The following is a 115,343-nucleotide window of genomic DNA, read 5'->3' as shown; positions in this document are numbered from 1 at the left end:
CGCGGCGATCATCAAGTCGATGACCCCCGCCGAGCGCACCGACCCGCTGATCGTCAACGGCTCCCGCCGCGCCCGTATCGCCAGGGGTTCGGGCGTCGAGGTCAGCGCGGTGAAGAACCTGATCGAGCGGTTCCTCGAGGCCCGCAAGATGATGTCCCGGATGGCCCAGGGCGGCGGGATGCCGGGCGTGCCGGGAATGCCGGGCATGGGCGGCGGTCCGGGCCGCCAGAAGAAGCAGCAGAAGAAGGCCAAGGGCAAGCAGCGCTCCGGCAACCCGATGAAGCGCAAGCAGCAGGAGCTGGAGGAGGCGCAGCGTCGCGAGGCCGCCGCCGCGCAGGGCGGCAACGCCTTCGGCCTGCCCCAGCAGGACGCCAAGAACTTCGAACTCCCCGACGAGTTCAAGAAGTTCATGGGCTGACGCGTCAGTTCACGCACGGTCGCGCAGTTCACGCACAGCCGCGCCGATCGGTGCGACGCCGAGCCGGGTGTGCCCCCGCAGGGGGCAGCCCGGCTCTCGCGTTCGGGACACCCGGCGGTACCCGGCTCCGGCGTCCGGCGGGACCCCGGCGGACGCCCGCGGCCGCGTCAGCGGGTGCGGGCGACGAGGTAGCGGAAGACGTTCGGCATCCACACCGTGCCGTCCGCCCGCACGTACGGGTGCAGGGCCTCGCGCAGCTCCTTGTCGACCTGGGCGGGGTCCGTGGCGGCGGCGGCCGCGTCGAACAGCCCGGTCGACCACAGTCCCCGCACCGCGCTGTCGATCCCCGCGTAGCCGAAGGGGCAGGAGACCCGGCCCGAGCCGTCGGGGACCAGACCGGCCCGCCGGGCCACGTCCTCCAGGTCGTCCCGGCCGGCCGGCCGCCACCTCCCCGGCGAACGCGGCTCCGCCAGCCGCTCCGCGACCCGCAGCACCGCCGCCGTCGCGCACCGCTCGGGCGGCCCCCATCCGGTCAGCACCACGGCCGCGCCGCGTTCGGCCAGCGGCGCGGCGTCCCGCAGCCGGGCGATCAGGGCGTCGGTGTCCCCGGTGAGGCAGCCGACCGGCTCCAGCGACGTCACCACCGTGTACGCCTGCGCACGGGCCGGCGGGTGTTCGGCCAGCCGCGCGCCGCCCGCCGGACCCGAGGCGTCGCCGCCCTGCTCGTGTGCTGCGAGCCTTTCCCGCGCCAGGTTGAGCCGTTCGGGTGAGTCCGTCTCCACGCCGGTGACGTCGGCGCCCCGTGCCGCCGCCATCAGCAGGGCCAGTCCCGAGCCGCAGCCGAGCCCCAGCAGCCGGGTGCCGGGGCCCACCCCCAAGCGCGTGTGCACGGCCTCGTAGAGCGGGACCAGCATGCGTTCCTGGATCTCGGACCAGTCCCGGGCCAGTGCCCGCGGGCCCGCCCCCGTGGTCCGGGTCGTGCGGGGAGGGTGAGGTCGCAGGAGAGTGGATGTCATGTAGCGCCCCAATCGCCGAAGAGTTGCCGCTTTCGGGCCGTCCGTCGGTCCGTGCCGTCCGTGCCGTCCGTGCCGTCGTCGTGCGCCGTGCCGCCCCCGTCCGTGCCCCGGCTTCCCCCCGTATGCCAGGTAACTGCTAGGACGCTGTCCCGTCCAGGGCGCCTGGACACCCCGTTGCCGGATGCGGGCGTATAAGGCGAGATTTCACATACCGGTAACCCGGAGGGCAACCGGAGACGGGGGTGCCGCGTCATGAAGGGTGAGGATTCTTGAACCGGGACCCGCCGTCAGGCTTCGGCCTAACGGGGTGTAACCTCACGATCACGTCGTAATCCCGCCAAGCTGTGACGCGCGCCGGGGCGCACGCCGAGCCCCGTGCGCCGGGTACCGCCCTGTACGTACGTGTGACTACGTACCGGCTTGTGGTGAGACGTCGGCCTTCTGCGCAGATCAACGCACCCGTCCTCGTCCGGACACATCAGAGAGAACTGACGGGTACGTGCAAATTATTTGAGATGCCCCGGAATAGGAACACGGAGGGCTGCGGCGTCGTTGTCATTACGTGAGCACGACACCACCAGTTCTCGCCGCCGAGCTGGCACAGGCATGGGCCGACATTCAACGGCACCATCCCGAGCTGCCTGACCTGGCCGCGCCCGAATCACTGATCGGGGAGTCGTCGTCCGCCTGTGGACACGAACTCTCCTTCGAGCGACTCCTCCATGAGGCAGTCCACGGCATCGCCGCCGCCCGGGGCATTCGCGACACGTCCCGGGCCGGCCGCTACCACAACCGCAGGTTCCTGGCGATCGCCGAGGAGCTCGGGCTCGATCACTCCGAGGAGCCGCATCCCAGCAGCGGCTTCTCGCTGGTCACGCTCAAGCCCGAGGCCAAGCGCCGGTACCGGCCCACGATCGAACGGCTGCAGCGCGCGCTCAAGGCGCACAACGCGGCCGTGGCGTCGGACACGGCCGGCACCTTCCGGGGACCCGCGGCCCGTCACGGGTCGTCGGGGGGAGGTGTGCGGGTCAAGGCCGTCTGCGACTGCGGTCGCAACGTGCGCGTCGTTCCGTCCGTCCTGGCGCAGGCGCCCATCGTCTGCGGGGGCTGCGGGAAGCCCTTCAGGATCCCCGAGCCCGAGCCGCTCGCCGCGGCGAGCTGAGGTGGCGCGGGTCCCGCGCGGAGCCGGCGCATCGTGGACGCCGGCCCCGCGCGGGCCCCGTACGCCCCCGTTCGGATCCGGGGTCGGTCATATGGCAGAATGGCCAGCTGTACTCGACAGTCGCACAGGACCCCTCTCTCCTCCGGCTGACGCGTCCATCGGGCACTCGGTGCCGCAACCCCACGCGGCTTCCCGTCGCGCCCAACCACGTCAATTCCAGGAGATTCCACTCCCGTGGCAGTCAAGATCAAGCTGAAGCGTCTGGGCAAGATCCGTTCGCCTCACTACCGCATCGTCGTCGCCGACAGCCGTACCCGCCGTGACGGCCGGGCGATCGAGGAGATCGGCAAGTACCACCCGACGTACAACCCGTCGGTGATGGAGGTCGACGCCGAGCGTGTCGCGTACTGGCTCTCCGTCGGCGCCCAGCCGACCGAGCCGGTTCTCGCCATCCTCAAGAAGACCGGCGACTGGCAGAAGTTCAAGGGCGAGCCCGCCCCCGCGCCGCTGCTGCAGCGCGCCGAGAAGCCGGCCCGTCCGTCCTTCGAGGCGCTCGGTGGCGAGGACGAGGGCAAGGGCGAGGCCATCACCCAGAAGAAGAAGGCCGAGAAGAAGGACGAGGCCGCCGCCGAGTCCGCTCCGGCTGAGTCGACCGAGGCCTGAGCATGCTCGAGGAGGCTCTCGAGCACCTCGTGAAGGGCATCGTCGACAACCCTGACGATGTGCAGGTCGCCTCCCGCGACCTGCGTCGCGGGCGCGTGCTCGAGGTCCGGGTCCACCCGGACGACCTCGGCAAGGTGATCGGCCGCAACGGCCGCACCGCTCGCGCCCTGCGAACCGTCGTGGGCGCCATCGGCGGCCGCGGCGTCCGCGTCGACCTGGTCGACGTGGACGACGTCCGCTGACACACGCAACACCGGCTCGGGCCGGGGACGGCCTCAGAGCCGTCCCCGGCCCGACGTCGTTCCCCACCGCAGTCCCCGACCGCGGTCCGTCACCCGCAGTTCCGACCAGGAGAGCAAGCACAGTGCAGCTGGTAGTCGCACGGATCGGCCGCGCCCACGGCATCAAGGGCGACGTCACCGTCGAGGTACGTACCGACGAGCCGGAGCTGCGGCTCGCGCCCGGCGCCGTCCTGGCCACCGACCCGGCCTCGGTCGGTCCGCTGACCATCGAGGCGGGACGGGTGCACAGCGGCCGGCTGCTGCTGCGCTTCGAGGGCGTCCGGGACCGCACCGGTGCCGAGGCGCTGCGCAACACCCTCCTCATCGCGGACGTCGACCCCGCGGAGCTGCCCGAGGAGGAGGACGAGTACTACGACCACCAGCTGATGGACCTGGACGTGGTGACCGTCGACGGCCAGGAGGTGGGCCGGATCACCGAGATCTCCCACCTGCCCTCGCAGGACCTGTTCGTGGTCGAGCGTCCGGACGGCAGCGAGGTCTACGTGCCGTTCGTCCAGGAGATCGTCGTGGAGATCGACATCGAGGAGCAGCGGGCCGTCATCGACCCGCCGCCCGGCCTGATCGACGACCGCGCCGAGATCGCCTCCGCCCGCGACGCGGCGGCCGGGGAGCAGGCGTCCGGCGACCAGCCGGCGGCCGACGGCGGGGAGACGGCCGGCGGCGGGGAGACGGACGGCGCCGGGACGAAGCGGGACCAGGGCTGATGCGTCTCGACGTCGTCACCATCTTCCCGGAGTACCTGGAACCGCTGAACGTCTCCCTGGTGGGCAAGGCGCGCACCCGCGGGCTGCTCGACGTCGGCGTCCACGACCTGCGGGACTGGACCCACGACCGGCACAACACCGTCGACGACACCCCCTACGGCGGCGGCCCCGGCATGGTCATGAAGACCGAGCCGTGGGGCGAGGCCCTCGACGAGGTCCTCGCGGACGGCTACGAGGCGGGCGCCGGCGCACCCGCACTGGTCGTGCCGACGCCCAGCGGCCGCCCGTTCACCCAGGAACTGGCCGTGGAGCTCTCCTCCAGGCCCTGGCTGGTCTTCACCCCGGCCCGCTACGAGGGCATCGACCGCCGGGTGATCGACGAGTACGCCACCCGCATGCCGGTGTACGAGGTCTCCATCGGCGACTACGTGCTGGCCGGCGGCGAGGCCGCCGTCCTGGTGATCACCGAGGCGGTGGCCCGTCTGCTGCCCGGCGTGCTCGGCAATGCCGAGTCGCACCGGGACGACTCCTTCGCCCCGGGCGCCATGGCCAACCTGCTGGAGGGGCCGGTCCACACCAAGCCGCCCGTCTGGCGGGGCCGTGGGATTCCCGAGGTGCTGCTGAGCGGCCACCACGGGAAGATCGCCCGCTGGCGCCGCGACGAGGCGCTGCGCCGCACCACCGCCCACCGGCCCGACCTGATCGAGCGCACGGCCCCCGAGGCCTTCGACAAGAAGGACCGCGAGATGCTCTCCATCCTCGGCTGGGCTCCCGACCCCGAGGCCGGACGTCACGGGCGGTTTTGGCGACGCGTCGAAGACGTGGAAGAATAGGCCGCTGTTGTGTGTGGCCCGGTCCGCGCCCCTGCCACAGGGGGACACGACGCGGCGTCCCGGTCACGGCGACGTTCTTCCGATGAAACCTAGCTCCCGTTGATGACCTGTGGCATCAGCGAAGAAAGCAGACGAAATGTCTCACCTGCTCGACTCCGTCGACGCCGCGTCGCTGCGCAGCGACATCCCGGCCTTCCGCCCGGGTGACACCGTCAACGTCCACGTCCGCGTCATCGAGGGCAACCGCTCTCGTGTGCAGCAGTTCAAGGGCGTCGTCATCCGCCGCCAGGGCGCCGGTGTCCGCGAGACCTTCACGGTCCGCAAGGTCTCGTTCTCCGTCGGCGTCGAGCGCACCTTCCCGGTGCACACCCCGATCGTCGAGAAGATCGAGCTGGTCACCCGCGGTGACGTGCGTCGCGCCAAGCTGTACTACCTGCGCGAGCTGCGCGGCAAGGCGGCGAAGATCAAGGAGAAGCGCGACAACTGAGCTCGCGCGGGTGTTCCAGCGGGGGCCGGATAGCATCTGCCCCCTATGGACACCGAAGCTCAGCACCAGGAGCGCGACGGCTCCTTCCCGACCGCGTCCGAGGACTCCCCTCGGCCGCGGGACGGGGAGGCGCGGTCGCGCTTCGCTGTTCTCCGGGGAGCGAGGCGCGGCGGCCCGGAGACCGGGGGCGGCGCCGGTGACGGCGACCGTGCCGAGGCCGGCGAGGGTGCCGGGGCCGGCGAGGGTGCCGGGGCCGGCGAGGCCTGCGAGGGTGCCGAGAGCGCCGAGGGTGGTGCCGCGGACCTACGCGGGGACGGTGATGACGAGGGCGGCGCGGACGGGCGGGGCGGGTTCCGGGACTGGCTGCCCGGGGGGAGCCTCACGCTGACCGTGGGGGCCTGCCTGGTCTTCCTCCTGGTGGTCACGCTGTTCGTCGCCCAGCCCTTCCGGATCCCCAGCTCCTCCATGGAGCCCGCCCTGCGGGCCGGTGACCGGGTCCTGGTGAACAAGCTGGCCTACCGCTTCGGTGACGGACCCGCCCGCGGGGACGTGGTGGTCTTCGAGGGCGGCGAGCGGTTCGGCGCGGGCTACTTCGTCAAGCGCGTGGCCGGGGTGGGCGGCGACCGCGTGGTCTGCTGCGACCGCGACGGCCGGCTGCGGGTCAACGGGCGCGCGGTGGACGAGTCGCCGTTCCTGGCCGGCGACGCCCCGTCGGCGGTGCCGTTCGACGTGGTGGTGCCCGCCGGACGACTCTTCCTGCTCGGCGACCACCGCGCAGCCTCCCGCGACTCCCGGGACCACCTGGGCTCACCGGGCGGGGGCATGGTGCCCGTGGAGGACGTCACCGGGCGGGCCGACTGGATCCTTTGGCCGGCCGGCCGGTGGACGCGGATCGAACCGTCCGGCGCCTATGCCGGCGTGCCCGAGGCGGAGGGGGCCCATGGGTAGGCGGGGACGCACGCGGGGAGCGGGAGAGGGGCCGGAGACCGCCGGACCCCCGCCGGGGCGCGCCGAACGACGCAGGCTGCGCCGCCGGGTGCAGCGCCGCCGCCGGCGGGCCCTGCTGAAGGAGATACCCCTGCTGGGCGGCGTGGCGCTGCTGATCGCGCTGCTGCTGAAGACCTTCCTGTTCCAGGCCTTCGTGATCCCCTCCGGGTCGATGGAGCAGACGATCCGGATCGGCGACCGGGTGATCGTGGACAAGCTGTCCCCGTGGTTCGGGTCGACACCGGAGCGGGGCGACGTCGTGGTCTTCCGTGACCCGGGCGGCTGGCTGGGTCACGAGGAGGTGGCCGCGCTCAGCGACGATTCGACGGTGACCCGGCGGATCAAGGACGGGCTCGCCTTCGTGGGCGTGCTGCCGTCGGCCGACGAACAGGACCTGATCAAGCGGGTCGTGGGGGTCGGCGGTGACCACGTGGTCTGCTGCGACGCCGAGGGCAGGATGACCGTGAACGGAACCCCGCTCGACGAGGACTACCTCCACCCGGGTGATGATCCGTCCGCGATGCCGTTCGAGGTGACGGTCCCTGAGGGGACCCTGTGGGTGATGGGCGACCACCGGTCGCGCTCGGCCGACTCCCGCGAGCACCGTGACGGACCGTACGGCGGGGCCGTCGCGGAGGATCTCGTGGTGGGCCGGGCGGTGGCGGTGGCCTGGCCGGTGGGGCACTGGGGGCGCCTGACCGCGCCGGACGCCTTCTCGTCCGTCCCCGGCCCGCGGGCACCCGGCGACGACGGGGGGTAGCCGCCGGGCGGCCGGGCTCGCATAGGGTGGCAGCACCCCGGGCAGGCGGTCGGCCGAGGCGGTGGACGGATTTACCGGACCACCGAGCCCTGGGGAACTCCCGCTCGTTAAGGGAGTGGTGGCCCGCGCCGGGCAGCGGGCGGGCGGCGGTACGGAGTGAGGAGTTCGGTGTGGGGGATGCGGCGGTTGGCGCGCGCTCCGGTGGCGGCGACGGATGGCGGAGGCGGTCTCCCGAACCCGGCCCGCAGGAAGGTGAGGACGTGACGCACGGCAGTGACCCCGAAGGTTCCGGCGGGCCGGGTCCGGGAGAGGACGGCGGCCAGGGGGCGCGGCGCGGCTCCTCGAACCAGCAGGTGCGGTCGTTCTGGAAGGAGCTGCCGCTGCTGGTCGTGATCGCGCTGGTCCTGGCACTGGTGATCAAGACGTTCCTGCTGCAGGCGTTCTCCATCCCCTCGGACTCCATGCAGAACACGCTGCAGCGCGGTGACCGGGTCCTGGTCGACAAGCTCACCCCGTGGTTCGGCGCCGAGCCAGAGCGCGGCGAGGTCATCGTCTTCCACGATCCGGACAACTGGCTCGCGGGCCAGCCCGTGGAGGAGCCCAACGCCTTCCAGAAGGTGCTCACCTGGGTCGGTCTGATGCCCTCCTCGGAGGAGCGCGACCTGATCAAGCGCGTGATCGGCGTCGGTGGGGACACCGTCGAGTGCCGCGGCACCGGCAAGGTCGTCGTCAACGGCGTCGCCCTCGACGAGCCGTACGTCTTCCCGGGCAACACCCCCTGCAGCGACGACGACGCCGGGCAGTTCAAGGTCAAGGTGCCCGAGGGCTACCTGTGGGTGATGGGCGACCACCGCCAGAACAGCAAGGACTCCCGCTACAACCAGGAAGACGCCCACAACGGCATGGTCCCGGTGGACGACGTCGTCGGACGCGCCGTGGTGAAGGCGTGGCCGATCGACCGCTGGGGCACCCTGCCGGTGCCGGAGACCTTCGACCAGCCCGCCCTGAACAAGTAGGCAGGGGCCACGCGCCCCGCGGTCCTGCGCCTCGACGCCGTCACGGCCCGCTCCTCCGCCCACGGAGGAGCGGGCCGTGCCTCGTTACGGGACCGGTGTGCGGGCGGGTGCGCCGGGGCGGTGCCTCGTTACGGGACCGGTGTGCGGGTGGGTCTGCCGGGGCGGTGTCCGGTACGGGACCGGTGTGCGGGTGGGTCCTCCCGGGCGGTGCCCGGTTACCGGACCGGGGTGCGGGCCCCGTTCGCCCCGGCGGTGCCCCGGTCCGGGACCGTGCGGCGGCCGTCGGGTGTGAGGAGACCGTGTGGGGAGCCGGTCGTCAGGGGCTGACCAGTTCCCGTACCGCCGGGTAGGGTGCGGGGCCATGGGCAGTGAGAGCAGGACCGACACGGCCGCGGCGAGCAGCGGCGAGGGCGTCGCCGCCCCGAACGCCACTCCGGCCGGCACCCCCGCCGGCAGCCGGCTCGGACATCGGCTCTCGGGCCTGGTGGTCGCGCTGGGCACGCTGCTGTTCCTCGGCGGCTTCGGCTGGGCCGCGCTGATGTACGTGCCGTTCACCGTCCCCACGCTGTCCATGCACCCGACCATCGGCGCCGGTGACCGGGTGCTCGCCCAACGGGTGGACGGCTCGGAGGTGCGGCGCGGCGACGTCGTCGTCTTCGATCAGAAGTCGTGGGCGGACGCCCCCCTCGTCAAGCGCGTGGTGGCGGTCGGCGGCGACACCGTCGCCTGCTGCTCCGACGGAGGTCTCAAGGTGAACGGCCGGCGGATCGACGAGCCCTACACCCGCGACGACCCGTTCGCGACCACGGCGTCCTTCTCCGAGGTCACCGTGCCGAAGGGCAGGCTGTTCCTGCTGGGCGACGACCGCAGCGGCTCCCTCGACTCCACCGCCCACCTCATGGAGAAGGGGGCGGGCACGGTCTCCCGCAGCGCGGTCAAGGGACGGGTGGACGCCGTGGTGTGGCCGATGAAGGGCATGCTCGAGCCCGCCACCGGCTTCCGGGTGCTCGGCGGCGAACCCACCCCGGCGGGACCGCTGACGACCCAGGTGACCCTGGTGGCGGCCGGAGCGCTGATGATCTTCGCAGGGGCCGCCTACGGGCCGGTGGCGGGTCTGCTGGCCCGGCGGCGGGGAACGGCCCCGGCCGGTCGCTGAGACCCCCGGTCCTCCGCGGGTCCGTGCGCCCGCGCCTGCGGGACAGCGACGAGCGGTACTGCCTGGTCAGGCTCGATGCGGCGCGGGACCACCCTGGAGCGGGCGACTTTCGCGCAAGCGCGGTGGCGGACGTGTGGGGAACTCGGGCGGTCGCATGAGACGGTGTACCCCACGGGACTCGCCGGGCCGCTGCTCAGGCTGCTCGGCGCAGGTCCCCCTGCCGGGCCGGAGACCCTTGAGCCGGAAATCGCCTAGGGGCTCGTGGGACTGACGCACAATGGTGGGATCGCACGGCTGAAGGGGAACATGCCATGAGCGCCGAGGACCTCGAGAAGTACGAGACCGAGATGGAGCTGAAGCTCTACCGGGAGTACCGAGACGTCGTCGGACTGTTCACCTACGTGATCGAGACCGAGCGTCGGTTCTACCTCACCAACGACTACGACATGCAGGTGCACTCCGTCCAGGGCGAGGTGTTCTTCGAGGTCACCATGGCCGACGCCTGGGTCTGGGACATGTACCGGCCGGCCCGCTTCGTCAAGAAGGTACGGGTCCTGACGTTCAAGGACGTGAACATCGAGGAGCTCAACAAGACCGATCTGGAGCTCCCGGGCGGCTGACCTGTGGAAAACCGCCACAAAGCGCGAAGAAGCCTCACCCGAAAGGGTGAGGCTTCTGTCGTGTTGAGGCCGCCCGTCCACCAAGATCCACACCGGCCCGCGCGTGAGGTCACGGTGGGTGCCGGAGGTGGTGCCGGATGGGCGCTCAGGACGCACGAGGCGTACACGACGACGTGCGAGGTGCAGGCGACGCAGGGGACCTGCGGGAGGTGAGCCGGTCGACGGCCGGCCGGTCGAGGGCCGACCGGAAGGCCGGGGGGACGGAACAAGCGGTGGGCCTGGCGGCGCGAGGGCCCACCAGGGGTCGCCGCGGAGGGGCGCGCGGTGCGCTCGGCGCCTGGGGCGAGGCACTCGCCGCACGACGGCTGACCGACGCCGGCATGACGGTGCTGGACCGCAATTGGCGGGGCGGTCGGGCCGGAGAAATCGACATCGTCGCGCGGGACGGCGACGCGGTGGTGGTCTGCGAGGTGAAGACGCGCCGCGCCCCGGCGGAGGGCGGGGCGGCCTTCGAGCACCCGATGGCCGCCGTGACGCCCGCGAAGGCCGCCCGGCTGCGCGGCCTGGCCGAGCGGTGGGTGCAGGAGCACGGCGGGGCTCCGCCGGGCGGCGTGCGCATCGACGTGGTCGGCGTGCTGCTGCCCCGGCGCGGAGCGCCGCAGGTCGAGCACGTGCGGGGGGTGGCCTGAGATGGGCTTCGCGCGTACCTGCTCGGTGGCGCTGGTCGGCGCCGAGGGCGTGGTGGTCGAGGTGCAGGCCGACCTGGAACCGGGGGTCGCCGCGTTCACGCTGGTGGGCCTGCCCGACAAGAGCCTCAGCGAGAGCCGTGATCGGGTGCGGGCCGCGGTGGTCAACTCGGGCGCCGCGTGGCCGCAGAAGAAGCTCACCGTCGGCCTCAGCCCGGCCTCGGTTCCCAAGGGCGGCAGCGGGTTCGACCTGGCCGTCGCCTGCGCCGTGCTGGGCGCGGCCGAGCTGATCGACCCGAAGGCGCTGGCCGAGCTGGTGATGATCGGCGAGCTGGGGCTGGACGGCCGGGTGCGGCCGGTGCGCGGCGTCCTGCCGGTGGTGCTGGCCGCCGCGGAGGCCGGCTACCAGCAGGTGGTGGTGCCCGAGTGCGCGGCGGCGGAGGCATCCCTGGTGCCCGGGGTGTCGGTGCTGGGCGTCCGCAGTCTCAGACAGCTGATCGCCGTCCTGACGGACGCACCGGTACCCGAGGAGGAACCGGTGGCGCAGGGCCGTCCCGACGCGATGCTGGCCGGCCTGCGGTTGCCGGGAGCCGCCGCGGCCGTGGGGGTGCCCGGCGGCGCCTTCTCCGAGCAGGGGCACGACCTGGCGGACGTCGCGGGAGGACTGCGGGCGCGGGCCGCCCTGGAGGTCGCCGCGGCGGGCGGCCACCACCTGTTCCTGTCCGGGCCGCCGGGGACGGGCAAGACCATGCTCGCCGAACGCCTGCCGACCCTCCTGCCGCCGCTGGGCCGGCAGGAGTCCCTGGAGGTCACCGCCGTCCACTCGGTGGCCGGGCTGCTGCCGCCGGGCCGCCCGCTGATCGACCGGCCGCCCTACTGCGCCCCCCACCACTCGGCCACCATGCAGGCGCTGGTCGGCGGCGGGAAGGGCACGGCAAGACCGGGCGCCGTCTCCCTGGCCCACCGGGGGGTCCTCTTCCTCGACGAGACGCCGGAATTCAGCCGGGCGGCACTGGACGCGCTGCGGCAGCCGCTGGAGTCGGGCCATGTGGTGATCGCTCGGAGCGAGGGCGTGGTGCGGTTTCCGGCCAAATGTCTGATGGTGCTGGCGGCCAATCCGTGCCCGTGCGGGCGGTTCTCCCGGACCGACGACAGCTGTGAGTGCTCCCCGCACGCGGTGCGGCGCTACCAGGCGCGGATCTCCGGGCCCCTGCTGGACCGGGTCGACCTCCGGGTGCGGGTGGGCCCGGTGACGCGTGCGGAGCTGGCCGGGCGGGGGAGCAGCGGGGAGTCCTCGGCGACCGTCGCGGCCCGGGTGCTGGCCGCCCGGGAGCGCACCGCGGCGCGGCTCGACGGCACGCCGTGGCGGACCAACGGCGAGGTGCCCGGCCGGGAGCTGCGCGGGCGGTGGAGAGCGGCCCTGGGAGCCATGGAGCGCGCGGAGCGGCTCCTGGAGCGCGGCACGCTCACCGCGCGGGGTCTGGACCGGGTGCTGCGGGTGGCCTGGACGGTGGCCGACCTGGTGGGCCACGACCGTCCGGACGCCCATGACGTCGCCTTCGCACTGGAGCTGCGCACCGGCTGCCCGCTGGGCGCGGCCTCGACGATCGGGGAGCTGGTGTGAACGGGGGGACGGCCCGCGCATCGGGCGATGGCTGGGCGGCGGTACCCGGCGACGGCGGGGCGGCGGTGCCTGGCGACGGCGGGGCGGCGGTGCCGGGCGGCGGAGGGCGGCTCGCTCCGCAGGGCGTGGGGGCGTCGCCTCCGCTGCCGGAAGCGGCAGCCCCGGAGGATGCACGCCCCGAGGAGCCGGGGGTGCCGCCTCCGGAGCCGGAGGGGGCCGCCCCGGAGGGTGCGCGCCCCGAGGAGCCGTCTGCCTGCCCGCCGGGCTCGCGCGTGGAGGAGGTGCCCGGGTCCGGGCCGGAAGCGAAGTGGGCGCGGACCCTGCTGACACGGGTGCTGGAGCCCGGGGACGAGGTGGGCGGCCGGTGGCTGCGGGAGCTCGGCCCGGTGGCGCTGGTGCGGCGGCTGCGGGAGGGCGGGCGGCCGCTCGCCGGAGTACGCGCCACACGCTGGGCGGGGTTGTGCGCCCGGGCGGCCGCCGCCGACCCCGCTCGCGACCTGGCCGCGGCCGCGGAGAGCGGGGCCAGGTTCGTGGTGCCCGGCGAGCCGGAGTGGCCCACCCAGCTCGACGACCTCGGCGACGCCCGCCCGGTCGGCCTGTGGATCCGCGGACGGCCCAGCCTGCGGATGTGGGCGCTGCGGTCGGTGGCCGTGGTCGGCGCGCGGGCCTGCACCGAGTACGGGGCGCACGTGTCGGCCGGGCTGGCCGCGGAGCTCGCGGAGCGGGGCTGGGTGGTCGTCTCCGGCGGGGCCTACGGGATCGACGGGGCGGCGCACCGGGGTGCGCTCGGCGCGGGCGGCGCCACGGTGGCCGTCCTGGCCTGCGGTGTGGACCGGCCCTACCCGCGCGGGCACGCCCGGCTGATCGGCCGGATCGCGGAACAGGGCCTGGTGATCGGCGAGCTGCCGCCGGGCGACCACCCCACGCCGTCCCGGTTCGTGCTGCGCAACCGCGTCATCGCCGCGCTCACCCGGGGCACGGTGGTCGTCGAGGCCGCGCGGCGCAGCGGATCCCTGTCCACGGCCCGCGCGGCACGCCGGCTCGGCCGGTTCACCATGGGCGTGCCCGGTCCCGTCACCAGCGGGCTGTCCACCGGCGTGCACCAGTTGCTGCGGGAGGAGGCCGCCCTGGTGACCGACGCGGCCGAGATCGTCGAACTCGTCGGATCGATCGGCGAGCTGGACGAGTTGCCCGAGGGGCCGCTGCTGCCGCGTGACCTGCTCGGGGCCGACGTCCGCCGGGTGCTGGACGCCCTGCCCGCCCGGGGGCCGGTCCCGGTGGCGGAGATCGCCCGCGAGGCGGCGACCACCCCGGACGACGCGGTGGCCAGGCTCTACGAGCTCCGTTCGCTGGGTCATGTCGAACGACACGGCGACGGATGGCAGTTGACACGCCATGCGGTGATCTCGGCGCGGGGCGGCGCGGGGCCGCCGTGAGGTGACCGCTCGGCCGTCCGGGTGGTCCCGACGCCCTTGTGCCGTCTCGGAGTTGAGCCTTCCGGGTGGTCACAGGCGGTGAGCCCCGGGGCTTCGCGGCGTCGACGGACGGGGCGGAGAGGAACGTATCTGCGGATCGGTCCCGGTTCGTCCTTCACGGACTGCGATGCTCCAGTCGCGCTACGCTCACGAAGTTCCCCGGCGCTCCGGTGCGCCGGAGCGCGCGACCGGTACCACGGCAGAACGGCACAAGGCGACGAATGCCCCAGCACACCTCCGGGCCCGACCGGGCGGCGGCGGTCACCCCCGCGGCCCGGGGCAGAGTGCGGCCTCCCGCCCCCTCGACCGTCGACGAGCTGTGGCGGACCTACAAGGCGACCGGGGACGAGCGGCTGCGGGAACAGCTCATCCTGCACTACTCGCCCCTGGTCAAGTACGTGGCCGGCCGGGTGAGCGTGGGGTTGCCGTCCAACGTCGAGCAGGCCGACTTCGTCTCCTCGGGCGTCTTCGGACTGATCGACGCGATCGAGAAGTTCGACGTCGAACGCGAGATCAAGTTCGAGACGTACGCGATCACCCGGATCCGCGGCGCGATGATCGACGAGCTCCGGGCACTGGACTGGATCCCGCGCTCCGTGCGGCAGAAGGCGCGGAACGTGGAGCGCGCCTACGCCACCCTGGAGGCGCGGCTGCGGCGGACGCCCAGCGAGGCCGAGGTGGCCGAAGAGATGGGCGTCACCGTCGAGGAGCTCCACGCCGTCTTCAGCCAGCTCTCGCTGGCCAACGTGGTCGCCCTGGAGGAGGTGCTGCACGGGGGCGGGGAGGGGGGCGGGCGGATGAGCCTGATGGAGACCCTCGAGGACACCGCCGCCGACGACCCGGTCGAGGTGGCCGAGGACCGGGAGCTGCGGCGGCTGCTGGCGCGGGCCGTCAACATGCTGCCGGACCGTGAGAAGACGGTGGTCACGCTCTACTACTACGAGGGCCTGACCCTCGCGGAGATCGGCAACGTGCTCGGGGTGACGGAGAGCCGGGTCAGCCAGATCCACACCAAATCGGTGCTGCAGCTGCGGGCGAAGCTGGCGAGTTTCGGGCGCTGACACGTTCGGGGGCACGGCTCCGTAGAGTGGTGGCGTGCCAAGGATTCGAGCGGCCTCCGTGGCCGAGCACCGGTCGATGCAGCGAGCCGCACTGCTGGACGCTGCGCGGTCCCTGTTGTCCGAGGGCGGTACGGAGGCGCTGACCTTCCCCGCGCTCGCCGAGCGGACGGGGCTGGCGCGGTCGTCCGTCTACGAGTACTTCCGCTCGCGGGGAGCCGTGGTCGAGGAGCTGTGCGCGGTCGACTTCCCGGTCTGGGCCGCGGAGATCGAGGCGGCGATGGCGGCGGCGGACGGCCCGGCCGCGAAGGTCGAGGCCTACGTGCGGCAGCAGCTGTCGCTGGTGGGGGACCGGCGGCACCGGGCCGTGGTCGCCATCTCCGCCGGGGAGCTGGACCAGGGGGCCAGGGAGAAGATCCGTGCGGCGCACGGAGGGCTGGTCGCGATGTTGGGCGGTGCGTTGCGGGAGCTGGGGCACGAGCAGCCGCGGATGGCGGCGATGCTGCTGCAGGGGGTCGTGGACGCGGCGGTGCGGCGGATCGAGCTCGGTGCGGCCGAGGACCCCGCGGAGATCACCGAGGCCGCCGTCCACATGGCCCTCCACGGCGCCCTCACCACCCACACCGGCTGACCCGCCGACCCCGCCCTCCCGGGCCACCGGCCCTACGCCCTCCGGCTCCCCGTCAGGGCCACCAGCCCTACGCCAGCCGGCTGCCTGTAGGGCCACCGGCCCTACCCGGCCCCCCGTCAGGGCCACCGCTGCGGAAGCGGCAGCCCCGGGGGCACCGGGAGGAGGCGGGGCGGGAGGGGGGTGAGGAGGTGGAAGGGGAGCAGGGTGAGCGGGTCGAGGTAGGCGGGGCCGCGACGCAGGCCCCAGTGGAGGCAGACCGCGCCCCCGCAGTGGTCCCCCGCCCCCAGGCCCCCCAGCACGGCCCCCGCCCCCACCGCGTCGCCCCGGCGCACCTCCGGACTCACCGGCTGGAACGTGGTGCGCAACGGCGGATCCCCCGTACCGGTGAGTTCCACGGAGACCACCCCTCGCCCCGCGACCCGCCCCGCGAACGACACCCGCCCCGCCGCCACCGACCGGACCTCCGCGCCCGCCCCGGCCGCCAGGTCCACGCCCCGGTGCCCGCGCCCGTACGCGGAAGGCGGCGGCTCCCATCCCCGCAGCACCGAGGGCCGCACCCCGACCGGCCAGTTCCGGGCGATCCGCGGCACCTCCGCCGCAGGCCCGGAAGGCACCTGGGAGGGCACCCCGGGCACGGCAGGTCCCGAAGGACCGGACCCCGGCCCAGGCCCGGACCCGGGTGCGGGAACGGGCGGCGGCTCGGGCGCGGCCGCCGCCCCCAGCAGCGCCCCGGCCAGCACCGCCAGGGTCCAGCCGCTCCTCCTCCGCCGTCCGTGGGTCCGGTCGTTCCGGTGGGCCCGCGCGTCACGTCGCATCTCTCGCATGCCCGAACCGTCCCGGAAAACGACCGGTGTCCACCCCGTCCTGTGGACTACCCGCCGGTTGTGGACGGCGGCGTCACTCGCGGCCCCGGCAGTCCCGTACACTTTCTGAGGCGATCCGGGTCACCGGGTCGACTTCGCACGCCTCGATGATGGCCCCCGGCGCGAGCCGGCGGCCTGGGTCGGCGCCCCTCGGTCCTTCGTGGCAGGGCGTCGTACGCGGGCGTCAGGCGCGGATGCCGTCCGGTGTCCGCGGCACAACCGAGAATCTCAAGGAGAACGGCCATGGCCGTCGTCACGATGCGGGAGCTGCTGGAGAGCGGCGTCCACTTCGGTCACCAGACCCGTCGCTGGAACCCGAAGATGAAGCGCTTCATCTTCACCGAGCGCAACGGCATCTACATCATCGACCTGCTCCAGTCGCTGTCGTACATCGACCGCGCCTACGAGTTCGTCAAGGAGACCGTCGCCCACGGCGGCACGGTCATGTTCGTCGGCACGAAGAAGCAGGCGCAGGAGGCCATCGCGGAGCAGGCCACCCGCGTCGGCATGCCCTACGTCAACCAGCGCTGGCTGGGCGGCATGCTCACCAACTTCTCGACCGTCTACAAGCGTCTGCAGCGCCTCAAGGAGCTCGAGCAGATCGACTTCGAGGACGTCGCCGCGTCGGGCCTGACCAAGAAGGAGCTCCTGGTCCTCTCCCGCGAGAAGGCCAAGCTGGAGAAGACCCTCGGCGGTATCCGCGAGATGCAGAAGGTGCCCAGCGCCGTCTGGATCGTGGACACCAAGAAGGAGCACATCGCGGTCGGCGAGGCCCGGAAGCTCAACATCCCGGTCGTCGCCATCCTCGACACCAACTGTGACCCCGACGAGGTCGACTACAAGATCCCGGGCAACGACGACGCGATCCGCTCCGTCACCCTGCTCACCCGCGTGATCGCCGACGCCGTGGCGGAGGGCCTGATGGCCCGCTCCGGCAGCGCCGAGAGCAAGGGCGAGAAGGCCGCCGGCGAGCCGCTGGCCGAGTGGGAGCGCGACCTGCTCGAGGGCGACAAGAAGACCGACGCCGAGGCCGAGAAGCCGGCCGAGGCCCCCGCCGCGGAGGCCCCGGCCGCCGAGGCCCCGGCTGCCGACGAGGCGCCCGCCGCCGAGGCCGAGAAGCCCGCCGAGGGCGAGCAGGCCTGACGCCCGGTCCCCGGGCCGTGAGGTCCGGGGCGGCGATGCCCGTACGGCTGATCGTGTGACCACACGGCGGGCGGCGCCCTCCGCGCCGCCCGCCGTGCCGGTCGATCCGCACCTGCGGGGTCCGCGTCCCGTGGGGTCCGCACCGTCGGACCCGCACACCGCCGGGCCCACGACCGTGCCGTCCGGGCCGCAGATCTTCCATTCGCACTCGTACTCCGAGAAGAGAAGCACAGACATGGCGAACTACACCGCCGCCGACGTCAAGAAGCTGCGTGAGCTCACCGGCGCCGGCATGATGGACTGCAAGAAGGCCCTGGACGAGGCCAACGGCGACGTGGACGCGGCCGTCGAGGCGCTCCGCATCAAGGGCCAGAAGGGCGTCGCCAAGCGCGAGGGCCGTTCCGCCGAGAACGGCGCCGTCGTCGAAATCATCGCCGACGACAACTCCGCCGGCGTCATCGTCGAGCTGAAGTGCGAGACGGACTTCGTCGCCAAGGGCGAGAAGTTCCAGGCCGTGGCCAACGCCATCGCCGAGCACGTCGTGAAGACCTCCCCGGCCGACATCGACGCCCTGCTCGCCTCCGAGATCGAGGCCGGCAAGACCGTGCAGGCGTTCGTGGACGAGGCCAACGCGAACCTGGGCGAGAAGATCGTCCTGGACCGCTTCGCCCAGTTCAAGGACGGCTACGTCCTGGCGTACATGCACCGCACCATGCCGGACCTGCCCCCGCAGATCGGTGTCCTCGTCGAGCTCGACAAGGAGAACGCCGAGGTCGCCAAGGGCATCGCCCAGCACATCGCCGCGTTCGCGCCGCAGTGGCTCTCCAAGGAGGACGTCCCGGCCGACGTCGTCGAGAAGGAGCGTCGCATCGCCGAGGAGACCACCCGCGCCGAGGGCAAGCCCGAGGCCGCGATCGCCAAGATCGTCGAGGGTCGCGTCAACGGCTTCTTCAAGGACGCCACCCTGCTGGGCCAGCCCTACGCGCTGGACAACAAGAAGTCCGTCCAGAAGGTTCTGGACGAGGCCGGTGTCACCCTGAAGCGCTTCGCGCGCATCAAGGTCGGCATCTGAGTCAGTACCGTGATCGGCGGATCCGACCGCTAAGGTCGGAAGCAGTCGTCCGGGTACGCCGCCGCGCACTCGCGCGCGGCGGGCGACAACAGATCTGACGAGGGAGGCCATTGCCGCATGGGATGCGAACCACACCCCACCGGCAATGGCCTTCTTCGTGTGTGTGCACTGCAAACGAAGTGAGACTCCCCATGACCACGAAGGCCGAGAAGAGCGACGACGGCAAAGTACGCGGCCGGTATCTGCTGAAGCTGTCCGGTGAAGCGTTCGCCGGCGGCGGCGGACTCGGCGTCGACCCGGACGTGGTGCATGCCATCGCGCGCGAGATCGCCGCCGTGGTCCGTGACGGAGCGGAGATCGCCGTCGTCATCGGCGGCGGCAACTTCTTCCGCGGCGCGGAGCTGCAGCAGCGCGGCATGGACCGCGCCCGATCCGACTACATGGGCATGCTCGGCACGGTGATGAACTGCCTCGCCCTCCAGGACTTCCTGGAGAAGGAGGGCATCGACTCGCGCGTGCAGACGGCGATCACCATGGGCCAGGTCGCCGAGCCCTACATCCCCCTGCGCGCCGTGCGGCACCTGGAGAAGGGCCGCGTGGTCATCTTCGGCGCCGGCATGGGCATGCCCTACTTCTCCACCGACACCACCGCGGCCCAGCGCGCCCTGGAGATCGACGCCGAGGCCCTGCTGATGGGCAAGAACGGCGTCGACGGGGTCTACGACTCCGACCCGCGCACCAACCCGTCCGCGGTCAAGTACGACGCGCTGAGCTACGGCGAGGTCATCACCCGCGATCTCAAGGTCGCCGACATGACCGCCATCACGCTGTGCCGCGACAACGACCTGCCGATCCTGGTCTTCGAACTGCTGTCGGCGGGCAATATCGCCAGGGCCGTCAATGGTGAGAAGATCGGCACGCTCGTGGGCGACGCGGGCGGCCGGGACTGACCGGCGAACCTCACCCGGCGTTGCCGGGTGAGGTCCCTGGTCCGGGCGACGACCTGGCCGGGGGATGGACAATGTCCTGCCGGTCCGGAACCGTGCAGGAAGAAGACGCGACGCAACCGTCCGCCGGCGCGCACAGGAGCGGCGGACGGGCCTACTTCAAGACACGCAGGAGCAAGTGGTGATCGAAGAGACCCTCCTCGAGGCCGAGGAGAAGATGGAGAAGGCCGTCGTGGTCGCCAAGGAGGACTTCGCCGCGATCCGCACCGGCCGTGCGCACCCGGCGATGTTCAACAAGATCGTGGCCGACTACTACGGCGCGCTGACGCCGATCAACCAGCTGGCCTCGTTCTCCGTGCCGGAGCCGCGCATGGCCGTGGTGACCCCGTTCGACAAGAGCGCGCTGCGCAACATCGAGCAGGCGATCCGGGACTCCGACCTCGGCGTGAACCCGAGCAACGACGGCAACATCATCCGCGTGACGTTCCCCGAGCTGACCGAGGAGCGCCGTCGCGACTACATCAAGGTCGCGAAGACCAAGGGTGAGGACGCCAAGGTCTCGATCCGTTCCGTGCGCCGCAAGGCCAAGGACGCCATCGACAAGCTGATCAAGGACGGCGAGGTCGGCGAGGACGAGGGCCGTCGCGCCGAGAAGGAGCTGGACGACACCACCGCCAAGTACGTCGCCCAGGTCGACGAGCTGCTCAAGCACAAGGAAGCGGAGCTGCTCGAAGTCTGATGAACGACTCTTCCTGGGGGGCGCCGCCGCAGGCAGGACACGGGTGGCCGTCCGAGCACGAGCAGAGGTATGGACCGCCCGGCGGCCCCGTCCAGGGAGCTGTTCCGACGGGTCCGGCGTACGATGCGCATGCGGCGCACGCGCCGCATGAGGCGTACGCGGCGCCGGTGGCGCAGGACGTCCCCGCGGCGTCCGGGCCGTACGGCGCCTACGGGCAGCCGTACGGCGCGCCCGCCCAGGAGGGTGTCGTCCCCGCACAGCACGGGACCGCGCGGCAGAGCACCGCGGGGCATGTGAGCGCGGAGCACGGGGCATTCGTGCCGCAGGGCGACGCCGTCCAGCACACCCGCCCCATGCCCGTCGTCAGCGAGAAGCCGCAGGAGCCCATGTCCGACGCCTCCCAGCCGCCCCCGGCCGCCCCGCACGGGCCCGAGGAACCGCGGCAGCGGAAGAAGAAGAGCGCGGGACGCGACCTCGGCGCCGCGATAGGCGTCGGCGTCGGACTGGGCGCCGTCGTCCTGGTCGCGCTCTTCGTGGTGAAGGCCGTCTTCGTCGGGGTCGTGGTGGCCGCGGTGGCCGTCGGCCTGTGGGAGCTCACCTCGCGGATGGCCGAGCGCAAGGGGATCAAGGCGCCGCAGGTGCCGCTGATCGCCGGCGGCGCGGCGATGGTGATCGCCGGTTACGCGGCCGGTCCCGAGGGCGCCTGGGTGGCCACGGCGTTCACCGCGCTGGCGGTGATGGTGTGGCGGATGGCCTCGCCGCCGCAGGACTACCTGCGGGACGTCACGGCCGGTCTGTTCGCCACGTTCTACGTGCCGTTCCTGGCGACGTTCGTCTCCCTCATGCTGACCGCCGACGACGGTCCGCAGCGCGTGCTCACCTTCGTCCTGCTGACGATCGTCAGCGACACCGGCGCCTACGCGGTGGGGTGGCGGTTCGGCACCCACAAGCTGGCGCCGCGGATCAGCCCCGGCAAGACCCGCGAGGGCCTGCTGGGCGCGATCGGCTTCTCCATGGCCGCGGGCGTGCTCTGCATGACGCTGCTGGTGGACGACGGCGCCTGGTGGCAGGGCATGCTGATGGGCGCGGCCGTCGCGGTCAGTGCCACGCTGGGCGACCTCGGCGAGTCGATGATCAAGCGGGACCTGGGCATCAAGGACATGGGCGCGCTGCTGCCGGGCCACGGCGGCATCATGGACCGCCTGGACTCCCTCCTCCCCACGGCCCCCGTGGTCTGGCTCCTGCTCGAGATCTTCGTCGGCAGCTGAGCGTCCGGCCACTGCTGGGACCCCCGCTCTGCCCCGAAGGCCGAGCGGGGCTTCCGCGTTCGCGAGGTCGATTCAGGAGGTGCCGTCAAGACCCATGAGCACGGAATAGGCGGACTCGGCCTGCCGGCCCGGAGCGGCGTCGGGGCGCGCGTGGTCCAGGAAGCTCTGGGTGGCGCCGTGGTGGACGATGCGGCCGTCCTTCATGAGGGAGACCGTGTTCGCCTCGTCGGCCAGGTCGGCCACGTCGTGTGTGGACATCAGCACCGGTACACGGGCGGCGACCTTGCGCACCACGTCACGAAAGACCGTGCGTTGGTGAGGGTCGAGGCCGGCCGTGGGCTCGTCGAGGAGGATGATCAGCGCGTCGTGTGCCAGGGCGCAGGCGATGCCAACGCGGCGCAGCTGTCCGCCGGAGAGCCTGGCGGTCTTCTGACCGCTCTGCTCAGAGAGATCCACTTGCTCGAGGGCCTCTCCAGCCCGCTCCCAGGCGTCGGTGCGGCTCTCCCCCTTCAGCCACGCCACGTACGCCACGTACTCGCGGGCAGTCAGCTGACGTGAGGTGGGCACCCGCTGGGGCAGCCAAGCCACCTGACGACGGAATTCGCGGCTGGCCGAGGTGAGGGGTGCCTCTTTGAACCTGACTCGGCCGGCCAGCGGCGTGGCCGTTCCCGCCAGCAAGGACAAGGTCGTTGATTTGCCGGCCCCATTGGGTCCGAGCAAGATCGTCAGGCCTTCGCTGGGGATTTCGTAGCTGAAATTGGCGAGAACCGGCCGCTCCCAGCGGTGGTAGCGGAAGGTGACATGGTCGAGCAGCAGAGTCATCGGGCGGTCCTTGGTGTGCAGCAGACGAGGGACAGGACCCCGGCCAGGAAGACGATGAGGGATCCGGCGGTGGCGTGGGTGACGTGCGCCGCCTCGGTGACCATGACCCACGGGTAGGGGTCGTTGCGGCTCCGCCCGCCGACGAACATGGCCTGGATCGTCCAGAAGACAGGGAGCAGGGGGGCGCGGTGGCCGAGCAAAGGCCAGGCGCCGAGCGATAGCCCGCAGAAGAGGAGGTTGTTCCGCGCCGCCACCAAAGTGGTTGGCGACTCCAGAAGTGACATTGCCGCCGCCGCCGCTGTCGCCAGGAGGGCGAAACCAGACACCAGCAGGACGTCCCTGGTGTCGAGACGGCGGACGGCGGACCGCTCCACGGCGGGCATCCGCCTCTCGAGGCAGGCGACCAAGGCGATGCTGGGAATGAGAGCGACGAAATTGCTGAGTTCCGTCATTGTCCCGTAATGTCCCAGGAGGGAGGGGAATGCCAGAATCACTCCGCCGGTCGCACCGATGCCGGCGAGAAAAGCGAGCATCGTGAAGGGCAGCATGGCGAGAGCGCCTCGTTGCCGTAGCCACCACAGCATGATCAGTGACCTGCCTGGCAAGCGGAACGGATTTGCTGGCGATACCAGGCCTTCCGCTCCTCCGAGGACAAATCATTCACTCTGTCCGTTTCGGAGAGGAGTTGCTCCCGGCTCTGTCCGTGGCTGAATCCTTCGGTCTCTCGTGAGAGCCATGTCAGGTAATTGTCGCGAACACCGATGATTTCGGCCACCCACAAGGTGGGGTAGTGCAGCGTGTTCCAGTCAGGGTTCTCGCAGGGCATACCGACCACGGAGATGGCAATGTTCTCGCGCAGCGCCCGGTCCGCCTCATCAGGTGCAAGTGCGAGAGTCCAGTGGTCTCCTGTGGTGTCGATCCGCTGCTTCTCGGCCACGGTGACATCGGTAATGCGCTCCGGCTCCCGGACGAGGACCCCCGCGGCTTTCAAGCGCCCCGTCATTGCCTTGATGCCTTCCCGTACCTCATCGATGTGAGCCGCCCCGGCTTCGGGAAGACAGACTTCGGGTTCCTCGCCCACGCACGTCACGGGAGCCAGTCCCCGGGACGTGGGAGGCATGGAGCGCCAGTCCATGGTGATGGCATAGGCGCCGAGCAGCCCACCCGTCGTGACGACCAGTGCTAGGGCGGCGGAGCGCACCTGCAGGCGGCGAGGGCCCGCCAGCGCCACGCACGCGACGGACAGGCAGACCGTGGGCAGGAGAGCAGCCGCGGTCATGGCCGGTGAGTAGGCCTGGCCGAAACCTACCCAGGAGATCGAACCGGTGACATGGTGGGCCCAGTAGTAGTCCGTGCCCAGCGGAAAGCTGGTGCCGACGAACACCGCCACCGCGAGAAGAGGGGCGGAGTACAGCGCGTGCAGCCGTCGACCGATGACGAAGCCGATGACGGAGTGCGCGGTGAGTAGAACCACCACTATGGCTAGAAGTTGGAGGGTGTAAAGGTCGGGTGAGGCCCCGACCAGCCACAGGCTGGCTGCCATGATCCCGGCGGTCGGGATCGACAGGCACGCCACGGTGATGAGGACAGGCTGCAGCGCGATACGCCAAGTCGGTATGGCGGCGCCGAGTTCCCATGTGCCGAGAGCTTTGAGGCGTGTCGCCTCTACGGCGGTCAGTCCGGCCGCAGCCGCGGCCGCCATCGGCGCCGGCGCGTGCACCGCATAGGAAGCTGCCTGGGTCGCCCAAGGCATGGCGACGAGCTGTTCGATGTGTCGCGTACTGGTGAGGAAGATGTACGAGAAGAGCAGGCCGACCAACGGGAGGGCGGGCACTGCCGGGTGGGTCCGAAGAACGGTGGGTAGTCGCATAGAGCCCTCGTAGGGTGCAATGCCGGACCTCTGCGCGTCAGGCGCGGAGGTCCGGCAGGGTCAGTCAGCCAGCGTGGTGTCGACCTGCACCTTGGTCACGAGGAGGGCGCAGCTTAGGCACCCGGAACCGATTTTCTCGATCTCGAAGTAGTAGCTGTCGTAAGGCAGCCCGGACTCGGTCGCAGTGCTCTTGTAGCCGGAGCCCTTGAAACAGTTGGTGAAGGTGGAGGTGTCGTGCTTGGTGTCGTAACCGAAGTCGATCTGCTGCCAGAGGGCGACATCGGTGCTCTTCCTGCCATAGACGTCCGTGCAGTCGGTGAAGTTTATCTCGTTGTACGACTCGTCGACCCACTGCTGGGACAGCTTTCCTTCGGGACCCCCCCAGTTGCTCGCGCTCCAGGCCCACGCACCGGTGGTGGCGGTGAACGTCAGAGCCGCTGCGGCGCCGAGGACGACAGAGGCTCTGCGCAGACCTAGTCCAGCCATCGAAATTACCTCCCCTTCCTTCCGGCCGTCCGAGTTCGCTTCGAACTGAAAACCGAAAAGCGGGGGAACTGCAACAGTGATCTTGCGGTGGCGTGGAGGTTAAGGAGAAACGGCGTGGCCGATCCGGGTGGCGGGTCCGGGTCGGCGAGGGCGACTCTCTGGAGGGACTCCTGACCGTTGCAAGACGGTGGCGAAGAGCTGTGGGCCCAGGTGCCGCCGGGCTTGAGACGTGACCGGCAAGCACGTCTGCCGGCCGTGGGGAGAGGGGGCAGGGGACCCGAGACTCGGTGACGACCGTGATGCAAGGCTCGGGCCGCAGGTCACGCAAGTTGATCTGCGACACTGGACGAGCCATGCCTAAGCCCGGAGAACTCACTTTCGTCGCCCCGCGCGGAGCCAAGAAGCCGCCGCGGCACCTCGCCGACCTCACGCCCGCCGAGCGCAAGGAAGCGGTGGCCGCGATCGGCGAGAAGCCGTTTCGCGCCAAGCAGCTCTCGACGCACTACTTCGCGCGGTACGCGCACGACCCGGAGCAGTGGACGGACATCCCCGCCGCCTCGCGGGCCAAGCTCCGGGAGGCGCTGCTTCCCGAGCTGATGACCCCGCTGCGGCACCTGTCCACGGACGAGGGCACCACCCGCAAGACGCTGTGGAAGATGTTCGACGGCACGCTCGTCGAGTCCGTGCTGATGCGGTACCCGGACCGGGTGACCATGTGCATCAGCTCCCAGGCCGGCTGCGGCATGAACTGCCCGTTCTGCGCCACCGGCCAGGCCGGGCTGGACCGGAACCTGTCCACCGCGGAGATCGTCCACCAGATCGTCGACGGCATGCGCGCGCTGCGCGACGGGGAGATCCCCGGCGGTCCGGCGCGGCTGAGCAACATCGTGTTCATGGGCATGGGCGAGCCGCTCGCCAACTACAACCGGGTGACCGGGGCGATCCGCCGGCTCACCGACCCGGAGCCCGACGGGCTCGGGCTGTCGCAGCGCGGCATCACCGTGTCGACGGTCGGCCTGGTGCCCGCGATCAACCGGTTCTCCGACGAGGGCTTCAAGTGCCGCCTGGCGATCTCGCTGCACGCCCCCGACGACGAGCTGCGCGACACGCTGGTCCCGGTGAACACGCGCTGGAAGGTGCGTGAGGTGCTGGACGCCGGCTGGGAGTACGCCGCGAAGTCGGGGCGCCGGCTGTCCATCGAGTACGCGCTGATCCGCGACATCAACGACCAGGCCTGGCGCGGTGACCGGCTGGGCCGGCTGCTCAGGGGCAAGCCCGCGCACGTCAACCTGATCCCGCTGAACCCGACGCCGGGCTCCAAGTGGACCGCCTCGCGGCCCGAGGACGAGAAGGCCTTCGTCGAGGCGATCGCCGCGCACGGTGTGCCGGTGACGGTCCGCGACACCCGCGGGCAGGAGATCGACGGGGCCTGTGGTCAGCTGGCCGCCACAGAGCGGTAATCTGGCCACACCACACATCCGAATAGCGATTATCCGACAGGGGAGCGCTGCAGCGCTGAGAGTGCGGTACCGACCGCAGACCCTCTGAACCTCGCCCAGGTCATTCTGGGTAGGGAGTTCGGTCGACTCGAGCTGTTGCGCCCTGCCCGGTGACCTTCGGAGGTCACCGGGCAGGGCGGCGTCTCTTCCTGGTCAGCCAGGAGGAAGTCCGTGCACATCACGAAGCACGTCAAGAAGCACACCAAGGGGAAGCCGGCCGCCGCGACGGTGGCGGTCCTCGCCCTCGCCCTCTCCGCGTGCGGCTCCGGCGGTTCCGGGGACGGGGACGGCGACGCGCAGGCGTCCGCCGGGAAGAGGACCGTCACGCTGGTCAGCCACGACTCGTGGGCGGCGTCGAAGGACGTGATCGCCGCCTTCGAGAAGGAGAGCGGCTTCAAGGTCAAGGTCCTGGAGGACGGCGACGCGGGCCAGGCCCTGAACAAGGCCGTGCTGACCAAGGACCACCCGCAGGGCGACGTCCTGTTCGGCGTGGACAACACGCTGCTCTCCCGCGCCCTCTCCAACGAGATCTTCGACCCGTACGAGGTGAAGGAGTCGGCGAAGATCGGTGAGGGCTTCCTCGTCGAGGGGAACAAGGCCACCCCGGTCACCACCGGCGACGTCTGCGTCAACTACGACAAGGCGTACTTCGAGAAGAAGGGCCTCACACCCCCGCAGAGCTTCGCCGACCTGGTCAAGCCCGCGTACAAGAACCTGCTGGTCACCGAGGACGCGAGCACCTCCTCGCCCGGTCTCGGCTTCCTGCTGGGCACCGCCGCCGAGTACGGCGACAAGGGCTGGCAGGACTACTGGAAGAAGCTCAAGGCCAACGGGCTGAAGGTGGTCAGCGGCTGGGAGCAGGCGTACAACGAGGAGTTCTCCGGCTCCGCCGGCGGCAAGCAGGCGGGCGGCGAGCGTCCGCTGGTCGTCTCCTACGCCTCGTCCCCGCCGGTCGAGGTCGTCTACGCGGACCCGCAGCCGAAGGAGGCCCCCACCGGGGTGGCCACCGGTACCTGCTTCCGGCAGGTCGAGTACGCGGGACTGCTGAAGAACGCCGCCAACCCCGAGGGCGGCAAGGCGCTGCTGGACTTCCTGGTCTCCCAGCGGTTCCAGGAGGACCTGCCGCTGAACATGTTCGTCAACCCGGTCCGCGAGGACGCCGCGCTGCCGGAGGTCTTCACGAAGCACGGCGTGACGATCGAGGACCCCAAGACGATGGCGCCCGGCAGGATCGCCGAGAACCGTGACCAGTGGGTCGACCAGTGGTCCTCGCTCGTCCTGCGGTGACCACCCCCGCCGACGCCCGGGGAAGGCTGCGGAGCGACGCGGCGCGGCTCGGCCTGATGGCCGTGCCCGTCGCGTTCTTCGCGGTCTTCTTCGCCTACCCCGTCGTCGCCATCGTCCTGCGCGGACTGCGCGGCGAGGACGGGAGCTGGCAGCTCGGAGAGGCCGCGGGCGTGCTGGGACGGCCGGAGGTCCGCGAGGTCCTCTGGTTCACGCTCTGGCAGGCCCTGGCCTCCACGGCGCTCACCCTGGTGGTGGCGCTGCCCGCCGCCTACGTCTTCGCCCGGCTGCGGTTCCCCGGACGGGAGCTGCTGCGGGCGGTCGTCACCGTGCCGTTCGTGCTGCCGACCGTGGTGGCCGGCACCGCCTTCCTGGCGGTCGTCGGACGCGGCGGGCTCTTCGACACCTGGTGGGGCGTCCGGCTGGACGGCACGGTGTGGGCCATCCTGCTCGCGCACGTGTTCGTGAACTTCGCGGTGGTGGTGCGCACGGTCGGCGGACTGTGGGCGCAGCTGGACCCGGGGCAGGAGGAGGCCGCCCGGATGCTGGGGGCCTCACGGGTCGCGGCCTGGCGGACGGTGACCTTGCCGGCGCTGGGTCCGGCCGTCGCCGCGGCGGCACTGATGATCTTCCTGTTCACCTTCACCTCCTTCGGCATCGTGCAGGTCCTCGGCGGCCCCGGGGTCGCCACGCTGGAGACGGAGATCTACCGCAGGACCGCGGCCCTGCTCGACCTGTCCACGGCCGCCGTGCTCAGCCTGGTGCAGTTCGCCGCGGTGGGCGCGGTCCTCGCCGTGCACGCCTGGACGGTGCGGCGACGGGAGGCCACCCTGCGGCTGGTCGACCCCGCCACGACCGCGCGCCCGCCGCGCGGCGCCGGTCAGCGGCTGCTGCTCGCCGGGGTGCTGCTGGTGACCGCGGTGCTGATCGTGCTGCCGCCGGCGGTGCTGGTGCAGCGGTCCTTCGCGGCCGGGCTCGGCTACTACCGGCAGCTCACCGAGGCGGACGGCGGCGCGTTCCTCGTCCCGCCGATCGAGGCGGTGGGGAACTCGCTCGAGTACGCGGTGGCCGCCACGGCGATCGCGGTGGTGATCGGCGGACTCGCCGCCGCGGCCCTCGCCCGGCGGGACGCCGGCCGGTGGGTGCGCGGGTTCGACGCGCTGCTGATGCTGCCGCTGGGCGTCTCCGCGGTGACCGTGGGCTTCGGCTTCCTGATCGCCCTGGACGAACCCCCGCTGGACCTGCGCTCCACCTGGATCCTGGTCCCGCTGGCGCAGGCGCTGGTCGGCGTGCCGTTCGTGGTGCGGACCATGCTGCCGGTGCTGCGCGCCGTCGACCACCGCCTGCGGGAGGCCGCCGCGGTCCTCGGCGCCTCGCCCTGGCGGGTGTGGCGCGAGGTGGACCTGCCCATGGTGCGCCGGGCGCTGCTGATCGCCGCGGGGTTCGCCTTCGCCGTGTCCCTCGGCGAGTTCGGGGCGACGGTGTTCATCGCCCGGCCCGACAACCCGACCCTGCCGGTCGCCGTCGCCAAGCTCGTCGGGCGGCCGGGTGACCTCAACTACGGCCAGGCCATGGCCCTTTCGGTGATCTTGATGGTGGTGTGCGCGGCGGCCCTGCTGATGCTGGAGCGGCTGCGGGGCGACCGGACGGGAGAGTTCTGACGATGCTGCTCAGCCTGGAGGGCACGACGGTCCGGTTCGGCGGACACGCCGCCCTGGACGCGGTGGACCTGGCGGTCGCCGAGCACGAGATCGTCTGTGTGCTCGGCCCCAGCGGCAGCGGCAAGTCGACGCTGCTGCGGGCCGTGGCGGGCCTGCAGCAGGTGGACGCCGGGCGGGTGCTGCTGGACGGACACGACCAGGTGCGGGTGCCCGCGCACCGGCGGGGCGTGGGCCTGATGTTCCAGGACCACCAGCTCTTCCCGCAGCGCGACGTGGCGGGCAACGTCGCCTTCGGACTGCGCATGCGCGGTGCCGGACGTGAGGAACAGGCAGCGCGGGTGCGGGAGTTGCTCGAGCTGGTCGGACTCCCCGGGGCAGGCGGGCGCGCCGTCGGCACGCTGTCCGGCGGCGAACAGCAGCGCGTCGCCCTCGCCCGCGCGCTGGCCCCCAGCCCCCGGCTGCTGATGCTCGACGAGCCGCTGGGCCAGCTCGACCGCACCCTGCGCGAGCGGCTGGTGGTCGAACTGCGGGAACTCTTCGGCCGGTTGGGCACGACCGTGCTGGCGGTCACGCACGACCAGGGCGAGGCCTTCGCACTCGCCGACCGGGTGGTGGTGATGCGGGACGGGCGGATCGCCCAGTCCGGCACGCCGCTGGAGGTCTGGCAGCGGCCCGCGGACGCCTTCGTCGCCCGCTTCCTCGGCTTCGAGAACGTCACCGGGGCGAGCGTCCGCGGAACGGTGGCCGAGACGCCCTGGGGCCGGGTGCCCGTACCGGAGGGCTCCGCGCAGGGCGAACGGACGCTGCTGGTGCGGCCGTCGGGCGTGCGGGTGACGGCGGCCGGGGCGGAGCCCGGGTACACGGTGACCGCCCGCACCTTCCAGGGCGCGCAGGTCGCGCTACGGCTGCGCCGGGACGGGGACGCGCCCGAACTGGAGGCGCTGTGCCCGCTGCGGGACGCCCCCGGGCAGGGGGACAGGGTCTCGGTCTCCTTCGACACCCGAGAAACCGTGGTGCTCGGCTGAACCACGGACCCTAGGGTGCGGGGATGATCACTCTCTCCCACGAGGACCACATCGCGAACGTCAGCCGTCAGGTCCGGCAGTTGAGGGCGGTGGTGACCTCCGGCGCCGACCTGGCCGCCGGGGTGCCGACCTGCCCGGACTGGACGCTGGAGGACCTGGTCCGGCACATCGGCGGGGCGTTGCGGTGGGCCGCGCTGCTGGTCGCGCGGAGGGCCACCGCGGAGCTGCCCGAGGAGGAGGTGCTGCTCTTCGGCGGCCCCGGGGCACGCGGCGACGCGGCAGCTCTGGACGCGTGGCTGGAGGAGTCCGGGCGGCTGCTGGTCGAGGCGCTGTCCGGCGCGGCCCCGGACACACCGGTCTGGTCCTGGTTCGAGGAGCGGACCGCCGGCTTCTGGGCCCGCCGGATGAGCAACGAGCTGGCCGTCCACCGGGCCGACGCCGCCCTCGCCGCCGGGCAGCCGTACGAGGTGGCGCCCGAGATGGCCGCCGACACGATCGAGGAGTGGCTGCGGATCGTCCGGTTCGCCCAGCGCGACCCGGACGACCAGGCCGGCGCCGACCTGCGCCTCGGCGGACGCACCCTCCACCTGCACGCCACCGACGCCCCCGCCGGGCTCGACGCCGAGTGGCTGGTCGAGCTCGCCGACGAGGGCGTCAGGTGGAGCCGGCGGCACGGCAGGGCCGACGTGGCGCTGCGCGGACCGCTGACCGAGGTGATGCTGGCCTTCCAGCGGAGGACGAGGCCCGACGCGGGGTCGCTCGAGGTGCTCGGCGACCGCGCGCTGCTGGACTTCTGGCTGGCCCGCACCAAGTGGGGCTGACCGGTCCGCGCCGGCGCCGCGCGGGACGGAAGGGACCGGACCGGGCCGAGCGCGGCCCGGCGCACGCCCGGCCGGGTCAGCCGTCGATGGCCGCCGGGTCCATCCAGACGACCTCGAAGGTGTGACCGTCCAGGTCGTCGAAGGCCCGGCCGTACATGAAGCCCAGGTCCTGCGGGGCGCGCGGCTCGGTGGCGCCCAGCGAGAGCGCCCGCTCGACCAGCTCGTCGACCTTCTCGCGGCTCTCCGCGCTCAGGGCGACCAGCACCTCGCTGGTCTTCCTGGCGTCGGCGATCTCCTTGTCGGTGAACTGCTGGTACTTCTCGTGCGCGAGCAGCATCACGATGATGCTGTCGGCGACGACCACCGACGCGGTCGTCTCGTCGGAGAACTGCGGGTTGATGGAGTAGCCGAGCCCGGAGAAGAACGTCTTCGATGCCTCGATGTCACTGACGGGCAGGTTCACGAAGATCATCTGCTGGTACATGGAACGCCTTCCTCGACACGTTGTGCGGTTGTAGGGGAGACCGCGCGAGGGCGCCGGACTCATCGCGAGTTCGGCGCCCTTCCGGACTTCTTCCGGATCACTTCCCGGCGGACCGGTCCGGGTCGGTCCCGGTCAGCTCCCCGGCGTGAGCGAGGCCAGTTCGGCCACCGCCACGGTGAGCGGACCGTAGACGGCGAGCAGGACGCCCGCGCGCAGGGCGGCACAGGCGCGCAGCGTGGTGGCGGGGGCGCCCACGCGCAGCAGGGCCAGCATGGTGTCCGCCCGGAGCTGACGGACCTCGATCGCGGCCGCGGCGAGGGTCGCCGCCGTGCAGCCCGCCACCAGCACCGCGCCCAGCACTCCCAGCGGGCCGAGGACCGGACCGCCGAGGCCGTAGCGCAGGATCAGGGCGTAGGCCAGCGCGGCGACCGCCGCGACCACGCCCAGCGGACGTCCGATCCGGGAGGCCTCGGCCATCAGCACCCGCCCCGCGAGGAGCCGGACCGCGCCCGGGCGGGCGGCCTGCAGCAGCCGTCCGCACAGGTGGGTGAGGCCGGGGCCGATCAGTGCCAGGCCCAGCGCGGCCAGCGCCCACCCGGCCAGCAGGCCTCCGGGCACCGTCGACAGGTCGGCGGAGAGGGCGACGCCGGTGCGGTTGGCGTAGGTGGCGACGCCGAGGCCCGCCACCAGGATCGCCACACCCCACGGCAGCCCGTCGGGAGCGGCGGTGAGCGGAGCCTGCACACCGGCCACGCGCACCGGAGCGGGCCCGTCGTCGTCCGGGTCCTCGTCGGCCACGGCCACCGCGGCGACCCCGCCGGTGGCCGCGGCCTCCCCGTCGAGCACCGACGCGGGGGACGGCGAGGAGGCCGGTGCCGGGGCGGGCGGGGACCCGGGGGAGCCCGGGGACGCCCCCGGATCGCGGCGCCGGGCGCCGGCCGTCCGGCGGCGGGCCGCGCCGCGCAGGCCGCCGGCCTCCCGCGGACGCAGCGCCAGGACGGTCGCGACGGAGGCGATCAGCGGGACCAGGGCGAGCAGCGTGAGCGTGGCCGGCAGCGGGAGCGGCGGACCGGCCGACAGGAGGGCGGCCGCCCCGCCGTCGAACGGCATGCCGGTGAGGTCGCCGCGCAGGTGCAGGAAGAACAGCAGCCCCAGCGCCGAGCCGAGCAGGCAGCTCAGCGCCGTCGTCACCGCGGAGACGGCCATCAGACGGCCCGGCCCCAGGCCGATGGCCGACAGCCCCGGTCGCGGCCGGGTCCCCGGGTCGGTGCGGGCCACCGCCACCGCGAGGTACACGGTGGCGGCCAGCGGGGCGGCGCACCAGGCCAGCCGGACCGAGGCGTCGCCCGGGGCCTCGGGATGGGCCAAGGCGTGGGCGAGGGCGGACAGCAGCAGGAACCCGGTACCGCCGGACGCCGCCACGACCATCAGCCGGCGGAGCTGGACGGCGGCGCCGGAACGGCGGCCTAGACGGAGAGCGAGCACGAGGCGCGCCCCTCCGTGCCGGCAGCCGGGGGCAGCTGCGCGTTGCTGACACGGCGTCCGTCGAGGAGGTGGACGACGCGGTCGGCCAGGGCGGCGGCTTCGAGGTCGCCGGTGGCCAGCACGACGGTGATGTCGTGCGAACGCGCCGCGGTCATCAGGGTGCGCAGGACGTGCACCCGGTCGGCGCGGTGCAACGGCGCGGTCGGCTCGTCGGCGAACAGCACGGTGGGGGAGGGGGCGAGGGCGCGGGCGATCGCCACCCGCTGGCGCTGCGCCTGGTTGAGCTGCAGCGGGGTCTTCCGGGCGAACGCCCCGACGTCCAGACGCTCCAGCCAGTCGACGGCGCGCTCCCTGGCCTTGCGGCGGCCCATGCCGCGCAGCATCAGGGGGAGGGCGGCGTTCTCCCAGACGGTCAGCTCCGGGACGAGTCCGGGCTCCGGGTCGATCCAGGCGAACCGCTCCCGGCGCAGCCGTTCACGGCTCAGCGGGCCCATGGTGTGCACGGGGGTGCTGTTGAACCAGACCTCCCCCTTGGTGGGCGACAGCATGCCCGACAGACAGCGCAGCAGCGTGGTCTTGCCGCTGCCGCGCGGGCCGCCCACGGCGAGGATCTCGCCGTCCCGGACGCCCAGCGATACGCCGTTCAGCCCGGGCGTGCGGTCGCGATGCGTGAAGTGCAGGGCTCTGGCCCAGAGCACGTCGTTGTCCGGCGGGGCCTCCACGGGCGTCACCTCGGTTCAGATCGCGTGCGATGGCTGCGTGTCCCCCGTACGGGGGAACGAAGGCAGCCCCGATCGGTCACTGGGCACGCTAGGTAGAACCGGGCGGCGGCCGTGCGAGGCCGGGGCCCTCGGGGCTCGTGTCTCACCCGTCCGGCCCCGCACGCCGTCCCACTTGTCGCACGGTCAGCTCATCGGTCCGACCTGTCCGATCTGTTCGGCCTGTCCGACCGGTGCGACGGGGTCAGAGCTTGGTCCACGCCTCCGTGAGGGTGGCGCGGAGGATCTGCTCGATCTCGTCGAAGGTTCCCTGGTCGGAGATCAGCGGCGGGGCCAGCTGGATCACCGGGTCGCCGCGGTCGTCGGCCCGGCAGTACAGGCCGTTCTCGAAGAGCTTCTTCGAGACGAACCCGTAGAGCACCCGCTCGGTCTCCTCCGCGTCGAAGGTCTCCTTGGTGTCCCGGTCCTTGACCAGCTCGATGCCGTAGAAGAAGCCGTTGCCCCGCACGTCGCCCACGATCGGCAGGTCGCACAGCTTCCGCAGGGTGCCCAGGAAGGCGCTCTCGTTGGCCAGCACGTGCTCGTTGAGCTTCTCCTGCTCGAAGATGTCGAGGTTGGCCATCGCGACGGCCGCGGAGACCGGGTGGCCGCCGAAGGTGTAGCCGTGCAGGAAGACGTTGCCCCCCTGGTAGAACGGCTCGGCGACGCGGTCCGAGACGATGCAGGCCCCTATCGGCGAGTAGCCCGAGGTCATCCCCTTGGCGCAGGTGATCATGTCCGGCCGGTAGCCGAACTTCTCGCAGCCGAACATGGTGCCCAGGCGGCCGAACGCGCAGATGACCTCGTCGGAGACGAGCAGCACGTCGTAGGTGTCGCAGATCTCCCGGACCCGCTGGAAGTACCCGGGCGGCGGCGGGAAGCAGCCGCCGGCGTTCTGCACCGGCTCGAGGAAGACCGCGGCGACCGTGTCGGGGCCCTCGAAGAGGATCTGCTGCTCGATCTGGTCGGCGGCCCAGCGGCCGAACGCCTCCGGGTCGTCGCCGTGGAGCGGGGCCCGGTAGATGTTGGTGTTGGGCACCTTGTGCGCGCCCGGCACCAGCGGCTCGAACGGGGCCTTCAGGGCCGGCAGCCCGGTGATGGAGAGGGCGCCCTGGGGGGTGCCGTGGTAGGCCGTGGCGCGGGAGATGACCTTGTGCTTGGTGGGCTTGCCGGTCAGCTTGAAGTACTGCTTGGCCAGCTTCCAGGCGGTCTCCACCGCCTCGCCGCCGCCGGTGGTGAAGAAGACCTTGTTCAGGTCCCCCGGGGCATGGTGCGCGAGCCGCTCGGCCAGGTCGACGGCCTTGGGGTGGGCGTAGGACCACACGGGGAAGAACGCCAGCTCACGCGCCTGCGCGGCGGCCGTCTCGGCGAGCTGCGCCCGGCCGTGGCCCGCCTGGACCACGAAGAGGCCGGCCAGGCCGTCCAGGTACCGCTTGCCCGTGTCGTCGAAGATGTGGACGCCTTCCCCCCGCACGATCGTCGGGACGGGGGCGTTCTCGTACGACGACATGCGGGTGAAGTGCATCCACAGGTGGTCGTAGGCGGCCCTGCCGCGGTCCTTGCCGCCGGGGCTGCCGGGGCTGCCGGGGCCGTCGGGGACGCCGGGGCCGCTGGGACTGCTGGCGCCGCTGGGACTGCCGGGGCTGCTGGGAGATGGGCTCTGCACGGCTATCGCGTTCCCCACATGTAGGTCTGCTTCTTGAGCTTGAGATAGACGAAACTCTCGGTGGAGCGCACTCCGGGAACGGCGCGAACACGCCGGTTGATCACTTCCAGCATGTGCTCGTCGTCCTCGCAGACGACCTCCACGATCAGGTCGAACCGCCCCGCCGTCATCACCACGTACTCCGCCTCGTCCATGGCGGCGATCGCGTCGGCCACCGCCTCCACGTCGCCCTCGACGTGGACGCCGACCATGGCCTGCCTGCGGAAGCCCACGGTGAGCGGGTCGGTCACCGCGACGATCTGCATCACGCCCTGGTCCAGCAGCTTCTGCACCCGCTGGCGCACCGCCGCCTCGGACAGGCCGACCGCCTTGCCGATCGCCCCGTAGGGGCGCCGGCCGTCCTCCTGGAGCTGCTCGATGATCGCGAGGGAGACGGAATCCAGCTGGGGGGTACCGCCGCTCGGGTCTGCGTTTCGACTGGCCACGGTGTCACTCTGCACGACGTATCGATCGTTGGACAAGAGCAGAACGATGAAATTCGTCGTTCACAAAGCCTCTGATTGCGGATTTCGCAGATGTGGCGCGGTTGGGGGTGTCGGAAACGCGCGGTTCCGCACTAGGGTGGGCGTCTCAAGCAACGAGACGTTCCGCGTGAGCGGGACACCCGCATCGATCAGGAGGCCGGCAGTGACCACCGAACTGCGTCGTCTGCGCAACTACATCGACGGTGAGTTCCGGGACGCCGCCGACGGGCGCACCACCGAGGTGATCGACCCGACGACGGGCGACCCCTACGCCACCGCCCCGCTGTCCGCGCAGTCCGACGTCGACGGGGCCATGGCGGCGGCCGCCGCGGCCTTCCCGGCCTGGCGCGACACCACGCCCGCCGAGCGTCAGAAGGCCCTCCTGAAGATCGCCGACGCGGTGGAGGAGCGGGCCGAGGAACTCATCGCGGCCGAGGTGAGGAACACCGGCAAGCCGGCCGGGCTCACCCGCAGCGAGGAGATCCCGCCGATGGTGGACCAGATCCGCTTCTTCGCGGGTGCCGCCCGGATGCTCGAGGGCCGTTCGGCCGGCGAGTACATGGAGGGCCTGACCTCCATCGTCCGCCGCGAGCCGGTCGGCGTCTGCGCGCAGGTCGCGCCGTGGAACTACCCGATGATGATGGCCGTCTGGAAGTTCGCCCCGGCGATCGCCGCGGGCAACACCGTGGTCCTCAAGCCCTCGGACACCACGCCGGAGTCGACCGTGCTGCTCGCCGAGATCCTCGGCGGCATCCTGCCCAAGGGCGTCTTCAACGTCGTCTGCGGCGACCGCGAGACCGGCCGCATGATGGTCGAGCACCGGACCCCGGCGATGGCCTCCATCACCGGCTCGGTGCGCGCCGGCATGCAGGTCGCGGGCTCCGCGGCCAAGGACCTCAAGCGGGTCCACCTCGAGCTCGGCGGCAAGGCGCCGGTCGTGGTCTTCGAGGACGTGGACATCGACAAGGCCGTCTCCGCCATCGCCGAGGCCGGCTACTTCAACGCCGGCCAGGACTGCACCGCCGCCACCCGCGTGCTGGTCCACGAGTCGGTGCACGACGAGTTCGTCGCCGCCCTCGCCAAGACGGCGGCCGCCACGAAGACCGGACAGCCGGACGACGAGGACGTGCTCTACGGGCCGCTGAACAACGCCAACCAGCTTGCCCAGGTGGCCGGCTTCATCGACCGCCTCCCGGCGCACGCCAAGGTCGAGGCCGGCGGCCACCGGGTCGGCGACAAGGGCTACTTCTACGCCCCGACCGTCGTCTCCGGCCTCCGGCAGGACGACGAGATCATCCAGAACGAGGTCTTCGGCCCGGTCATCACCGTCCAGTCCTTCACCGACGAGGCCCAGGCCCTGGAGTACGCCAACGGCGTCGACTACGCCCTGGCCTCCTCGGTGTGGACCCGCGACCACGCCCGCGCGATGCGGATGTCCCGGTCGATGGACTTCGGCTGCGTGTGGATCAACACCCACATCCCGCTGGTCGCCGAGATGCCGCACGGCGGGTTCAAGAAGTCCGGCTACGGCAAGGACCTCTCGGGCTACGGCTTCGAGGACTACACGCGCATCAAGCACGTGATGACCTCGCTGGAGGGCTGACGGCGGCGGCGCACCCTGTGACGACGACGGGGCCCCGGGCGGTGGTCGGACCGCCCGGGGCCCCGTTCGTCCGTTCACGCACCCACGCCGGAGTCCGCCGCCGAGGTCCGCACCGAGCAGCGGACAACGTATTTGAACGTGTTCAAAGATGGCGTACGCTGCTCCGTGTGGACGACGGAGCCGCCCTGCTGCGGGGCATTCGGTGCTGGTTGCTGTTCTTCGTGGTGTGCCTGGTGGTGTCCGGCGCCACCGCCTTCCCCCTGGTGCACGAACTGCGCTGGGCGCAGGAGGTGCTGGAGGCGCTGCCGACGCCCGACGGGCTGATGGAGTGGATCACCCGGGTGCGCCGCGGACTGGACGAGGCGGACGCCGCGTACCCGTTCCTGCTGTACGGGACGGACTGGCTGGCGTTCGCCCACCTGGTGATCGCGGTGGCCTTCTGGGGGCCCTACCGGGACCCGGTGCGCAACATCTGGGTGATCGAGTTCGGCATGATCGCCTGCGCGGGGATCGTCCCGCTGGCGCTGATCTGCGGACCGATCCGCGGCATCCCGTTCTTCTGGACGCTGATCGACATCTCCTTCGGCGTCTTCGGGATGATCCCGCTGCTCGTCCTGCGCCGCCGGATCAAGCGGCTCGAGGCCCTGACCGCCGAGGCCGCCGGCGCCGCCGGCGCCGCCGGTACCGCCGGTACCGCTGCGGGTGCCGGAACCGGCGCGGGGGCGGGGACGGCGGCCTCGGCGGTCGCGGTCAGCGGTTGAAGGCGGGGAAGGCGAACCGCTGGGCGATGGCGTTGCCGTCGCCCCGGGCGTCGGTGGAGTTGACCGAGTAGACCACGGTGCGGGACAGGTCGCGGGTGGCCGCGATCACCGTGTGGTAGCCGGGGCGGGAGCCCGTCTTGCCCCAGATCTCCAGGCCGGCGGGGTTCACGAAGCGCTCCAGGCCCAGACCGATGGTCGCGTCCTCGCCCGTGTCGTGGTCCTTGACCTCCGGCACCTCGAACATCTGGTCGAGGTAGGGCCGGGGGACGAGCTCGCCGCGGAAGAGGGAGACCAGCAGGGTCTCCAGGTCGGCGGTGGAGGAGATCAGGTCGCCGGCCGCGAAACGGTCCGTCATGTTCCACTCGGTGACGTCCGTGAGGCGGCCGCCGATCCGCTCGTAGCCCCGGTTGTGCGGTCCGTGGATCCGCGGATCGCCGTTCACCGGGAAGTAGCTGTCCCGCATGCCCAGCGGACGGAAGACGCGCACGCGGGCCTGGTGGGCGAAGGTGTCGCCGGTGACCTCCTCGATCATCAGGCCGAGGACGACGTAGTGGATGTTCGAGTAGCGCTGCACCGTGCCCGGAGTGGTCCCGGGGCCCGCGGCGATCGAGCCCGCGACCACCTCCTGCGGGGTCAGGGTGTCGAAGCGGTGCTCCCACATCTCCTCGGTGGTGTCGCCGAAGGAAGCTCCCGGCTTCAGGCCGCTGGTGTGGTTCAGCAGCTGCCGGACGGTCATCGGCGCGAACGCGGGCGGGAAGAGCCCGGGCAGGTAGCGCTGCACCGGCCGGTCGAGGTCGACGCGCCCTTCCGCGGCGAGCTGCAGCACCATCGAGGCGGTCACGATCTTGCTGGTCGAGCCGGCGCGGAACCGGGCGTGCCGCAGGGCCGGGGCCCCGCTGTCCAGGTCCCGGACGCCGGCCGTGCCGAGCCAGGCGCCGTTGCCGCCGACGCGGACCTGGGCGGCGGTGGCCTCGTCGTCCGGGAGGGCGGAGATCGCGTCGCACAGGGCCTTGGCGTCGGGGCCCGGTGCGAGGGTGACGCAGGAGGCCGCGGGGTGCGGCGCGGCGGCCGCCACCCCCGCCGGCAGCGCCAGCGCGCCCAGGCCCAGGGCCAGCGCGGCGGCGACGGCGGTGACACGGGTGGTGCGTGCGGTACGCGACGTGCCCGCGGCGGGACCGGCGGTGCGGCGATCGGTGCGTGCGGAGCGGGCGGTGCTGCGGGGCATGCGGTCTCCTCGGGACGACGGGGCGCCTTTCCGGCACGGTCATCCTGCGGGCGCCGGCCCCCGGCGCGGATCATCGCCGAGGAGGGGGCCGACCCCCTAACACCCCCCACAGCAGGCGCACTTGACGCCCCGGGCCCAGCCGGGGACCACCCTTAGGGGGCGTCGCCCGCAGCTCGGTCCCCGGCGTCGCGCAGCCGTGTCAGCACGTCGATCCGGTTGGTGGTGACCGCGTCCACACCCGCCGCGATCAGCCGCCGCATGGTGCGGCCGGTGTCCGCGGTCCACGCCTGGACCAGGTGACCGTCGGCGTGCGCACGCCTCACCAGGTCCCCGGACAGCAGCCCGAACCGGTAGTTGAGCCACCGAGGACGGACCGCCGCCAGCAGCCCGGGGCGCGGCGGGGCGGCCGTCGTCCAGGTCAGGGCGAGCTCGGCATCCGGGTCGGCGGCCCGCACCGCCAGCAGCGTCGCCGCCGAACCCGACCAGTACACGCGGTCCTGTGCCCCGCCCTCCCGCACCGTCCGCAGCACGCGCCGCACCGCGTCCGGCGTCCCCACGGCGTCCTGCGGCAGGTCCAGCAGCAGCCGGTGGCCCGCCGTGGCCTCCAGCGCCCCGGCCAGCGTGGGCACGCCGCCGCCGGTGAGGTCCCGGACGTCCGCCGCGCCGACCGAGGCCACCGGGAGGTCGTGCCCCCACAGCCGCTTCAGCGTGCGGTCGTGCAGCAGCACCGGCACCCCGTCGCGGGTGAGACGGACGTCCACCTCCACCGCGTCCGCCCCCCGCAGGACGGCGGAGCGCAGCGAGGGCAGGGTGTTCTCGCGGTGGCGGTAGGGGTCGCCACGATGGGCGACCGCCGTCAGGGGGTGAGCCATGCCGCCGTGTACGCGTCGATCTCGGCGACGATCCGGGCCTTGCCGGCCGCATCGAGGAAGGACGCCTCCACCGCGTTCTTCGCCAGGTCGGCCAGACCCCGCTCGTCGAGGTCCAGCAGCCGGGCGGCGACCGCGTACTCGTTGTTCAGGTCGGTGCCGAACATCGGCGGGTCGTCGGAGTTGACCGTGACCAGCACGCCGGCCTTCACGAACTCCCTTATCGGGTGCTCGTCCAGGGTGCGCACCGCGCGGGTGGCGATGTTGGAGGTCGGGCAGACCTCGAGCGCGATCCGGTGCTCCGCGAGGTGCTCCAGCAGGCGCGGGTCCTGTGCCGAGCTCGTGCCGTGGCCGATGCGCTCGGCGCCCAGCTCGCGCAGCGCGTCCCACACTGTCTGCGGCCCCGTGGTCTCGCCGGCGTGCGGGACGGAGTGCAGCCCGGCCGCGCGGGCGCGGTCGAAGTACGGCTTGAACTGCGGCCGGGGCACCCCGATCTCCGGGCCGCCGAGGCCGAAGGAGATCAGCCCTTCCGGGCGGATCGCGTCGTCGGTGGCGAGCCGCGCGGTCTCCTCCGCGGACTCCAGGCCGGCCTCGCCCGGGATGTCGAAACACCAGCGCAGCACGGTGCCGAAGTCGGCCTCCGCGGACCTGCGGGCGTCCTCGATGGCCTCCATGAACGCCTTGTCGTCCATGCCGCGGCGGACCGAGGAGTACGGCGTGACGGTCAGCTCGGCGTAGCGCACCTGCTGGCGGGCCATGTCGCGGGCGACCTCGTAGGTCAGCAGCCGGACGTCCTCCGGGGTGCGGACCAGGTCGACCACCGACAGGTACACCTGGATGAAGTGGGCGAAGTCCGTGAACGTGAAGTAGTCGGCCAGCGCCTCCGGGTCCGTGGGGACCTTCGAGTCCGGGTGACGCGCGGCCAGCTCCGCGACGATCCGCGGGGAGGCGGAGCCGACGTGGTGCACGTGCAGCTCGGCCTTGGGGAGACCCGCGACGAAGGCGTGGAGGTCGCGGGGGACGCCGGCGTCGAGGGTGCGGCGGACGGCGGGCTGGTCGGTCATGCGGGGTCCTTCCTCCAGGTCACGACATCGTAGGCCGAGCGTCCCGGGTGGTGTCGGGGGCCATGGGCCGGGGCCGCAGACCGACCGGCCCGCGCACGGCCCGCACGGCCGCAGGTGCGCGGGGGGAGCAGGGGGCGGCCGCCGGGAGGGCAGGCCGCACCACGCATCGCCGCCGCCGCCCGAACCGCCCAGGGTGCGGGCCGCCACCCCAGCCGAACCGCCAGGGCACGCAACGCCGGGGGCACGCAACGCCGGGGGCACGCGCCGCCCGGGCACGCGCCGCCCGGGCACGCGCCGCCCGGGCACGCGCCGCCCGGGCACGCGCCGCCCGGGCACGCGCCGCCCGGGCACGCGCCGCCAGGGCGCGTGCCGCCCCCGCAGACCCGGCCCCCTGGGTCAGGCCCGCCGCGGCCCCGCCCCCTCAGGACAGAGGCCCCGTGGAGGGCGCCCCCTGCGCGGCCAGCCGCTCCCGCGCCTCCATCAGGGCGAACCCCAGCAGGTTGAGCCCCCGCCACCGGCCGGGGTCCGAGGCGCCGTCGTCCGTCGCAGCGAGGCCCGTGCCCCACACGCGGTCGAGCGGGCTGGACTCCACCAGGACGCGGTCCCCGGTGCCCAGCAGGAACGCCCGCAGATCGTCGTGCGCGGCGAACTTGTGCACGCTGCCCTCGACGACGATGCCGAAGCGTTCGCGCTCCCACACCGCCTCGTCGAAATCCCGGACCGATCGTCCGATATTCTTTGCCTGGGCCGGGCCGTCGGCCTCGAGTATCCGGCTCTCGGCCTCCGTGTCGCCGAACAGGCGGGCCTTGGCGGCCATCATCCAGTGCTCGGCCGTCGCGTAGCGCCGGCCGTCCACGGTGAACGGGGACGGCCACCACTGGCTCAGGCAGCCGGCGCCCACGCTGCCGTCGCTCCGCGGCCGGTGGCCCCAGAAGTGCAGGAACCTGACCCGGGCCCCCGAGCTCATCAGCCGGGCCAGGTCCTCACGACTGCGCGCCTGGATCGTTCGCATGTCCGACACTGTCGCACGCGGCACCGACGGCGCGCCCCCGGGTTTTCGGCACGACCCGCCCGTGGTCGACAGATTCCGTTGATTAATCAAATGGCAACAACGGAATCCCTTGTTGGAGCCCAGCCGCTCTGTCAGGATCGGCACCCAGCCTGGCCCCGCCGGTCCTCGCGGACCCCGTCGCGGCGCCTCCGGCCGCCGCCCCCGGGCAGCCGGACGCCGCAGGGCCGTCGCCCTCGGCGGCGGACCGCCTCCCGTCGTCACCTCCCGAAAGGGCATTCCCGAAAGGGCACCTCGCGCATGGAGCAGTACGAGCCCGACCGCCTCCCCCCGGCCCGCCGCAGGGCCGTTCTCAGCCGCCGCTCCCTGCTGCGCGCCTCGGCGGGCGGCGTGCTCGCGGCCGGGGGTGCCGGCGCGCTGGGCGCGTGCGGCATCCCACCGGCCGGGAACCCCCGGGGCGCGGCCGCCGCCGACGACCACTCGGCGAAGGAGAGGACGGTCAGCTTCTCCAACTGGACCGAGTACATGGACGTCGACGAGAGCGAGAAGCGCCACCCCACCCTGGAGGCGTTCACCGCGCGGACCGGCGTCGAGGTCAGGTACAGCGAGGACATCAACGACAACGGCGAGTTCTTCGCCAAGATCAAGCCGCAGCTGGCCGCCGGGCAGGACACCGGCCGCGACCTGATCTGCGTGACCGACTGGCTGGCCGCCCGCATGATCCGCCTCGGCTGGGCGCAGAAGCTCGACCCCTCCCACCTGCCGACCGCGTACGCCAACCTCTCCGCCCAGTTCCGCTCCCCGGACTGGGACCCCGGGCGCGCCTACTCGTATCCGTGGACCGGCATCTCCACCGTCATCGCCTACAACAAGAAGGCACTGGACGGCGTCGAGGTGCGGTCCGTGTCGGACCTGCTGGACCACCCGAAGCTCAAGGGACGGGTCGGTCTGCTCACCGAGATGCGCGACACCATGGGCATGACGCTGCTGGACATGGGCAAGGACCCGGGCGACTTCACCGACGACGACTACGACGCGGCGCTGGCCCGCCTGCAGAAGGCCGTCGACAAGGGGCAGATCCGCCGCTTCACCGGCAACGACTACACCGCCGACCTCACCAGCGGCGACTTCGCCGCCTGCGTCGCCTGGGCCGGCGACGTGGTCCAGCTCAAGGCCGACAGCCCCGAGATCGACTTCGTCGTCCCGGACAGCGGCTACCTGACCTCCACCGACAACCTGCTGGTGCCGGCCGGGGCCCGTCACAAGACCAACGCCGAGCGGCTGATCGACCACTTCTACCAGCCGGCCATGGCGGCGCGGCTCGCCGCGTACATCAACTACGTCTGCCCGGTCGACGGCGTCAAGGACGAGCTCGCCAGGATCGACGCCGACGCCGCCGCGAACCCGCTGATCCTCCCCGACCGGGCCATGGCCGAGAAGTCGCGGGAGTTCCGCTCCCTGACCGACGAGGAAGAGACGGCCTACGAGGCCAAGTTCGCGAAGCTGACGGGCGCGTGAGAGGCATGACCGAGATGACCGGCACCCCTTCCGGCGGCGACGTCCGCCTCAGCGGCATCAGCCGCGTCTACGGCGACTTCACCGCCGTCCACCCGCTCGACCTGACCGTCCCCGAGGGCTCCTTCTTCGCCCTCCTCGGCGCCTCCGGCTGCGGCAAGACCACCACCCTCAGGATGATCGCCGGCCTGGAGGAGCCCAGCACCGGCACCGTCCACCTCGGTGACCAGGACGTCACCCGGCTGCCCGCGTACAAGCGGCCGGTCAACACCGTCTTCCAGTCCTACGCCCTCTTCCCGCACCTCGACGTCTTCGAGAACGTCGCCTTCGGCCTGCGCCGCCGCGGCGTCCGGTCGGTGAAGCGGCAGGTGGGGGAGATGCTCGACCTGGTGCAGCTCGGCGAGCACGCCCGCCGCAAGCCGCACCAGCTCTCCGGCGGCCAGCAGCAGCGCGTCGCGGTGGCCCGCGCCCTGATCAACCACCCCAGGGTGCTGCTGCTCGACGAGCCGCTCGGCGCCCTCGACCTCAAGCTGCGACGGCGGATGCAGCTGGAGCTCAAGCGCATCCAGACCGAGGTCGGCATCACCTTCATCCACGTCACGCACGACCAGGAAGAGGCCATGGCGATGGCCGACACCGTCGCCGTGATGAACGCCGGCCGCGTCGAGCAGCTCGGCGCCCCCGCCGACCTCTACGAGAACCCGGCCACCACCTTCGTCGCCAACTTCCTCGGCACCTCCAACCTGATCGAGGCCGAGGTCGTCTCCGCGGCCACGGACGAGATCCTGGTCCGCGCGGGCGGCGACACCCTGGGCGTGCCCGCCGAGCGCTGCCCCGTCCCCGCGGCCGCCGGAACGCGGCTGCTGGTGGGCGTGCGCCCCGAGAAGGCGGCGCTCACCCACGCCGACGAGACCGACCGGATACCCGACGGCCGCAACCGGGTCACCGGGGTCGTCACCGAGGCGAGCTTCCTCGGCGTCTCCACCCAGTACCTGGTGAACAGCCCCGCCGGCCTCGGCCTCGCGGTCTACGCGCAGAACGTCGACCGCGACCCCCGCCTGGCGCCCGGCGCCGAGGTGGTCCTGCACTGGAGCCGCGCCCACACCTTCGCCCTGGACGCCGCCCAGGACATCGACGCCGGCACCGAGACGCTCGGCACGGCGGACGTGTCCGGCACGGTCGCCGGGACCCCCGTGAAGGAGGACGCCGGATGACCTCCCCCACCCTCACCGGGGCCGCCTCGCCCCCCGCTCCGGGCGGCGCCGCCCCCGGCGCCCGGCCGCCGCGCCGCCGCGGCCGGGCCCTCCCCTACCTGCTGCTCCTGCCCGGCCTGCTGTGGCTGCTGGTGTTCTTCGCCCTGCCGATGGTCCACCAGGCGTCCACCTCGGTGCAGACCGGGTCGCTGGAGGCCGGCTACGAGGTGACCTGGCACTTCGCCACCTACGCCGACGCGGTCGCCGAGTACTGGCCGCAGTTCCTGCGCTCGGTCCTCTACGCGGGCACGGCCACCGTGCTGTGCCTGCTCCTGGGCTACCCGCTGGCGTACCTGATCGCCTTCCGGGCCGGACGGTGGCGCAACCTGGTCATGATCCTGGTGATCGCGCCGTTCTTCACCAGCTTCCTGATCCGCACCCTGGCCTGGAAGACGATCCTGGCCGACGGGGGAGTGGTCGTCGACGCCCTGAACACCCTGCACGTCCTCGACGTGACCAGCCGGCTCGGCCTGACCGCGGGCGACCGCGTCCTGGCGACACCGCTGGCGGTGGTCTGCGGACTGACCTACAACTTCCTGCCCTTCATGGTCCTGCCGCTGTACACCTCGCTGGAGCGCATCGACCCGCGCCTGCACGAGGCCGCCGCAGACCTCCACGCCCGCCCCGCCACCGTCTTCCGCAAGGTCACCCTGCCGCTGTCCATGCCGGGCGTGGTGGCCGGCACGCTGCTCACCTTCATCCCGGCGGGCGGGGACTACGTCAACGCCGACCTGCTGGGATCCACCGACACCCGCATGATCGGCAACGTCATCCAGACGCAGTTCCTGCGCGTCCTGGACTACCCGACGGCCGCGGCACTGTCCTTCGTCCTGATGGCCGTGATCCTGGTGGCCGTCAGCGTCCACATCCGCCGCTCCGGGACGGAGGAACTCCTGTGATGGCCCTTCTCGCCTGGATCCGGCGGCGCCTGGTCGTCGTCTTCGGCCTGCTGACCCTCGCCTACCTGCTGCTGCCCAACGTCGTCGTGACCGTCTTCTCGTTCAACGACCCGGTGGGCCGCTTCAACTACTCCTGGCACGCGTTCTCCACCGACGCCTGGAGCGATCCGTGCGGGGTCTCCGGCCTTTGCGGCTCGCTGGCGCTCAGCCTGCAGCTCGCCCTGTGGGCCACCCTGGCGGCCACCGTGCTGGGCACCCTGATCGCCTTCGCCCTGGCCCGCCACCGGTTCCGCGGGCGCGGGGCGGTCAACTCGCTGATCTTCCTCCCGATGGCGATGCCCGAGGTCGTGATGGCCGCCTCGCTGCTCACCCTGTTCCTCAACACGGGCGCGCGGCTGGGCTTCTGGACGGTGCTGATCGCCCACATCACCTTCTGCCTCAGCTTCGTCGTCACCGCCGTCAAGGCGCGCGTGATGTCGATGGACCCCCGCCTGGAGCAGGCCGCGCAGGACCTCTACGCCGGTCCGGCGCAGACCTTCCTGCGCGTCACCCTGCCCATCGCCTGGCCCGGCATCGCGGCCGGGGCGCTCCTCGCCTTCGCGCTCTCCTTCGACGACTTCATCATCACCAACTTCACCGCCGGTTCCACGGTGACCTTCCCCATGTACGTCTGGGGATCGGCGCAGCGCGGAACGCCGGTGCAGATCAACGTCGTCGGCACGGCCATGTTCCTGGTCGCCGTGCTCGTCGTCGTGGTCTCCATGGCCGTGGGCAACGGCCGGCGGCGGATGCAGGAAATGACCCGTAAACAGGCGTAATCCGACACATCGTGTGGGGAGTTGAGATTCATGGCCCCTGGAGCCATGAACCGTTGGACCAAGTCTCTCGCCGAGGCCCGGCCGGCCGCCTACTGGCTGGAGGACCCCGGCCGGCCCCACCCCGAGCCCGCCCTCACCGCCGCCGCCACCTGCGACCTGCTGGTGGTCGGCGGCGGGTACAGCGGCCTGTGGACGGCGCTGCTCGCCAAGGAACGCGACCCCGGCCGCGACGTGCTCCTGCTGGAGGGCAAGGAGATCGGCTGGGCCGCCTCCGGCCGCAACGGCGGCTTCTGCGCCGCGTCCCTCACTCACGGACTCGCCAACGGGCTCTCCCGGTGGCCCGGGGAGATCCGCACGCTGGAGGACATGGGCGCCCGCAACCTCGACGCGATCGAGGACACCGTCGCCCGGTACGGCATCGACTGCGAGTTCGAGCGCACCGGGGAGATCGACCTCGCCACCGAACCGCACCAGTGGGGCCAACTGCGCGAGCTGTACCGGGCGATGGAGGAACACGGGCTCGCGGACCACGTCGAACTCCTCGACGCGGACGGCGTGCGCGCCCACGTCGACTCCCCGACCTTCCTCGGCGGCCTGTACGACCGCCGGGGCGTCGCCCTGGTCCACCCGGCCAAACTGGCCTGGGGGCTGAAGCGGGCCTGCCTGCGGCTGGGCGTCAGGATCCACGAGCACAGCCCCGCACTGTCCCTGCGGCAGCAGGGCGCCGGGGTGCACGTGCCCACGCCCTACGGATCGGTCCGGGCGGGCAAGGTGGCCCTGGCCACCAACGTCTTCCCCAGCCTGCTGCGCCGGGTGCGGCCGTACACCGTGCCGGTCTACGACTACGCCCTGGTCACCGAACCGCTGCCGAAGGACCTGATGGCCTCGGTCGGGTGGCGGGGCAGACAGGGGCTGGCGGACCTCGCCAACCAGTTCCACTACTTCCGCCTCACCGCCGACGACCGCGTCCTGTGGGGCGGCTACGACGCCGTCTACCGCTACGGCGGGCAGGTGCGGGCCGAGTACGACAACCGGCCCGAGACCTTCGCCGCGCTCGCCGAGCAGTTCTTCACCTGCTTCCCGCAGCTGGAGGGCGTGCGGTTCACCCACGCCTGGGGCGGCGCCATCGACACCTGCTCGCGGTTCGCGCCCTTCTTCGGCACCGCGCACCGGGGGCGGGTCGGCTACTCGGTCGGCTACACGGGGCTGGGCGTGGGAGCCACCCGGTTCGGCGCGCAGGTCGTGCTGGACCTGCTCGACGGCGAGGAGACCGAGCGGACCGCGCTTCGGATGGTGCGCTCCAAGCCGCTGCCGTTCCCGCCCGAGCCGTTCGCCTGGACCGGCATCGCGCTCACCCGCTGGTCGCTGGCCCGGGCCGACGTCAACGGCGGCAGGCGCAACGTGTGGCTGCGGGCGCTGGACCGGGTGGGCCTCGGCTTCGACAGCTGACAGCCCCTCCCGTCGCTCCACGGCCCCTCCCGCTGCTCACCCGAACGGGTGACTGTGCCGAAGTCGCGTAATGGCCGGGACGCAACCTCCTCTCTCCCACGGGACAGCGCGCGCGGCCGGACGGCGGCCCGCCGGGAGCGAGGAGGTGGTCCGCGGATGAACGGGACGGCTGCGGTGAGGCGGGCGGTCGAGTGGCTGGCGTCGGTCGCCCCGGACCCGGCCGCGTGCCGCGGCGAGTGGGAGCACCGGGCCGACGGCGTGGCCCTGCTGCCGGCCGGCAGGGCCTGGGACGTGCTGATACTGCCGGGCGAACTGGGCCACGCCACGCTGGCGGTGCTGCGGCGGTGCCTGGACCGGGTGGGGCCGGTGCTGGCCGGGTTCGACGAGTACCGCCTCGGCTTCTTCGTCCCGCCGGGCACGGCCGGACGGTGGCTCGGCACGGGGGTGCGGGCGGCCGGGCGCGGCACCTGGGTGGTGGTGCCTCACCCCGGACGCAGGTGGGGGCGGGCCGGGGGCCGCATGCGGTGGGTGGTCCCGCCCGACGGGACGGGACTGCTGACCGACCCCGTGCTGCTGGAGATCGCCATGCACGAGGCGGTGGCCGGCCTCAACGGCACCTGACGTCCCCGGGCGGCGCGGTCCGCGCGTCCCACGGGGCGGGGGAGCCGCCGGTGCGCGCGGTGAGGACGGCGCCGCCGGCGGCCAGGCTGCCCAGGACGTCCAGCGGCCAGTGGTAGCCGTGCCGCACGAGCCCCACCGCCGTGCCCGCGACCAGCGCCGCCCACAGCAGGACCACCGCGAGCCGCGCCGCCCGCCGCCGCAGCCAGGGCAGGAGCAGCAGCGCCGCGACGCCGTGGAGGACGACCGCCGTGGCCGTGTGGCCCGAAGGGTAGAAACCCGTCTCCGGGGCCATCGGCGGCGGCCCCGGCCGGGCGATCAGCGCCTGCAGCGGCGCCACCACCAGCGGGACGGCCACCGCCGCCCCCGCCGCCACGGCCGCCGGCGTCCACCACCGTGCCCGCCCGGCCCTGCGGCCCCGCAGCACGGCCCAGCCCGCCGCGGCCGCCAGCACCGGCAGGGCCACCTCCGCGTTGCCCAGATCGGCGAGGAACGCCGACAGCCCGTCCCGGTGGATCAGCGCCCGGCCCAGCCGCTCGTCGGCCCGGGCCAGCGGACCCTCCGCGGCGACCTGCCAGGTCAGCACGGCGAACAGCAGGCCCAGGAGCCAGGGCAGTGCGCGCCGCGACGACGGGCGCGGACGAGGAGGGGCGGGCGGACGGGGAGAGGTGATCGGCACGCCCTCCAGGGTGCCTGACGCGACGCGGGCGCCGGGACGCGCCCGGACATGCCGAAGGGCCGGCACAAGGGGGGGTGTGTGCCGGCCCTTCGGAGGACCGCCGTGAAGTGACGGTCCGGATCGGGTGCCGTACGCCCCGGGGGGTTTGGGGCGGACGGCCGTCCGATCGGTGAGGAGAACCCGGAGGCGTCAGGTCTCCGGGTGTGCGCGAAGCACCGTCGGGCCGCGGCTGGGGAAACCTCGGCCCGGACCCCCGCGGCGGACCGCGGGTTCGGGGTGTCTCTCATCTGCGACGAACTTACGGCAGACCAGCAGGCCGGGACAGTCGCCGCCCCGTCCCGCCATCCACCTCGCACACGTTCTTCACAGGGTCTCCCGGGACGGAAGGCCGGGCCCCATTTACCCCGCTGACCACGTCAGACGGCGCCGAACGCCTGCTCCAGGACGTCCAGTCCCTCGTTCAGCAGTTCGTCGCCGATCACCAGCGGCGGGAGGAAGCGGAGCACGTTGCCGTAGGTGCCGCAGGTGAGGACGAGCACGCCCTCGTTGTGGCAGGCCTTGGCGACGGCGGCGGCGAGCTGCGCGTCGGGCTCCTTGGTCGTGCGGTCCTTCACCAGCTCGATGGCGATCATGCCGCCGCGGCCGCGGATGTCGCCGATGGCGTCGAACTTCTCCGCCATCGCCGCGAGGCGGGCCTTCATGAGCTCCTCGATCTGCCGGGCACGGGCGTTGAGGTCGAGCTCCTTCATGGTCTCGATGGCGCCCAGCGCGGCGGCGCAGGCGACCGGGTTGCCGCCGTAGGTGCCGCCGAGGCCGCCCGCGTGCGCGGCGTCCATGATCTCCGCGCGGCCGGTGACCGCGGCCAGCGGCAGACCGCCGGCGATGCCCTTGGCCGTGGTGATCAGGTCCGGGACGATGCCCTCGTCCTCACAGGCGAACCACTGGCCGGTGCGGCAGAAGCCGGACTGGATCTCGTCCGCCACGAACACGATGCCGTTCTCGGTGGCGAACTCGCGGATCGCCGGCAGGAAGCCCTTGGCCGGCTCGATGAAGCCGCCCTCGCCGAGCACCGGCTCGATGATGATCGCGGCCACGTTCTCGGCGCCGACCTGCTTGACGATCTGGTCGATCGCCTGGGCGGCGGCCTCCGGACCGGCGTTCTCGGCGCCCGTGGGCCAGCGGTAGCCGTAGGCCACCGGCACCCGGTACACCTCGGGGGCGAACGGGCCGAAGCCGTGCTTGTACGGCATGTTCTTCGCCGTCAGCGCCATGGTGAGGTTGGTGCGGCCGTGGTAGCCGTGGTCGAAGACCACGACCGCCTGGCGCTTGGTGTACGCGCGGGCGATCTTGACCGCGTTCTCCACGGCCTCGGCGCCGGAGTTGAACAGCGCGGACTTCTTGGCGTGGTCGCCCGGGGTCAGCTCGGCCAGCGCCTCGGCGACGGCGACGTAGCCCTCGTACGGCGTGACCATGAAGCAGGTGTGCGTGAAGTCGGCCAGCTGGGCGGAGGCCCGGCGGACCACGGCCTCGGCGGAGGCGCCGACCGTGGTGACGGCGATGCCGGAACCGAAGTCGATGAAGCGGTTGCCGTCGACGTCCTCGATGACGCCGCCGTCCGCGCGGGAGGCGAAGACCGGCAGGGTGGAGCCCACGCCCTGGGCCACCGCGGCGGCCCGGCGGGCCTGCAGCTCGATCGACTTCGGGCCGGGGACGGCGGTGACGACGCGACGCTCCTGCGGCAGCGCGGATGCGGACATGGGGGGCTCCCTGGGGGTCGTGCGGACGGTCGGGGCGGGAGTCCTCGTCCGGCGCGCGCCGGGCGGACACTTCCCTCCTGGTTCGCAGGCTAGGGCCAGGCGGGCGAGGCGAGCATGCTCCACGCAGGAGCGTTCGGCGCGTCGCGTTGTCCGGGATGGCGCAGTGCGGGCCGGCCGGGTCAGGCGTCCCCGGTGTCCGCGGGGCGGCGGCCGGTTCCCCGGGAGGGCCCCGTGCCGTCGCCGTTCCCGTTCCCGGCGCTGTTTCCGTTGCCCGTGGCCTTGAGGGCGAGCCAGAGCTCCATGCGGACGTCCGGGTCGTCGAGGGAGCTGCCCAGGATCTCCTCCACGCGGCGCATCCGGTACCGCAGGGTGTGCCGGTGGACGCCGAGGTCCGCCGCGGCCGCGTCCCACTGCCCGTGCCGGGACAGCCAGGCGCGCAGCGAGGCCACCAGGTCGCCGCGCCCGGTGGCGTCGTGGTCCCGCAGCGCCCGCAGCCGGCCCTCGGCGAAGGCGCGGACGGCGTCGTCGGCGAGCAGCGGCAGCACCGAGCCGGCCGCCAGGTGCTCGTGCTCGACCAGGACCCGCCCCCGCCGGCGGGCCACCGCCAGCGCCTGGACGGCCTGCTTGTACGCCGAGGCCACACTGGTCGGCCCCGCCGGGGCGGACACGCCGATGGCCGCCGTGGACCCGCCGCGCTCCGCCGCGCCCTCCAGGGCCGCCGCCTGTTCGGCGCAGGCGGCCAGCGCGGCACCGCCGTCCGCCGCCAGCACCACCAGACGGCCCTGCTCCTCCTCCGGCACCACCAGCACCGGCTCGCCCGCCCAGGCGGCGGCCGCCTCCAGCGCGCCGGCCAGCTCCTCGCCCCGGCACTCCGCCACCACCACGCGCAACGGCGCGTCCAGCAGCCCGCCGTACAGGTCGCCCGCGACCGTCCGGGCGTGCTCGGCCTCGCCGGACAACAGCATGTGCAGCACGGCGGCGCCGATGCGCTGCTCGGCCTCGTGCAGCGAGCGGGACCGCTCGGTGGTGAGGGTGAGCAGCGCGATCGCCGAGTGCACGGCGTACCGCTCGGCGGTGCCCAGCGGGGCCGCGGTGCCGACGGCGAGCGCGGACCGGGGGCGGCGGCCGGAGCCGAGGGTGTGCAGCTCCACCCGGTCCTCGCCGGTGTCGTCGGCCCCGCTCCGGTCCCTGCCCCGGCCCCCGCCCCGTGGCCGCTCCTGGTGCGCCGTCCCGCCGCCGGCGGCGGCCCCGGACCGCTCGGCCCCCTCCTCGTCCCGCTGCCCGGCGATCACCGCGGTGGCGGGCGACTGGCGGTCGCGCAGGCGCTGCACGTCCGGGGTGAGGCGCGCGGCGCGCCGCTCCGCCCAGTCGGGCGCCACCGCGACCACCGCTCCGGCGGCGTCGTACAGCGCGGCCCAGCCGTCCACCTGGGCGGCCAGCGCCGCCAGCAGCCCCTCGGGCCCGTCGCTCAGGGCCCGCCGGGTCAGCTCGCGCTGGGCGGCGAAGCCGGCGGTCACCGCGCGGTACTGGTCCGCCGCGATGGCCGCGGAGACGGCCTTGCTGATCGCCAGGAAGGGCGTGCTGCGCGGCACCTCCAGGAGCGGGAGACCGTGCTCGGCCGCGGCCTCCACCAGCGCCTCGGGCACCTCGTCGTAGTTGACGCCCACCCCGAAGCCGAGGCCGACGACCCCCGCGGCGGCGAGGCGGCGCACGTAGCCGCCGGCCTCCGCCGGGTCCTCGGCGTCGACCTTCAGCGCGGTGGTGAGCAGGAGCTCCCCGCCCTCCATGTAGGGGACGGGGTCCGGCAGCTCGCTGACGTGCGCCCAGCGGACGGGGACGTCCAGCGGGGTGCCCTCACCGGCCCGGAGGGTCAGGTGCAGCGCGGAGTGGTGCAGCAGCGAGGCGAGGGTGGGCGGCATCGGTGTCCCTGACAGGTGGTGGTCCTTGGCCGGACCGGAGTGAAACCACCGGTGATTCTGCCGCACCGGCAGGCCACGGCGGACGCGTTCCGCCCTCCGGCCGTGGCGCCCCCGCGTACCCCGGACGGTCCGCACCGGTCGCCCGGGCGAGGGGCCGACCGTACCGTCGATCCCGAGGAGGGCCCGCCTTCGTCCTGCGACGACAAGACCGCCCACCTGCGCGAACCGGCCCGCGGCCGGTGCTGGCGGCGGAGGGAGCTGACAGTGTCACCGAGCTTGCGACGGCACCGGCCGGACGCCGACGGGGCGGCTGCGGGGAGCGGCAGCAAGCTCGTCGCGCTCCTGGTGATCGCCTCGCTCCAGCTGATGGTCGTGCTGGACATCACCATCGTCAACATCGCCCTGCCGCACATCCAGACGGCACTGGACTTCACCACGGCGAACCTCTCGTGGGTGATCAACGCCTACACCCTCACCTTCGGCGGGCTGCTCCTGCTGGGCGGCCGATCGGGTGACATCCTGGGCCGCCGGAGGATGTTCGCGTTCGGCGTGTCGCTCTTCACCGTCGCCTCGCTGCTGTGCGGCGTCTCGCAGGCGCCCTGGCAGCTGCTGGCCGCCCGCGCCCTGCAGGGCCTGGGCGGCGCCGTCGCCTCGCCGACCGCGCTGGCGCTGATCGCCACCATCTTCGAGGAGGGACGGGAGCGCAACCGGGCGTTCGCCGTGTTCGCGGGGGTGTCCGCGGGAGGCGGCGCGATCGGGCTGCTGGCCGGCGGCGTGCTCGTCGAATGGCTGACCTGGCGCTGGATCTTCTTCGTCAACGTCCCGATCGGCCTGCTCATCGTCCTCGCCACCGCCCGCTACATCCAGGAGTCGCAGCGCCGGCCGGGACGGTTCGACGTGCTCGGCGCCTGCACCTCCACGCTCGGCATGGTCGCGCTGGTGTACGGGTTCATCCGGGCCGGGGACAAGAGCTGGTCCGACCCCCTCACCGTCGGCGCCTTCGCCGTCGCGGTCGTCCTGCTGGGCGCCTTCGTCCTCGTCGAACGCACCTCACGGCAGCCGATCACGCCGCTGGCGCTGTTCCGCGACCGCAACCGGTCCGGCACCTACGCGATCATGCTCTGTCTCGCGGCGGCGATGTTCGGCATTTTCTTCTTCCTGACCCTCTTCGTGCAGGACGTCATGGGCTTCAGCCCGCTCGAGGCGGGCCTGGCCTTCCTGCCGGTGAGCGCCGTCATCGCCGTCAGCGCGGCGGTGGCCTCCCAGCTGCTGCCGAGGACCGGACCCAAGATCGTGATGGTGTCCGGAGCCGTCCTCGCCGCGGCCGGCCTGGGGTGGCTGTCGCGCCTGGAGGTCACCAGCAGCTACGCCGGCGGCATCCTCGGACCGATGCTCGTGTTCGGCTTCGGCATGGGCTTCGAGTTCGTCTCCCTCACGCTGATGGCCGTCTCCAACGTGGCCGAGAAGGAGTCCGGCGCCGCGTCCGGGGTGCTGAACGTGACCCAGCAGGTCGGCGGCTCCCTCGGGCTGTCCATCCTGGTGACCGTCTTCAGCACCAGCAGCCGCCACAAGGCGGAGGACCTCGTCCGCTCGTTCCTCGCCCGTGCCACGCCGGAGGAACGGCTGCGGTTCCGGCGGACCGGCGCGTTGCCGCCCGAGCTGCGGGAACAGACCCTCGCCGCCGGCATCACCTCGGCGTTCGTCGCCGCCGCGATCATGGCGGTACTGGCGGCCCTGGTCGCCGTGCTCATGATCCAGACGCGCGCCGCGGACCTGGAGAGGTTCCAGGGCCGGGCGCCGTCCCCCTGACAGCCGGGCGGCCCCTGGCCGTCAGGCCCGCAGGTCGGTCAGCAGGGGCGGGGCGTGCTCGCCCGCGGCGGTCGTCAGGGAGACGACCGCGTGCCCCGGAGGCACACCGTGGGCCAGGTCGGACGCCGACCACCGCTCACGCTCCACCTGCCGCACGGTCACCGCCCGGGCCGTCGGCGCCCGCCCGGTGATCACCCGCCGCAGCGCGTGCACCGCCTTGCCCGCCGGCGTCTCGGCGACGATCTGCCGGTCGGTGACGTCCCGCGCCTCGGTCCACTCCTTGCCCCAGACCTCGGCGAAGTCCTGACCGTCCCACGGGGTCAGCCCCGACAGCGCCACCCTGCACCCCACCGACCCCAGCAGCGGCCCCCGCAGCGCCCGCGGCACGTCGTCCAGCGTGCGCAGCGTCAGCACCACGCCGGCGTTCACCGACCGCAGCCGCTGCACCGCGCGCACCGCCTCCGGCGTGACCACCCCGGCCGCCTCGTCGAGGACCAGGCAGGCGAACAGCGACCGGTCCCGCCGCACCGCCACGCTCGCCGCGAACTGCGCGAGCAGCAGCCGCGCCAGGATCCGCGCGGCCTCCGCGTGACCGTGGCGCGGCAGGTCGACACGGACCCGCACCGGGTGGTCCAGCGCCCGCAGCGAGAACGGGCGGGTCCGTCCCGTGGTGTCGAAGAAGGTCGCGAAGGCCGGGCGGTCCAGCAGCGCGATCCGGTCGGCGAGCAGCGGCGCCGTGTCGCCGTGACGCCCCGCCTGCCGCTGTCTGGCGTCGAGCTCGCGCACCAGCGAGGCGTGCGCCGGATCCCGCGCCAGCGCCTCGCGCAGCGCCGCCAGCGGCTCGGGGTCGCCGTCCAGCAGCGCCCGCAGCTCCGGCACCGACGGGAACCGGTCGTGGACGGCGCGGAACGGCCCGAGCAGCTGGCCCAGGACGGTGGCCGGCCGCCGCCCGCCCTCGGCGGAGCCCTCCGGGTCGGCGACGTCCCCGGCCAGCGCCTCGGCCAGCACCGCCGCGGCCTCGTCCGGATCGGTGGTCCCGCCGTACAGGTCGAGGTCGTGCGGGGAGTGCGGGTCGCCGATCCGCACGACGACGTCGTAGGCGTCGACGGCGCCCAGACCGGCCCCGTCGGCGCCGACCACCACCACCGCGGCGCGGCCGGCCAGGGCGTGCAGCGTGAGCGACTCGGCCAGCGGGCGGACCAGGGCGGAGGTCTTGCCGGCCCCGGCCGGGCCCACCGCCACCAGCGAGGTGGCCAGCAGGTCGGGGGCCAGCGCCACCCCGGCGTCGCGGTAGGCGTAGGGGTTGCGCGGGTCGTCGGCGGCGGCGCCCAGGCGCACCTGCCCGGTCAGCAGGTCGTGGCGGGCGGTGCGCACCGGCAGGTCACGGGCGCCGGACGGGTGGGGGCAGGCGGCGGCGCCGTCCTTCAGCACGGCGTCGGCGAAGGCGGTCAGCGGCAGCCGGCCGGCGCGCACGCTCTGCCAGGCGCGGGTGAGGCGGGCGTGGTCGATGTCCCGCATCAGCCCGGCCGCCGCGTCCGCCGCCAGCCGGTCCGCGGCGGCCAGGGCCTCGGGCGACCCGGCGGCCCGCAGCTCCGCGAAGCGCGCGGGGTCCTCGTCGGGGGAGCGGGGGGCGACGGCCTCGGCGGGCCGGCGCGAGCGCCAGGCCGGCGGCCCGAACCGCCGCCACAGCTCCGCCCAGCGGCCCAGCCGGGCCACCGCCACCAGGATGACGCCGCCGACCAGCGCGTAGTAGGCGTAGACGACGACCACCGCGGCGATCGAGTGCGGTTCGGCCCAGGACTCGGGCACCATCGCCCACAGCGGCAGCAGCCACCAGCCGCCCAGGTAGCCGTTCCACAGCAGCGACCAGACCAGCCACCCCACCAGGAACGAGATCACCGCCCCGGTCACCAGCTGCCGGGCCGGGGTCACCTCCGGCTCCTCGTCGGGCCGCGGCCGGTGCCCGAACCGCCAGATGCCGGGGGCCGCCTCCGGGCGCGGGGTGCGCAGCCAGTCCAGGAACGCGGCGCCCGCCGGCGCGGCCTCGACGGAAGGGGCGTGGCGAGGGCGTGGCGGGTGGACGAAGTGGGTGTCCGGCTTGCCGTCGGTGTCCATCGGGCCCCCAGGTGCGCTGCGTGACGTCACATGTACCGGGCCTCAATGTAGTGCGCCCGGGCCCGCCGCAGGACTCCCGCGCGCGGAGCGGTGGGCGCGGACCGGACGGCGTCGAGCGTGCGCCGCTGCGGCGCAAACGGGCACCGGGCCGCTCCACGGTGGCCAGGTCGGGACGGCCCGGGGCCCGCCTACCGTGGACGCATGACCTCCCATGCCTTCTGGATCGCCGGCCGCGAGGCCACCGGCGACGAGACGTTCGACGTCACCAACCCGTACGACGGCCGGACCGTCGGGACCGTCAGCGTCCCCACCGAGGCCCAGGTGGAGGAGGCCGTCGCCGCCGCCCACGCCGTGCGGGACGAGTTCGCCGCCACCCCGGCGCACGTCCGCGCCGCCGCCCTCGACCACGTGGCGCGCCGCCTCACCGAGCGCACCGAGGAGATCGCGCAGCTGATCTCCGCCGAGAACGGCAAGCCGGTCAAGTGGGCCCGCGGCGAGGTCGGCCGTGCCATCTCCGTGTTCCGCCTCGCCGCCGAGGAGGCCCGCCGCTGGAACGCCGGCGAGGCGCAGCGGCTGGACACCGACCAGGGCGGCACCGGCCGCCTCGCCCTGACCCGCCGCGTCCCGCGCGGCGTGGTGCTGGGCATCGCGCCGTTCAACTTCCCGCTCAACCTGAGCGCCCACAAGGTGGCCCCGGCCATCGCGGTCGGCGCGCCGATCATCCTCAAGCCCGCCCCGGCCACCCCGATCTCCTCCCTGGTCCTCGGCGAGATCCTGGCCGAGACCGACCTGCCGGCCGGCTCCTGGTCCGTGCTGACCGTGCCCAACGACCGGATGCCCGCGCTGGTCCAGGACGAGCGCCTGCCGGTCATCTCCTTCACCGGCTCCGGCCCGGTCGGCTGGTCCATCCGCGACAGCGTGCCGCGCAAGCACTGCACCCTGGAGCTCGGCGGCAACGCCGCCGCCGTGGTCCTGGCGGACTGGGCGAGCGAGCAGGACCTCGACTGGGCGGCCACCCGGATCGCCACCTTCTCCAACTACCAGGGCGGCCAGTCCTGCATCTCGGTGCAGCGCGTGATCGCGGACGCCGCCGTGTACGACCGCCTCCTCCCCCTGATCGTCGAGAAGGTCGAGGCCCAGGTCACCGGCGACCCGTCCGACGACGCCACCGACGTCGGCCCGCTGGTCAGCGAGGACGCCGCCCGGCGCGTCGAGGCATGGGTCGACGAGGCCGTGAAGGCCGGCGCCGAGCTGCTCACCGGCGGCACCCGCGACGGCGCCACCTACGCGCCGACCGTGCTGGCCGGCGTGCCCGAGGGCGTCACCCTCTCCTGCGAGGAGGTCTTCGGCCCGGTGCTCACCGTGCAGCGGACCGAGGGCGAGGAGGAGGCCTTCGCCGCGGTCAACGACTCGCCGTACGGCCTCCAGGCCGGCGTCTTCACGCACGACCTGCGGACCGCGTTCCGCGCCCACCGCGCCCTGGAGGTCGGCGGCGTGATCGTCGGCGACGTGCCGTCCTACCGTGCCGACCAGATGCCGTACGGCGGCGCCAAGCAGTCCGGCGTGGGCCGCGAGGGCGTGCGCTACGCGATGGACGACTACACCTACGAGCGCGTCCTGGTGATGACCGGGCTCGCGCTGTAGGGACCCCTTCGCCCGGGAGTCCGCCCCGAATCACACGAGGGCGGACTCCGGGGCGGCCGGGCGGGGGCCACAATGGGGGGATGACTGACAGCCCTGCCCCGCTCGCCGACCCGCATCTGGTCTTCGATCCGTCCGACGGACCGAAGGACGTGGTGATCCTCGGGTCCACCGGGTCGATCGGCACCCAGGCCATCGACCTCGTGCTCCGCAACCCGGACCGCTTCCGGGTGACCGCGCTGTCCGCCGCCGGCGGACGGGTGGACCTGCTCGCCGAGCAGGCGCACCGGCTGCGGGTGCGGACGGTGGCGGTGGCCAGGGCCGACAAGGCCGCCGAGCTGCGCGAGGCGCTGGCCGCGCGCTACGGCGCCGAGCCGCTGCCCGAGGTCCTCGCCGGCCCGGACGCCGCCGCCGAGGTCGCCGCCTCCCCGTGCCACACGGTGCTCAACGGCATCACCGGCTCGATCGGCCTGGCCCCCACGCTGGCCGCCCTCGAGGCGGGCCGGACGCTGGCGCTGGCCAACAAGGAGTCGCTGATCGTGGGCGGCCCGCTGGTGAAGGCCGTCGCCAAGCCCGGCCAGATCATCCCGGTCGACTCCGAGCACGCCGCGCTCTTCCAGGCGCTGGCCGCCGGCACCCGCGCCGACGTCCGCAAGCTGGTGGTCACCGCCTCCGGCGGGCCGTTCCGCGGACGCACCAAGGCCGAGCTCGCGGACGTCACGGTCCAGGACGCGCTGGCGCACCCCACCTGGGCCATGGGCCCGGTGATCACCGTCAACTCCGCCACCCTGGTGAACAAGGGGCTGGAGGTCATCGAGGCGCACCTGCTCTACGACATCCCCTTCGACCGCATCGAGGTCGTGGTCCACCCGCAGTCCTACGTGCACTCCATGGTCGAGTTCACCGACGGCTCGACGCTGGCCCAGGCCACCCCGCCGGACATGGGCGGGCCGATCGCCATCGGCCTCGGCTGGCCCGAGCGCATCCCGGACGCCGCCCCTGCCTTCGACTGGTCGAAGGCGTCGGCCTGGGAGTTCTTCCCCCTCGACAACGACGCCTTCCCCTCGGTGAACCTCGCCCGGCACGTCGGCGAGCTCGGGGGGACGGCCCCGGCCGTGTTCAACGCGGCCAACGAGGAGTGCGTCGAGGCGTTCCTGGCCGGCCGGCTGCCGTTCACGGCCGTCATGGATACCGTCGTCCGGGTGGTCGAGGAGCACGGCACGCCGAGCGCGGGAACTTCCCTGACCCTGCCCGACGTCCTCGAGGCGGAGACCTGGGCGCGGGCCCGGGCGCGGGAACTGACGAGCGCGGAGGCGCGTGGATGACCACCATCTTGTTGTTCGGGCTCGGCATGGTCATCTTCTTCGTGGGCCTGCTGATCTCGATCGCCTGGCACGAGCTGGGCCACCTGTCGACGGCCAAGCTGTTCGGCATCCGCGTACCGCAGTACATGGTCGGGTTCGGCCCGACGATCTGGTCGCGGAAGAAGGGCGAGACCGAGTACGGCATCAAGGCCGTCCCGCTCGGCGGCTACATCCGCATGATCGGCATGTTCCCGCCCGGTCAGGACGGCCGTATCGAGGCCCGCTCCACCTCGCCGTGGCGCGGCATGATCGAGGACGCCCGCTCGGCCGCCTACGAGGAGATCCGGCCGGGCGACGAGACCCGGATGTTCTACACGCGCAAGCCGTGGAAGCGCGTCATCGTGATGTTCGCCGGACCCTTCATGAACCTGGTCCTGGCGGTCGCGCTGTTCTTCGTCTACCTCATGGGCTTCGGCATCCGCGAGGAGACCAACGTGGTCAGCTCGGTGCAGAAGTGCGTGATCGCGGTCAGCGAGAAGCGCGACACCTGCGAGAAGAGCGACCCGCCGTCCCCCGCGGCCGCCGCCGGCCTGCGGGCGGGCGACAGGATCCTCTCGGTGGGCGGCGTGGACACCACCGAGTGGAACGACCTCTCCGACGCCATCCGCACCCGGGCGGGCGAGCAGGACGTCCCGATCGTGGTCGACCGCAAGGGCGAGCGGATCACGCTGCAGGCGGACGTCACCACCAACAAGGTGGCCAAGAAGGACGACCGCGGCATGCCCGTGCGCGGCGAGTTCGTCAACGCCGGGTTCCTCGGCTTCAGCCCCGCCAGCGGCGTGTTCCGGCAGGACTTCGGCGATTCGATCGTCTGGATGGGCGACCGGGTCGAGGACGCGGTCGACGGCCTGATCGCCCTCCCGTCCAAGATCCCCGCGCTGTGGGACGCCGCCTTCGGCGACGGACCCCGCGAGGACGACTCGCCGATGGGCGTGATCGGCGCGGCCCGGGTCGGCGGCGAGATCGTCACCCTGGACATCCCGGCAAGCCAGCAGGTGGCGGGCTTCGTCTTCGTGGTGGCCGGGTTCAACCTGTCGCTGTTCCTCTTCAACATGCTGCCCCTGCTCCCGCTGGACGGCGGGCACATCGCGGGGGCGCTCTGGGAGTCGCTGCGGCGCGGCATCGCCCGGATCTTCCGGCGGCCCGACCCCGGCCCGTTCGACGTGGCCAAGCTGATGCCGGCCGCGTACGTGGTGGCCGCCCTGTTCGTCTGCTTCACCGTGCTGGTGGGCATCGCGGACGTGGTGAACCCGGTCCGCATCTCCTGACCGCCGTCCGCGCCCCCCGGCCGCCCGTATTGCTCCTCTGCATCCGCCGTTGTGCGCATTTGCTCGGAGCGGGCGTGCCGGGTGGGCGGGCGGTGCCGTAATCTCGGATCCCGGAGCCCAACCGGGGCCTGGAGCCTGTTGACCGCTTCGCGCGTGTTCGACTGCCTCGAGCTTGATCACACCATGGGGTTGCACAGCAGATGACTGCGATTTCACTCGGCATGCCGTCCGTTCCGACCAAGGTCGCCGAGCGCCGGAAGAGCCGGCAGATCCAGGTCGGAACGGTGGCGGTGGGCGGTGACGCTCCCGTCTCGGTGCAGTCCATGACCACCACCCGGACCTCCGACATCGGCGCCACGCTGCAGCAGATCGCCGAGCTGACGGCCTCCGGCTGCCAGATCGTGCGCGTGGCCTGCCCCACCCAGGACGACGCCGAGGCGCTGCCGGTGATCGCGCGCAAGTCGCAGATCCCCGTCATCGCGGACATCCACTTCCAGCCGAAGTACGTCTTCGCCGCCATCGAGGCGGGCTGCGCGGCGGTCCGGGTCAACCCGGGCAACATCAAGCAGTTCGACGACAAGGTCAAGGAGATCGCGCAGGCCGCCAAGGACCACGGCACGCCGATCCGCATCGGCGTCAACGCCGGCTCCCTCGATCACCGCCTGCTGAAGAAGTACGGCAAGGCGACGCCGGAGGCCCTGGTCGAGTCCGCGCTGTGGGAGGCGTCCCTCTTCGAGGAGCACGACTTCCGCGACATCAAGATCTCGGTCAAGCACAACGACCCGGTCGTGATGATCGAGGCCTACCGCCAGCTGGCCGAGCAGTGCGACTACCCCCTGCACCTCGGCGTCACCGAGGCCGGACCGGCCTTCCAGGGCACCATCAAGTCCGCGGTGGCCTTCGGCGCCCTGCTCTCCCAGGGCATCGGCGACACCATCCGCGTCTCGCTGTCGGCGCCCCCGGTCGAGGAGGTCAAGGTCGGCATCAAGATCCTCGAGTCGCTCAACCTGCGCCAGCGCACCCTGGAGATCGTCTCCTGCCCGTCCTGCGGACGCGCCCAGGTCGACGTCTACAAGCTGGCCGAGGAGGTCACCGCCGGCCTCACCGGCATGGAGGTCCCGCTCCGGGTGGCCGTCATGGGCTGCGTGGTCAACGGCCCCGGAGAGGCCCGCGAGGCCGACCTGGGCGTCGCCTCCGGCAACGGCAAGGGCCAGATCTTCGTCAAGGGCGAGGTCATCAAGACCGTGCCCGAGTCGAAGATCGTGGAGACCCTGATCGAGGAGGCCATGAAGCTGGCCGCGCAGATGGAGGCCGACGGCGTCGGCTCCGGCGAGCCCTCCGTCTCGGTCGCCGGCTGACCGGTTCACCGCCCCGGCAGGGGGCACCAGGGAGGGATCAGCGGTCCCGCCGACCCGGCGGCACGTCCGCCGGGCGACCAGTACAGTGGCGGAAACCAGCAGATCGTATGACGAGGCCCTCCCCGTGTTGACGCAGACGACCACCAGGGTTCTGGAACCCGGCGACCTGGACGCGGCGCTCGCGGTACTCGACCGCGAGCCGGTCGCGAACGCCTTCGTGGCGGCGCGCGTCCGGGTCGCCGGGCTGGACCCCTGGCGTCTGGGCGGCGAGATGTGGGGCTGGTACGAGGACGGGATCCTCACCTCGCTCTGCTACGCGGGCGCCAACCTGGTCCCCATCTGCGCCACCACCCGCGCGGTGCGGGCCTTCGCCGACCGCGCCCGGCGCGCCGGGCGCCGCTGCTCGTCCATCGTCGGCCCGGCCGGGCCGACCGCCGAGCTCTGGCGCCTGCTGGAACCCCACTGGGGCCCCGCCCGGGACGTCCGCGCCCGCCAGCCGCTGATGGTCACCGACCGGATGCCCGAGGACGTGGCGCCCGACCCGAAGGTGCGGCGGATCCGCAAGGACGAGATGGAGACCATCCTCCCGGCCTGCGTCGCCATGTTCACCGAGGAGGTCGGCGTCTCCCCGCTGGCCGGCGACGGCGGGCTCCTCTACCAGGCCCGGGTCGCCGAACTCGTCGCCACCGGGCGGTCGTTCGCGCACGTCGACGACGAGGGCAAGGTCGTCTTCAAGGCCGAGATCGGCGCCGCCACCCCGCAGGCCTGCCAGATCCAGGGCGTCTGGGTCGCCCCCGAGTACCGGGGCAGGGGCCACGCGGCGCCCGGCATGGCCGCCGTCCTGCGGTACGCGCTGCGCGACGTGGCCCCGGTGGTCAGCCTCTACGTCAACGACTTCAACGCCCCGGCCCGCGCGACCTACCGCCGCGTCGGCTTCCGCGAGACCGGCACCTTCATGAGCGTGCTCTTCTGACCCCCGGCCGGTCCGGGCGCCCTCGCCGCCCCCGCCGGCCGATGGCGGGCGGACCGAATCCGGCGGATGCCACCGGGCGGTCAGCGGGTACCCTCCCGGCATGCCGAACTCCCCCTCGGGCCCCGTGATGGTCGCCCCCCTGGATCTGTCGGCCCGGGTCGACGAGGCGCTCGCCGTGCAGGCCGAGGCGTTCGGGCTCGGCGAGGACGAGATCATGGTGCGCCGGCAGATCGTCCAGCGCCACATGACCATGCCCGGCGCCCGCGCCCTCGGCGCCACCACGCCGGACGGACGGCTCGCCGGCTTCGTCTACGGCATGCCCAACGACCGCGCCCACTGGTGGTCCACCGTGGTCGAGCCCTACCTGCGGGCCCTCGGCAACGACGACTGGCTGGACGACTCCTTCGTGATCACCGAGCTGCACGTCCACCCGCTCCACCAGAAGCAGGGCATCGGCCGCGCGCTGATCACCGCCATCACCGACACCGCCGCCGAACCCCGCTCGATCCTCTCCGCCATCGACCAGGAGAGTCCCGCCCGCCGCCTCTACCGCACCCTCGGCTACACCGACCTGGCCCGCCGCGTGCACTTCCCCAGCGCCGCCGTGCCCTACGCCGTGATGGGCGCGCCGCTCCCGCTGCCCCGGGGCTGACGGGGACCGGGCCGGGGCGCCCGGCGGCGGGGAGGAAGGGGCCGAACGCCCGTCGGGGGGCAAACCGATTTCCGCCGTCGCGGGCCGCCCGGCTAACCTCGGGGCCACCATCCTTACGCAGCAGGAGTTGTAGAACATGGCCCAGGTCCAGCGCATGTCCCGGTTGATGGCGAAGACCCTGCGCGACGACCCGGCCGACGCCGAGGTCCTCAGCCACAAGCTGCTCGTCCGCGCCGGCTACGTCCGCCGCACCGCCGCCGGCGTCTGGTCCTGGCTGCCGCTCGGCAGGAAGGTCCTGGCCAACGTCGAGCGGATCGTCCGCGAGGAGATGGACGCCATCGGCGGCCAGGAGGTGCTGCTGCCCGCCCTGCTGCCGCGCGAGCCCTACGACGCCACCGGCCGCTGGGACGAGTACGGCCAGGAGCTGTTCCGCCTCAAGGACCGCAAGGGCGGCGACTACCTGCTCGGCCCCACCCACGAGGAGATCTTCACCCTCCTGGTGAAGGACCAGGCGTCCTCCTACAAGGACCTGCCGGTCATCCTCTACCAGATCCAGAACAAGTTCCGCGACGAGGCCCGCCCCCGGGCCGGCGTGCTGCGCGGCCGCGAGTTCTGCATGAAGGACTCCTACTCCTTCGACACCGAGGACGAGGGCCTGGCCCGGTCCTACGCCCTGCACCGCGAGGCGTACCGGAAGATCTTCGCCCGGCTCGGCCTCGACTACCGCATCTGCGCCGCCACGGCCGGAGCGATGGGCGGCTCGAAGTCCGAGGAGTTCCTGGCCCCGGCCGAGGCCGGCGAGGACACCTTCGCCGACTGCCCGAACTGCGACTTCGCCGCCAACACCGAGGCGGTCTCCTACGAGCTGAAGCCGGTCGACGGCTCCGCCGTGCCCGCCCTCGAGGAGATCCCCACCCCCGACACCCCGACCATCGAGACGCTGGCCGCCTCGCTGGGCGTGCCCGCCTCCACCACGCTGAAGAACCTGCTGGTCAAGGTCGACGGCGAGATCGTCGCCGTGGGCGTTCCGGGTGACCGCGAGGTCGACCTCGGCAAGGTCGAGGCGCACTTCGCGCCGGCCGCGGTCGAGCTGGTCACCGCCGAGGACTTCACCGGCCGCGAGGACCTGGTCCGCGGCTACGTCGGACCGCAGGGCCTGGAGAAGGTCACCTACATCGCCGACCCGCGGGTCGCGCCCGGCACCTCGTGGATCACCGGCGCCAACAAGGACCAGACCCACGCGAAGAACGTCGTCGCCGGCCGCGACTTCGAGGTCGACGCGTACGTGGACGTCGTCGTGGTCCAGGAGGGCGACCCCTGCCCGAACTGCGGCACCGGCCTCAAGCTGGACCGCGCCATCGAGATCGGCCACATCTTCCAGCTGGGCCGCAAGTACACCGACGCGCTGAAGCTGGACGTGCTCGGCCAGAACGGCAAGCCCGTCCGCGTCACCATGGGCTCCTACGGCGTCGGCGTGACCCGCGCGGTGGCCGCGCTGGCGGAGCAGACGGCCGACGACAAGGGCCTGTGCTGGCCGGCCGAGGTCGCCCCGGCGGACGTCCACGTGGTCGCCGCCGGCAAGGCCGCGCAGACGGAGCTGGCGCTGGAGGTCTCCGAGCAGCTGGCCGCCAAGGGCGTCCGGGTGCTGGTCGACGACCGCGCGGGCGTCTCGCCGGGCGTGAAGTTCACCGACGCGGAGCTGATCGGCGTGCCGAAGATCCTGGTCGCGGGGCGCCGCACCGCCGAGGGCGTCGTGGAGCTGAAGGACCGCCGCACGGGCGAGCGCGAGGAACTCCCCGTCGCCGAGGCGATCGCCCGCCTCACGGCCTGACCCACCCGCCGCTGCCCCGGGTCCCACGGGATCCGGGGCAGCGGCGTTCCCCGGCGCGGACGCGTGTGCCCTCTCGCCCCGCACACGTGCCCGCCCTGTGGGCGACCGTGTCGCGGGGGACCGGGTCAGAGCCAGGCGGCGAACTCGAGGAGCCAGTCGGCGTCCCGCGGGCGGCCGACGCGACGGGCCCGCAGCCCGGACTCCACCGCGCGGAAAACCGTCCACCCCCGCAACCGCTCCCGGTCCACCTCCAGCGACTCGGCGAGCCGCTTCACCCGGCGCCGGGTCGTCGCCGCCCCGGACGGCATCGCGATCAGGTCCTCCACCCGGTCCCGCACCAGCCGCGCCAGGTCGAAGGCGCACTCGCCGACCACCGGGTCCGGGCCCACCGCCAGCCACGGCATCCGCTCCCCGCCCAGCACCTTGCTCTGCCGGAACGTCCCGTGCAGCAGCAGCCGTTCGGGCGGATCCGCGAGCAACTCCGCCCGCAGCCCCAGCGCGGTGTCGACCAGCGCGGCCGCCTCGTCGCCGGGACCCACCAGCGCCGCCCGCATCGCGTCCGCCTGCCGCCCCGTCCGCTCCTCCACCGTCTCGAAGACGTGGCCGGACGGCGGCTCGACCCACAGCCGTCGCAGTGTCGCCGCGCCCTCCAGCAGCGCCTTCGCCTCCGGCAGCGTGCGGACCGACACGTCGGGGTTCAGCCGCTCGAGCAGCAGCACCCCGTCACCCGTCCCGGCCTGCGCATCGGCCCCGCCCTCGAGCAGCTGCGCCGCGCCCAGCCCGTGCCAGTGCGCCAGCGCCGCCCGCTCGCCGGCCGGCCGCGACCGGCGCGGAATCAGCTTCAGGACGGCCGGGGAGCCGTCGGACCGCCGCACCAGGACCACCAGCGAGCTCCGCCCGCCCGGCACCTGCACCCGCTCCACGGACAGCGCGAGCGCCTCCACGGCGCGGTCCAGGGCCTGGGGCAGCCCGCGCAGCCAGTCCTCGCCGCCGGTGGTCTCCGCCAGTGCCCTGACCAGGCGTGGCGGCGGTTCGAAAGCCATGCGCGCGTCGTTCCCCTTCTGCTGGGCCGGGTCGGTCCCTCACGCCATTTCGGCGAGACCTGGGAAGGCTACGCCGCCGCCGCGCCAGCGGGCCGCCCGGACCGCCGCGTCCCGCAGCGCGTCGGCCGCCGCCCGGCGGCGTTCGCCCCGGCCGGCGCGCACCAGGTCGGCGTAGACCCCGGCCAGCCGCTCCTCCAGCTCGGCGGCCAGCCGGACCGCCGCCTCGCCGTCCGGCACCTCGAACGGCAGCGCGTAGGCCGCCTCCGCCGCCGTCGGCTCGCCGCCCAGGTCGCGCACGGCACGGACCAGGGCGTCCCGGCGCGCCCGGTGCGCCTCGAACGCCTCGCGGGCCTCGGACCGCCGGTCGTCACCGACCCGTCCGCCGACCACGCCGTAGCCGTAGACCGCGGCGTGCTCCGCCCGCAGGGCCGCCTGCGTGGCCTCCAGACTCATCCCGGACCTCTCCATCGGCTAGTCGTCCTCCAGCAGGTAGACGTGCACGGCCCCGGCCGCGGCGACCGAGGCCAGCAGCCGGGCCGGCTCACCGCCGAGCCCGGACAGCTCCCGGCCGCGGCGCCCCGCCAGGTCACGCTCGGCGTCCGCGACCAGGCGCAGCGCCTGCTTCTCCTCGCCGGGCACCGCCGGCCTCGACGCGGACGGCGCGGCAGCGCCGGGCGCCGACGCCGAAGGGGCGGGAGCCGACGGGGAGGGGACGGGAGCCGACGGGGAGGGGGAAGGAGCCGACGCGGAGGGGGAGGGCGCCGCCGGCCCCGCGCGTTCGGCGAGGACCTCCGCGTGCCGCCGCACGGTGTCCCGGAGCGGCGTCAGCCGGGCCTGGAGACCTGGGTGGACGGCCAGCACCGCGTCGTAGAGCGCGGCGAGCCCGGCGCTGTCCGCCGCCGCCCGGGACAGCGCGCGCTGGTCGGCCGTCGGGGTCCGGCGGGCGGCGGAACCCCCGGGGGAGGAGCCCGCGGAGCAGGCGGCGAGCAGCGCGGCCGCCGTTCCCGCCGCCGAGGCGAGCAGGGTTCTGCGGCGCGGCCCGGAGCGCGGGCGCGAAGGGGGCAACGGCACGACGGGCGTCCTCGGCTGGGTGTCAGGGGCCTGTGGCGGGCGGGCGGTTCGCACTTCTCGCTGCTCCGGCCGGGGAACGTCGGTGACCGGCCGGTTCGCGTGGATTCGCACCCCGCGCGTGACGGCCCGTCACGCCGTCCAACTCCCGTCGGCGCAGGTGTGATCACCGTACCCGTGTCCGACTCCCGCACGAGCGACCGGTGCCGCGCCACGGCGGACGGGACACCCGGTGGACGGCAACACCCTCCGCGACCGGATACCCTTTGACCTGACACGCGATCGATCCCACAACAGCACACGCGGCCGAGGAGTCACCCGGATGAGCACCACCCAGAGCGAGAGGCTGCGAGAGCTGCTGGAGCCGCTCGTCACCTCCCAGGGGCTCGACCTCGAGGAGATCGAGGTGGAGTCCGTCGGCCGCCGGCGGGTGCTGCGCGTCACCGTCGACTCGGACACGGGCGCCGACCTCGACCAGATCGCCGATGTGAGCCGCGCGCTCTCGGCGAAGCTCGACGAGACGGACGCGATGGGCGACGGCGAGTACAACCTCGAGGTCGGCACGCCGGGCGCGGAGCGCGCCCTCACCGAGCACCGGCACTACGTCCGCGCCACGGGCCGGCTGGTCCGGTTCCAGCTCGCCGACGGCGAGGAACTGGTCGCGCGGATCCTGGGCGTCGACGACGAGGACCTCGACCTCGAGGTCCCGGGGGTCAAGGGCCGCAAGGCCACCACACGCAGGCTCGCCTTCCGGGACGTCGCCAAGGCACGGGTCCAGGTCGAGTTCGGCCGCAAGAACAAGAATGACGAGGAGGCGTAGCCGTGGACATCGACATGAGCGCCCTGCGGGGCTTGGTGCGGGAGAAGGAGATCTCCTTCGACCTGCTGGTCGAGGCGATCGAGTCGGCCCTCCTCATCGCCTACCACCGGACCGAGGGAAGCCGCCGTCGTGCGCGCGTCGTGCTCGACCGGGAGACCGGTCACGTGACCGTGTGGGCGAAGGAGGACCCGGACGAGCTCGAGGAGGGGCAGGAGCCCCGCGAGTTCGACCACACCCCGTCCGACTTCGGCCGGATCGCCGCGACCACCGCCAAGCAGGTCATCCTGCAGCGGCTGCGCGACGCCGAGGACGACGCGACGCTCGGCGAGTACGCCGGCCGTGAGGGCGACATCGTCACCGGTGTCGTCCAGCAGGGCCGCGACCCGAAAAACGTCCTGGTGGACATCGGGAAGCTCGAGGCCATCCTGCCGGTGCAGGAGCAGGTGCCCGGCGAGGACTACAAGCACGGCACGCGGCTGCGGTCGTACGTCGTCCGGGTGGCCCGCGGCGTGCGCGGCCCCTCGGTGACGCTGTCGCGCACCCACCCGAACCTGGTGAAGAAGCTGTTCGCCCTGGAGGTCCCGGAGATCGCCGACGGCAGCGTCGAGATCACCGCGATCGCCCGCGAGGCCGGCCACCGCACCAAGATCGCCGTGCGTTCGACGCGTAGCGGCCTGAACCCCAAGGGCGCCTGCATCGGCCCCATGGGCGCCCGGGTGCGCAACGTGATGAACGAGCTCAACGGCGAGAAGATCGACATCGTCGACTGGTCGGACGACCCGGCGGAGATGGTGGCCAACGCGCTGTCCCCCGCCCGGGTGAACAAGGTGGAGGTCGTCGACCTCGCCGCGCGTTCCGCCCGGGTGACGGTGCCCGACTACCAGCTGTCGCTGGCGATCGGCAAGGAGGGGCAGAACGCCCGTCTGGCCGCCCGCCTCACCGGCTGGCGGATCGACATCCGCCCGGACACCGAGCAGGACGGCCAGGAGGCCTGACCGAAGGCCGCGACCCGCTCCGGAATCGCGGTGTGACCTGCGACACGGAATGTTTGAGCCGTGGCAACGGTTGACATCAGGACAGAGACGACCGTGCGACGCCTGCCCACTCGGGCCGGTGTCGGTGCGGGGAGGTAGACTTAGCTGTGTCTGGCCGGACGCTTACCCGTGCGTGCCCCGAGTACGGCCCTGAACGCACGTGCGTGGGGTGCAGGGGGCGGGCGGCCAAGAGTGAGCTGCTGCGCATCGTGGCGGTCGAGGGTGAGTGCGTCCCCGATCATCGCGGTACGCTGCCGGGCCGGGGTGCTTATCTGCACCCCGCCGTGGTCTGTCTCGACCAGGCGGTCCGCCGCAAGGCGTTCCCCCGGGCGTTCCGCGTCCAGGGGTCGCTCGACACGGCGGCGTTGCGCCGGCACGTCGAGCAGACCGTCGTCGCCGATTCGGCGGCACCGTAAGAAGCGTCGCGCGGAGCAGCCGCGCGGCCCAGGTACCTCGCGAGTTCTGAAAGCAGGTCGAGATTGCGATGAGCACTCGATGAGTACGCGATGAGTACGCCCATGAAGTAGCGACGGTCCGGCTTCCAACCCGGACCTCAAAGGAGCGAAGTGGCTAAGGTCCGGGTATACGAACTCGCAAAGGAGTTCGGAGTTGAGAGCAAGGTCGTCGTGGCCAAGCTCCAGGAACTCGGTGAATTCGTCCGATCGGCGTCCTCGACGATCGAGGCGCCCGTTGTACGCAAGTTGACTGACGCCTTCCAGCAGGGTGGTGGCGGCAAGGCCGCCCCGAAGCCCGGCGCGAAGAAGGCCGCACCCAAGCCCGCCCCCGCGCCGTCCCCGGCGCAGGCGGCACGTCCGGCTGCCCCGAAGCCGCCGGCCGCCCCCAAGCCCGCCGCGGAGAGGCCCGCGGGCGGTGCGCCGACCCCTGGTCCGCGCCCCACCCCCGGCCCCCGGCCCGCCCCGGCGGCGCCCTCCGCGCCGGCGGCGCCCGCGGCGCCCGCCCAGCCGGAGTTCACCGCTCCGCCCTCCGCCCCGGCCGCACCGTCGCCGCGCCCCGCGGCGCGTCCCGGTCAGGGTGCCCCGCGTCCCGGCGGCCGTCCGGCCGGTCCGGGTCAGGGTCAGGGTCAGGGTGGCGGCCGTCCCGGCCAGGCTCCCCGTCCCGGTGGTCAGGCCCCCCGTCCGGGTGGCCAGGCTCCGCGTCCGGGCGCCCGTCCGGCCGGTCCCCGTCCGGGCAACAACCCCTTCACCTCCGGCGGCAACGCCGGCATGGCGCGTCCGCAGGCTCCCCGCCCGCAGGGCGCCCGTCCCTCTGGTCCCGGCGGCGCCCCCGGCGCCGGCCCGCGTCCGCAGGCCCCCGGCCAGGGCGGCGGTCCCCGTCCCCAGGCTCCGGGCGGCGCGCGTCCGACCCCGGGCGGCATGCCTCGTCCTCAGGGCGGTCCCCGTCCCGGCGGCGGCCCCGGCGGCCCGCGTCCCAACCCCGGCATGATGCCGCAGCGTCCCGCTGCGGGCAGCCCGCGTCCCGGCGGCGGCCCCGGCGGCCGCGGTCCGGCCGGCGCCGGTCGTCCCGGCGGCGGCGGTCGTCCGGGCGGCGGCGGCTTCGCCGGCCGTCCGGCCGGTCCCGGCGGCGGCGGTCGTCCCGGTGGCGGCGGCGGCTTCGCCGGTCGTCCCGGTGGCGGCGGTCCCGGCGGCGGTGGCGGCGGCTTCGGCGGTCGTCCCGGCTTCGGCGGTCGTCCCGGCGGCCCCGGCGGCCGTGGTGGCACGCAGGGTGCGTTCGGCCGTCCCGGCGGTCCGGCGCGTCGTGGCCGCAAGTCGAAGCGGCAGCGCCGTCAGGAGTACGAGGCCATGCAGGCCCCGTCGGTCGGCGGCGTGATGCTGCCTCGCGGCAAGGGCGAGACCATTCGCCTGTCGCGCGGTGCGTCGCTCACCGACTTCGCGGAGAAGATCAACGCCAACCCGGCGTCGCTCGTCGCGGTCATGCTGAACCTCGGCGAGATGGTCACCGCGACGCAGTCCGTCTCCGACGAGACGCTGCAGCTCCTCGCGGGCGAGATGAACTACACCGTTCAGATCGTCTCCCCCGAGGAGGAGGACCGCGAGCTGCTCGAGTCCTTCGACCTCGAGTGGGGCGAGGACGAGGGCGAGGAGGACGACCTGGTCGTCCGTCCGCCGGTCGTCACGGTCATGGGTCACGTCGACCACGGAAAGACCCGACTGCTCGACGCGATCCGCAAGACCAACGTCATCGCGGGCGAGGCCGGCGGCATCACCCAGCACATCGGTGCCTACCAGGTCGCGACCGAGGTCAACGACGAAGAGCGCCGCATCACCTTCATCGACACCCCGGGTCACGAGGCGTTCACCGCCATGCGTGCCCGTGGTGCCCGCTCCACCGACATCGCGATCCTGGTCGTCGCGGCCAACGACGGCGTCATGCCGCAGACGGTCGAGGCGCTGAACCACGCCAAGGCGGCCGACGTGCCGATCGTGGTCGCGGTCAACAAGATCGACGTCGAGGGCGCGGACCCGACGAAGGTGCGCGGTCAGCTGACCGAGTACGGCCTGGTGGCCGAGGAGTACGGCGGCGACACCATGTTCGTCGACATCTCCGCCAAGCAGGGCCTGCACATCGACAGCCTGCTCGAGGCGGTCGTCCTGACCGCCGACGCCTCGCTCGACCTGCGTGCCAACCCGACGCAGGACGCGCAGGGCATCGCGATCGAGTCCCGTCTGGACAAGGGCCGCGGCGCCGTCGCGACCGTCCTGGTCCAGCGCGGCACGCTGCGCGTGGGCGACACGATGGTCGTGGGCGACGCCTACGGCCGCGTGCGGGCCATGCTCGACGACAGCGGCGCCAACGTGGCCGAGGCGGGTCCCTCGACCCCGGTCCAGGTGCTCGGTCTGACCAACGTCCCGGGTGCCGGCGACAACTTCATCGTGGTGGACGAGGACCGTACGGCCCGTCAGATCGCGGAGAAGCGCGCCGCCCGCGAGCGGAACGCGGCGTTCGCCAAGCGCACGCGCCGTGTCTCCCTCGAGGACCTGGACAAGGTGCTCAAGGCCGGCGAGATCCAGCAGCTCAACCTCATCATCAAGGGTGACGCGTCCGGTTCGGTGGAGGCTCTCGAGTCCTCGCTGCTCCAGCTGGACGTCGGCGAAGAGGTCGACATCCGCATCCTGCACCGCGGCGTCGGTGCGGTCACGGAGTCCGACATCGACCTGGCGATGGGTTCCGACGCCATCGTGATCGGCTTCAACGTGCGCGCCGCGGGGCGTGCCGCGCAGATGGCCGAGCGCGAGGGTGTGGACGTCCGGTACTACTCGGTCATCTACCAGGCGATCGAGGAGATCGAGGCGGCCCTCAAGGGCATGCTCAAGCCGGAGTACGAGGAGGTCGAGCTCGGCACCGCGGAGATCCGCGAGGTCTTCCGCTCGTCCAAGCTCGGCAACATCGCGGGTGTGCTCATCCGCTCCGGCGAGGTCAGGCGGAACACCAAGGCCCGCCTGCTGCGCGACGGCAAGGTCGTCGCGGAGAACCTCAACATCGAGGGCCTGCGTCGCTTCAAGGACGACGTCACCGAGATCCGCGAAGGCTACGAGGGTGGTATCAACCTCGGAAACTTCAACGACATCAAGGTCGACGACGTCATCGCGACGTACGAGATGCGCGAGAAGCCGCGCTCGTAAGGGAACGGCTCACGGTGGCCGGCGGTACCTCGGTACCGCCGGCCACCGGCGTGTCGGCGGCGCTCCGGGGCACTCCCGGGGCGCCGCCGGGGCGCGAGAAATAGTCGTCGGCGGGACCGCGAACCGGGGTACGGTTCAAGGAGCCACCGATCCCGGACCGGCGGGTCATCCGGAAACACCATGTACGTAGGGACTCTGTCCTTCGACATCCTCCTCGGCGACGTACGCTCGCTGAAGGAGAAGCGCTCCGTCGTCCGCCCCATCGTCGCCGACCTGCAACGCACGTTCTCGGTCAGCGCCGCGGAGGTGGAGCACCTGGACCTCTACCGCAGGGCCGGCATCGGCCTGGCGGTGGTCTCCGGGGACGCGACGCACGTGGCCGACGTACTGGACCGCTGCGAGCGCATGGTCGCCGGCCGTCCGGAGGTGGAGCTGCTGTCCGTGAGGCGGCGGTTCCACGGCGACGACGACTGACCCACACAGGCACGCTGTTGCACGAACGCTGTAACACAAAGAGATACGGAACGGGAGACGGACCAGTGGCCGACAACGCGCGGGCGAAGAGGCTGGCGGACCTCATCCGAGAGGTGGTGGCCCAGAAGCTGCAGCGTGGGATCAAGGACCCGCGTCTCGGCTCGCACGTCACCATCACGGACACCCGGGTGACCGGGGACCTTCGGGAGGCGACCGTCTTCTACACGGTGTACGGCGACGACGAGGAGCGCAAGGCCGCCGCGGCCGGGCTGGAGAGCGCCAAGGGCGTCCTGCGCTCCGAGGTCGGCCGCGCCGCCGGGGTGAAGTTCACCCCCACCCTCACCTTCGTCGCCGACGCCCTGCCGGACACCGCCCGGACCATCGAGGACCTCCTCGACAAGGCCCGGCAGTCCGACGCCAAGGTGCGCGAGGCGTCCGCCGGAGCCGACTACGCCGGCGAGGCCGACCCGTACCGCAAGCCGGGCGAGGACGACGACGACACCGCGGCCGGGACGGACGACACCGCCGAATGACGCAGCACACCACCACGCCCGACGGCCTTGTCATCGTCGACAAGCCGTCGGGCTTCACCTCGCACGACGTGGTCGCCAAGATGCGCGGGATCGCCAGAACCCGCCGCGTCGGCCACGCCGGCACGCTCGACCCGATGGCGACCGGCGTGCTGGTCCTCGGCGTCGAGCGGGCCACCAAGCTTCTCGGGCACCTCGCGCTCACCGAGAAGGAGTACCTCGGCACGATCCGGCTCGGCCAGACCACGGTCACCGACGACGCCGAGGGCGAGATCAGCGCGTCCGCCGACGCCTCCGGAGTGACCCGGGAGGCGATCGACAAGGGCGTCGCGGAACTGACCGGCCGCATCATGCAGGTGCCGTCCAAGGTCAGCGCCATCAAGATCAACGGCGTGCGGTCCTACAAGCGCGCCCGCGAGGGCGAGGAGTTCGACATCCCGGCCCGCCCGGTGACGGTCTCGTCGTTCGTGGTCCACGACGTCCGCGAGGCGGTCGCCGAGGACGGCACCCCGGTGTGCGACCTGGTCGTCTCCGTGGTCTGTTCCTCCGGCACCTACATCCGGGCGCTCGCCCGCGACCTCGGCGCCGGGCTGGGCGTCGGCGGCCACCTGACCGCGCTGCGGCGCACCCGGGTCGGCCCGTACCGGATCGACACGGCGCGCACCCTGGAGCAGCTCCAGAAGGAGCTGACCGTGATGCCGGTCGCCGAGGCCGCCACCGCCGCCTTCCCCCGCTGGGACGTCGACGCCCGGCGCGCCCGGCTGCTGCTGAACGGCGTGCGGCTGGAGATGCCCGACGAGTACGCGGACGGCGGCCCGGTCGCGGTCTTCGGGCCCGAGGGCGTCCTGCTGGCCCTGGTCGAGCCGCTGAAGGGCAAGGCCAAGAGCCTGGCCGTCTTCGGCTGACCCACCGCGGGGACTCGGGGCCGGCTCCGCGCCGGTATCGCACGGGTCCCCGCGCCGGCTCGGCCCGGTGGGACCGTGGAGCGGCGGCGGAGGATCGCTGCGCCGCTCCACGGGTTTCCCCCCTCGGTTCCCCCGGGGGAACCTCTTTCCATCCGCTCCACCGTATTCACCCGTCCGGACGGGCGCTCGGAGTGAACGGAGGGAGTGGAAGGGGGCGCGTTTGTCCCGCGCGCCCGCCCGCTGATCATCTCCGGCCTACCGTCGGAGCCGGAAACGGCACGGCGGCGGGGAGGACGGGGCATGGCGGGAGCGAACGCGGGGACGGAGGGCGTCCGGCGGCGCGCGGACGGCGGACACCCCGTTCCCGAGGCCGCCCTGGTCACCCTGCGCGACCCCGCCGGACGCCCGCGAGGCACCGGATTCGCCGCCGACCACCACGGAACCGTGATCACCGCCCACGAAGTGGTGGAGGGCCTGCCGCGGCTGCTCGTCGAGGCGGGCGGGCGGACCGTCACCACCGCCGAGGGCGCCGTCACCCCGCTGCCCGCCCTCGGACTCGCCCTGGTACGCGCCGAAGGGCTCGAGGCGGCCCCGCTGCCGATCTCCCCGCGCGCCGGCATCGGCCCCGGCGCCTACGTCCGGATCGTCGCCGCGGGCCTGCGGGAGGCCCGGGTACTCGGCGTGACCGACGCCGCCCACCGCACCCACCTCCTGCGCGACGTGCGGGAACTCGCCATCGGCACGGCCGGCCGCGAGGCGCTGCGGCCCGGCGGCGGGGCGGCCGGGGGACCGGTGCTGGACACGGTCACCGGCGCGGTGCTCGGAGTCGTCGCCACCGACCTGCGGTCCCTGCCGCCGGGCGGCGCCGGGGACGCCGCCGACGACCCGGACCCGCTCGGCGGCCACCGGGCGGCCGGGTACGCGCTGCCGCTCGGCCCCGCCGCGGGCCCGCTCGCCGACCTGCTCGCCCGCAACGCCGCCACCGTCCCCGCCTACGGGCCCGACCTCAACCTGGCCGCGCTCGTCGAGCTCACCGCCACCTCGGTCGCCTCCGACGGACCGGCCCGCGGCCCCGTGGAACCCGTACCGAGACGGGCCCCGGAGCGCGAGTTCGCCGCCTTCGAGCGGGGCGCGGCGACCGTGCTCGGGCTGGTCGGCCCGCCCGGCAGCGGCCGGACCACCGCCCTCGCCGAGCTCGCCGCCCGGCGGCACCGCGCCGCCGACACCGCGGCGCCCACCCTGTGGCTGCGCGGCGCGGACCTCCACGACACCGACACCTCGGTGGCCGACGCCGCCCGCCGCGCCCTCGGCCGGGCCGCCCGGATCGCCGCCGCCGCCCGCTTCCCCCCGCCGCCCGCCGCCGGGGCGGGCGAGGACCGCCCGGACCTCTCCTGGCTCGGCGACCTCTCGCCCGAACGGGTGGCCCGCATCGCCCGGGAGGCCGGACGCCCGCTGCTGATCGTCCTGGACGGGCCCGAGGAGATGTCGCCGCTCCTCGCGCACCGCCTGCCCGCCTGGACCGAGGGCACCGCCGAGTGGCTCCTGACCGCCGGCGCCCGGATGGCCGTCGGCTGCCGCGCCGAGTACTGGGAGCGGGCCGGCGCCGAGTTCCCGCCCGAACTGCTGCACACCCCGGCGGCCGACGCCCTGCGCACGGGCACGCTGCCGCCCTGCGTACGCCTGGGCGACCTCACCGCCGAGGAGGCCCGCGCGGCCCGCGAGCGGTTCCGCATCCCCGACGGCGTGCTCCGCGGCCCCGACGCCCGCCACCCGCTCACCCTCCGACTGCTCGCCGCCGTCCGCACCGCGCTGCCCGACGCCGAGGACCGCCCCCTCACCCGGCACGAGGTGTTCTCCGCCCACCTCGACCTCACCTGCCTGCGCGTCGCCGTCCGCCTCGCCGCCGCCGGCGGACAGCGCGGGACCGACATCCGCCGCCTGGCCGCCAAGGTCGCCGGGCAGGTCCACGAGGCGGCCCGCCGCAGCCTCGGCCCCGGGCAGGGCGAGCTCGACCGGGCGTCCTTCGAGGCCGTCTTCCCCTGGCGCCCCGCCCCCGCCCGTCTCGGCGGCGGGACCGGCTGGGCCCGCGCCGTCCTCACCGAAGGGCTGCTGGTCCCCGCCGGCGCCGGCTACCGGTTCGCCGACGAGGAGTTCGCCGACTGGCTCCAAGGACTCCACCTCGACGTCGACGAGGCGCTGCGCGCCCTGGTGCTGCGCCGCCGCACCGCGGAGGCGGCCGGTCACCCGCTGCCGGTTCCGCGCCACCGCATCGGCCCCGTCGTCCAGGCCCTCCTGCACCTCGGCCGGGACCGCGGCACCGCCGAACTGGGCCGCCGCCTGACCGCGCTGGCCGCCGCCACGGAGACCTCCGCCGACCCGTGGTGGGCCGCCCGGCTGCTGTCCGGCACGCTCCTGGGCCTGTCCGACGCCTCCCCGTACACCACGCTGCTGCGCCTGCTCGCCGACCGGATCGCCGCCCGCCAGCTGGAGGGGCAGCCCGCCCCGGAGGAGTTCGGACCCGACTTCTGGGCCGCCGTGCCGCTGGACGCCGGGGAACGGTTCGGGCTCCTGCACCGCCTGGTGGCCACCGCCCCTGCCGGCACCGGGGGCCGCTGGCTCGACGCGGCCGCCCGGCTGCTCGCCGAGGACCCCGCCCCCGCCCAGCGGCAGCTCACCCACTGGTTCGACGACGACCGCCCGCTGCCCGCGGCCCCGCACGCCACGGTCGCCGCGGCCGCCCAGGCGCTGCTCTACGCCCACCGCCACCGCGCGCTCGACGACCTCGCCGAGGCGCTGGCCGACTGCGCCCACCCCAAGGCCGCGGAACTTCTCACGGTGCTCGCCGAGGAGGAGCCCTCCGCGCTCTGCCGCGCCGTCGACCGCTGGGCCCACGACCCGCGGTCCGCCCGCCGGGTCGCCGCCGACACCTACGGCCGGCTCACCGCCCGGCACGTCCGCTCGGACGCCGACCGCGACCTGCTGCGCTACGCGGCGCTGGCCCTGCTCGCCCGGCCCGAGGACGCCGCCCTGCACGGCGGGGCGCTGACCGTGCTGGTCCGCGACCCGCACACCCGCGCCCGTCACCTCCCGGACGCCCTGCGCCGCTTCGTCGCCGGGGACCCGCAGCTGCCCGCCGAGGCGCTGGTGCCCGCGCTGGCCACCCACCCGGAACCCGTCCTGGACGCCTTCCGGGACCGGCTGCGCCAGCCGGGCGGCGGTGAGGTGCTGGACGCCCTCGCCGAGGTGACCGCGCCCGCCCTGGCCCGCCGGATCTCCGCCCTGATCCGCGAGGCGGTGGCGGGCTGCGGCGCGGCACGCGGGGCGACGGCCGTCGCCGCCGCGGTCGCGGGGTTCGTGGACCGGCGGCTCGACCACGGCCCGGCCGTGCGCGCGGTGCTGCTGCCGCTGGTCACCTCGCTCGTCGCGGACGGCCCGCCGCCGGTCCGCGCCGCGCTGGCCGCCATCCTCGCCCGGCCCGGGACCCCCGCCTCGCGCCCGCTCCGGCAGGAACTGCTGGCCCGGCTGCTGGCCGACGAGGAGGAGCCGGTACCTGGCGGAGCGCCCTCGCCCGCTGCGGTGGCGGGTCCCGGCCTCCGCACGGAGGGCGCGGCCACGGAGACCCCCGCGGGAGCTCCCGCGGGGTGAGGCGCCGCGGAGGTCGGTGGCATTCGCGACGAGGGGCCGCGTCCGCGACGGGATGCCTCCGAGCCGGGTCGCGGGTGGCCGCGTCCGTGACGGCCAGCCGCCGAGCCGGTTCACGGGTGGCCGAGGTGGTTTCGGCGGGGCTGCCGTGCGAGTGGTCGCGGGGCTACGCGGGCGGGCTTGAAGCCATGCGGAGCCGGGCTCGGGGCGCCATGCGGGGCCTGGGGTGCAGGACTGCCGTGCGGGGCGTGTCCGGGGCATCTGCAGGGCCCGGTGAAAGGGTGCCGTGCGGGGCGGGCGTGGGGCACTTGCGGGGCCGGGCGAAGGACGCCGTGCGGGGCGGCCCGGGGCATCTGCAGGGCCGGGCGAGAGGTGCCGTGCGGGGCGGGCGTGGGGCACTTGCGGGGCCGGGCGAAGACGCCGCGCGGGGCGTACCCAGGGCGCCTGCGGGGCCGGGCGAAAGGTGCCGTGTGGGGCGGGAGCGGGGCGCCGTGGGTGCGGGCCAAGATCACCTGACGGTGGCGATCACCCATGCCGATGCCGGTGCGCCGACCACGGCATGGCACTCTTGGAGTCGCATCACAGGCACACACGGACACGGGTTCGACGAGGAGCGGTCACAGTGCAGCGCTGGCGTGGCTTGGAGGACATCCCCCAGGACTGGGGGCGCAGCGTCGTCACCATCGGCTCCTACGACGGGGTGCACCGCGGGCATCAGCTGATCATCCGGCACACCGTGGAGCGCGCGCGGGCCCTCGGCGTCCCCTCCGTGCTCGTCACCTTCGACCCGCACCCCAGCGAGGTGGTCCGCCCCGGCAGCCACCCGCCGCTGCTCGCCCCGCACGCGCGGCGCGCCGAGCTGGCGGCCGAGCTCGGGGTGGACGCGGTGCTGGTGCTGCCGTTCACCGAGGAGTTCTCCAAGCTCTCGCCCGCCGAGTTCGTGGTGAAGGTCCTGGTCGACAAGCTGCACGCGCGCGCCGTCGTCGAGGGACCCAACTTCCGCTTCGGGCACCGCGCCGCGGGCGACGTGGCCTTCCTGGCCGACCAGGGGCGGACCTACGACTTCGAGGTCGACGTGATCGACCTGCAGGTCAGGGGCGAGGCGGGCGGCGGCGAGCCGTTCTCCTCGACCCTCACCCGCCGCCTGGTCGCCACCGGTGACGTGGAGGGCGCCCGGGAGATCCTGGGCCGCCCGCACCGCGTCGAGGGGGTCGTGGTCCGCGGCGCTCAGCGCGGCCGCGAGATGGGCTTCCCCACGGCGAACATCGACACCCTGCCGTTCAGCGCGATCCCGGCCGACGGGGTGTACGCCGGCTGGCTGAACGTGGCGGGGGAGTCGATGCCGGCCGCGATCTCCGTCGGCACCAACCCCCAGTTCGACGGCACCGAGCGCACGGTCGAGGCCTACGCGATCGACCGCGTGGGGCTCGACCTGTACGACCTCGACGCGTCCGTCGACTTCCTCGCCTTCGTCCGCGGGCAGGCCAGGTTCGCCACCCTCGACGACCTGCTGGACGCCATGTCCCGCGACGTCCAGCGCTGCCGCGACCTCATCGCCCAGGCCTGACCCGCGGGGCGCCGGTGCCCGCACCACCGCGGACACCGGGCCTGCGCGGGACCCTCACTACTGCGCGGGCGGCGGCCCCGGCGGCTGCTGCGGGTACCCCGGGTGGCCCTGGGGCGGCTGCGGCTGCGGCGGCTGCTGCTGCGGCGGCTGAGGCGGCGGGACCTGCCCGTACTGCCCCGGCTGCTGCGGTGCCTGCTGCGGCGGAACCTGGCCGTACGGTCCCGGCTGCGGCGGCTGCTGCTGCGGCGGAACCTGGCCGTACGGTCCGGGCTGCGGCGGCTGCTGCTGCGGCGGAACCTGGCCGTAGCCCTCGGCGCCCGGCGCGGCCGGATACCCGTACTGCCCGGGCATCGGCGGCGCGGCCACCGGCGGCGGGTTCCCGTCCGACGTCCACAGCCCCTGCGCCTGCTGGTGCCGCACGAAGTCCTCGGCCACCAGCGCCGCCAGGTTGAAGTACGCCTCCCGCACCTTCGGCCGCATCATGTCGAGGTCGACCTCCGCGCCCGCCGCCAGGTGCTCGTCGAACGGCACCACGACGACCGCCCGGCACCGGGTCTCGAAGTGGCTGACGATGTCCTCCACCTTGATCATCTTTCCGGTCTCCCGGACCCCCGAGATCACCGTCAGCGAGCGCTGCACCAGCTCGGCGTATCCGTGCGCGGAGAGCCAGTCCAGCGTGGTGCTGGCACTGCTCGCACCGTCCACCGACGGCGTGGAGATGATGATCAGCTGGTCGGCCAGGTCCAGGACGCCCCGCATGGCGCTGTACAGCAGCCCCGTGCCGGAGTCGGTGAGGATGATCGGGTACTGACGGCCCAGGACGTCGATGGCCCGCCGGTAGTCCTCGTCGTTGAAGGTCGTGGAGACCGCGGGGTCCACGTCGTTGGCGATGATCTCCAGACCGGAGGGCGCCTGCGAGGTGAACCGGCGGATGTCCATGTAGGAGTTGAGGTACGGGATCGCCTGCACCAGGTCGCGGATGGTCGCCCCGGTCTCCCGCCGGACCCGGCGTCCGAGGGTTCCGGCGTCCGGGTTGGCGTCGATCGCGAGGATCTTGTCCTGCCGCTCGGTGGCCAGCGTGGCGCCCAGCGCCGTGGTCGTGGTCGTCTTGCCGACGCCGCCCTTGAGGCTGATCACCGCGATCCGGTAGCAGGAGAGCACCGGCGTGCGGATCAGCTGCAGCTTGCGCTGCCGCTCGGCCTCCTCCTTCTTGCCGCCGATGCGGAAACGCGAGCCGGCGGCCGCCGGACGGGTGCTCTTCGCCCGCTGCCGCTTGTTGTTGAGCAGCCGGTCGGACGACAGCTCCACCGCGGCCTGGTAACCCAGCGGCGCGGCACCGGGGTTCACCGGCTGGCGCTGGTCGTGCTGCACCGGCTGCGGCCAGGCCGCGGCGGGGGTGCGCGGGTCGACCGGCGGAGCGGGCGGCTGCGCCGGGCTCTCCTGCGGGAACCCGTAACCGGTCTGTACGGCAGACGAGTCGGGGCCGGCCGGAGGCTGCGGGACACCCGGCTGCTGGGAGTGCTGCGGTTGCTGCGCGTGCTGCTGGGGCTGCGCCTGCGACTGCTGCGGGGCGTGCGGCTGCTGCGCCGGGGGCTGCGGGAAGCCGTACCCCTGTGCCTGCGGCTGGGGCTGCGGCGCGGGCGGTGAGGCGGGCACGCCGTAACCCTGCGGCGGCTGGACCGGCTGCTGCGCCGGCTGCTGGACCGGGGGCTGCTGCGGGAAGCCGTACCCCTGCGGCTGCTGCTGGCCGGGCTGCTGCTGGGGGAGGGGGAACCCGTACCCCAGCCCGGGCTGCGCCTCGGCCGGAGGCTGGGCCTGCGGAGGCACGCCCGGAGCACCCGGAACCCCAGGCGCCCCCGGAGCACCAGGCACTCCCGGAACCGGCTGCGGCGGAACCTGCGGCTGCTGGGCCGCCTGCGGCGCCGGTGCCCCCTGCGGTTGCCCGCCCCAGGGCGCGGGCGCCTGCGGGGCCTGCGGCTGGAACGGCGCCTGGGGCGGGGCGGGCGGCTGGACCGGTGCCTGCGGCGGCTGCACGGGCCACTGGCCGGCGGCCTGCGGCGCGGCGGGCTGGTACTGCGGCGGCAACGGCGGGAGCCCGCCCGACTGCTGCGGCTGCTGCTGAGGCTGCTGGGGCGGGACTTCCGGCGAGGGGACCTGCGGGGCCCATCCCTGGGGTACGTGCGGCTGCCCGGGCACGGCCGCGACGACGTCGCCCCCGTCACCCTCTGTCGTCCGTGCGGGACCAGTGGCACCCTGCGGCCCGGCGGTCGGCGCCGCCTCCGGCGCGGTCTCCCGCGCCGTCCCGGCGGGCTCCGCCTCGGCGTCGCCGGCCTCTGCCGCCGCCGCTTCGGCTCCGGCCTCGCCGGACGGACCGGTGGCCGTGTCCTCGCCCGCGCCCTCGACGGCCGGCGTCTCCACCGGGGTGCCGAAGTGGCCGGGCGCGGCCGTGGCCTGCGACTCGGCCGACATCAGGTCCGCGGCTCCGACCAGGTCGGTGTCGGCACGCGCGGCCTCCGGAGCCACCGCGGCCCCCTGACCGGCGGCTTCCCCGGAACCGGTGCCCGGGGTGGTGCCGGCCGGGTCACCCGCAGCGGCGCCGGCAAGCCCTCCGGCACCGGCCCGGTCCTGCCCGCCCACGGCGAACGCCCCGTCGCCGGCAGCCGCAGCCCCCTCGGCCGCACCATGCGCGGCCGACCCGGAACCCGCTCCCGACGTCTCGCCCTCTGCGGCGGCCCCCGCCCACGCCTCGCTGCCGGCTTCGGTTCCGACGCCGGCCCCCGTCCCGACGCCGGACACAGTCCCGGTCTCCGTTCCGCTGCCGGCCCCGATCCCCGTCCCGTCGCCGGACACGGCCCCTGTCCCGGCTCCTGTCCCGGCCCCGGTCCCCGTCCCGTCACCGGACACGGCCTGGACGGCCGCCGCGGCCCGCTCCGCGATCTCCTGCCGCAGCGCTGACGCGGAGATCCGCATGGTCGCGCCGCTCTCGACGTTCCCGCCGCCGAACGGCAGGCCGGCGCCCTCCGAAGCGTCCTCGTCCGGCGAACTCCCCGTGGCGGGACCGGAGTCGGCCGCCTGACCCGCGTTCTCCCGGTACCAGGCAGGCGTGTCGTAGTCGATGGTGAACTCGCCCGTCGTCTCGACGGCGGACTCCGCGTCGGACTGGTCATCGCCCGGTGTGGTCCAACCCCCGTGGATACCGTCCCGATCGCTGTTCACAATTCCTCCTGGTTGGTCGAACGCAGGATCCCACCCTAATCACGCCGGTCACCGGAGCGGCAGGCCCGTCGACCGGTGGAAAGCGGGAAGGTGCGGGCAGGCGCGCGGCGTCGGCCCGGGCGGCGTCAGTCCATGCGCCGGGGAGTACCCAGCAACCCGACCTCGGCGTCCGTGGGTTGCGTCATCACGTACTGGCGGTCCCGGTCCGCACACCACAGGGTGACACCGTCGGCCAGCGTCGGCAGCGAATCCACGTCACCACGCGGAAGCGCCAACGCCCGCCCCGTTTCCGCCGCTTCGTCCGGCGAGAGCCGCTGCACGCCGACCAGGCGCGCCTGCCGCATCAGCCGGGGCGCGACCGGCGACAGGTACGGCAGCAGCGTGAGGACGGCCTGCCACGGACCCGCCACCACCCGTCCGCGCGGCGGCCGCATGCCGCAGTCCCGCACCACCAGCACCGGGTTGCCGGCCGAGGCGCCCTGCGGAGGCACCCGGCCCACGTCGTAGACCGACAGGCCGTTCTGCCCGCCGCCCATGGCGTGCACCATCTGCATCCAGGCCTGCGGACGACCGGTCTCCACGGCCACCCGCGCACCCGTCGCGGCGGCCCGCAGCGCCAGCACCTGGGCCGTCCACAGGCTGCCGATCAGCACGATGTCGTACGGCGTGGGCCGGTTGAGACCGAGCACGGCGGGCTGGCCCTCGGCGTCCACGCCGATCACCACGCCGTCGTCGCCGATCGGCAGGGTCAGCGTCTCCAGCTGCTCCAGGGGCACGCTGTGCCGGCCGTGCCGGGGGCCCAGCAGGCCCGTACCGCGCGTCATCATCGGGCGCCTCCCAGGGGAAGAGTGGCGAGCACGCCGGGCAACTGCTCCCGGTCGAGCCGGGCCAGTCCCACGCCGTTGCGCCGCGCTGAGTCCTGCAACGCCCGTCGCGCCGCGGTGAGTTCGTCGGCGCTGCGCCCGGTCACCCGCAGGTGGCCGGTCAGGGCCACCGCCTGCCCGTGACCGTCGGGGCGGGCCAGGGTCAGGCTGAACGTGGTGGCCAGCGCGGGGACCGCGGTGAGCTGGGCCAGCAGCTGCGGGAGGGTGGTGCCGCGGCCGCCCAGCGAGGGCCAGCGGCGCACCCAGTACGCGGTGTGACGGCGGTTGTCGCAACGCCAGTTGCGCGTCGACTCCTCGGTACGGCGCTCCCGCGCCTCGGTGCGGCCCGCCTCCGCGGTCACCAGCGGATTGGCGCACGCCGAGGTCGCTATCGCCGCGACCAGCTCCTCCTCGTCCAGGATGTTCACCCGGAATCCCGCGCCGGTCAGCCGGCTGGCCAGATGATCGGCGGCCCGCACCACGCACTTCTGCGCGCCGGTGGCGCCGCCGCCCCGCGCGGCCACCGCCTCCGGACACAGCTCCGGGTCCAGCTTCAGCGCGATCCAGGTGATCCGTACCGCAGGTGCGCCCGTACTGGCCTGCAGCGGCGCGTAGTTGGTCACCGCCACGGACTGCTGCGGCAGATGCAGCGCGGGGGCGGGCTGGGTGTGCAGCACGACCTGCGCGGACTCCAGCCGGATGTCGTCGACCTCCAGTGCGTCCCCGACCAGCGCCAGCGGCAGGGGCCGGCGGCTGCGCTCGGCGCGCAGGGCGGTCGCGTCCGCCTCCACCTGCAGCACCGCGGTCAGGAAGGTGCCGTCGCCGACCAGGCCCACCGGCCGGCGGTCCCGCCCGCCGTGCACGTAGGTGCGCAGCGCCGGCTCGCACTCCACCGCCGGGGCCAGACCCGGCTCGGTGCCCGGCGGCACCTCCGTGGCCGCCGCACGCTTCTGCCGGGCGCGCAACGCCCGCGCCGTGGCGAGCCATTCGGGCAGCGAGCGGCCACGCCGGCGGACCACCGCGAGCACCAGCAGCAGGACCGCGACCACCCCGGCGACCAGCAGGGCCACCGTCCCGATCACCCAGCCGACCACCAGCGCCGCCGCGGCCAGTTCGACCAGCACCGCACGGCGCAGACCCTGCGCACTGCCGCGCCCGGCACGTGACCTGAGCTGCACGGCGCCCGCCGCGGCCGCGGGACGGGCCGCTGCCGTCGTACCGGCCGCTGCCGCCGGGGGCGCAGTCGCCGACGAGCCCCGCGCCGTCCGTGAACGGTCACGGGACCGCGTTCGCGTCCCGGAAGCCATCACCCACACCCCCGCCGTGCTCGCCGTCGTGCGCCCGGCCGAACCGATTCGACCGGCCGGTTCCGCAAATCCGTTGCCGCATAGGTACCTTGAAGGCTTCGGTACCCTACCCGCTCCACCAGGCCCCTCAGGTACCAGGCCTCTCGCGTACCAGGCATAGTAGGGGGCCGTCCGACAACGCGGCGGAACACGGGGAGAAGCAGGGCACCGATGGCATCCCGGAGAGACCAGCTCAACGCCTACACGTTCGCGAAGCGCCGCATGCTCGCGTCCTTCACCCACTCCGCCGGAGGCGGCTCGGAGGAGAGCGCCCCGCGGCCGCTGCGCGGCATCCTGCCCGGCATCATCACCGGCGTCGTCGTGATGGCCGTGTTCGGCGCCTGGGGCATGTTCAAGCCCACCGCGCCCAAGGGATGGGACACGGCCTACGAGAAGGTGATCGTCGCCGACAAGTCGACCACCCGCTACGTCGTGCTCGAGACGGACGGCAAGAAGCACCTGCACCCGGTGCTCAACATGGCCTCCGCCAAGCTGCTGCTCAAGGACGGCAAGGGCGCGGTGATCACGGTCGACGAGAAGATCCTCGACACCCGGATCCAGCACGGCGTCACCGTCGGCATCCCCTACGCCCCCGACCGGCTCCCCGACGCCGCCGAGGCGGCGGCCGAGAAGCGCTGGGCGGTCTGCGAACGCGCGGGGCAGGGCGGTTCGGTGCAGAAGGCCGCGTTCGTCCTCGCCGAGCGGGACTGGGGAAAGATCGAGGGCCCGCAGAAGCTCGGCGGCGGCCAGCTCCTCTACGTGCAGGAGCAGGGGCCGGACGAGGCCCGTTACGTGGTCGACGCCACCGGCACCGCGTACCGGATCGACGAGCTGGAGAAGGAGGAGACCGAGCTCTCCAACCTCCTGCGCGCCGTGGTCGGATCGGACCGCCGCCCGCAGACGGTGACCCGCGACTGGCTGGAGACGCTGCACCACGGCGACCCGCTCGCCTTCCCGAAGATCGAGGGAACGCCGGGCGAGCCCGCGAACGCGCCCGGTCAGCTGAACCAGAAGGCCGACCGGGTCGGCATGGTCCTCAAGGCGCGCGACGGCGACCGCGACCGGCACTACGTCGTCCTGCCGGGACGCGTCTCGCCCGTCTCCGACTTCGTCGCCACCCTGCTGCTCGCCAGCAGCCAGCTGGTACCGGTCGGCCAGGCCGGCAACGCCCTCGAGGTCAGCCCCGGCGCGCTGCAGCCCAGCGGCACCTTCGGCGACGACCGCAGCTGGCCCGACGCCACGCCGTCCGCCGTGAACGACCCGTCCGGCGTCGGCAAGGCACGCGACACCGTCTGCAACGTGCTGACCGGCGTCGACCGCCGCTCCGGCCGGACCGAGCTGCGGACCTGGGCCGGCGCCGCCTTCCCCGCCCCGCTGGCCACCGGGTCCACCAGTGCCTACGTGACCCCCGGCTCCGGGCAGGTGTACCAGCAGTACAAGGGCAGCGCCACGGACGTCGGCCCGGTCTTCCTGGTCACCGACACCGGCCTGCGGTACGTCCTGCAGTCCAACGGGGACAGCACCGGCGAGGACACCCGCATCGGCCGCTCCGACGAGGACCGCCAGGCGCAGCAGCAGACCGAGCTGCAGGCGCAGAAGCTCCTCGGCTACGCCGACGTCAAGCCGACGCCGGTACCGGCGCCGTGGTCCGCCTACCTGCCCACCGGACCCCGCCTGTCCACCGCCGACGCGCGCCAGCCGCAGGGCTCGTGACGGACGGACGCGAGGCCCGGAGGCGAGGTGCGGACGTGAGGGACGAACGTGAGAGAGGCAATCCAGTGACCCCCAGGCGCAGGCCGGCCGCGGCGCGCGCGAGGGCGACCGTGCGCGGGCCGGTGACCCTGCGCAGGCCGGCGACCCTGCTCGTCGCGGCGGCGCTCACGCTCCCGGTCTGCCTGACCGGCGCGGCCCCCGCCGCCGCGGAGGACTCCTCCGGCCAGTGCACGATCCCGGCCGAGAACTACCCCGGCCGCCCCTGGGCGTTGCAGCGGGTGCTCCTGGACGAGCTGTGGGAGCAGTCCACCGGCAAGGGCGTCCGGGTCGCGGTGATAGACACCGGGGTCGACATCAAGCACCCCCAGCTGCGCGACGCGGTCGACGCGAGCCGGGGCGCGAACTTCCTCCCCAAGGAGGCGGACGGCGAGCCCCTCGAACGCGGCAGCCTCAAGGGCACCGACGACCAGGTCGGCCACGGCACCAAGGTGGCCGGCATCATCGCGGCCCGGCGCTCCGACAAGACCGGCTTCGTCGGCCTCGCCCCCGGAGCGACGATCATCCCGATCAAGCACAACGACGCCGAGGGCCACGGCAAGGTCGACGAGATGGTGAAGGCCATCGACCACGCCCGCGAGGCCGGCGCCAAGGTCATCAACATCTCCCAGGACACCGGCTCGCCCGTCGACTCCACCCCGCAGCTGAAGCAGGCCGTCGACCGCGCCCTGGCCGCGGACATCGTCGTCGTCGCCTCGGCCGGCAACGAGGGCCTGGGCGGCGGAAGCAAGAACTCCTACCCCGCCGCCTACGAGGGCGTGCTCGCGGTGGCCGCCTCCGACCGCAACGGCGAACGCGCCCCCTTCTCGCAGTCCGGCGACTTCGTGGACGTCGCCGCACCGGGCGTGGACATGGTCTCCACCATGCCCGGCGGGGGCCACTGCGCCGACAACGGCACCAGCTTCTCCGCCCCGTACGTGGCGGGTGTCGCGGCCCTGCTGCGGGCCAAGCACCCCGACTGGGACCAGTCGGAGATCGTCGCGCAGATCGAGGCGACCGCGGAGCGGACGGTCGCCGGACGCGACCGTCGGGTCGGCTGGGGTGTGGTCGACCCGGTGCGGGCGCTCACGGACGACGAGGAACGGCCCAGCGGCGCGCCGGTCGCCGACGAGGGCGTCGCGGGTGCCGAGCCTCCGCGGCCCGCGCCCGTCACCCTCGGCGAGTCCCCCGAGGACCGCGACGCCCGCCTCGGCACGTACGTCGCCCTCGCCGCCGCCGCCGTGGTGGCCGCCCTCACCGGCACCGCCGTCGCCCTCCGCGACGCCCGGCGCCGCCGCGGGGGAGTCACTCCTCCAGGCAGTGCAGCGACTTGACGGTGGCCGGCATGTAGGCCCGCATGAACCGCTCGACGTGATGTTCCCTGCGGGGGGTGACGGGACTGTCGGTCATCTTGAGGGCCAGCAGGAAATTGTCGGCACCCCCGGAGTCCCGGCAGGGCGCCACGGCGATGGCCCCGTCGTTCGCGAGCACGGCGCGCTCGCCGATGCCGTGGACGGGACGGGGGTCGAAGAGACCGAAGGTGGGGCCGCTGCGGGCGAGGGCCATGAGGTCGGGACTCCCGCCGCCGGAGGAGAACCACAGTTGCGCGACCTTCCTCCGGTCGACGTAGACCGCGCACCATGCGTCCGAGCCCGGTTCGCGGAAGCCTGGGCCGGTCACCTCACGCACTGAGTGCCCGCTGCCGAACAGAGGGCCGGCGAGTTCTCCGCTGATCGGGGTACCGCACAGTGATCGCGGGACCTGGACTTCGTCCGATGCGCCGCAGGCAGCGAGGCACAGCGCGATCGCCGCGGCGCAGCTGGAAACCATCCATCGGGTGCTCATGATCAGCGCGGGGCTCCCGTGATGCCGCGGGCGTAATCCCTGCCCTCGCCCGCGGTGCTGTAGACCTGGCTCTTCAACTCCCGAGGCGGGTCCCCTTCCGCCGCTCCGTGCACCTGCCACCAGGCTTCGGTGAGAGCGCGTAGCTGCGCCCCCCGTGCCACGAAGTCGAGTTCGCGGTCGTCACGCAGCCCCTGCTCGAAGCGCGTCTGCTCGCCCTCCAGCCAACTGCCGGTCACCACGTCCACGCCGGCCTGCACCTCGGTACCGACCACGGGGATGTGCGCGGCCACGCCATTGGCGACGGCCGCCCACCCCGGCGGCTCCGGCGGTTTCGACTCCAGCTGGACGGCCTGCGCACGGACCTCCTCCATGAATCCGACCGTCCGAGCCGCCTGGATCAGCGAATCCTTCGGGTACGTCTGGTCCGGCCGGTGGATGCCCTCCACCATCGGGGTGTGCAGCCCCACGTTGAGCGCCGCGTAGCCCTGCGGGTCCCTGGACACCTGCTTCGCGACCTCGAACAGGTCCGACTGGGAGACCGGGGACCCGTCGACGTCGAACCCGGACGCCACCTGGTGCACCGTCGCCCCGTGGTTGGCCATGATCCGCCCCATCGCCTCGCGCAGCGGCTCCGGGAACCGGTCCTCCATGCCGGCCAGGTGCCGCACCGACCGCTGGAACACCTCCTCGTTCGCCGCCGTGTGCTCCACGAAGCCCGCCCCGGGCGACGCGGACGAGACCCCGGTGGCCGCCGCCTCCAGCGCCGCGGCGAAGCCCGCGTGGGCGTCCGCGTCGAGGGTGTCCGCGTCGTGCTCCAGGCGCGGCGCGCCCGGGGACTCGAGGGCCAGGGTGTGCCAGTTCCGGTCGGCGGTCAGGTACTTCATCCGGTCCTCGTCCCGCAGGTACTCGGCCGCTCCCTCCGGGTCCCGGCTCATCAGCCCGAGCACGCCGTCCAGCGGGTCGTTGGCGAACCAGCCGTCCTTCCCGGTGATCGGACCCTTGATGTGCCACAGGTCGTCCGTCTTCCGCTCCGCCGCGATCAGGTCGTCGCCGAGGTCGGCGAGGTACTGGGACCCGAAGTCCCCGCCCTGCCGCATCAGGCTGACCAGCGACTGGTAGCCGCGCTCCTCGGCAAGGCGCTCCGCCGCGAACCGCGAGCCGTGCTGCTCGAGACCGGCCACCTGCATGTCGGACCGCCACTGCTCGTACCAGGGCGAGTCCGTGTCGCGGGTCGCGGTCGCGAGTGTCCGTGAGAGGCCGGAGACGATCTCCGCCATCCCGCGTGCCTGGTCGCCGCCGCCCGGCGCGTGGGCCATGCCGTTGGCCTGACTGGCGACGGCGAGCATTCCCTCCGCCCCCAGCCCGCCGAGGAAGGCCCGGCCGAAGGCGGGGTCGTTCTGGTTGTCGCGGAACAGCCGCCGCAGTTCGTCGGTCTCCGCCGGGCTCAGCTGCTCGCCCCCTGCCATGCGCCGCGCCAGCTCGCTGCCGGCGCGGGCCTCGTACACCTCGACGTCGTGCACCGCCTGCGCGTTGAAGCCGCCCGCCGTGCCGTCGCCCAGCCGTCCGTCGCCCGTCACCGCGCGGAGGGCGATCGCGACGCCACGGTCGGCGTCGTCGACCGCCCGGACGGCGTTGTCGATCCGCTGCTGCCAGCCGTCGACCGACCCGCACGTCTCACCGGGCTCCGGTGGCTCGGCGGTCTTCTCGTCCACCGTCACGACGCCCCGCCCGGAGACCCGCAGCCCCGCTGCCTCCGCCTCCTTGCGGACCGCCTCCAGCCGCTTGTGGAGGGTCGCGAACTGGGCGTACGCGTCCTGGAGCAGCGACGCCACCGCCAGGGCTTCCTTGCGGGCCGCCCGGAACTCGGCCAGTGTGAGGTCGAAGCCGGACCTGGCGGCTCCCGCCGCGACCCCCGTCCACTCCCCGAGCTGTCCGGAGCCCGCAGCGACGGCGTGCACCTCGCGCAGGTAGTCCTCCTCCTGCGCGACGAACTCCCCGGCCATCTCCTCCCACTGCTCGGCGGCGGTCATCAGGGCGAGGAGCTCGGTCGTCATGATCTCGTGGTACGTCGGCACCGTGAGCCGTCCTCCCCAGGAGCTAGAAGGAGTCGAGCGGCGAGACCAGGCGCAGCCCGTTCCCGACCGCACGATCCGTGCCGGTGTACAGGCGCGCCGTGCCGCGCAGCGCGGTCTTCTCCGCGCCGAGGCGGTTCATCAGCTTCGTCACCTGCTCGGTCCAGGTCCTGTGCGCGTCGCGCAGCGCCTTGCCGCTGGCCCAACCGTCCCCGTCGGCGGCGGCCAGCGCCTTCACCGCCCGCTCGGTGCCGGACTCCGCCGCACGGCCGGCCGCGCGGGTCCCCGGCTCCAGGCGCACCTCCAGCGCGTGAGCCGCCGCCTTCTTCCTGACCGGGGACGCCACCAGGTCCGGCTGCCCTCCCGGCACGGCTCCGACCTCCATCGACTCCTCCGCCGTCACCCGTGTGCCCCTTCGTCAACTTCTGTGCGTTTTGCGTGATGACTTCGTGACGGAAGGTAGCAGTGCGGGGGGGTCGGGATGACCGCAGCGTGACGGAGGGTCCGTGTGCCCCGGGGGTCCCGCACCCGCATATCGGGCCGCTTGGTGATCAACGTGCTGAACTGCATCTTCACTCTCAGGTGTTGCACATCGCGATGACCGGGTATGCCGGAACGTCGGGGCCGCTGTGCGGACTTGAGCCTCGTGGTGTAGACGTATAAGCCCGCTGCCGCACGGGGCCTCGGCTCGTCGTTCATGATCGCAAGCTGTATCAAGGCCGTTGCAGAAGGCAGTTGGGAGAGTCACGCGAAGTGACTACAGTGGTCTTGTTGCGACATGAACGCATCACGGGTCGGCAGCGGAGGCCCCTGAAGCGGGCGACAACAACGGGGAGATGACACGATCGTGCTGGATGATGGCGCGGGTGGCGCTTACCTCAGGCGGGGAGTCGAAGCGCTCAGCTCGTTCAAGAAGAAGGTCGACGCGGTGCTCGACACTCTGAACGAGTCGCCCGCCAACGCCGCCCAGGTGGAAAGTCTGACGCTGACCCGCGAATCGCTCGCCGGTGGTCCCGCGTTCGGTGAGGCCGTCGGCCTCTACAGCCAGTACACCCGGGCGCACGAGCGCATCTCGTCCCTGTCCAAGACTCTTGGTCTGCAGATCGAGGCCCTCCAGATCGCCGTGCACGGCGCGGACATCGGCTTCGACAACCTCGAGGAAGAGGCCCGGCGCCGGTTCCACGAGATCCAGATCGATCTCGCGCGTGAGCAGGAGAACGAGAAGACTCACGACAAGAACACCCAGCGTCGTGCGGAGGCGGGATTCTGATGGGCGGCCACGACGACAAGTACTACGACGAGCAGATCAAGGGCGACATCCAGGAGGTCAAGGAGAGCGCCCAGGTCATCGACGTCGTCAACAAGCTGGAGCAGGTGCTCGGGGGCATCCTCCCCGGCGCCGGCGGCCGCTTCTTCGGGCGCACGAACTTCGAGGGCCACCGCCTCAACGACATGATCGACATGGTCGAGCCAGCCAACCCCGAACAGGTCGAGGAGGTCGGCACCTCTCTGCTCAAGGCGAGCAAGGCCATCGACGAGGCGGCTGAACAGCTTCGCGTCGACATCGCCAAGGTCGACTGGGAGGGCGAATCCGCCGAGGCGTTCGAGACCTGGAGCAGCAACCTCGTCACCAAGGCCAAGTCGCTGGCGACCTACTCGGAGAACGTGGGTCAGCAGATCACCCTGGCCGGCTCCGGCCTCGCCTCGGTCCGCAAGTCCATGCCGCCGCGTGACGCCCGGGAGGATCCGAAATCGGTCTCCGAGATCCCCGCGGCCAAGCGCGTGGAGACCAACGAGGAGTACGTCGCCGCGGTCAAGGCGGAGCAGCACCGGCAGGAGGCGATCAACCAGATGATCCGCCTGTCGTCTTTCTATGCGGTCTCGGAGGAGGCGCTGGCGGGGCAGGAGCCGCCCACCTTCGACCCGATGCCGCATGTTGCAGTGCCTGCACCCCAGCCAGCTGAGTGGCAAGGCGGGGAGCAACGCGGTCAGTCAGGTCGAGTCGGCTATGCCGGTGACCCGACCGTTGCCGGCGGCCGGGGCTCTGCTGCCGATGTCGCGCCCGTGACCGCACGCATCGACGGCTCTGCCGCAGGGGACGTGCCTCAGGTGCAGCCCGTCGGCAGCGGATCCATGCAGATCGACAGTGTCGCCACGGCGACACCTCCCCAAGAGACAACCAGGCCAAGCAGTCCTTCCCCCGCGACTGGCCCAGCTGCTACCACCATCCCTGTACCGCCGACTACCGGAAATGTGGGTCCCATCACTGCCGTTGGTCGCGGCGGCGGTCCGAACGCACGTCAGATGCCGATCTCCGCCCAAGGGCAGGCTTCCCGCAGCGTGACCGGTGCCGGGGGCAAGGGCACCGGACCAGCGGTCGGCCGCAGCCCCATGCAGCCCGTGGGCCCGACAGGTCAGCAGGCCACAGGGCGTGCGGGTGGCGGGGGTGCTCGTGGCCCTGTGGGCCCGGCGGGTCAGCAGGCCACAGGGCGTGCGGGGGGTGCTCGAGGCCCGGTGGGTCCTGTGGGTCAGCAGGCCGCCACGGGGCGGGCAGGCGGAGGCGGTGCTCGAGGGCCCGTGGGGTCGATGGGGCAGCAGGCGGCTGCGGGCCGTGCGGGTGGCGCCGGTGCTCGTGGATCTGTGGGACCGATGGGCCAAACGCAACCCGTCACCGGTCGACAGGCGAACAGCCGCAGTGCAGGCCGCGTGACCGGTGCAACGCCCGCCCCTCACGGTGTAGCCGGCGGAGTCCCGCGGGCTAACGCACCGATCGGGGGGCAAGGCTCCGGGCGTCCGGTGCAGAGCGGTGCGGCGGCGACCGGCGGGGTGGTGGGCGGAAGGCCCACCGGGACCACGCCGAACGGTCCCAACGGCACCCGCGTGCCGCGCGGCACGGTGATCGGCGGTTCCGACGGTGTCACCCGTGGAGCGGGCGAGCAGCCTGGGCGCCGAGGAGTGGTCGGTGCCTCCGGCACCCCGACCGCCGGGGCGGCAAGGCCGGTGCAGCGCCCCACCACCGTGCCCGGCGGGGTGGTCGGCGCGCCGAGCGGGGCAGTTTCCCGGCGGAACCGTGACAAGAAGCGATCGACCGATGCCGACCGGCGCAATACGCCGCCTACCAACGGCTGACGAACAGAGCGAGGACAGGCAAGGACATGGCGTCAGTCATCAGCAGACCCGGTAGAACAGTCGTCCGTAGCGGTCGTCGCACGAACAAGCGACTGTCCGCCGTCGGGGCGACGCTTGGCGCGCTCGTCATGATCACGGTGGGTGCCGTCCCGTCGGCCTGGGCGGCGGATGCGCCAGAGGGCTGGCACCTCACCGCCATGAAGGCCCGTGAGATGTGGAAAACCAGCACCGGTGAAGGCGTGACTGTCGCCGTTATCGATTCCGGCGTCAACCCCGAGACGCCCGCCCTGAAGGGGCAGGTGATCGAGGATGCCGTTTCCGGTCCGGTCGGGTACGGCGCGACCGAAGATCCGGTCGGTCACGGCACCAGCATGGCCGAGACCATCGCGGGGACCGGCGCGGGCGGTGGGATAAGAGGGCTGGCACCTGACGCCAAGATCTTGCCTATTCGCATTGCCATGAAGGGGATGAGCAAGGCCGACGGGAAAAAGGCCCCGAGTGTCGATAAGGCCATCAGAGCTGCGGCCGATTCCGACGCGAAGATCATCAACATGTCCTTCGGTAACTCTTACATCATCGACAAGGATGCCGCCGCAGTCAGATATGCCTACTCCAAGGGCAAGCTTCTGTTCGCCAGCGTAGGTAACGAGGCGGGGAAGAAAACTTTGGCGGGTAAGTACATCGGGTACCCCGCCGGTTATCCCTACGTGGTGGGTGTAGCTGCAGCCGACAAGACCGGCACAGTGGGTGAGTTTTCCGAAAAGGGCATCGATGTGGACCTCGCTGCTCCTGGTCTCAACCTCCCCGGCTGGTGCGACGCGACATTCACCCGATACTGCACCGAAGAGGGAACGAGTTTCGCCGCCGCTGTCACCTCCGCCTCCGCCGCTCTGATCTGGTCCGCACACCCCGACTGGACCAACAACCAGGTGCTGAACGCGCTCATTGAAACCGCCAGTCGGGACTGGCCGCGATCGGAGACGAGCGTCTACCTGGGGCACGGTCTGGCCCGTCCCCGTCTGGTACTGGCAGACCCCGCCTTCGACCCCGGATCCCCCGATGTCGATCCGCTGCTCAAGCAGCACGAGGCGTTGTTCAAGAGCCTCGAGGTCTTCCAGCCCATCCCCTCACCCACCCCCACCACCCCCGCCGACGCCTCCTCGAAGGCCCCCGCGGACGGCGCCAAGCCCGCCCCCGGCGGCGAGGGCAAGAACGCCGGGGCGACGGACACGGACACCGCCGCCGCGCAGGACGGCGACAGCGGCACCCTGTGGCCGATCGCCGGCGCGGCCGCCGCCGTGGTGGTGATCGGCGGCGTCGTCGCCTTCGTCGTCGTGCGGAAGCGGCGCACCGCCTGATCAGGGCCGCGCCCCCGCACCTACCCACCCCGACCAACAGACCCACACCCAGACCGCTGACGAAAGGGATCACAGGCCATGGCTTCAGATGGACAGCTTCTCCGGGACAGTGAGGTCGAAGCCCTCCAGAAGAACATCGTCGACCGCTTCGAGTCGATCAAGGGTCAGATGACCCGGCTGCAGGGCACCATCGACCAGCTCGAGGGCCACTGGCGGGGCATCGGCGCCGCGGCCTTCAACAAGAAGCAGGTCGAGATCAACGAGCACATGCGCGACATCGGCCAGCTGCTCGTGAAGTTCCTCGACAACATCAACATGACCCGCAGGGACAAGGACAACCTCGAGGACGAGGTGCGGGGCACGATCGACTCCATCGACGTGCAGTACGGCGGCAAGACCTCCGCGATCAGCAGCTACTGACCGCACGCCGGCGGACACCCCGCACAGCACCCACCACCCCGAGCAGACGAGCATGAGACGAGGGAAGCATGTCGATCAACCAGGATGAACTCGCGGTCAAGTACGGCGGTCTCGACGCCCTGACCACCGAGCTGGGCACCCAGGCGCAGAAGCTGGAGACGGACCTCGGCGCGCTGAAGTCCGCGATCGCCCAGGCGGCGACCGGCTGGGAGGGCGAGGCCGCGACCGCCTTCCAGGAGGTGATGCGCGAGTGGGACAAGCACGCCAACGCCATCCACACCGCGCTGACGCAGATCGGCCAAAAGGTGAGTCAGGCCGGCGGTGACTACCGCGGTGGCGACCTGAAGGCGGCCAGCTACTTCCACAGCTGACCCCTCAGCCGCAGCGGGCGACCGCGGGGCACAGGAGTCGGCACAGCACGGGGAACCGGATCGGGACGCGCACGGAGGGCGCCCCGACCCGGTTCCTTCGCTTCACGGGCGATGCCGGCTCAGTGACGGCCGTGGTGCCGGAGCGCACCACGGCCGTCACTTCCGGCAGAACTCCGACCTCTCCGCACCCTTGGCGTAGGCCAGGATCGCTGGAAGACGCCGCCCCGGCGTTCGCGCCACTCCAGCGAGGCGACGAGGACCTCCCTGCCGTCGACCGCACCGAGCGGCGCGCCTCGTCGTCGGAGGGCCGGCCCTCCTTCACCGCTACCTGCTCACCCGCCGGCAGGAAGGGCTCCAACGACCCGGCGGGGACCTTGGTGCCGCACAGCGAGCTCGGCGTCCCGTAGGCACGCTCCGGCTCGCTCGAACAGCCGCTCAGCAGGTTCCTGGCGACGGCCGTGGCCAGCGCCGCCGTCGACAGCCCGCGGACGGCGGACGGTTCACGGCACCGGTGAGTGAGTGGGACTCCCACTCGTCCCATGCCATGAAGATCTCTCCCCCGGTTCAGCTCGGTGACGGCGCCGTGGCCCAGAGATAGGCGAACAGCGCCACAAGTCCCAGCGAGCAGCCGATCAGCATGACCCGCTGCCGGCGGTACGCCCCTTCGGAGGGCTCGTTGTGCTCCGGGTGGGCGTAGTTCTTCGCCTGGAAGCGCCACCACATCTTCTTCTGGTCCAGCAGCCCCAGCGCGCCGGGAATCAGCGCGACCAGCATCCCGAACATCATCAGGCCGTCCATCAGTACGTCCCCTCCGGTACGAGTCCCGTCTGGACCAGCGGCTTGCCGCGACGGCGCGAGACGAAGACGCCCCGCCCGGCCGGCATCGGCCGGGGCCGCACCCCGCCGAGCAGGTCGCCCTCGCCGGGGTCGCCCGCCAGCACCAGGCCCTGGGCGCCCAGCTCCTTGATCCGCTGGATGAACGCCTCGTATCCCGCGCGCCCGGCGCCCGCGGTGGAACGGGCGATGATGAACCGCACGCCCACGTCGCGCGCGAAGGGCAGGAGCTCTGTCAGCCCGGACAGCGGGTTGCCCTGCGAGGTCGACACCAGGTCGTAGTCGTCGACGATGACGTACACGTTCGGCCCGCTCCACCAGCTGCGCTCCCGCAGCTGCTGCGCGGTCACGTCGGCGGTGGGCGAACGGCGCCGCATCAGGTCGGCGAGCGCCGCCATGTGGTGGTCCATCGTGTTGGACATCGGGATGTACTCGGCCAGGTGCGAGTCGGGCGTCACGTCCAGCAGCGAGCGCCGGTTGTCGACCACGAACAGCTTGCACTTATCGCCCGGGTAGCGCTGGGTGAGCTGCTTGATCAGCAGCCGCAGCAGGTTCGACTTGCCGGACTCGCTCTCGCCGAAGACCAGGAAGAACGGGTCCTGGTCGAAGTCCACGAACACCGGCTCCAGCGTGTTCTCGTCCAGCCCGAACGCCACGCCGCGCTCCGGGAACCGGTCGCCGGCCGGCAGCTGCGCGAGGGGCAGGTGGCGCGGCAGCAGCCGCACCTTGGGCGCCCCCGGAGCCGTCCAGTGCCGGGTCACCTCCGAAGCCAGTGCCGCGGTGGCGTCCGCCAGGTCCGAGTCCGAGGTCAGGCCGTCGATGCGCGGCACCGCGGCCATGAAGTGCAGCTTCTGCGGCGACTGACCGCGGCCCGGAACACCCGACGGCACGTTCGCCGCCACCTTGCGGTCGAACTCCGAGTCCATCGGGTCGCCGAGCCGCAGCTCGAGGCGGTTCATCAACTGGTCCTTGAGGTTGGAGCGGACCTCCATCGACCTCGACGCGGTGAGCACCAGGTGGACGCCGTAGCCCAGGCCGCGCGCCGCGATCTCCAGCACGATCGGCTCCAGGGCCTCGTACTCGCCCTTGAAGTTGCCCCAGCCGTCGATCAGCAGGAAGACGTCGCCCCACGGCTGGTCCGTCACCGAGATCGTGCCGCGCGCCCGCCGGGAGCGGAACTCCGCGATCGACGGGATGCCCGCCGCCCGGAAGTACTCCTCGCGCCGGTTCAGCACGCCGTACACCTCGGCCACCGTGCGCCGCACCCGCTCCGGGTCCAGCCGGGACGCCACGCCGCCCACGTGCGGCAGACCCTCGATCGACACCATGCCGCCGCCGCCGAAGTCCAGCCCGTAGAACTGCACCTCCTGCGGGGTGTGGGTCAGCGCGAACGACGACACCAGCGTGCGCAGCAGCGTCGACTTGCCGGACTGCGGACCACCCAGGATCTGCATGTGGCCGGCCGCGCCCGAGAAGTCCACCCACAGCGGGTCACGCCGCTGCTCGTACGGCTTGTCGACGATGCCCACCGGCACCACCAGACGCCCCGCGCCCTCGTAACCGGGCTGGGTGAGGCCCCGGCCCTCCACGGCCGTCAGCCCCGGCAGCAGACCGTCCAGCGACGGCGGGCTGTCCAGCGGCGGCAGCCACACCTGGTGCGCCGCCGGACCCTGCGCCTCCAGCCGCTTCACGATCACGTCCAGCACCGTGTCCGCCAGCGCGTCGTCACCGCCCGCACCGTCCGACTCGGCCCGCTGCCGCGGCACCTGCGCGTAGCGCACCGGCACCTCGGCCGCCGTGAACAGCACCGGCCGCCGGTCCACCGGCAGCGGCCCGCCGGCCAGCGCCGCCTGCTGCGCCCCCGAACGGTGGACGCCGGAGACGTACGCCGCCTTGAACCGCACCATCTCGTCGGTGCCGAACTTCAGGAAGCCGGAACCCGGCACGTTCGGCAGCTCGTAGGCGTCCGGCACGCCCAGCGCCGCCCGCGACTCCGCCGCCGAGAAGGTCCGCAGACCGATGCGGTACGACAGGTACGTCTCCAGGCCGCGCAGCCGGCCCTCCTCCAGACGCTGCGAGGCCAGCAGCAGATGAACGCCCAGCGAGCGGCCGATGCGGCCGATCTGCACGAACATCTCGATGAAGTCCGGCTTCGCGCTGAGCAGTTCGCTGAACTCGTCGATGACCAGCACCAGCGAGGGGATCGGCTGCAGCGGGGCGCCCGCCGCGCGGGCCTTCTCGTAGTCGTGGATGTTGGCGTAGTTGCCCGCGTCGCGCAGCATCTCCTGCCGGCGGTTGAGCTCACCGCGGATGGAGTCGCCCATCCGGTCCACCAGCGTCAGGTCGTCCGCCAGGTTGGTGATCACCGCGGCCACGTGCGGCATCCGCGCCATGCCGGCGAAGGTGGCGCCGCCCTTGAAGTCGGCGAGCACGAAGTTCAGCGTCTCCGAGGAGTGCGTGACCGCCAGACCCAGCACCAGGGTGCGCAGCAGCTCCGACTTGCCGGAACCGGTCGCGCCCACGCACAGGCCGTGCGGACCCATGCCCTCCTGCGCGGCCTCCTTCAGGTCCAGCATCACCGGACGGCCGTCCTCGCCGACGCCGATCGGCACCCGCAGCCGCTCCGCCAGCGCGCGCGGCCGCCAGGTCCGCTTCGGGTCCACCGAGGCGGCGTCGCCCAGGTTCAGCAGGTCGGTGAACTCCAGGTTCGCCAGCAGCGGCTCGTCGTCGTCACCGCCCGAGGCCATCCGCAGCGGCGCCAGCTGCCGCGCCAGCGCCTCGGCCGACGCGTACGACATGGTGTCCGGCGTCCCCTCGTACACCGCCCCGTGCGCCGACTCCAGCCGCAGCGACGACGGGTGCACCGCCATCGCCAGGTCGCCCGGAGCGCCCACCTGCTCGCCCGGCACCACCTCGATCAGCGTGACGCCCTGCAAACCCTCCGGGCTCGCCAGCACCGAGTCCTGCGGCAGCGACACCCCGTCCAGCACCAGCACCAGGTGCGGCGTCTCCGGCAGCGGAGGAGCCGCCGGATGGAACCGGGGCCGCCCCGACAGGCTGCCCGACAGCAGGTCCTCCAGCACCCGCGGGTCCCCGGAGATCAGCCGACGCGAGCCCGCGCCGTCCGGCGCGCCCGGCGCCTGGGCGTGCGGCAGCCACTTCGCCCACTCCCACTGCTCCAGCGCGCCGCGGCCCGCGGCCACCGCCAGGACCATGTCCTCGGGGGAGTGCAGCGAGGCCAGCGCCCCCGTCATGGCCCGCACCAGGGCGCGCACCGACTCCTGCTCGCCGCTCACCGTCACCCGGTGGAACGCCCGCAGGGACACCGCCATCGGCAGGTCCTCCAGCGTCGAGTGCACCGCCACGAACCGCTGCATCGCACCCGCGGTCAACGGCTCCAGCTGGTCCACCGGCCCGGTCTGCGGAGCGATCAGCGGCGACGCCAACTGCTGCGGGCCCAGCCCGATCCGCACCTGGGCGAAGTCCTCGTCGCCCGGCCGCCGCTCCCACACCCGGCTGCCCTCGGCCACCAGCGCCCACAGCTGCTCGGGGGAGGGGTGCAGGTAGTACTGGGCGTCCCGCTGCGCCTTCGCGGTGTCCACCGCGCGCTGCCGGGTCAGCGTCAGATAGCCCAGGTAGTCACGCCGCAGGTCGGCCAGCTGTCCCTGGTTGCCCCGCCGGAACCGCACCACCATCGCCACCGACATGGCGATCGTCGAAGCGATCATCACCATGCCCATGATCTTCATGAACGGCTTGTCGCTCATGAAGAAGAAGACCACCGAACCGCCCATGCCGAGCGTGGGCAGCAACTGCATCAGCACGCTCTCCTGATGCCCGCGCGGCAACTCCGGCGGTGGCTGCAGCACGATCTCTTCCGTGGGCACCTCGGACGGCAGCGCCCTCGGCGGGCGCTTCACGACGATGTGGCTCACTGGTCACCAATCCCCTTGCCGGGCCCTGCCGTTGTCCAGGGCACCCCGTGGTCCGGGTATGCGGGCCGCGGCGTGATCCTACTGAGTCCACGCAGCACCGGTGAGCGGTATGGTGCCGGATGTTCGCCCCGACCGGACGGCCAGGGCCGGCGGTTGGCGCGGACACACGTGAACGACACCGGACAACACGGACGTTCGGCCGCCGCGGGGACGCCCACACGCCCTCCGCGGTCACCGGACCGCCGCGCCCACCGCACGGATCCGTCACACGGATCCGCCGACGGATCCGTCACGCGGGTCCGTCACACGCATCCGCGACGCGCACCCGCCACCGCGGACCACCACCGCACGACCACCACCGAGGGGGAGCAGAAGGTGAGCACCACGGCCTCCGCGCCGGCCACCGGACAGGCCGGCCCCGGACCCGCGGGCCCGTCAGGAACGGGCGCCGGCTCCGGACTCGGTTTCTGCCGGGTCACCATCGTCGCGCCCGACAGCCGCATCGACGTGGCGCTGCCCGACGACATCCCGGTCGCCGACCTCTACCCGGAGATACTCAGGCTCTCCCGGCAGAGCCCCGCCGAAGGGGCTCCCGTCGGCTACCACCTCGTCCGCCGCGACGGCACCGTCCTCGACAGCGCCCGCTCCTTCGCGGCGCAGCGCATCCTCGACGGCGAGCTGCTCACCCTGCGGCCCTTCTCCGCCTCGCTGCCGCCCGCCGTCTTCGACGACGTCTCCGAGGCCGTCGCCTCCGCGGTCTCCCGCGACCACACCCTGTGGTCCGGCGACCTCACCCGCACCGGCGGCCTGATCGCCGGGGGAGTGCTGCCCGCCCTGCTCGCCTTCGTCGCCTGGACCTCGCACCCCGGCCACGACATGCACGGCCTGCCCGGCATCCTCGCCGCCATCGCCGGCGTGGTCCTCGTCGTCCTGGCCTGCGTCCGCGCCCGCGTCTACGACGACCGGCAGGCTGCCCTCGCGCTCGGCCTCGGGGCGCTGCCCAACATGGGCGTCGCCGGCTCCGGTCTGCTGCCGCTCGCCGACGGCGCCGGCATCGGCAAGCTCCAGGTCCTGCTGGCCTGCGCCGCCGTCCTGGTCGCCGCCGTGGTCCTGACGCTGTGCTCCCCGCGCGGCGACGGCCCCTTCGTCGCCTGCGTGGTCGCCTCCGCGATCGGCGTGGCCACCCTGTTCGCCGCCCTCGCGCTGCGCTGGAACGCCACCGAGACGGCCGCCCTCTGCGCCCCGCTCGCCGTCGGCGCCCTCGCCTTCCTGCCCGGCATGTCCCTGCGCTTCGCCCGCCTGCCCATCGGCTTCGACCCGCCGCAGACCGGTACCGCGAGCGCCTACGGCGCGCTGGAGACCGAGCCGCAGGAACCCGTCGACCTGCACCGCATCGAGGAACGCACCCGCCGCGGCCACGAACTGCTGGTCGGCCTCGTCGGAGGGTGCGCGCTGGTCGCCGTCGTCGCCTGCGCCGTGCTCGGCTTCTCCGACGGCCTGTGGGCGCGGCTCCTCGCCCTGGCCACCGGCATCGCGCTGATCATGAGGGCCACCCTGTTCCGCTACACCGCCCAGGTGGGCCCGCTGCTCGCGGCCGGCCTCGCCTCCCTGGTGCTGCTGGGCGTCGGGCTCGCGCTCAACCCGCCGGCCACCGCCGACCCGTCCGCCCTGGAACTGCGCACCCTGTGGCTGGTCGCCGCCGTCGCCGCCGCGACGGCGCTGATCACCGGCATCGGCCTGATCGCCCCGCGCGGCGGCCCGACCCCCTTCTGGGGGCGGTTCCTGGAGATCGCCGAGTCCTTCGTCCTGCTGACCCTCGTCCCGCTGGCCCTCGCGGTCTTCGGCGTCTACGAGGCCGCCCGGGCGATGACCAGCTGACCCGCCGGCCTGCCCGGCGGCAGGCCGGGAGCCACACGCCGAGGGCGGGTGCGGACCACCGCACCCGCCCTCGGCGCTCCCGCCGCCCACGCGTTCCCGCCCGGCCGGCGGGTGTGCCGCGGCCCGGCCTTCCCGCCGGGCCGGCGTCCCGCTCAGCCCTCGGCGGCGGGCTCGAGGTCGAACTCCCCGTCCCGCGCGCCCAGCACGAAGGCCCGCCACTCCGCCTCCGTGTACCGCAGCACCGTCCCCGGGTCCAGCGACGACCGCATCGCCACCGCGCCGCCCGGCAGGTGCGCGATCTCCACCCGCTCCTCGTCCTGCTCCGTCCCCGGCGCGCTCCGCCACTCCACGCCGGAGATGTCGAGCGCGTACAACTCGTCCCGCTCCCGCTCCTTGCGGGCCTTCACGTCTTCCGCCGTCTCCGCTGTCTCCGCCATGCGAAGCCCCTTCCGAACGGGCCCTGACCGGGCCGCATCGATCCGCGACGTACCCTAGTGCGCGCCCCGCGGCCCCCGGACGGCTTGCGCGACCCGGGCCCAGGGCCCACCTTCCGGCCTGGTACTCTGGGCGACGGCCGTTTGTGTACGCACCACCGGACCTGCCCGACGGCGGTCTGGAGGACGCGCCCAGCGGATCCCCGCCTCCCGAGTAACGGAAGCTCCCCCGAGACACAGACCGGGGGCACTCGGTGGCCATCAGGACATCACCAAGGAGTACGCGTGTCGCTCGACGCCGCTACGAAGAAGCAGATCATCACCGAGTTCGGCACCAAGGAAGGTGACACCGGCTCCCCCGAGGTCCAGGTCGCGCTCCTGACCCGCCGCATCTCCGACCTGACGGAGCACCTGAAGAGCCACAAGCACGACCACCACTCCCGTCGTGGTCTGCTCATCCTGGTCGGTCAGCGTCGCCGTCTGCTGCAGTACCTGGCCAAGAAGGACATCCAGCGCTTCCGTGCCCTGGTCGACCGCCTCGGCATCCGTCGTGGTGCGGCCGGCGGCGCCAAGTAAGACGCCGTGAGGGGAGCGGTTCCCGGGTAGGGGATCGCTCCCTTTGCCGTATGTACGGAAACGTGCGAGGTGTCACCCACACTTTGTAGTGTGGTAGCACGACGCATGACGCACGCCACAGCATGATCACCGGTGAGCACCGGGCCCCCACGGGGTACCACGTATCACCGGCCGCACGACCGGACCGCTCGCGCGAGCGGTTCACCCGAACGAGGGGAAGCGCACCTCGCCGCCGCCGGTCCTCGGTAGTGGCCCCCGGGGAGACAGACCCGGGAGCTTCGATCGAAGACCGGCCCGCAAGGCACGGAGCGCTTCTCCGCCGACGTCCCCCTGCCACACGGGCAGCCGGGACGAAAGACGAGGAGAAGAACACTGGTGGAGAACGAGACCCACTACGCCGAGGCCGTCATCGACAACGGCGCCTTCGGCACCCGCACCATCCGCTTCGAGACGGGCCGCCTGGCCCGGCAGGCCGGCGGCTCCGCCGTGGCCTACCTGGACGACGACACCATGGTGATGTCGGCGACCACCGCCTCGAAGAACCCCAAGGACCAGCTCGACTTCTTCCCCCTGACGGTGGACGTCGAGGAGCGGATGTACGCCGCCGGCAAGATCCCCGGCTCGTTCTTCCGCCGCGAGGGCCGCCCCTCCGAGGACGCGATCCTCACCTGCCGCCTCATCGACCGCCCGCTGCGCCCGTCCTTCAAGAAGGGCCTGCGCAACGAGATCCAGGTCGTCGCCACGGTCATGGCGCTCAACCCCGACCACCTGTACGACGTCGTGGCGATCAACGCCGCGTCCGCGTCCACGCAGCTGGCCGGCCTGCCCTTCTCCGGCCCGATCGGCGGCGTCCGCGTCGCGCTGATCCGCGGCCAGTGGGTCGCGTTCCCGACGCACACCGAGCTCGAGGACGCCGTCTTCGACATGGTGGTCGCCGGCCGCGTCCTCGAGGACGGCGACGTCGCGATCATGATGGTCGAGGCCGAGGCCACCGAGAAGACCGTCAAGCTCGTCGAGGGCGGCGCCGACGCCCCCACCGAGGAGATCGTCGCCTCCGGTCTCGAGGCCGCGAAGCCCTTCATCAAGGTGCTCTGCAAGGCCCAGGCCGACCTCGCCGCCAAGGCCGCCAAGCCGACCGGCGAGTTCCCGATCTTCCTGGACTACCAGGACGACGTGTTCGCGGCCCTGTCCGCCGCCGTCCGCCCCGAGCTCTCGCAGGCGCTCACCATCGCCGGCAAGCAGGAGCGCGAGGGCGAGCTCGACCGCATCAAGGCGCTCGCCGCCGAGAAGCTCCTCCCGGAGTTCGAGGGCCGCGAGAAGGAGATCTCCGCCGCGTACCGCTCGCTCACCAAGCAGCTGGTCCGCGAGCGCGTGATCAAGGAGAAGAAGCGCATCGACGGCCGCGGTGTCACCGACATCCGCACCCTGGCCGCCGAGGTCGAGGCCATCCCGCGCGTCCACGGCTCCGCCCTGTTCGAGCGCGGCGAGACCCAGATCCTGGGCATCACCACCCTCAACATGCTCCGCATGGAGCAGCAGCTGGACACCCTCTCCCCGGTGACCCGCAAGCGCTACATGCACAACTACATCTTCCCGCCGTACTCCGTCGGCGAGACCGGCCGCGTCGGCGCCCCCAAGCGCCGCGAGATCGGCCACGGCGCCCTCGCCGAGCGCGCCCTGGTGCCGGTCCTCCCGGCCCGCGAGGACTTCCCCTACGCGATCCGCCAGGTCTCCGAGGCCCTCGGCTCCAACGGCTCGACCTCCATGGGCTCCGTCTGCGCCTCCACCATGTCGCTGCTGAACGCCGGTGTGCCCCTCAAGGCCCCGGTCGCCGGCATCGCCATGGGCCTGATCTCCGAGGAGATCGGCGGCGAGACCCACTACGTCACCCTCACCGACATCCTCGGTGCGGAGGACGCCTTCGGCGACATGGACTTCAAGGTCGCCGGCACCAAGGAGTTCGTGACCGCCCTCCAGCTCGACACCAAGCTGGACGGCATCCCGGCCTCCGTGCTCGCCGCGGCCCTCAAGCAGGCCCGCGACGCGCGTCTCCACATCCTCGACGTGATGATGGAGGCCATCGACCGGCCCGACGAGATGTCCCCGAACGCCCCGCGGATCATCACCGTCAAGATCCCGGTGGACAAGATCGGTGAGGTCATCGGCCCCAAGGGCAAGATGATCAACCAGATCCAGGAGGACACCGGCGCCGAGATCACCATCGAGGACGACGGCACCATCTACATCGGCGCCTCCGACGGCCCGGCCGCCGAGGCCGCCCGCGCCACGATCAACGCCATCGCCAACCCGACGATGCCGGAGGTCGGCGAGCGCTACCTGGGCACGGTCGTCAAGACCACGACCTTCGGCGCGTTCGTCTCCCTGATGCCGGGCAAGGACGGTCTGCTGCACATCTCGCAGATCCGCAAGCTGGCCGGCGGCAAGCGCGTGGAGAACGTCGAGGACGTCCTCGGCGTGGGCCAGAAGGTCCAGGTCGAGATCGCCGAGATCGACTCCCGCGGCAAGCTCTCCCTGATCCCCGTGATCGAGGGCGAGGACTCCGAGCAGGCAGAGAAGGACGACAGCGAGAAGTGACCTCTCGTAACTCCACGGCGACGGCCCGCACCGGCTCCCCGGTGCGGGCCGTCGCCCGTACCCAAACCCTGATCAAGGGCACGAACGGCAGCGGCACCGTCCGCCGCACCACCCTCCCCGGCGGCCTGCGCGTCGTCACCGAGACCCTCCCCTCGGTGCGCTCCGCCACCTTCGGCATCTGGGCCAACGTCGGCTCGCGCGACGAGACGCCCGCGCTGAACGGCGCCACCCACTACCTCGAGCACCTGCTCTTCAAGGGCACCTCCCGGCGCAGCGCCCTCGACATCTCGGCCGCGATCGACGCGGTCGGCGGCGAGATGAACGCGTTCACCGCCAAGGAGTACACCTGCTACTACGCCCGCGTGCTGGACACCGACCTCCCGCTCGCGATCGACGTGGTCTGCGACATGCTCACCGGCTCCCTGATCCGCGAGGAGGACGTCGACGTCGAACGCGGCGCGATCCTCGAGGAGATCGCGATGACCGAGGACGACCCGGGCGACTGCGTGCACGACCTGTTCGCGCACACCATGCTCGGCGACACCCCCCTCGGCCGCCCGGTCCTCGGCACGGTCGACACCGTCAACGCGCTCAACGCCGACCGCATACGGCGCTTCTACAAGAAGCACTACGACCCCACCCGCCTGGTGGTCGCCGCGGCCGGCAACGTCGACCACGCCAAGGTCGTCCGGCAGGTCCGCACCGCCTTCGAGAAGGCCGGCCTGCTCACCGACCACGACGCCGTCCCGGTCGGCCCCCGCTCCGGGAGCCGCACCCTGCGTGCCGCCGGCAAGATCGACATGGTCTCCCGCAAGACGGAGCAGGCGCACGTCGTCCTCGGCATGCCCGGCATCGCCCGCACCGACGAGCGCCGCTGGACCCTGGCCGTCCTCAACACCGCCCTCGGCGGCGGCATGTCCTCCCGCCTCTTCCAGGAGGTCCGGGAGAAGCGCGGCCTGGCCTACAGCGTGTACTCGTACACCTCGAGCTTCGCCGACTGCGGCCTCTTCGGCGTCTACGCCGGCTGCCGGCCCAGCCAGGTGCCCGACGTGCTGAAGATCTGCCGCGACGAACTCGACCGGGCGGCCGCCGAAGGCCTCCCCGACGACGAGATCGCCCGCGCCGTCGGCCAGCTCAAGGGCTCCACCGTCCTCGGCCTCGAGGACACCGGCGCGCTGATGAACCGCATCGGCAAGAGCGAGCTCTGCTGGGGCGACCAGATGTCCGTCGACGACGTCCTCGCGAGCATCGACGCCGTCACACCCGATGATGTCCGTGAGGTCGCCCGGGAGGTCCTGGGCCGCCGTCCCTCCCTCTCGGTCATCGGCCCGCTCAAGGACAAGCAGGCCTCCCGGCTGCACGAGGCCGTGGCCTGAGCCGGCCGGACCCACGCCGACCGGACCCCGAGGGGCCCGCGAAAGGAAGCAGGAGCAAGATGAGCAAGCTGCGTGTGGCGGTACTGGGCGCCAAGGGGCGCATCGGCTCCGCGGCCGTCAAGGCGGTCGAGGACGCCGAGGACATGGAGCTGGTGGCCGCCCTCGGCCGCCACGACAGCCTGGACGTCCTGACCTCCTCCGGCGCCCAGGTGGCGGTCGAGCTGACCACCCCCGACTCGGTGATGACCAACCTCGAGTACTGCGTCGCCAACGGCATCCACGCCGTCGTCGGCACCACCGGCTGGAGCGAGGAGCGCCTGGCCACCCTCGACGGCTGGCTGAAGACCTCCCCCTCCACGGGTGTCCTGATCGCGCCGAACTTCTCCATCGGTGCCGTCCTCACCATGAAGTTCGCCCAGATCGCCGCGCCGTACTTCGAGTCCGTCGAGGTCGTCGAGCTGCACCACCCCCACAAGGTCGACGCCCCCAGCGGCACCGCCCAGCGCACCGCCCAGCTGATCGCCGAGGCCCGCCGCGCGGCCGGCAGCGCCCCGATGCCCGACGCCACCGCCACCGCGCTGGAGGGGGCCCGCGGCGCCGACGTCGAGGGCGTCCCGGTGCACGCGATCCGGCTGCGCGGCCTCCTGGCCCACCAGGAGGTCCTGCTCGGCGGCGAGGGCGAGACCCTCACCGTCCGCCACGACTCCCTGCACCACAGCAGCTTCATGCCGGGCGTCCTGCTCGGCGTGCGCCGCGTGGTGGACGCCCCGGGCCTGACCTTCGGGCTCGAGCACTTCCTGGACCTGGGCTGACACCGGCATGCGCGCGAAGATCACCTACGCCGTCACGGCCCTGGCCCTGATCGCCTACTTCGTCCTGGCCGGCAGCCGCGGCGTCATGCTCGTCCAGGTCGGCACCCCGCTCACCGTCACCCTCGGCTGCGCCGTGCTGGTGCTGCCCGCCGTCGGCCTGTGGTTCCTGTGGAAGAACACCCAGTTCGCCCGCAGGGCCGGCGTCCTCGCCACCGAACTCGAGGCCGAGGGCGGTCTCCCGGTCGACGACCTGAAGCGCACGCCCAGCGGCCGCATCGACCGCGACTCCGCGGACGCCGTCTTCGCCCTCCGCAAGGCCGAGACGGAGGCCGCCCCGGAGGACTGGCGCTCCTGGTTCCGCCTCGCCGTCGCCTACCACGACGCCCGCGACACCACCCGGGCCCGCAAGGCCATGCAGCGGGCCATCCAGCTCCACGACGCCCGGCCCGCCGCCGACACCCGCGGCTGACGGCCGGGCGCCGGCCGGCATACGACGACGGCCCCGCCGCCCCACCGGGCGACGGGGCCGTCGTGGCGTCCTCAGCGGCCCGGGACCGTCCGGTACTCGTCCGCCCACGCCTCGACGGTGTCCGCCGCGCGGTCGAAGACCTCGGGCTGCCCCAGGAAGTCAGCGCCGTGCGTGCTGAGCAGCACCACCGCGCCGTCCGCAGCGGCGCCACCGCGCCCGCCACGGGCCTCCAGGACGAGTCCCTGGCCCTGGACCGTCCGCGGCATCCCCATCCACCGCACAGGCTGCTGTACGACCCGCAGGGCCCCCACACGGGCCCACGGAGTGGTGCGGGTGGCGAAGAAGGACACGTGCCGCAGCCCCGCCGAGCTCACCCAGACGCCGGTCCGCAGCCCGCGCAGCGCCCCGACGATCATCAGCACCGCCAGCCCGAACCACACCCAGGCCGTCGTCACCGAGGTCGTCGCGGCGATGATCACCGCTGCCACCAGCACGAACGAGGCGAGCAGCAGTGCCAGCGCGGCCAGCCCGACCCGGTAGGGCCCCGGCCGGTAGGGCCGCCGCCACCGCTGCCGGTCGTGGAACGGGAGGACGACGTCGTCCGCCTGCTCCTCGAACGCGCGGTCGGCCGTCAGAAAGGGCAGGGGCACGGCGGGTCCTCACTCGATCCACGATCCATACACACGAACGATGTCCGGTGAGGCTACCGAGCCACGTCCGGGCCCACCACCCAGGGGCGGCCCGAACGCCGCCACGGGCGGCAGCCGAAAGCCGCGGACGGGGTCCAAACGGCGCATGCCGTCGTCGTAGAGTGTGCGACTGCCTGCCGAAGGCCGCCCACCCGGGCCGAACCCACCGCCGACACCGCCTCCCGAAGGAACTCCCCACCGTGACCGACACCCCCGCAGACGACCTCACAGCGAGTTTCCGCAGCGACGTCACCGTCGAACTGGTCAAGCACACCGCCTCGGACGCCGACGTGCTGTTCGCCGCCCGGGTGTCCACCCTGGGGGAGCAGTCCCTGGAGGAGCTGGAGAAGGAGCCCGGGCGTTCCAGGGGTCTGATCAACTACCTCATGCGGGACCGGCACGGCAGCCCCTTCGAACACAACTCGATGACCTTCTTCGTCAGCGCGCCGATCTTCGTCATGCGTGAGTTCATGCGCCACAGGGTCGGGTGGAGCTACAACGAGGAGAGCGGCCGTTACCGGCAGCTCGAGCCCGTCTTCTACGTCCCCGGCGCCGACCGCAAGCTGGTCCAGCAGGGCAGGCCCGGCAAGTACGAGTTCGTCGAGGGCACCGCCGAACAGCAGGAGACGGTCACCCGCACGATGACGGAGGCCTACCAGGAGGCCTACCGCGCCTACCAGGAGATGCTGGCCGCCGGCGTCGCCCGCGAGGTCGCCCGCGCCGTCCTGCCCGTCGGCCTCTTCTCCTCGATGTACGCCACCTGCAACGCCCGGTCCCTGATGCACTTCCTCGGCCTGCGCACCAAGCACGAGCTGGCCCGGGTGCCGTCGTTCCCGCAGCGGGAGATCGAGATGGTCGCGGAGCAGATGGAGCAGTCATGGGCCAAGCTCATGCCGCTCACCTACGAGGCCTTCAACGCCAACGGCCGGGTCGCCCCCTGACGTGCCCGGCGGGCAGCGTGACGGCCGTCGCTCCGGCCTTCCCGTGAAGGGGAACCCACCCCCCGCTCGAAGTGTCCGGATTGCGGCATTTCGAGAAGTTCATCTAGCCTGACGATACGGACCCGGCACTGCTTGAACCCCCGAGCAGGCAGTGCCGGGATCCCGTTCGTCCACAATGTCCGGCCCCGACGGCGCACCAGGCCCGGTGCAGCGAGTAGCGTGTTAGCCATGGCACCGACCTCCACTCCGCAGACCCCCTTCGGGAGGGTCCTTACCGCCATGGTGACTCCGTTCACGGCGGACGGCGCGCTCGACCTCGACGGCGCCCAGCGGCTTGCCACCCATCTCGTGGACGCCGGCAACGACGGTCTCATCGTCAACGGCACCACCGGTGAGTCGCCCACCACCAGCAACGCGGAGAAAGCGGCCCTCCTGAGGGCCGTCCTGGAGGCGGTCGGCGACCGCGCACACGTCGTGGCCGGCGTCGGCACGAACGACACCCGCCACAGCATCGAGCTGGCCCGCACGGCCGAGGAGCTCGGCGCGCACGGCCTGCTCACCGTGACCCCGTACTACAACAAGCCTCCGCAGGAGGGCCTGTACCAGCACTTCACGGCGATCGCCGACTCCACCGGCCTGCCGGTGATGCTCTACGACATCCCGGGCCGCAGCGGCGTCCCGATCGCCACGGAGACGCTGGTCCGCCTCGCGGAGCACCCGCGGATCGTCGCCAACAAGGACGCCAAGGGCGACCTGGGCGCCGCGAGCTGGGCACTGTCCCGCTCCGGTCTGGCCTGGTACTCCGGCGACGACATCCTGAACCTGCCGCTGCTGTCGATCGGCGCGGTCGGCTTCGTCTCGGTCGTCGGCCACCTGGTCGCCCCGGAGCTGCGCGCCATGCTCGAGGCGCACCTCGGCGGCGACGTGCACAAGGCCGCGGAGATCCACCACAAGCTGCTCCCCGTCATCCGGGGCGTCTTCCGCACCCAGGGCGCGATGACCACGAAGGCCGCCCTGGCCCTGCGAGGACTGCCCGCCGGCCCGCTGCGCGCACCGCTCGTGGAGCTGAGCCCCGAGGAGCTCGAGCAGCTCAAGATCGATCTCGCCGAGGGCGGGGTACAGCTGTGAACACCGGACTTCACAACTGAATACGCAGGGCGACTCGCGCCTGCACCTTCACACGACAACTGCTTACGCACGAACGTCACGCGCGCCACGTGCCCCCGGGCACGTGGCGTACGTGGTGAGGAGAGTCTTTTGAGTCATCCGCACCCTGAACTCGGCCCGCCGCCCAAGCTCCCCAAGGGCGGACTGCGGGTCACCCCGCTCGGCGGTCTCGGCGAGATCGGTCGCAACATGACCGTCTTCGAGTTCGACGGCCGTCTGCTGATCGTCGACTGCGGCGTGCTGTTCCCCGAGGAGGAGCAGCCCGGCATCGACCTGATCCTGCCGGACTTCTCGTCCATCCGGGACCGCCTCAACGACATCGAGGCCATCGTCCTGACCCACGGGCACGAGGACCACATCGGCGCCGTTCCCTACCTGCTGCGCGAGCGGCCGGACATCCCGCTGGTCGGCTCGAAGCTGACCCTCGCGCTGATCGAGGCCAAGCTCCAGGAGCACCGGATCCGTCCGTACTCCCTGGAGGTCGCGGAGGGCAACCGGGAGCGCCTCGGCCCCTTCGACTGCGAGTTCGTCGCGGTCAACCACTCCATCCCGGACGCCCTCGCGGTGGCCATCCGCACCCCTGCGGGCATGGTCGTCCACACCGGCGACTTCAAGATGGACCAGCTCCCGCTGGACGGCCGCCTCACCGACCTGCACGCCTTCGCGCGGCTGAGCGAGGAGGGCATCGACCTCCTGCTCAGCGACTCGACGAACGCCGAGGTCCCCGGCTTCGTGCCGCCGGAGCGCGACATCTCCAACGTGCTGCGGTCGGTCTTCGCCGGCGCGCGCAAGCGCGTGATCGTGGCGAGCTTCGCCAGCCACATCCACCGCGTCCAGCAGATCCTCGACGCCGCCCACGAGTACGGCCGCAGAGTCGCCTTCGTGGGCCGCTCGATGGTCCGCAACATGGGCATCGCCCGGGACCTCGGCTACCTGCGGGTGCCGCCGGGCCTGGTCGTCGACGTGAGGACGCTGGACGACCTGCCGGACCACGAGGTGGTGCTGGTCTGCACGGGTTCGCAGGGTGAGCCGATGGCCGCGCTGTCCCGCATGGCCAATCGGGACCACCAGATCCGGATCGTCCCCGGCGACACGGTGATCCTGGCGTCGTCGCTGATCCCGGGCAACGAGAACTCGGTCTACCGGGTGATCAACGGCCTGACCCGCTGGGGCGCCAACGTCGTCCACAAGGGCAACGCCAAGGTCCACGTCTCGGGCCACGCCTCGGCCGGCGAGCTGCTGTACTTCTACAACATCTGCCGCCCGCGGAACCTGATGCCGGTGCACGGCGAGTGGCGCCACCTGCGCGCCAACGCCGAGCTGGGCGCCCTCACCGGCGTCCCGCACGACCGCATCGTGATCGCCGAGGACGGCGTGGTCGTCGACCTGGTCGACGGCAAGGCCAGGATCACCGGCAAGGTGCAGGCCGGCTACGTCTACGTCGACGGCCTCTCCGTCGGCGGGGTGGGCGAGCCCGCGCTCAAGGACCGCAAGATCCTCGGTGACGAGGGCATCATCTCGGTCTTCGTGGTGGTGGACTCCTCCACCGGCAAGATCAGCGCGGGCCCGCACATCCAGGCCCGCGGCTCCGGCATCGAGGACAAGGCCTTCGGTGACGTCCTGCCGAAGCTGGTCGAGGTGCTCGAGCGCCAGGCCCAGGAGGGCGTGGTGGAGCCGCACCAGATGCAGCAGCTCATCCGCCGGACCCTGGGCAAGTGGGTGTCCGACACCTACCGCCGCCGGCCGATGATCCTGCCGGTCGTGGTCGACGTCTGAGCCCTGGTCAGCGCGTGATCCACGCGTGAACCAGGAGGGGAGCGCCTCGATTTGCATACGGGCGCTCCCCTCCAGTACGTTTACGGCTCCGCCCAGGGGGCACCCGCAACGCTCACCGCGTCCGGGGGTGCCGGACCCGGAGGGCGGGAAAACCGGCTCAGAACTTCTGATAAAGTCGGTTGAGCCGGAAAGGGAAAGCGCCGAAAGGCGAAGGACCTGGAAAGCGCCGAGGAAATCGGAACGGAAACGGTCTGATAGAGTCGGGAACGAAGGAAGCGCCCGGAGGAAAGCCCGAGAGGGTCAC

The 115,343-nt window shown here is 72.9% G+C and carries 100 protein-coding genes (1 of these 100 running past the window's edge); 68 read left to right on the top strand and 32 right to left on the bottom strand.

All coding sequences use genetic code 11. The features are described from left to right. Positions 1–418 carry the 3' end of a signal recognition particle protein gene (ffh, locus tag Sfr03f_RS13745; RefSeq protein WP_108954188.1) on the top strand. The gene continues 1,136 nt to the left of window position 1, outside the view, so the window shows 418 of its 1,554 coding nt (coding positions 1,137–1,554); its start codon lies off the left edge, out of view; its stop codon occupies positions 416–418. 167 nt (positions 419–585) lie between these two features. Here ffh and Sfr03f_RS13740 read toward each other — a convergent pair whose 3' ends face one another. Continuing rightward, positions 586–1,434 (bottom strand): class I SAM-dependent methyltransferase, encoded by an 849-nt coding sequence (locus Sfr03f_RS13740; protein ID WP_108954187.1) that lies wholly within the window; start codon positions 1,432–1,434, stop codon positions 586–588. Positions 1,435–1,996: 562 nt separating this feature from the next. Here Sfr03f_RS13740 and Sfr03f_RS13735 point away from each other — a divergent pair. From Sfr03f_RS13735 to Sfr03f_RS13660, 16 genes are all read left to right on the top strand, one after another. Further along, positions 1,997–2,596, top strand: coding sequence for a hypothetical protein (locus Sfr03f_RS13735; protein ID WP_108954186.1), 600 nt, complete (start codon positions 1,997–1,999; stop codon positions 2,594–2,596). 234 nt (positions 2,597–2,830) lie between these two features. Then, positions 2,831–3,259: a 30S ribosomal protein S16 gene (gene rpsP / locus Sfr03f_RS13730; RefSeq protein ID WP_108954185.1), complete on the top strand. Its 429-nt coding sequence runs from the start codon at positions 2,831–2,833 to the stop codon at positions 3,257–3,259. A gap of 2 nt (positions 3,260–3,261) precedes the next feature. Beyond that, positions 3,262–3,501 carry an RNA-binding protein gene (locus tag Sfr03f_RS13725; RefSeq protein ID WP_108954184.1) on the top strand — a complete coding sequence of 80 codons (240 nt, stop codon included), beginning with the start codon at positions 3,262–3,264 and terminating at the stop codon, positions 3,499–3,501. Positions 3,502–3,623: 122 nt separating this feature from the next. Next, complete coding sequence (gene rimM, locus Sfr03f_RS13720) at positions 3,624–4,265, top strand: ribosome maturation factor RimM (protein ID WP_108954183.1); 642 nt, start codon at positions 3,624–3,626, stop codon at positions 4,263–4,265. Then, the gene (gene trmD / locus Sfr03f_RS13715; protein WP_108954182.1) at positions 4,265–5,098 is read left to right on the top strand and encodes a tRNA (guanosine(37)-N1)-methyltransferase TrmD; all 834 of its coding nucleotides are present in this window, start codon (positions 4,265–4,267) and stop codon (positions 5,096–5,098) included. The genes rimM and trmD overlap by 1 nt, the downstream gene beginning before the upstream one ends. Positions 5,099–5,234: 136 nt before the next feature. Continuing rightward, positions 5,235–5,585 carry a 50S ribosomal protein L19 gene (gene rplS, locus Sfr03f_RS13710; protein WP_020138756.1) on the top strand — a complete coding sequence of 117 codons (351 nt, stop codon included), beginning with the start codon at positions 5,235–5,237 and terminating at the stop codon, positions 5,583–5,585. 363 nt (positions 5,586–5,948) lie between these two features. Beyond that, on the top strand, positions 5,949–6,533 hold the full coding sequence (lepB, locus tag Sfr03f_RS31220; RefSeq protein ID WP_245967611.1) for a signal peptidase I: 585 nt from the start codon (positions 5,949–5,951) through the stop codon (positions 6,531–6,533). An 88-nt stretch (positions 6,534–6,621) separates the two neighbouring features. Beyond that, on the top strand, positions 6,622–7,332 hold the full coding sequence (gene lepB, locus Sfr03f_RS13700) for a signal peptidase I (protein ID WP_439959677.1): 711 nt from the start codon (positions 6,622–6,624) through the stop codon (positions 7,330–7,332). Between the two features lie 170 nt (positions 7,333–7,502). Continuing rightward, positions 7,503–8,348 (top strand): signal peptidase I, encoded by an 846-nt coding sequence (gene lepB / locus Sfr03f_RS13695; RefSeq protein ID WP_170145083.1) that lies wholly within the window; start codon positions 7,503–7,505, stop codon positions 8,346–8,348. A 361-nt stretch (positions 8,349–8,709) separates the two neighbouring features. Continuing rightward, positions 8,710–9,504 carry a signal peptidase I gene (gene lepB, locus Sfr03f_RS13690; protein WP_108954179.1) on the top strand — a complete coding sequence of 265 codons (795 nt, stop codon included), beginning with the start codon at positions 8,710–8,712 and terminating at the stop codon, positions 9,502–9,504. A gap of 311 nt (positions 9,505–9,815) precedes the next feature. Further along, positions 9,816–10,124: a DUF2469 domain-containing protein gene (locus tag Sfr03f_RS13685; RefSeq protein WP_108954178.1), complete on the top strand. Its 309-nt coding sequence runs from the start codon at positions 9,816–9,818 to the stop codon at positions 10,122–10,124. Between the two features lie 272 nt (positions 10,125–10,396). Then, complete coding sequence (locus tag Sfr03f_RS13680) at positions 10,397–10,813, top strand: YraN family protein (RefSeq protein ID WP_245967556.1); 417 nt, start codon at positions 10,397–10,399, stop codon at positions 10,811–10,813. Position 10,814: 1 nt separating this feature from the next. Then, on the top strand, positions 10,815–12,434 hold the full coding sequence (locus tag Sfr03f_RS13675; RefSeq protein WP_108954176.1) for a YifB family Mg chelatase-like AAA ATPase: 1,620 nt from the start codon (positions 10,815–10,817) through the stop codon (positions 12,432–12,434). 281 nt (positions 12,435–12,715) lie between these two features. After that, the gene (gene dprA, locus Sfr03f_RS13670; protein ID WP_108954963.1) at positions 12,716–13,870 is read left to right on the top strand and encodes a DNA-processing protein DprA; all 1,155 of its coding nucleotides are present in this window, start codon (positions 12,716–12,718) and stop codon (positions 13,868–13,870) included. A gap of 260 nt (positions 13,871–14,130) precedes the next feature. Then, on the top strand, positions 14,131–14,970 hold the full coding sequence (gene whiG / locus Sfr03f_RS13665) for an RNA polymerase sigma factor WhiG (RefSeq protein WP_108954175.1): 840 nt from the start codon (positions 14,131–14,133) through the stop codon (positions 14,968–14,970). A gap of 58 nt (positions 14,971–15,028) precedes the next feature. Beyond that, the gene (locus Sfr03f_RS13660; protein ID WP_108954174.1) at positions 15,029–15,598 is read left to right on the top strand and encodes a TetR/AcrR family transcriptional regulator; all 570 of its coding nucleotides are present in this window, start codon (positions 15,029–15,031) and stop codon (positions 15,596–15,598) included. Between the two features lie 116 nt (positions 15,599–15,714). Here Sfr03f_RS13660 and Sfr03f_RS13655 read toward each other — a convergent pair whose 3' ends face one another. Continuing rightward, positions 15,715–16,212 (bottom strand): peptidoglycan DD-metalloendopeptidase family protein, encoded by a 498-nt coding sequence (locus Sfr03f_RS13655; RefSeq protein ID WP_435841908.1) that lies wholly within the window; start codon positions 16,210–16,212, stop codon positions 15,715–15,717. Positions 16,213–16,704: 492 nt separating this feature from the next. On the opposite strand from Sfr03f_RS13655, the gene rpsB reads away from it, so the two are divergent. The 5 genes from rpsB (at position 16,705) to Sfr03f_RS13630 (ending at position 21,630) form a co-directional block, all read left to right on the top strand. Next, entirely contained in the window at positions 16,705–17,604 is a 900-nt protein-coding gene (gene rpsB / locus Sfr03f_RS13650) for a 30S ribosomal protein S2 (RefSeq protein ID WP_108954173.1), read from the top strand. Positions 17,605–17,839: 235 nt separating this feature from the next. Then, complete coding sequence (gene tsf / locus Sfr03f_RS13645; protein WP_108954961.1) at positions 17,840–18,676, top strand: translation elongation factor Ts; 837 nt, start codon at positions 17,840–17,842, stop codon at positions 18,674–18,676. A gap of 191 nt (positions 18,677–18,867) precedes the next feature. After that, positions 18,868–19,626: a UMP kinase gene (gene pyrH, locus Sfr03f_RS13640; RefSeq protein ID WP_108954172.1), complete on the top strand. Its 759-nt coding sequence runs from the start codon at positions 18,868–18,870 to the stop codon at positions 19,624–19,626. A gap of 178 nt (positions 19,627–19,804) precedes the next feature. Continuing rightward, positions 19,805–20,362 (top strand): ribosome recycling factor, encoded by a 558-nt coding sequence (gene frr, locus Sfr03f_RS13635; protein WP_073937044.1) that lies wholly within the window; start codon positions 19,805–19,807, stop codon positions 20,360–20,362. Next, on the top strand, positions 20,362–21,630 hold the full coding sequence (locus Sfr03f_RS13630; RefSeq protein WP_108954171.1) for a phosphatidate cytidylyltransferase: 1,269 nt from the start codon (positions 20,362–20,364) through the stop codon (positions 21,628–21,630). Before frr ends, Sfr03f_RS13630 begins: the two co-directional genes overlap by 1 nt. A gap of 72 nt (positions 21,631–21,702) precedes the next feature. Here the strand turns inward: Sfr03f_RS13630 and Sfr03f_RS13625 are convergent, their stop codons facing one another. The 4 genes from Sfr03f_RS13625 to Sfr03f_RS13610 are packed head-to-tail and all read right to left on the bottom strand — an operon-like array spanning position 21,703 to position 24,808. Next, complete coding sequence (locus Sfr03f_RS13625; protein ID WP_108954170.1) at positions 21,703–22,452, bottom strand: ATP-binding cassette domain-containing protein; 750 nt, start codon at positions 22,450–22,452, stop codon at positions 21,703–21,705. Next, positions 22,449–23,000: a hypothetical protein gene (locus Sfr03f_RS13620; RefSeq protein WP_245967555.1), complete on the bottom strand. Its 552-nt coding sequence runs from the start codon at positions 22,998–23,000 to the stop codon at positions 22,449–22,451. Before Sfr03f_RS13620 ends, Sfr03f_RS13625 begins: the two co-directional genes overlap by 4 nt. A 38-nt stretch (positions 23,001–23,038) precedes the next feature. After that, the gene (locus Sfr03f_RS13615; protein WP_108954168.1) at positions 23,039–24,322 is read right to left on the bottom strand and encodes a DUF7224 domain-containing protein; all 1,284 of its coding nucleotides are present in this window, start codon (positions 24,320–24,322) and stop codon (positions 23,039–23,041) included. A gap of 60 nt (positions 24,323–24,382) precedes the next feature. Next, positions 24,383–24,808 (bottom strand): hypothetical protein, encoded by a 426-nt coding sequence (locus Sfr03f_RS13610; protein WP_108954167.1) that lies wholly within the window; start codon positions 24,806–24,808, stop codon positions 24,383–24,385. A 353-nt stretch (positions 24,809–25,161) separates the two neighbouring features. Between Sfr03f_RS13610 and rlmN the strand changes: the two genes are divergently transcribed. The 5 genes from rlmN (at position 25,162) to Sfr03f_RS13585 (ending at position 31,098) form a co-directional block, all read left to right on the top strand. Continuing rightward, positions 25,162–26,268 (top strand): dual-specificity RNA methyltransferase RlmN, encoded by a 1,107-nt coding sequence (gene rlmN, locus Sfr03f_RS13605; protein ID WP_108954166.1) that lies wholly within the window; start codon positions 25,162–25,164, stop codon positions 26,266–26,268. Between the two features lie 210 nt (positions 26,269–26,478). After that, positions 26,479–27,594 (top strand): thiamine ABC transporter substrate-binding protein, encoded by a 1,116-nt coding sequence (locus tag Sfr03f_RS13600; RefSeq protein WP_372514361.1) that lies wholly within the window; start codon positions 26,479–26,481, stop codon positions 27,592–27,594. 56 nt (positions 27,595–27,650) lie between these two features. Beyond that, on the top strand, positions 27,651–29,252 hold the full coding sequence (locus Sfr03f_RS13595) for an ABC transporter permease (RefSeq protein WP_108954960.1): 1,602 nt from the start codon (positions 27,651–27,653) through the stop codon (positions 29,250–29,252). Positions 29,253–29,254: 2 nt separating this feature from the next. Then, a complete protein-coding gene (locus Sfr03f_RS13590; protein ID WP_108954165.1) occupies positions 29,255–30,277 on the top strand; it encodes an ABC transporter ATP-binding protein in 1,023 nt (340 codons plus the stop codon). A 23-nt stretch (positions 30,278–30,300) separates the two neighbouring features. Further along, positions 30,301–31,098 (top strand): maleylpyruvate isomerase family mycothiol-dependent enzyme, encoded by a 798-nt coding sequence (locus Sfr03f_RS13585; protein ID WP_108954164.1) that lies wholly within the window; start codon positions 30,301–30,303, stop codon positions 31,096–31,098. Positions 31,099–31,174: 76 nt separating this feature from the next. On the opposite strand, the gene Sfr03f_RS13580 is transcribed toward Sfr03f_RS13585, so the two are convergent. From Sfr03f_RS13580 to Sfr03f_RS13560, 5 genes are all read right to left on the bottom strand, one after another. Then, complete coding sequence (locus tag Sfr03f_RS13580; RefSeq protein WP_108954163.1) at positions 31,175–31,582, bottom strand: VOC family protein; 408 nt, start codon at positions 31,580–31,582, stop codon at positions 31,175–31,177. Between the two features lie 132 nt (positions 31,583–31,714). Continuing rightward, positions 31,715–33,067: a hypothetical protein gene (locus Sfr03f_RS13575; RefSeq protein WP_108954162.1), complete on the bottom strand. Its 1,353-nt coding sequence runs from the start codon at positions 33,065–33,067 to the stop codon at positions 31,715–31,717. After that, on the bottom strand, positions 33,049–33,789 hold the full coding sequence (locus Sfr03f_RS13570) for an ABC transporter ATP-binding protein (RefSeq protein WP_108954161.1): 741 nt from the start codon (positions 33,787–33,789) through the stop codon (positions 33,049–33,051). Before Sfr03f_RS13570 ends, Sfr03f_RS13575 begins: the two co-directional genes overlap by 19 nt. Positions 33,790–34,030: 241 nt before the next feature. Next, complete coding sequence (locus Sfr03f_RS13565; protein ID WP_281262835.1) at positions 34,031–35,491, bottom strand: aspartate aminotransferase family protein; 1,461 nt, start codon at positions 35,489–35,491, stop codon at positions 34,031–34,033. A gap of 2 nt (positions 35,492–35,493) precedes the next feature. Then, entirely contained in the window at positions 35,494–35,991 is a 498-nt protein-coding gene (locus tag Sfr03f_RS13560; RefSeq protein ID WP_108954160.1) for an Lrp/AsnC family transcriptional regulator, read from the bottom strand. A 187-nt stretch (positions 35,992–36,178) separates the two neighbouring features. Between Sfr03f_RS13560 and Sfr03f_RS13555 the strand changes: the two genes are divergently transcribed. Together Sfr03f_RS13555 and Sfr03f_RS13550 are read left to right on the top strand one after the other, a co-directional pair. Beyond that, complete coding sequence (locus Sfr03f_RS13555) at positions 36,179–37,618, top strand: gamma-aminobutyraldehyde dehydrogenase (RefSeq protein WP_108954159.1); 1,440 nt, start codon at positions 36,179–36,181, stop codon at positions 37,616–37,618. Between the two features lie 167 nt (positions 37,619–37,785). Next, on the top strand, positions 37,786–38,379 hold the full coding sequence (locus Sfr03f_RS13550; protein WP_108954158.1) for a hypothetical protein: 594 nt from the start codon (positions 37,786–37,788) through the stop codon (positions 38,377–38,379). On the opposite strand, the gene Sfr03f_RS13545 is transcribed toward Sfr03f_RS13550, so the two are convergent. The 4 genes from Sfr03f_RS13545 to ybiA all read right to left on the bottom strand — a co-directional run bounded on the left by Sfr03f_RS13545 (position 38,369) and on the right by ybiA (position 42,549). After that, the gene (locus tag Sfr03f_RS13545; RefSeq protein WP_108954157.1) at positions 38,369–39,604 is read right to left on the bottom strand and encodes a serine hydrolase domain-containing protein; all 1,236 of its coding nucleotides are present in this window, start codon (positions 39,602–39,604) and stop codon (positions 38,369–38,371) included. The two genes, Sfr03f_RS13550 and Sfr03f_RS13545, sit on opposite strands and share 11 nt — an antisense overlap. Positions 39,605–39,756: 152 nt before the next feature. Next, positions 39,757–40,476: a glycerophosphodiester phosphodiesterase gene (locus Sfr03f_RS13540; RefSeq protein ID WP_108954156.1), complete on the bottom strand. Its 720-nt coding sequence runs from the start codon at positions 40,474–40,476 to the stop codon at positions 39,757–39,759. Then, positions 40,461–41,537 carry an adenosine deaminase gene (locus tag Sfr03f_RS13535; protein WP_108954155.1) on the bottom strand — a complete coding sequence of 359 codons (1,077 nt, stop codon included), beginning with the start codon at positions 41,535–41,537 and terminating at the stop codon, positions 40,461–40,463. The genes Sfr03f_RS13540 and Sfr03f_RS13535 overlap by 16 nt, the downstream gene beginning before the upstream one ends. A 421-nt stretch (positions 41,538–41,958) precedes the next feature. Then, the gene (gene ybiA, locus Sfr03f_RS13530; protein ID WP_108954154.1) at positions 41,959–42,549 is read right to left on the bottom strand and encodes a riboflavin biosynthesis intermediates N-glycosidase; all 591 of its coding nucleotides are present in this window, start codon (positions 42,547–42,549) and stop codon (positions 41,959–41,961) included. 297 nt (positions 42,550–42,846) lie between these two features. Between ybiA and Sfr03f_RS13525 the strand changes: the two genes are divergently transcribed. From Sfr03f_RS13525 to Sfr03f_RS13500, 6 genes are all read left to right on the top strand, one after another. After that, positions 42,847–44,064: an ABC transporter substrate-binding protein gene (locus Sfr03f_RS13525; RefSeq protein ID WP_108954153.1), complete on the top strand. Its 1,218-nt coding sequence runs from the start codon at positions 42,847–42,849 to the stop codon at positions 44,062–44,064. A 5-nt stretch (positions 44,065–44,069) separates the two neighbouring features. Then, complete coding sequence (locus Sfr03f_RS13520; protein WP_108954152.1) at positions 44,070–45,275, top strand: ABC transporter ATP-binding protein; 1,206 nt, start codon at positions 44,070–44,072, stop codon at positions 45,273–45,275. Then, complete coding sequence (locus Sfr03f_RS13515; RefSeq protein ID WP_108954151.1) at positions 45,272–46,213, top strand: ABC transporter permease; 942 nt, start codon at positions 45,272–45,274, stop codon at positions 46,211–46,213. The genes Sfr03f_RS13520 and Sfr03f_RS13515 overlap by 4 nt, the downstream gene beginning before the upstream one ends. Beyond that, on the top strand, positions 46,213–47,031 hold the full coding sequence (locus Sfr03f_RS13510) for an ABC transporter permease (RefSeq protein ID WP_108954150.1): 819 nt from the start codon (positions 46,213–46,215) through the stop codon (positions 47,029–47,031). The genes Sfr03f_RS13515 and Sfr03f_RS13510 overlap by 1 nt, the downstream gene beginning before the upstream one ends. Before the next feature lie 30 nt (positions 47,032–47,061). Next, positions 47,062–48,480: an NAD(P)/FAD-dependent oxidoreductase gene (locus tag Sfr03f_RS13505; RefSeq protein WP_108954149.1), complete on the top strand. Its 1,419-nt coding sequence runs from the start codon at positions 47,062–47,064 to the stop codon at positions 48,478–48,480. Between the two features lie 156 nt (positions 48,481–48,636). Continuing rightward, positions 48,637–49,101 (top strand): hypothetical protein, encoded by a 465-nt coding sequence (locus tag Sfr03f_RS13500; RefSeq protein ID WP_108954148.1) that lies wholly within the window; start codon positions 48,637–48,639, stop codon positions 49,099–49,101. On the opposite strand, the gene Sfr03f_RS13495 is transcribed toward Sfr03f_RS13500, so the two are convergent. The 3 genes from Sfr03f_RS13495 to Sfr03f_RS13485 all read right to left on the bottom strand — a co-directional run bounded on the left by Sfr03f_RS13495 (position 49,088) and on the right by Sfr03f_RS13485 (position 53,453). Beyond that, positions 49,088–49,777, bottom strand: coding sequence for a phosphatase PAP2 family protein (locus tag Sfr03f_RS13495; RefSeq protein ID WP_108954147.1), 690 nt, complete (start codon positions 49,775–49,777; stop codon positions 49,088–49,090). The two genes, Sfr03f_RS13500 and Sfr03f_RS13495, sit on opposite strands and share 14 nt — an antisense overlap. Positions 49,778–50,193: 416 nt before the next feature. Further along, entirely contained in the window at positions 50,194–51,534 is a 1,341-nt protein-coding gene (gene gabT / locus Sfr03f_RS13490) for a 4-aminobutyrate--2-oxoglutarate transaminase (protein ID WP_108954146.1), read from the bottom strand. A 179-nt stretch (positions 51,535–51,713) separates the two neighbouring features. Continuing rightward, a complete protein-coding gene (locus Sfr03f_RS13485; RefSeq protein ID WP_108954145.1) occupies positions 51,714–53,453 on the bottom strand; it encodes a PucR family transcriptional regulator in 1,740 nt (579 codons plus the stop codon). A 258-nt stretch (positions 53,454–53,711) separates the two neighbouring features. Here Sfr03f_RS13485 and Sfr03f_RS13480 point away from each other — a divergent pair, with 258 nt between their 5' ends. Then, a complete protein-coding gene (locus tag Sfr03f_RS13480; protein WP_435841971.1) occupies positions 53,712–55,262 on the top strand; it encodes an MFS transporter in 1,551 nt (516 codons plus the stop codon). A gap of 21 nt (positions 55,263–55,283) precedes the next feature. Here the strand turns inward: Sfr03f_RS13480 and Sfr03f_RS13475 are convergent, their stop codons facing one another. Continuing rightward, positions 55,284–57,377 carry an ATP-binding protein gene (locus Sfr03f_RS13475; RefSeq protein ID WP_245967554.1) on the bottom strand — a complete coding sequence of 698 codons (2,094 nt, stop codon included), beginning with the start codon at positions 57,375–57,377 and terminating at the stop codon, positions 55,284–55,286. A gap of 201 nt (positions 57,378–57,578) precedes the next feature. Between Sfr03f_RS13475 and Sfr03f_RS13470 the strand changes: the two genes are divergently transcribed. The 7 genes from Sfr03f_RS13470 to Sfr03f_RS13440 all read left to right on the top strand — a co-directional run bounded on the left by Sfr03f_RS13470 (position 57,579) and on the right by Sfr03f_RS13440 (position 66,464). Further along, the gene (locus tag Sfr03f_RS13470; RefSeq protein ID WP_108954144.1) at positions 57,579–59,021 is read left to right on the top strand and encodes an aldehyde dehydrogenase family protein; all 1,443 of its coding nucleotides are present in this window, start codon (positions 57,579–57,581) and stop codon (positions 59,019–59,021) included. An 80-nt stretch (positions 59,022–59,101) separates the two neighbouring features. Then, positions 59,102–60,343 (top strand): 1-deoxy-D-xylulose-5-phosphate reductoisomerase, encoded by a 1,242-nt coding sequence (dxr, locus tag Sfr03f_RS13465; protein ID WP_108954143.1) that lies wholly within the window; start codon positions 59,102–59,104, stop codon positions 60,341–60,343. Then, on the top strand, positions 60,340–61,650 hold the full coding sequence (locus Sfr03f_RS13460) for a site-2 protease family protein (protein ID WP_108954142.1): 1,311 nt from the start codon (positions 60,340–60,342) through the stop codon (positions 61,648–61,650). The genes dxr and Sfr03f_RS13460 overlap by 4 nt, the downstream gene beginning before the upstream one ends. 200 nt (positions 61,651–61,850) lie before the next feature. Further along, a complete protein-coding gene (gene ispG, locus Sfr03f_RS13455) occupies positions 61,851–63,008 on the top strand; it encodes a flavodoxin-dependent (E)-4-hydroxy-3-methylbut-2-enyl-diphosphate synthase (protein WP_108954141.1) in 1,158 nt (385 codons plus the stop codon). A gap of 124 nt (positions 63,009–63,132) precedes the next feature. Next, complete coding sequence (locus tag Sfr03f_RS13450; protein WP_108954140.1) at positions 63,133–63,981, top strand: GNAT family N-acetyltransferase; 849 nt, start codon at positions 63,133–63,135, stop codon at positions 63,979–63,981. Between the two features lie 100 nt (positions 63,982–64,081). Then, positions 64,082–64,633, top strand: coding sequence for a GNAT family N-acetyltransferase (locus Sfr03f_RS13445; RefSeq protein WP_108954139.1), 552 nt, complete (start codon positions 64,082–64,084; stop codon positions 64,631–64,633). A gap of 136 nt (positions 64,634–64,769) precedes the next feature. Continuing rightward, positions 64,770–66,464, top strand: coding sequence for a proline--tRNA ligase (locus Sfr03f_RS13440; RefSeq protein ID WP_108954138.1), 1,695 nt, complete (start codon positions 64,770–64,772; stop codon positions 66,462–66,464). A 125-nt stretch (positions 66,465–66,589) separates the two neighbouring features. Here the strand turns inward: Sfr03f_RS13440 and Sfr03f_RS13435 are convergent, their stop codons facing one another. From Sfr03f_RS13435 to Sfr03f_RS30275, 3 genes are read right to left on the bottom strand one after another with little or no spacing between them, the layout of a single operon-like run. Then, positions 66,590–67,507: an aminoglycoside phosphotransferase family protein gene (locus Sfr03f_RS13435; RefSeq protein ID WP_108954137.1), complete on the bottom strand. Its 918-nt coding sequence runs from the start codon at positions 67,505–67,507 to the stop codon at positions 66,590–66,592. 39 nt (positions 67,508–67,546) lie between these two features. Next, the gene (locus Sfr03f_RS13430; protein ID WP_372514359.1) at positions 67,547–67,960 is read right to left on the bottom strand and encodes a ferritin-like domain-containing protein; all 414 of its coding nucleotides are present in this window, start codon (positions 67,958–67,960) and stop codon (positions 67,547–67,549) included. 18 nt (positions 67,961–67,978) lie between these two features. Continuing rightward, positions 67,979–68,578: a hypothetical protein gene (locus tag Sfr03f_RS30275; protein WP_159105644.1), complete on the bottom strand. Its 600-nt coding sequence runs from the start codon at positions 68,576–68,578 to the stop codon at positions 67,979–67,981. A 319-nt stretch (positions 68,579–68,897) separates the two neighbouring features. Between Sfr03f_RS30275 and rimP the strand changes: the two genes are divergently transcribed. From rimP to Sfr03f_RS13380, 9 genes are all read left to right on the top strand, one after another. Beyond that, positions 68,898–69,395 (top strand): ribosome maturation factor RimP, encoded by a 498-nt coding sequence (gene rimP, locus Sfr03f_RS13420; protein ID WP_108954135.1) that lies wholly within the window; start codon positions 68,898–68,900, stop codon positions 69,393–69,395. A 2-nt stretch (positions 69,396–69,397) separates the two neighbouring features. Next, positions 69,398–70,390, top strand: a complete 993-nt coding sequence (nusA, locus tag Sfr03f_RS13415) for a transcription termination factor NusA (protein ID WP_108954134.1) — start codon at positions 69,398–69,400, stop codon at positions 70,388–70,390. Between the two features lie 146 nt (positions 70,391–70,536). Beyond that, entirely contained in the window at positions 70,537–70,845 is a 309-nt protein-coding gene (locus tag Sfr03f_RS13410; protein WP_108954133.1) for a YlxR family protein, read from the top strand. Positions 70,846–70,995: 150 nt separating this feature from the next. Continuing rightward, the gene (gene infB, locus Sfr03f_RS13405; RefSeq protein ID WP_108954132.1) at positions 70,996–74,070 is read left to right on the top strand and encodes a translation initiation factor IF-2; all 3,075 of its coding nucleotides are present in this window, start codon (positions 70,996–70,998) and stop codon (positions 74,068–74,070) included. 180 nt (positions 74,071–74,250) lie between these two features. Continuing rightward, on the top strand, positions 74,251–74,544 hold the full coding sequence (locus Sfr03f_RS13400) for a DUF503 domain-containing protein (protein WP_108954131.1): 294 nt from the start codon (positions 74,251–74,253) through the stop codon (positions 74,542–74,544). Positions 74,545–74,609: 65 nt separating this feature from the next. Continuing rightward, the gene (rbfA, locus tag Sfr03f_RS13395) at positions 74,610–75,077 is read left to right on the top strand and encodes a 30S ribosome-binding factor RbfA (protein WP_108954130.1); all 468 of its coding nucleotides are present in this window, start codon (positions 74,610–74,612) and stop codon (positions 75,075–75,077) included. Further along, a complete protein-coding gene (gene truB / locus Sfr03f_RS13390) occupies positions 75,074–75,979 on the top strand; it encodes a tRNA pseudouridine(55) synthase TruB (protein WP_108954129.1) in 906 nt (301 codons plus the stop codon). Before rbfA ends, truB begins: the two co-directional genes overlap by 4 nt. A 300-nt stretch (positions 75,980–76,279) precedes the next feature. Beyond that, complete coding sequence (locus tag Sfr03f_RS13385; protein WP_108954128.1) at positions 76,280–79,624, top strand: trypsin-like peptidase domain-containing protein; 3,345 nt, start codon at positions 76,280–76,282, stop codon at positions 79,622–79,624. 619 nt (positions 79,625–80,243) lie between these two features. Then, on the top strand, positions 80,244–81,188 hold the full coding sequence (locus Sfr03f_RS13380) for a bifunctional riboflavin kinase/FAD synthetase (protein ID WP_108954127.1): 945 nt from the start codon (positions 80,244–80,246) through the stop codon (positions 81,186–81,188). Between the two features lie 57 nt (positions 81,189–81,245). On the opposite strand, the gene Sfr03f_RS13375 is transcribed toward Sfr03f_RS13380, so the two are convergent. From Sfr03f_RS13375 to eccE, 3 genes are all read right to left on the bottom strand, one after another. Next, positions 81,246–84,404, bottom strand: coding sequence for an SCO5717 family growth-regulating ATPase (locus tag Sfr03f_RS13375; RefSeq protein ID WP_245967553.1), 3,159 nt, complete (start codon positions 84,402–84,404; stop codon positions 81,246–81,248). A 125-nt stretch (positions 84,405–84,529) separates the two neighbouring features. Next, positions 84,530–85,231 carry a hypothetical protein gene (locus Sfr03f_RS13370; protein ID WP_108954126.1) on the bottom strand — a complete coding sequence of 234 codons (702 nt, stop codon included), beginning with the start codon at positions 85,229–85,231 and terminating at the stop codon, positions 84,530–84,532. Continuing rightward, a complete protein-coding gene (gene eccE / locus Sfr03f_RS13365; RefSeq protein ID WP_174721584.1) occupies positions 85,228–86,574 on the bottom strand; it encodes a type VII secretion protein EccE in 1,347 nt (448 codons plus the stop codon). Before eccE ends, Sfr03f_RS13370 begins: the two co-directional genes overlap by 4 nt. Before the next feature lie 210 nt (positions 86,575–86,784). On the opposite strand from eccE, the gene eccB reads away from it, so the two are divergent. Beyond that, on the top strand, positions 86,785–88,326 hold the full coding sequence (eccB, locus tag Sfr03f_RS13360; protein ID WP_108954124.1) for a type VII secretion protein EccB: 1,542 nt from the start codon (positions 86,785–86,787) through the stop codon (positions 88,324–88,326). A 122-nt stretch (positions 88,327–88,448) separates the two neighbouring features. Continuing rightward, the gene (gene mycP, locus Sfr03f_RS13355; RefSeq protein WP_435841953.1) at positions 88,449–89,696 is read left to right on the top strand and encodes a type VII secretion-associated serine protease mycosin; all 1,248 of its coding nucleotides are present in this window, start codon (positions 88,449–88,451) and stop codon (positions 89,694–89,696) included. Here the strand turns inward: mycP and Sfr03f_RS13350 are convergent. From Sfr03f_RS13350 to Sfr03f_RS13340, 3 genes are all read right to left on the bottom strand, one after another. Then, positions 89,668–90,042: a hypothetical protein gene (locus Sfr03f_RS13350; protein ID WP_159105643.1), complete on the bottom strand. Its 375-nt coding sequence runs from the start codon at positions 90,040–90,042 to the stop codon at positions 89,668–89,670. The genes mycP and Sfr03f_RS13350 overlap by 29 nt on opposite strands. A gap of 167 nt (positions 90,043–90,209) precedes the next feature. After that, positions 90,210–92,261 (bottom strand): hypothetical protein, encoded by a 2,052-nt coding sequence (locus Sfr03f_RS13345; RefSeq protein ID WP_159105642.1) that lies wholly within the window; start codon positions 92,259–92,261, stop codon positions 90,210–90,212. A 43-nt stretch (positions 92,262–92,304) separates the two neighbouring features. After that, entirely contained in the window at positions 92,305–92,682 is a 378-nt protein-coding gene (locus Sfr03f_RS13340) for a hypothetical protein (protein WP_245967552.1), read from the bottom strand. A gap of 444 nt (positions 92,683–93,126) precedes the next feature. On the opposite strand from Sfr03f_RS13340, the gene Sfr03f_RS13335 reads away from it, so the two are divergent. The 5 genes from Sfr03f_RS13335 (at position 93,127) to Sfr03f_RS13315 (ending at position 97,557) form a co-directional block, all read left to right on the top strand. After that, positions 93,127–93,549: a DUF2563 family protein gene (locus Sfr03f_RS13335; protein WP_245967551.1), complete on the top strand. Its 423-nt coding sequence runs from the start codon at positions 93,127–93,129 to the stop codon at positions 93,547–93,549. Next, entirely contained in the window at positions 93,549–95,408 is a 1,860-nt protein-coding gene (locus Sfr03f_RS30270; RefSeq protein ID WP_159105641.1) for a hypothetical protein, read from the top strand. The genes Sfr03f_RS13335 and Sfr03f_RS30270 overlap by 1 nt, the downstream gene beginning before the upstream one ends. 128 nt (positions 95,409–95,536) lie before the next feature. Further along, positions 95,537–96,766, top strand: coding sequence for a S8 family serine peptidase (locus Sfr03f_RS13325; protein ID WP_281262842.1), 1,230 nt, complete (start codon positions 95,537–95,539; stop codon positions 96,764–96,766). A gap of 78 nt (positions 96,767–96,844) precedes the next feature. Next, positions 96,845–97,186, top strand: a complete 342-nt coding sequence (locus tag Sfr03f_RS13320; protein WP_108954117.1) for a WXG100 family type VII secretion target — start codon at positions 96,845–96,847, stop codon at positions 97,184–97,186. Between the two features lie 68 nt (positions 97,187–97,254). Then, positions 97,255–97,557, top strand: a complete 303-nt coding sequence (locus Sfr03f_RS13315) for a WXG100 family type VII secretion target (protein ID WP_108954116.1) — start codon at positions 97,255–97,257, stop codon at positions 97,555–97,557. Positions 97,558–98,121: 564 nt separating this feature from the next. Here Sfr03f_RS13315 and Sfr03f_RS13310 read toward each other — a convergent pair. Beyond that, the gene (locus tag Sfr03f_RS13310) at positions 98,122–98,343 is read right to left on the bottom strand and encodes a DUF6199 family natural product biosynthesis protein (protein ID WP_159105640.1); all 222 of its coding nucleotides are present in this window, start codon (positions 98,341–98,343) and stop codon (positions 98,122–98,124) included. A gap of 11 nt (positions 98,344–98,354) precedes the next feature. Continuing rightward, positions 98,355–102,326, bottom strand: a complete 3,972-nt coding sequence (gene eccCa / locus Sfr03f_RS13305; RefSeq protein ID WP_108954114.1) for a type VII secretion protein EccCa — start codon at positions 102,324–102,326, stop codon at positions 98,355–98,357. Between the two features lie 375 nt (positions 102,327–102,701). Here eccCa and eccD point away from each other — a divergent pair, with 375 nt between their 5' ends. Continuing rightward, positions 102,702–104,204 carry a type VII secretion integral membrane protein EccD gene (eccD, locus tag Sfr03f_RS13300; RefSeq protein WP_170145103.1) on the top strand — a complete coding sequence of 501 codons (1,503 nt, stop codon included), beginning with the start codon at positions 102,702–102,704 and terminating at the stop codon, positions 104,202–104,204. Between the two features lie 152 nt (positions 104,205–104,356). Here the strand turns inward: eccD and Sfr03f_RS13295 are convergent, their stop codons facing one another. Beyond that, complete coding sequence (locus tag Sfr03f_RS13295) at positions 104,357–104,641, bottom strand: DUF397 domain-containing protein (RefSeq protein ID WP_108954113.1); 285 nt, start codon at positions 104,639–104,641, stop codon at positions 104,357–104,359. A gap of 282 nt (positions 104,642–104,923) precedes the next feature. Here Sfr03f_RS13295 and rpsO point away from each other — a divergent pair, with 282 nt between their 5' ends. The 5 genes from rpsO (at position 104,924) to Sfr03f_RS13270 (ending at position 110,466) form a co-directional block, all read left to right on the top strand. Next, positions 104,924–105,214 carry a 30S ribosomal protein S15 gene (gene rpsO, locus Sfr03f_RS13290; protein ID WP_108954112.1) on the top strand — a complete coding sequence of 97 codons (291 nt, stop codon included), beginning with the start codon at positions 104,924–104,926 and terminating at the stop codon, positions 105,212–105,214. Between the two features lie 375 nt (positions 105,215–105,589). After that, positions 105,590–107,809: a polyribonucleotide nucleotidyltransferase gene (locus Sfr03f_RS13285; RefSeq protein ID WP_108954111.1), complete on the top strand. Its 2,220-nt coding sequence runs from the start codon at positions 105,590–105,592 to the stop codon at positions 107,807–107,809. Continuing rightward, positions 107,806–109,185 (top strand): M16 family metallopeptidase, encoded by a 1,380-nt coding sequence (locus tag Sfr03f_RS13280; RefSeq protein ID WP_108954110.1) that lies wholly within the window; start codon positions 107,806–107,808, stop codon positions 109,183–109,185. The genes Sfr03f_RS13285 and Sfr03f_RS13280 overlap by 4 nt, the downstream gene beginning before the upstream one ends. 59 nt (positions 109,186–109,244) lie before the next feature. Continuing rightward, complete coding sequence (gene dapB, locus Sfr03f_RS13275) at positions 109,245–109,997, top strand: 4-hydroxy-tetrahydrodipicolinate reductase (RefSeq protein WP_108954109.1); 753 nt, start codon at positions 109,245–109,247, stop codon at positions 109,995–109,997. A 7-nt stretch (positions 109,998–110,004) separates the two neighbouring features. After that, positions 110,005–110,466, top strand: a complete 462-nt coding sequence (locus Sfr03f_RS13270) for a tetratricopeptide repeat protein (RefSeq protein WP_108954108.1) — start codon at positions 110,005–110,007, stop codon at positions 110,464–110,466. Between the two features lie 71 nt (positions 110,467–110,537). Here the strand turns inward: Sfr03f_RS13270 and Sfr03f_RS13265 are convergent, their stop codons facing one another. Next, positions 110,538–111,116 carry an SCO5741 family PH domain-containing membrane protein gene (locus tag Sfr03f_RS13265; RefSeq protein ID WP_108954107.1) on the bottom strand — a complete coding sequence of 193 codons (579 nt, stop codon included), beginning with the start codon at positions 111,114–111,116 and terminating at the stop codon, positions 110,538–110,540. Positions 111,117–111,355: 239 nt separating this feature from the next. Between Sfr03f_RS13265 and thyX the strand changes: the two genes are divergently transcribed. From thyX to Sfr03f_RS13250, 3 genes are all read left to right on the top strand, one after another. Further along, a complete protein-coding gene (gene thyX / locus Sfr03f_RS13260; protein WP_108954106.1) occupies positions 111,356–112,096 on the top strand; it encodes an FAD-dependent thymidylate synthase in 741 nt (246 codons plus the stop codon). Between the two features lie 228 nt (positions 112,097–112,324). Beyond that, complete coding sequence (dapA, locus tag Sfr03f_RS13255; protein ID WP_108954105.1) at positions 112,325–113,224, top strand: 4-hydroxy-tetrahydrodipicolinate synthase; 900 nt, start codon at positions 112,325–112,327, stop codon at positions 113,222–113,224. A 129-nt stretch (positions 113,225–113,353) separates the two neighbouring features. After that, a complete protein-coding gene (locus Sfr03f_RS13250) occupies positions 113,354–115,039 on the top strand; it encodes a ribonuclease J (RefSeq protein ID WP_108954104.1) in 1,686 nt (561 codons plus the stop codon). The last annotated feature ends 304 nt before the right edge of the window (positions 115,040–115,343 follow it).

It is taken from the genome of Streptomyces fragilis, from assembly GCF_003112515.1.
In the GTDB taxonomy this organism is placed as follows: domain Bacteria; phylum Actinomycetota; class Actinomycetes; order Streptomycetales; family Streptomycetaceae; genus Streptomyces; species Streptomyces fragilis.
This window is presented reverse-complemented; position numbering and strand designations above follow the sequence as displayed.

Coding starts and splice junctions, on each gene's coding strand:
- gabT (WP_108954146.1), bottom strand. CDS start 51,534: ATGTCCGCATCCGCGCTGCCGCAGGAGCGTCGCGTCGTCACCGCCGTC.
- Sfr03f_RS13515 (WP_108954151.1), top strand. CDS start 45,272: ATGACCTCCCCCACCCTCACCGGGGCCGCCTCGCCCCCCGCTCCGGGC.
- rimP (WP_108954135.1), top strand. CDS start 68,898: ATGAGCACCACCCAGAGCGAGAGGCTGCGAGAGCTGCTGGAGCCGCTC.
- rlmN (WP_108954166.1), top strand. CDS start 25,162: ATGCCTAAGCCCGGAGAACTCACTTTCGTCGCCCCGCGCGGAGCCAAG.
- Sfr03f_RS13520 (WP_108954152.1), top strand. CDS start 44,070: ATGACCGAGATGACCGGCACCCCTTCCGGCGGCGACGTCCGCCTCAGC.
- dapA (WP_108954105.1), top strand. CDS start 112,325: ATGGCACCGACCTCCACTCCGCAGACCCCCTTCGGGAGGGTCCTTACC.
- Sfr03f_RS13430 (WP_372514359.1), bottom strand. CDS start 67,960: ATGAGTCTGGAGGCCACGCAGGCGGCCCTGCGGGCGGAGCACGCCGCG.
- Sfr03f_RS13370 (WP_108954126.1), bottom strand. CDS start 85,231: ATGATGACGCGCGGTACGGGCCTGCTGGGCCCCCGGCACGGCCGGCAC.
- ybiA (WP_108954154.1), bottom strand. CDS start 42,549: ATGCGAACGATCCAGGCGCGCAGTCGTGAGGACCTGGCCCGGCTGATG.
- Sfr03f_RS13620 (WP_245967555.1), bottom strand. CDS start 23,000: ATGCTGCCCTTCACGATGCTCGCTTTTCTCGCCGGCATCGGTGCGACC.
- Sfr03f_RS13325 (WP_281262842.1), top strand. CDS start 95,537: ATGATCACGGTGGGTGCCGTCCCGTCGGCCTGGGCGGCGGATGCGCCA.
- Sfr03f_RS13315 (WP_108954116.1), top strand. CDS start 97,255: ATGTCGATCAACCAGGATGAACTCGCGGTCAAGTACGGCGGTCTCGAC.
- Sfr03f_RS13320 (WP_108954117.1), top strand. CDS start 96,845: ATGGCTTCAGATGGACAGCTTCTCCGGGACAGTGAGGTCGAAGCCCTC.
- rplS (WP_020138756.1), top strand. CDS start 5,235: ATGTCTCACCTGCTCGACTCCGTCGACGCCGCGTCGCTGCGCAGCGAC.
- Sfr03f_RS13385 (WP_108954128.1), top strand. CDS start 76,280: ATGGCGGGAGCGAACGCGGGGACGGAGGGCGTCCGGCGGCGCGCGGAC.
- Sfr03f_RS13460 (WP_108954142.1), top strand. CDS start 60,340: ATGACCACCATCTTGTTGTTCGGGCTCGGCATGGTCATCTTCTTCGTG.
- Sfr03f_RS13445 (WP_108954139.1), top strand. CDS start 64,082: ATGCCGAACTCCCCCTCGGGCCCCGTGATGGTCGCCCCCCTGGATCTG.
- Sfr03f_RS13270 (WP_108954108.1), top strand. CDS start 110,005: ATGCGCGCGAAGATCACCTACGCCGTCACGGCCCTGGCCCTGATCGCC.
- Sfr03f_RS13525 (WP_108954153.1), top strand. CDS start 42,847: ATGGAGCAGTACGAGCCCGACCGCCTCCCCCCGGCCCGCCGCAGGGCC.
- Sfr03f_RS13615 (WP_108954168.1), bottom strand. CDS start 24,322: ATGCGACTACCCACCGTTCTTCGGACCCACCCGGCAGTGCCCGCCCTC.
- Sfr03f_RS30270 (WP_159105641.1), top strand. CDS start 93,549: ATGGGCGGCCACGACGACAAGTACTACGACGAGCAGATCAAGGGCGAC.
- Sfr03f_RS13435 (WP_108954137.1), bottom strand. CDS start 67,507: ATGGCTTTCGAACCGCCGCCACGCCTGGTCAGGGCACTGGCGGAGACC.
- Sfr03f_RS13510 (WP_108954150.1), top strand. CDS start 46,213: ATGGCCCTTCTCGCCTGGATCCGGCGGCGCCTGGTCGTCGTCTTCGGC.
- truB (WP_108954129.1), top strand. CDS start 75,074: ATGACGCAGCACACCACCACGCCCGACGGCCTTGTCATCGTCGACAAG.
- Sfr03f_RS13725 (WP_108954184.1), top strand. CDS start 3,262: ATGCTCGAGGAGGCTCTCGAGCACCTCGTGAAGGGCATCGTCGACAAC.
- Sfr03f_RS13345 (WP_159105642.1), bottom strand. CDS start 92,261: ATGACGACCGAGCTCCTCGCCCTGATGACCGCCGCCGAGCAGTGGGAG.
- Sfr03f_RS13585 (WP_108954164.1), top strand. CDS start 30,301: ATGATCACTCTCTCCCACGAGGACCACATCGCGAACGTCAGCCGTCAG.
- lepB (WP_108954179.1), top strand. CDS start 8,710: ATGGGCAGTGAGAGCAGGACCGACACGGCCGCGGCGAGCAGCGGCGAG.
- Sfr03f_RS13505 (WP_108954149.1), top strand. CDS start 47,062: ATGGCCCCTGGAGCCATGAACCGTTGGACCAAGTCTCTCGCCGAGGCC.
- Sfr03f_RS13545 (WP_108954157.1), bottom strand. CDS start 39,604: ATGCCCCGCAGCACCGCCCGCTCCGCACGCACCGATCGCCGCACCGCC.
- dxr (WP_108954143.1), top strand. CDS start 59,102: ATGACTGACAGCCCTGCCCCGCTCGCCGACCCGCATCTGGTCTTCGAT.
- Sfr03f_RS13485 (WP_108954145.1), bottom strand. CDS start 53,453: ATGCCGCCCACCCTCGCCTCGCTGCTGCACCACTCCGCGCTGCACCTG.
- eccB (WP_108954124.1), top strand. CDS start 86,785: ATGGCATCCCGGAGAGACCAGCTCAACGCCTACACGTTCGCGAAGCGC.
- Sfr03f_RS13535 (WP_108954155.1), bottom strand. CDS start 41,537: ATGACCGACCAGCCCGCCGTCCGCCGCACCCTCGACGCCGGCGTCCCC.
- Sfr03f_RS13590 (WP_108954165.1), top strand. CDS start 29,255: ATGCTGCTCAGCCTGGAGGGCACGACGGTCCGGTTCGGCGGACACGCC.
- Sfr03f_RS13625 (WP_108954170.1), bottom strand. CDS start 22,452: ATGACTCTGCTGCTCGACCATGTCACCTTCCGCTACCACCGCTGGGAG.
- pyrH (WP_108954172.1), top strand. CDS start 18,868: ATGACCACGAAGGCCGAGAAGAGCGACGACGGCAAAGTACGCGGCCGG.
- Sfr03f_RS13685 (WP_108954178.1), top strand. CDS start 9,816: ATGAGCGCCGAGGACCTCGAGAAGTACGAGACCGAGATGGAGCTGAAG.
- Sfr03f_RS13310 (WP_159105640.1), bottom strand. CDS start 98,343: ATGATGTTCGGGATGCTGGTCGCGCTGATTCCCGGCGCGCTGGGGCTG.
- whiG (WP_108954175.1), top strand. CDS start 14,131: ATGCCCCAGCACACCTCCGGGCCCGACCGGGCGGCGGCGGTCACCCCC.
- Sfr03f_RS13675 (WP_108954176.1), top strand. CDS start 10,815: ATGGGCTTCGCGCGTACCTGCTCGGTGGCGCTGGTCGGCGCCGAGGGC.
- Sfr03f_RS13400 (WP_108954131.1), top strand. CDS start 74,251: ATGTACGTAGGGACTCTGTCCTTCGACATCCTCCTCGGCGACGTACGC.
- Sfr03f_RS13580 (WP_108954163.1), bottom strand. CDS start 31,582: ATGTACCAGCAGATGATCTTCGTGAACCTGCCCGTCAGTGACATCGAG.
- ispG (WP_108954141.1), top strand. CDS start 61,851: ATGACTGCGATTTCACTCGGCATGCCGTCCGTTCCGACCAAGGTCGCC.
- eccE (WP_174721584.1), bottom strand. CDS start 86,574: ATGGCTTCCGGGACGCGAACGCGGTCCCGTGACCGTTCACGGACGGCG.
- Sfr03f_RS13740 (WP_108954187.1), bottom strand. CDS start 1,434: ATGACATCCACTCTCCTGCGACCTCACCCTCCCCGCACGACCCGGACC.
- Sfr03f_RS13470 (WP_108954144.1), top strand. CDS start 57,579: ATGACCTCCCATGCCTTCTGGATCGCCGGCCGCGAGGCCACCGGCGAC.
- Sfr03f_RS13610 (WP_108954167.1), bottom strand. CDS start 24,808: ATGGCTGGACTAGGTCTGCGCAGAGCCTCTGTCGTCCTCGGCGCCGCA.
- Sfr03f_RS13630 (WP_108954171.1), top strand. CDS start 20,362: ATGAACGACTCTTCCTGGGGGGCGCCGCCGCAGGCAGGACACGGGTGG.
- Sfr03f_RS13475 (WP_245967554.1), bottom strand. CDS start 57,377: ATGGACACCGACGGCAAGCCGGACACCCACTTCGTCCACCCGCCACGC.
- trmD (WP_108954182.1), top strand. CDS start 4,265: ATGCGTCTCGACGTCGTCACCATCTTCCCGGAGTACCTGGAACCGCTG.
- Sfr03f_RS13595 (WP_108954960.1), top strand. CDS start 27,651: ATGGCCGTGCCCGTCGCGTTCTTCGCGGTCTTCTTCGCCTACCCCGTC.
- rpsB (WP_108954173.1), top strand. CDS start 16,705: ATGGCCGTCGTCACGATGCGGGAGCTGCTGGAGAGCGGCGTCCACTTC.
- Sfr03f_RS13500 (WP_108954148.1), top strand. CDS start 48,637: ATGAACGGGACGGCTGCGGTGAGGCGGGCGGTCGAGTGGCTGGCGTCG.
- Sfr03f_RS13295 (WP_108954113.1), bottom strand. CDS start 104,641: ATGGCGGAGACAGCGGAGACGGCGGAAGACGTGAAGGCCCGCAAGGAG.
- dapB (WP_108954109.1), top strand. CDS start 109,245: ATGAGCAAGCTGCGTGTGGCGGTACTGGGCGCCAAGGGGCGCATCGGC.
- Sfr03f_RS13540 (WP_108954156.1), bottom strand. CDS start 40,476: ATGGCTCACCCCCTGACGGCGGTCGCCCATCGTGGCGACCCCTACCGC.
- Sfr03f_RS13440 (WP_108954138.1), top strand. CDS start 64,770: ATGGCCCAGGTCCAGCGCATGTCCCGGTTGATGGCGAAGACCCTGCGC.
- tsf (WP_108954961.1), top strand. CDS start 17,840: ATGGCGAACTACACCGCCGCCGACGTCAAGAAGCTGCGTGAGCTCACC.